Raw genomic sequence first — 115,343 nt, forward strand, 5'->3', positions numbered from 1 at the left:
TATATATTCTCCTTCGAATCATAAAAGTTTTTGTTAAGTGTTTTTCAACATGGACATACTTTATCATGTGAAAAGATTTCATAGGTAAAAGATTGATGACACTTTGTAACAGAATCAGGTTTTTTGTAACAAAAATATTATCAAAAAATGTGGGTAAAATGAAAAAAAGCACATAAAGTAATCACATCAATGATTGTTAAGGGTGAAAAATGAGAAAGTATGTTCTGTTTTTTGCGCGTAAAAGCAAAAAAAATTTCGTATTTAAAGGAATTTTTGAAGAAATAGTGCATATATTTTTGAATTTAAGTAGGTGATGATACAATAAAAGAAAAGGGAGGCGGTTTCAATGACTATCAGTTATCAAAACATCTTGGTTGCTGTTGATGGATCAAAACAATCAGAAAAAGCTTTTTCTGAAGCAATGGCAATTGCCAAACAAAATCATGCAAGTTTATATATTGTTTCGATTATTAATGAAGTTGAATTAACCCATAGTGCTTACGCATTTTCAAAAATTTATGCAGAGGAAAAAGAAGCAATTGAATTGGAAATGTTGAAAAAAATCAATGATGCAAAGGAATATGGTATTGATTCGATCCATGCCGTCGTTGAGACTGGTGATCCGCGTGAGTTGATTGGAGTCGATATTCCTAATAAGGAACAAATTGATTTGATTGTGATGGGGGCAACGGGTAAAGGAGCAATTCAGCAAGCATTAGTCGGTTCGACAACTTCATATATAGTGACACATGCCCCATGTAATGTTTTAGTAGTAAAATAAGGAAAGTTGGTGTATAAAATGGTTCAACCACAAGATGTATCGGCTCCTAAAGAAAAAATCAAAGTGTTGTCAATTATTGAGGATGGCACGAAGACCAAGAAAGGCTACTCGACAGCATTTGTAAAATGGAAAGAGAAGAAGACGATTGCTGTTCGATGGGATGGGGATAATCGGCTAGATAAAGGGTTTCCTGTGACAACAAACGGCTATCATCCATCATGGTTTATTTTGCCTGAGCGACTAGCATCGCTTTACAGTCAAGATTTCGTGCATACACAACAAGCTCTGGATGATCTAGAAGAATTTTTACAAAAAAGGGAAGATTTAAATGAGTAAATCTTTTTTCTTCTATAGTATAGAAGAAAGTTGAAAACATGGGTTGTAGGAAATAATGCAACTCATGTTTTTTGTGTACAAAAACCAGCTAAGAAGAATTAGCTGGTTGAAGAGTTTCAAACGAACGCATAATAAATGTGAGTTTTGAAAGAGATAACGTTAGTTTTGTTTATTATATAAGATGAATAACCACACAATCAGCAAAATAACTGAAATCGTAAGCCCAAAGACATACTTGGCTAGCAAAGAGGTAGTCTCCCAATGACGAATAGTAAAAATTTGATAAGTGAAATAAGCACTAGGGAGAGAAGCAATTAAAACGGAAACTTTTTTTCTCGTCCAGTGAATATAATAGAATGTAATCAAAGCCATAATAAAAAAAGGTATATAAAAGAATAATTGACCCAAGATCAGCATGGGGCGCCTCCTATATTAAAATAAGTCCATGTTACAAAATAACATGTTAAGTTGATTGGTGCAAGCACATTTGTGATAAGTACGCAATTAATCTGCTGATTGATTTTGATTGTCTCACAAATTCCTGATATAATCAGACCTGAAAGAGAGGATGAAAATTTTCATGGACCATGTGATATTAGAGATTGACTTACATTTAGTGAACAATATTCGAGTGATTTATTATGTTGTCAGCAACAGTGTAGAAAAGCGGGTGTTGACGAATAAAATCAATGGTATTTTAAGCAAAAAAGAGGTTCACCGTTTTAATAATGGCGAAGAAGAATTTTATAGTATTCCGGTTGAAAAAATCATCTACACAACAGTAAAAGTTAGAAAAGATTTGGATACGAAAAAAATCTATGAACCAGTTTTTACTACGTATTAACAATGGAGGAAGAAAAAATGAATCCATATGATGAACAAATCCAAGCATTGATTGCTGGAAAAATCGAAAAAATCGAGGTCAAGCATGATGAGGTAATGACCTTCCGGGAAGCTTGGTTAAAGTTGGAAGACCGCAAATATGTGGTTGGAAAAGCATCCTTGAACGGAAACGTTACCTATCACTATGATCCAACACGTTTATATTAGTTTTTGACAAAAAGCTAGATTAAGAGCGTTGACTAGGGGAAAATAAGCCCAATGAATCAAAAGTGATAGCAAAATAAAAATTATTTAGCCGTCTTGTTTGAAGAAATAAACCTATTGCAGGAAAATTTGAAAAAATTACCGTTTCCCAAAATAAGCATCATTAGGATAGCTAAACCAGCTAGCTTGTAGATAACTGTTTAGAAAAGCAAGATCCAGAAGAGGGTAAGAAAACCTGAGGTGGTTATTTAACTGTTATTAGTTTAACAACAAAAGAAAATTACTCAGAAAAACACTAGCATAATAAATAGACTGGGCAAAAACTAAAAACCAGTCGTTCTTAACACATTTTCAATTTAAAAAACGCCTAAAATCAACGTTTTCAAAAACGAATTTTAGGCGTTTTTCTATTTAGGCTACTTTTGTCTCAACCCATGTTTATGGATAGCTAGTTGTAGCTGAGTGTTATATGTTACAATTTTTGATAACATTATTTGTGTTATTTCCATGGTGGTTTACTCGGTAAGAAGTCTCTGTTTCATAACAATATGAGAAGTTATTTTTAGAAAGGATTCCTTATTCCTTGAAGCTTAACGCTTGGAGCCACAAGCTTTATTTAAACAGATTCTTGATTTTATCAGTGATTCCATCAACATCAATATCTTTCAAAAGGTGTTTTGCTTGCTCAACATAGCTACCAAGCTCATCTTTATGATCTTCGACAAATTGTTTTGCTTCGTCCAAGTTTCCTTCATTAATCATTTCTTTTACTTTTGCGATTAGTTCATCTTTATTCATTTTTACCCCATCCTTTATAGTTATTAAAAGTTATTAAAAAGTAACGAATAACAATATAAAATGCTATTATGCTCATGTTCAGATTACTTTTACATTCATAGTTTACCAGATAACGAGTGTTTTTTGAATAATAGTTGTTATGAAATTTGATTGCATTGCTAAAGTATGAGGGAAAACTCATTCCCTGGTCGGAGGTTTCTACCTTCTGTTTCTAGTTATAATAAGTGCAACATCATAGGAGGTAGGAAAATGAAAGTAGTTAAATTTTTTGTAGGAATTATTCTGATTGGCGGGTTAAGTTTGTTTGGATTAAAAATGTATACAGCAAATCAACACAGTGAATTTGCTGGTATAATGGACCAACTAAATCCTTTGGTAACGGAAGGAGAAGTTTATGTAAAAACGAAAAAGCCGGACGCTGTCAATAGTTACGGAACAGCAACTTATATCCAGGAAGCGGTAGATAAAAATGGAAAAAAACGGACAGTTGAGTTTAATGGGATTGGTGTATTAAAGGAAGAACGTTATTTGAAATTAACGAATAAAGGCGCACATGTCGAAACGTACGAAGAAGTCGACAAAAACGAAGTTCCTGAAAAGGCATTAGCACTTATTGGATAATCAAGATAAAAGCAGAATAAAAAAAGGAGTTGTGACGATTGTCGCAACTCCTTTTTGAAATGATAAGAAAACGTGAACCCAAATTGGGATGGTAGGGTTCGAACCTGCAATTGCTTGATTCAGAGTCAAGTGCCTTACCAGTTTGGCTACATCCCAATGACTCAATGCAAGTTTATGTTAGCACTTATTTATAAAAACGCAACTAATTTATCTTGCCTGTTAGTTGTTTTTTTTGATTCGCTCGATTCGACGTTCGATTTTTCTAACCAGACCAGAAGGTAGACCTGTAACTTCAGCAACGGAAATAGTTGACGAGAGAAGTTTTAATTCAAGTTGTAGTTCATTTTTCAAGTGATAGATATTTGCTAAACGCTCAACATATTCAAAGTGAGTATATTCGGTTTGTAAAATCAAAAACTTTAGGATATCAATCGCTTTTTCCAAATCTTGCTCGGCGTAATACGCTAAAGCTTGACGATATAATTTGATTTCTAATTGGTTTAAAGAGGAAGGACGGTGGCGGTTTGTCCATTCGTTGACGGAAACTTTTCCCTGAACATTGCCAGAATCATCACGTACAAAAATGATTGGAATTTCATTTGGATTCGGTTTTTTTTGATTGAATCTTTCCATGATGATGCCTCCTCCTTCAAATAAGAATCTTCTTGTCTAAAGTATATGTCATTCTTTGAAAGAACGCTAGTTACTTTTTTCCAAGGTTAACATTTGTCCACCCATTGCTTCAAAGATTTCAGTGAAATCATTGATTGGAACTGCTCGATTTTTTTCGCCATAAGGGTCGTTCACGTAGATCATTTCCTTGTCATAGCCAGTTACGACACAAGCGTGAACTAGGGGAGTGACAGAAACTTCACCATTTTGGGTAGTCCAAGTCATAAAGTCAGTTTCATCAGGGACCTCAAACTCAATGGTGACGATGGTCCAAACCGGTTTTTCTTCATTCAAGGCTTCTTTGATATCAGCAAGTGAGGCTTCTTTTTTTGCTTGTGCATGGTAGCTAGTGTGTACTACTTTTTGTGCGAGTGCAGCAATTGGTGCGACATAGACACCCATTGCCCAGTCTCCACCAGAAATATCACCAACAAATCCTTCATTTGGATCACCATGTGTACCATCTTCATTAAACACAGGGACATAAGTAAGTTCGTTTGCTAACAGGTTTTTGGTCGTTTCAAAACCATAGTAATTTAACAACATAGAAAGGGCAGTTACTTCACAGCCATTTTCTAGAGCTGGTTCGTCAAATTGGTTAGCAAGTGGAACATCTAAAATCATTTCATTCGCTTCATTGGATTTCTTTTTAGCTGGAGGCTTTTGGTCTTCTTGTTTTTGTTGTGCAGTTTCGTTTGAGTTGGGCGTTGTTAACCAATAGACTGAGCCAGCAGCAAGCAGACTAACGCTAACAAATCCACTTAATTTTTTTGCAACTTTCTTTTTCATAAGGACCCCCAATTATTCCGCAAGGGAACATCTTACATTCTTGCTATTATAATGCTTTTTTTGTGAATGTGAAATACTTTAACGTTAATTCCTGATGGAGAAGTTTACATAAAAAAATTAACAGCTAGTAATCATTTTTTCAACTATTTCAACTTAAAAAATGAGGGGAAGAAAAAATGAATAATTCCGTTCTTTTTTATGAATTTTATACGAAACTTTCGTGTTTAAAAGAGGTTTTATTTGTGAAAACGAAACCAGTAGGCTATAATGCCAATATGGTTTGTTCAAAAAAGTTATTAACAAGAATCAATTGGTAATGACAACGAACATTCTGCCTGAATAAATTACTTCAGGAAAGAAAATGGGGCAGCAGTGTAGGAGGATTTTGATGACGGAAGAAATGATAAATCTAGGAGAAAAGTATTCTTGTAAGCCAATTGGATTCACACAACCAGTTGTTGGAGAAGTTGTATCAAAAATGACGAATTGTGCCGTAGTCAAAGTTGCTCAATGTGCTGACGAAGACCAAGAATTATTGGAAGAGAAGTCCAGCATGGTTGTTGCAAAATATGATACATTTGAATAAAAAATAAAAAGGACAAGTAGTTCAAACATGAAAAAGTGTTGCTGCGTGTCCTTTTTGCTGTTTTTGAAAAAGTTCTATATACTTGACTTAATAAAGAGAAAAGTTTTCTTGAGATGAGAGAAGAGAGGTGATGTACGATGATAACAACCTTTACTTTGTTATTGTTTGCATTTGTTTTTGTCATGTTTTTATTTCTATGGTTCGTTCGTAGAGAAATTGTTTATAAAGCAGTACGAAATCGTTGGGTTTACTTGGTGGTTCCGTTTCTTGTGGTCTTAGTTATCTGGTTTACGATCATTAGTCAGCCAACGGTGGATGACTTGGCGAAAGCCGTTTTATCCGCAATGATATTCATCAGTTTTTTAATGGATAGTCGTGGGATAACGGAAGAAGGCTTGGTTTTAAATAGCTTTGATAAACGGGGCGTTCCTTTTTCTGAAATCAATCGAATCGTTTTATATCAACCCCAAGGTTCAAATGAAGTGAAAATGAATTTTTTCCGTAAGGGCTGGCGTGGGCCGATGTTAAAATTTTCCGCTTCTTTAGAGGAGCTGGTGCCATTTTTAGCGCAACGATTAAATGATGATGCTCAGATTGATATTATGATTGATGAAGAGTGAGGACAAGGTTGTGGCACAAAGCGGTTAGCTTCGAAAAAATAATGAGCAACTGGCGAAAATAGCTTTTTATATTTTTGACCAGGTGTGAGTTATTTCGAGAAGTTCTTTTGAAAACATCGCAGCAAAAAGAATGAATGAAACCATTTTTTATTACGAAGCAGATTTTATTTTCTATCAAAATGTTTACTTTAAACTAAAAAAGGAACACGTTTAGATTAATCCTAGACGTGTTCCTTTTTTATAATCTTGTAATTAGCTAAATACGCGGAAACGATCTTCATCGTTCATGTATTCTTTTTCGCCAGCGGGTGATTCAACAGAACCAAAAACTAATTGAGAACGTAGTTTCCAGTTTGCAGGAATATTCCATTCTTTTGCAACTGCTTCATCAATTACTGGATTGTAATGTTGTAAGTTTGCGCCAAGTCCTTGTTCGACTAATGAAACCCAAGTATTTGCTGTTGCAATACCATTTGATTGTTCTGACCAATCTGGGAAGTTGTCTGCATAAAGTTCAAATTGTTCTTGCAATCCTTTAACGATATCAGTGTCTTTGAAGAATAAAACAGTTCCGTAACCATTTTTGAAGCCAGCTAATTTTTGTTGTGTATTAGGAAAAGCTTCAGCAGGTGTTAATGGGCGAAGTGCTTCTTCTGTGATTTCCCATAATTTTTCGTGAGCGTCACCGAAAAGAATAACAGCGCGTGTTGATTGTGCGTTGAAAGCAGTTGGGCTTTCTTTGATAGCTTCTTTAATAAGTGCTTCTAATTCTGTGTTTGATAATGAAACGTTACGTCCTAAGTGATAGATCGAACGGCGATTTTTTAAAGTGTTTGTAAATGTAGTCATAGTATAGTCTCCCTTTGAATGTTGTTTTTTTACTTACTTTTTGTAATTGAATACAAAATGAAGTATATCATCTTACAAAAAGTAAGTAAATAGAAAAGCTCAAAAAAATGGAAATTTTTTTAGGAAAAAGTAAATGAGAAAGCAAAAAGAGTGATAGCGGTTACTTAACTGCTTTAACGACTTTTTTTAGTCAGTTTATCGAGAGGAACTATATAATTATTAAATGTGTGTTTTTTTATTCTTATTATTTTGTCATTGAATTTTACTTATTTTTATAGAAAAGAAGTATATATTTCTTAGATAAGTTTTTCAGTTAAATTTTTCAGGTAATATGTTTATTATTTTCTGAAAATTTAAAGAATTGAGGTATAGATTATGGAAAATCAACAAGATAAAGGCTTCTTTGGTCAGCCGAAGGGGTTATCAACATTGTTCTTCACAGAGATGTGGGAACGATTCAGTTATTATGGAATGCGTGCATTACTTCTTTATTATATGTATGACGCAGTTTCCAATGGTGGTCTTGGATTACCACGTACAACGGCCTTAGCAATCATGTCGATTTATGGTTCACTTGTATTTATGTCAAGCATTGTTGGTGGATGGATTTCCGACCGTTTACTTGGAGCAAAACGAACAGTATTTTTTGGTGGAGTATTCATCATGTTTGGTCACATTGTTTTAGCGACACCATTTGGAGTAGGTGCTTTATTTATTTCAATGGCATTGATTATTATGGGGACAGCTTTATTGAAACCAAATGTGTCCGGAATGGTGGGACATCTTTATTCAAAAACAGATTTACGTCGTGATGCAGGTTTCTCAATCTTTTATATGGGTGTCAACTTGGGGGCATTACTAGCACCACTGATTGTTGGGACTTTAGGTCAAGAATATAACTATCATTTAGGTTTCTCGTTAGCAGCATTTGGGATGTTCTTCGGTCTACTACAATACATCATCCAAGGCCGCAAAACATTAGATGGTGTTGGAACAAAAGCTCCAAACCCATTAACACCAGAAGAACGTAAAGGTTTTATTCGTAACTTTATTATTGCGATTGTTGTCATCATTGCTATTTTTGGTGGTGCACAATTAACTGGTCATCTTTCTATTGATTTCTTTGTTAATTCGATTAGCATACTTGGAATTGTTCTACCTGTGTTCTATTTTGTAAAAATGTTAACGTCAAAAGATGTTTCTGCAGAAGAAAAACCACGAGTATTAGCATATATTCCCTTGTTTTTAGCAGCAATTATTTTCTGGTCATTACAAGAGCAAGGTTCATCGATTCTTGCGTTATTTGCTAGCGAACGAACACAATCAACTTTATTTGGTGTAACGATCCAAGCAAGCTGGTTCCAATCATTAAATCCAATTTTTATTTTTGTTCTAACACCTGTCTTCGTTACTTTATGGACGAAACTTGGACAAAAACAACCATCAACTGTTGTAAAATTTGCACTTGGGTTGTTATTTGCTGGGCTTTCTTACTTGTTATTGATGTTACCAGGTTTATTATATGGAACAGCTGGAAAAGTAAGTCCAATGTGGTTGGTTGGTAGCTTCTTCATCATTGTAATTGCAGAATTATGTTTATCACCAGTTGGTCTATCTGTAACAACTAAGCTAGCACCACGCGCGTTTGAATCACAAACAATTGCGATCTGGTTCTTAGCAGATGCTTCATCACAAGCAATTAACGCGCAAATCGCTCGTTTTTATACACCGGCAACTGAATCAGCATATTTTGGGATTATCGGAGTCGTTGCAATCATCGGTGGGATTTTATTATTCACAATCAAAGAACCAATTAAGAAATTAATGGGTTCAATTCATTAAAAAAGTTAGAGCCTAGGGCAGTTGATGTCTTAGGCTTTTTTTGTGGAGAAAACGGTAAAACTTTGAGATTAAGTGTAAAGAAAGTTTATGAGAAATAGGTTTGCCAACAAAAAAATATTTTTGATTGTTTTTTTCGGAGCTGAATGTTTTATGTTGGAAGATTATTTGTGACGTTCCCAAAGCAATCCCTCGATATAATTTTCAATCACTTCAAAATAGAAAAAATTATTTTTTATGATTGCGTATTATATTGTTGAAGGGGAACGTTTTGAATCACAACCTTTATCCACCGTGCTCTCAAAGCAACTTCTCGAAATAATTCGTAACTGACTAAAAGTATGAGAGACTATTTTTGTCAGTTGCTCTTTATTTTTCCGGAGCTGATCGCTTTGTGTCACAACCTTATTCACGGTGTTCTCAAAGCAACTTCTCGAAATAATTCGTAACTGACCAAAAATATGGAAAGCTATTTTTGTCAGTTGCTCATTATTTTTGTCGGAGCTAACCGCTTTGTGTCACAACCTTTTTTAAAAAGTTATTTCTTTTTACCAAAAACCTTGATAAGTAGAACGAATGTTCAGTTTTTTTGTTATAATAGAAGAGCATCAAAAAGTAAAGGAGGAGTAAAATGTCTTTACAATTTATTCTCGGCTCAGGTAAGAAAGATCATCGAACAGCACTGATTGATGAGGCAACGACTTGGTTAGAAGCAGCTCCTCAAAATCAAGTCTTTTTCCTTGTACCTAATTACAATAAGTTTGAACAAGAACAAGAGTTATTAGCAATGTTACGTCAGCGCAAAGGAACACAAACCTTTAGTACGACAAAGGTGCAAGTCTTTAGTTTTTATCGACTAGCATGGTACATTTTGCAACAGACAACTTTGCTTTCAGGTAATAGCATCACCGAGTCTGGCTCAGCAATGATTCTACGTCAGATATTAGAAAAAAACCGCGAAAAGTTGACCATTTTTCGTGGAGAAGTCAACAAAAAAGGATTCATCAAGCAACTCCAAGAATTATATGAAGAAATGCGCACAGGAAACATTCACCCAAGTGACTTAATAGCTAGTGTAACTGGGGAAAGTCCCAAAGCAGCAGACCAACAATTGAAAATGCAAGATTTACAGTTGATTTTTTCTGCGTATGAAGAAGAACTATTTGAGCGAATGCTACAAGCAGAAGATGCTTTAGCTATTTTAAGTGAGTATCTTTATCAACAAGATTTTCGCCATGTAAAATTTTTGATGACGGGTTTTTCTCGGATCAATGCCCAGGAGTATCAGTTGTTGAGCGCAATGATGGTCAAAGGAAACCTGGTTGTCGATTTATTACTTGATCGACCTTATCCTAATGAAGTGCCTGAACCCTTAAATCTGTTTCACGAAACAGGCAAGTTATATTTTCGCTTGTTGAACGGGGCAAAAGAACATCGTGCACCGATTTTGATTGATCAATATGCACCAGCGAAGGAAGTGCCAGAAGCGTTAGCCGCATTACAAGAGATGTGGGAAGAAACAAGTAGTCAAAAACAAAATCGTTCTCGAAAAGTTGGTGCACAAAAGACGATTCATTTGTGGGAGGCGGAAACACCAACGGAAGAAGTCCAACAGTTGGCCGTGGAAATTCGCCGTTTGGTTAGCGAGGGGGAATGTCGGTATCGCGATATTCAAGTATTGACGAAAGATATGCTTCTTTATGGCAATTTATTAAAGCCGATTTTTCAAGAAATGGCGATTCCGTTTTATCTCGATGAAGAGCAGTTGATGGAGAACCATCCTTTGATCGAGTGGATCAACAGTCTGTTTGCTTTGGATCGCTACGCCTATCGTTTGAGTGACATTATGCGATTTTTCAAAACGGAGTTATTGATTGCTCCAGAAAATCAAGAATTAGAGCAGGAACAATGGCAATGGATCAGAGATGATTTCCGCAAAAAATTAGATCTCACAGAAAATGTTGCCTTAGCTTATAATTATCAAGGAAACTACTGGACTCGCGCAAAGGATTGGACGTTTGTTTCTTACAACTTTGAAACAGAGGAGCTGGAAGACGTTCAAGAACTGCAAGAGCAGTCAAATGAGATTCGTCGTTTATTCCAGAGTAATATTCCGGGTTTCTTTAAAAAAATCAAAAATTGTGAAAATGGTCAAGAAGCTGCTAGTGTTTTTTATCAGTTTTTAGTGACCAGTGGTGTCCGTCAACAACTGTTATTTTGGCGGAATCAAGAAGTTGCACGCGGAAATTTAGCACAAGCCAGAAATCATGAGCAAACGTGGGGTGCGTTGATCGACTTACTGGACGAGTTTGCATTGATTTATGGGGAAACCAGCTTTGAATGGGAAACATTCCAAGACATTATTAGCAGTGGACTAGAAAATTTAAGTTATGGGAAGATTCCTACAGCAATTGATCAAGTTCAAGTAAACCGCTTAGAATTAGTTCGTCCAAATCAAGCAAAAATTACCTTTGCTTTGGGCCTGAACGATCAAACTTTCCCAGCTCGTCAAGAAACAAAAGGTCTGCTATCTAGTGAAGAACGAGAACAATTGAATCAAGCATTGGCTGAAGATCAGTATTTGTTTGATCCTGCAACGGAAAGTATGTCTTCTGAACCTTTTCAAGCATATTTGGTCTTTCTTTCAGGAACAAAGCGACTTTATTTAAGCTATGCACAAAGTTACGATACGGATCGAAGTTTGAAAATTTCTCCTTATTTACAACGAATCAATCGTTATTTAGCAATTCCAATTGAGAAAAAGACACGATTGACGGTGACCAGTGAGCCAGCGGATTATATTGGGACGTATCGGAGTGCCGTTGATACGTTGAACCGAATGTTTCGTTTGGCAGCAGATGAGAAACAACAATTAGCGAAAGTATGGACTGAATTGAGAGAAGTCGTTCTCCATTCTCCTTGGCGGAACTTTGCTTTACGTGTATTTGAAAGTCAGTCTCATTTGAATGTTCCAGTTTCATTACCGACAGAGTTAGCAGAGCAGTTATACGGAAAAGAAATCTATACGTCTATTTCTCGTATGGAAAATTTTTACAACTGTGAATATAAATATTTTGTTCAATTTGGCTTGAAGTTGAAAGAACGGATGATTTATGGACTGACACCAGCAGCAACTGGGGACTTTTATCATGAATCACTGGATCGCTTCTTTAAATTATTATTTTCAAATGAACTTTCACTCGTTAACATGACGGAAAAAGAACGCCAAGCATTTACTGAGAAAGTTCTCCAAGAAGTTTTTGGTGAACTGCGTTTTGAAATTTTAGATAGTTCTGCACGGATGAACTACATCCGTTATCAATTGAGCCAAACAATCCAAAAAGTAGCGTGGGCGTTACAAAAACAAAGTAAAAATACCGGTCTCCATCCGTTACAAACGGAGATTTTATTCGGACAAATTGCTGGGGCAAAAGGAATCCCGGGTTTGGAATTACCTTTACAAAATGGTGGAAGACTACATGTTCGCGGAAAAATCGACCGTATCGACACGGCCACGGAACAAGACGAAACCTGGTTAAGTGTTGTGGACTATAAATCTAGTGGGCGAACGTTTGATGTTACGGAAGCTTACTATGGAATGGCCATGCAACTATTGACTTACTTAGATGTTGCCTTGATGGATGCAGTACGCTTAACCGGACAAGCCACAGTCAAGCCTGCTGGTTCCTATTATTTACATGTCCACAACCCTGTATTAACCGAAAACGAAGAAATTGAAAAGAATACGTTGAAAAAGTTTAGTTATGATGGTGTCTTTGTTGATGATCCGGGATTGTTGGAAGTTCTTGATCATTCGTTAGAAGCGAAAGAGCAATCTTTGATTTATCCAGTGAAAAAAAATGCGAAAGATGAGTATCAAAAGGGCAGTTACAGTAAAGAAAAATTCTTCACAGAAGAAGAATTACATCAGTTTATGGAACACAATCGTAAAAATATGCGTTTAGCTGGTGAAGCAATCACTTCGGGAGAAATCAAACTAAATCCAGCCTATAAAGATAAACAGCGGATTGCTTGTCAATTTTGTCCATTTCGAAGTGTCTGCACTTTCGATGTGATGTTAAAGGAAAACAATTATCATCGCTTAGAAAAACTGGATAAGGACGAAGCATTACGCAGAATTTTGAAACGAGGTGAAGAAGAGTGAGTCAGATTCCATTAAAGCCCCAAAATGAACGTTTTACAGATGAACAATGGCAAGCGATTTTTGATCGTGGGGACAATTTGCTTGTCTCCGCTTCAGCAGGATCAGGAAAAACCACAGTTCTTGTTCGTCGAGTGATTGAAAAACTTAAAATGGGTGTCAATATTGATGAACTCTTGATTGTTACGTTTACGGAAGCTGCTGCACGTGAGATGAAAGAAAGAATCCAAGAAGCTTTGCAGTCGGCAATCAACGACGAAACAGATACGCAACGTCAGCAACATTTTACGAAACAATTAATGTTGCTACCCACAGCTAATATTTCAACACTACATGCGTTTTGTTTAACTGTCATTCGTCGTTTTTATTATCTGATCGATATCGATCCAGTTTTTCGAATGCTGACAGATGAAACAGAAACCTTGTTAATGAAAGAAGACGTGTGGGACGAATTACGTGAACGTCTTTACGGAGAAAAAAATGAGCGATTTTTCCAACTAACGACAAACTTTTCAAATGATCGATCAGATGAAGGCTTGACTGACTTAATCTTGTCTCTTTATGAGTTTGCGCGTGCGAATCCAGATCCAACTAATTGGCTTAAAGGATTGAGTGAATCTTATCGTTTAGAAGGCTCGCTTGGCGAATCGGCGTTATATCAAAATCAATTACGTCCATTGATTTTGGCAGATGTTTTTCAATGTGTACAGGCATATGAAGAGATGGTCAGCTTAGCTCAGACGGAAGGTTTGGAAAAAATGTACGACCAAGTTTCCGAGGAACGTGAACGAATCAATGCCATTTATGAGGCATTTATACAAGATCAACTAGAGGTGGCTTATCAAGGATTAGAAAACTTAACCTTTTCAACATTTAAAAGCAGTCGAAAAGCCGAATTGAAAGAACGATCAGCAGAAGTAAAAGCTCTTCGTGATCGCTCGAAAAAAATGATTCAAGGAATCAGTAAAAATTATTTCGCTGTTTCGCCAGCGCAAATGGAAGCTATTATGACACAAGCACTTCCTTTAGTCGAAGAGATGTGCCAAGTAACACAAGCGTTTATGGATGGATTTAGTGAGAAAAAACGCGAAAAAGGCGTATTAGATTTTAATGACCTAGAACATTTGGCGTTGATGATTTTGACCAAGAAAACCGCTGATGGTTGGATATCAAGTGAAGCCTCGAATTATTACCGAGAGAAATTCAAAGAAGTAATGGTTGATGAGTATCAGGATGTCAATCAATTGCAAGAAGCAATTTTATACTGGTTAAGAGAACCTGATCCAACGAATGGAAATCTTTTCATGGTTGGAGATGTCAAGCAATCTATTTATTCTTTCCGATTAGCGGATCCAAGTCTATTCATCAAAAAATATCAAGAATTTTCAAAAGCAGAAGGTGGTAGAAGAATCGTTCTGGCAGAAAATTTTCGTTCGCGAGAAGAAGTCTTGCGATTTACTAACCTGATTTTTGAACAAATTATGGATGAACAAGTTGGCCAGATTACTTATGATGAAGCAGCAAAACTGGCGTTAGGATTTCCTGATTTTCCTAATAGTACGCAGTTTGATCCAGAAATTTTGATTTATGAAAAAGAACAGGAAGAAACTACGGAAGAGTTGCCTTCGGATGATTTTCTTGAAGATAAAACAGAGGGCGAATTATTGATGGCGGGGTTGAAAATCCGTGAATTAATTGATAACAAGTGGGAAATCTACGATAAAAAATTGAAAGCTAATCGACCAGTCGAATATGGGGATATTGTCCTACTGACACCAACGAAAAAAAATAATTTAACGATTTTGGATGTGTTCAAGACCTTAGATATTCCACTGGAAATGAACGATGCTCAAAATTATTTCCAAGCAACAGAGATCCGGACTGTGATTTCATTACTACAAATCATTGATAATCCTTACCAAGACATTCCTTTAGTAGCTATTTTACGTTCACCAATCGTTGGCTTGATTGAACCCGAATTAGCGCAGATTCGCTTAGCGGATCGAAATCGTACGTTCTTTGATGCCTTTTTAACTTATGAAAAAATGAATCAAGATCACTTGAGTGCTAAGCTCTCTGATTTTAAAGAATTGTTGGATAAATGGCGTGAACTTGCTCGACGTTCTTCAATTGCGGACTTACTTTGGGCTATTTACTACGAGACGGGTTACTTAGAATACGTGGTTGGGTTACCAGCTGGGGCACAAAGACAAGCAAATTTATATGCATTAGTGGATCGTGCGAAAGCTTATGAGCAAAGTTCATTTCGAGGATTGTACCAGTTTGTTCGTTTTATCGAAAAAATGCAAGAAAAGGATAAAGATTTGGCAGAACCTGTCATTGCGGTGGAAGACAATGCAGTTCGTGTGATGACGATTCACGCCAGTAAAGGACTAGAATTCCCTGTTGTCTTTTTGTTGGACATGACGAAAGAATTCAATTTACAGGATTTGCGAAAACGCTACGTATTTGAAGAAAAATTAGGTGCAGGAATCCGCTACATGGACCCGCAAACTCGCGTATTATTTGATACATTACCTTTTCAAGCCATTAAATTAGCTAAACAAAACAAATTATTATCTGAAGAAATGCGTAAATTGTATGTTGGGTTGACTCGGGCGGAACAAAAACTGTTTATTGTTGGCTCTTACAAGAGTCGTGAACAAACAATTAAAACGTGGGGCGAAGCGCTAAATGCATCGGAACTGGTTCTGGATCCAGCGTTGCGCTTGAAAGGTCGAGGGAGCTTGATGAATTGGATTGGCTACAGCTTGATTCGTCATCCTCGAATGTCTGAATACTTGGAGGATGAGTCAGTATTGACTTTAGCTGATGCGAACGGTTCCTTTACCGTTTTGTGGATGAACCAACAAGAGTTGGCGGAAAAGCGTCAACAACTTGCACAGCGGGAGCCTTCTTTAGTTACGCCGAAAGAAAACCAATTTGGTTTATCGGAGACTCTGCGTCAACGTTTAGCATATGTTTATCCTTATCAGGCTGCCACTCAAACAACGAGTTACCAATCTGTTTCAGAAATCAAACGATTATTTGAAGACCCAGATGATAGTCAGGCAACGAAGCTAACTTGGGAAGACAATCAAACAAAAGCAAAAAATCAACAATTTCGTTATACACAAGAACAGCTAGCTGAACCAAAATTTTTGCAAAAAGGTGTATCAGCAACTGCAATTGGAACAGTCACACATACGTTGTTGCAATTATTGCCATTGGAGCCACCAACAGAAGAAGCAATCCAAGCTTTACTAGCAGAGCTAGTCAAAAAGCGATTGGTGGATCAACAAGTGGCAGAAAAAGTCGACATTTCTGCAATTCTTTGGTTTTTTGAAACAGATCTTGGAAAATTATTACTGGAACACTCCACAAAAGTGAAAAGAGAGCAACCATTTGCGATGCTGATGACAGCGGAAGAAGTGTTTGAAAATTATCCGGATGAAACTGATGAATTACTGATTCACGGAATCGTTGACGGCTATATCGAATTTGCAGATGACATCTATCTTTATGATTTCAAAACGGATTTCCTTATGAATCCAGATGACCCAACTGAGATTGATAAAGTTGTTCAAAAATATTTAGGACAGCTCCGACTTTACCAACAAGCATTGGCTGATTCTTTAGGAAAACCTGTAACAAATACCTTTTTAGTTTTATTACGTGGCAAGAAAATCATAAATGTTAACAAAAGATTATGAATAAGCATAAGTTGCTTACACTTTGTAAGTATTATGCTATACTCTTCAAAAAGAGGTGAGTAAGATGGAGCTTACACAGACAGACTTTGTTCTATGTCCGAAGTTTGAGAAAACTTTCTCGATTTTGGGGAAAAAATGGAACGGGTTGATTATTGATGTACTACTAGAAAATGGTCCGCAACGCTTTGTTGATCTTGCTGCAAAGATTCCGATGGTTAGCGATCGAGTATTAGTTGAACGTCTAAAAGAGTTAGAAAAAGAAGGAATTGTTACTCGAAATATTTCCTGTAATGAATCCAATCGTTCTGAATATCTTTTGACTGAAAAAGGAGCAGACTTACAAAATTCAATCAAACAGTTACAAGTTTGGAGTGAAAAGTGGGTCACTGAGGAAGAATGCAGTTGATTTCAGGACAAAATTCTTGTAGAATTGATTTTGTAAATTGCAAATAAAAAAAGAACCATGACGAAAAAGAGTAGTTTGGCTAAACCAGATCAGGGAGATTTGTCATAGACTGAGAGCAAATTCTGTGTTTGAAAAATGAAGTTCACTTTCTGAGTTCGCCTAGTTTTTGATACTGGGCCGGCAATTGTCGTTAATCAAGTAAGTGTGTGAGTAGCTGATAGCTTTACTCACAAATTAGGATGGTATCGCGAAGACCTCGTTCCTTGATAGGAATGAGGTCTTTTTTGTATTTGAATTTGAAGGAGGAAAACAGCAATGTCTTTACAAGCACAACTCGAAAGCTTGAAAGAAGCAACGATTGTTAAAATTACTGCCGCACAGGATTTGAAAGAATTAAATCAAATCCGTGTGGAAACTTTAGGGAAAAAAGGCCCGATTACCGAAGTTCTTCGTGGAATGAAAGATCTTAGTCCAGAAGAAAGACCAAAAGTAGGTAGTTTTGCTAATGAAATTCGTGACTTATTAACGGCAGAAATTGAACGTAAAAAAGAAGTCCTTGAAGAAGAAGCGTTGAATGCTGCTTTAGCAAAAGAAACACTCGATGTGACTTTACCTGGTCGTCAAGTAAAACAAGGAACACGCCATATCTTGACGCAAATTATGGAAGAAATTGAAGATATTTTTGTGGGAATGGGTTACCAAATCGTTGAAGGTTATGAAGTGGAGTCAGACCACTATAACTTTGAACGAATGAATTTACCAAAAGATCACCCAGCACGAGATATGCAAGATACGTTTTATATTTCCGAAGATATTTTGATTCGTACACACACTTCACCTGTTCAAGCGCGAACAATGGAAAAACATGATTTTTCAAAAGGTGCATTACGGATGATCTCACCTGGGAAAGTTTTCCGTCGTGATACTGATGATGCTACTCATAGCCATCAGTTCCATCAAATTGAAGGTCTTGTGATTGATAAAAATGTAACAATGGGTGACTTGAAAGGGACACTGGAAGTTGTTATGAAGAAAATGTTTGGGGAAGATCGTAAAATTCGTTTACGTCCAAGCTATTTCCCATTCACTGAACCTTCAGTGGAAGTAGATGTTAGCTGTTTCAAATGCGGAGGCAAGGGTTGTAATGTCTGCAAATATACTGGCTGGATTGAAATCTTAGGTGCTGGAATGGTTCATCCTAATGTTTTAGAGATGTCAGGAATTGATCCAAATGAGTATTCAGGATTTGCTTTTGGACTTGGACCAGATCGCGTAGCAATGTTACGTTACGGCGTCAACGATATCCGTAATTTCTATCAAAATGACTTGCGTTTCTTAAGTCAGTTCAAGGGGGAGTAAAAAAGGATGTTAGTTTCATATAAATGGTTAAACCAATATGTTGATTTATCGGCAGTGACACCACAAGAATTAGCAGATAAGATGTCTGTTACTGGTATTGAGGTCGAAGGGATCGAAGTACCAGAAGAAGGTTTGAAAAAAATCGTCGTTGGTGAAGTAAAGGAATGTGTACCACATCCTGATTCTGATCACTTATCCATTTGCCAAGTAGATATTGGTGAAGATGAATTGTCTCAAATCGTTTGTGGTGCACCAAATGTTAAAGCGGGCATCAAAGTCATTGTGGCTTTACCAAATTCACGGATTGCTGGCAATGTGAAGATTAAAAAAGGAAAAATGCGCGGAGAAGTATCCAACGGGATGATCTGTGCATTACAAGAAATTGGTTTTTCTGATAGCGTAGTACCAAAAGAATATGCAGAAGGTATCTATTATCTTCCAGCAGAGGCTGTGAATGGTGAACCAGTATTTTCATATCTAGGTATGGACGATTCAATTATTGAATTATCCATTACACCAAACCGTGCAGATGCACTATCCATGCGTGGTGTTGCCTATGAAGTTGGCGCAATCTATCGTCAAACACCAACATTCGATGATGAAAAATTAACTGAAGTTGATCGTTTGGCAAGTGAAAAAATCACTGTGACTGTAGAGGACAAAGAGCTTGTTCCAGCATATCAAATTCGGGTAATTGAAGGAGTCAAAATTCAGCCAAGCCCACAATGGTTGCAAAACCTTTTAATGAACGAAGGAATTCGTCCAATCAACAACGTAGTTGATGTAACAAATTATATCCTGTTATTGTTCGGGCAACCATTACATGCATTTGATTACGACAAACTTGGTTCAAAGGAAATCGTTGTTCGTCATGCCAAAGAAGCAGAAGAATTAGTGACACTTGATGGTGAAACACGTAAATTGACACCAGAAAACTTAGTGATTACTAATGGCGAGGTTCCTGTTGCTTTAGCAGGTGTCATGGGTGGATTGGATTCAGAAATCACTGAAACAACAACGACAGTAGCATTAGAAGCAGCTTTATTTGATCCAGTTTCGATTCGTCGAACAGCCAAACAATTCAATTTACGTAGTGAATCTTCTGCTCGTTTTGAAAAGGGAATCAATCATGCAACGATTGCTGAAGCAAATGATGTTGCGGCAGCTATGATCGTTGCACTTGCTGGAGGCGAAGTTCTAACAGGTGCAGTAGCTGGTGCGGAAGTAACAGTTGAAGATGTAACAGTTCCAATCACATTACAACGAATCAACCAGTATTTAGGTACAAAATTGACTAGCGCAGAAGTGAACGAAATTTTTGAAGCACTTGGTTTTGATTATCAAGAAACCAATGAAACGTATTCTGTTGTTGTTCCACCAAGACGTTGGGATATTCAAATTGAAGCAGACATCATTGAAGAAGTTGCGCGTATCTATGGATATGATCGCTTGCCATCAACGTTGCCAAGTGGAGAAACAGTTGCTGGAAGCTTGACAGCAGAGCAGACAGGCACACGAACAATTCGTACATTGCTTGAAGGCAGTGGGTTGAATGAAGCGATTAGTTATGCCTTGACGACTGAAGAAAAGTCTCGTCAATTCGCAATGAAAGAAACGAATATTACTCGTTTAGACTGGCCAATGAGTGAAGAGCGTTCGGTTCTTCGGATGAACTTGATTAGTGGGTTACTGGACAATGTTAACTACAACGTTGCGCGTAAAAATACTGATGTTGGTTTCTATGAAGTAGGACGTGTATTCTATCAAGAAAATGATCCTTTGACTCATTTACCACAAGAAGTAAAACATCTTGCGCTAGCTATTTCTGGTACATGGCAAGAAAAAGATTGGCAAACAAAAGCAGAAACAGTTGATTTCTTTACAATTAAAGGATTGTTAGAAAACATTTTTGCTCAATTAGCTATCACTGAACAAATTAGCTATCAAGCAACTACAATGCCAGAAATGCATCCAGGTCGGACGGCTGCTATCTATCTTGGTGAACAATACCTTGGTTTTGTTGGTCAAGTTCATCCAACAATTGCCAAAGCGTATGACATTCCAGAAACGTATGTTGCAGAATTAGATTTAGTTTCAATGATTGAAGCAGCACAAGCGGGCATTACTTATCATGCTGTGACAAAATTCCCAGCAGTGAGTCGAGACATTGCTTTGCTAGTGAAAGAAGAAGTAACAAACCAAGAATTGGAAACAGTAATCAAAGCATCCGCTGGTAAATTCTTAACAGGAATCCAATTATTTGATGTTTATCAAGGTGAGAACATCGAAGCAGGAAACAAATCGATGGCGTATAGTTTGACATTTGTAAATCCTGAAGCAACATTGACTGATGAAGAAATCAATAAAGCTATGGATAAAGTAACCAATGCGTTAACAGAAAACTTGCACGCAAGTATTCGTTAAGTCTTTTCTTATTCAGAAAAACCCAGCCACGAATCAGACAGGAAAGTCTAACTCGTGGCTGGGTTTTATTTAGTAAAAAGTGAGAGCCAAAATAGAAAAAATTTTGGCTCTCGCTTTTTTGATTTTGAAAGTTAGTTAAAATAATTGATTCCCATCGCAGATTTTACTTCTGCTAAAGTTTCTGCCGCAACTTCTTTTGCAGCTAAACTGCCTTGACGTAACATTTCCATGACAGCTGCTGGATCTTTTTCAAACGTTTCACGGCGTGCACGAATTGGTGCAAATTCAGCTTCTAAAACGTCAATCAAGTAACGTTTAATTTTCACATCACCAAGTCCACCACGACGATAATGAGCTTTCATTTCTTCAATTGCTTCTTTATCTGTTCCAAAGACATCTAGATAAGTGAACACCATGTTTCCTTCTACTTGACCAGGATCTTCCACATGGATGTGGTTTGGATCGGTGTACATGCTCATGACTTTTTTCTGAACAACATCTGCTGGGTCAGCAATATAAATACCATTGCCCAAGGACTTACTCATTTTACCATTGCCATCAATTCCAGGTAAACGTCCCATGCCTTTTGGTGGGAAGACGCCTTTTGGTTCAACCAGAACTTGACCGTACGTATTGTTGAAACTTTGGACGATTTCTTGTGTTTGTTCCAACATTGGTTTTTGATCTTCGCCAACAGGAACTAAATTTGCTTTGAAAGCTGTGATGTCAGCAGCTTGTGAGATCGGATAAACAAAAAAACCAGTTGGGATACTTTCACCGAATTTCTTTTGTTCGATTTCTGATTTCACTGTGGGGTTTCGTTTCACGCGACCAACGCTGACTAAGTTCATGTAATACATGGCTAGCTCAGATAGCTCAGGAATTTGTGATTGGATAAATAAAGTTGTTTTGGTCGGATCAAGACCAACAGCTAAGTAATCCAATGCGACTTGTAACACATTAGATGAAACTTTTTCAGGATTTTTTGCATTATCTGTTAAAGCTTGCATGTCAGCAATCATGACAAACAATTGATTGTTTTCGTCTGCTTGCATTTCCACACGCGTTTTTAAAGAACCGACATAATGGCCAAGATGTAATCTTCCCGTTGGACGGTCTCCAGTCAATATAATATTTTTCAAAAAAGACACCTCTTTACGATTTGTAAGACTAGCACTTTATATCTTACCGTTTTTTTTTAGAAGAAACAACTATTCAAACGAAAAAACGCGGAAAGGATGCAGGGAAAAACGAAGAGCATCAAACATTCAAAAACAGAGGATATTTGTAGAAAATAACGTAGAAACTTTACATTTCCCTTTATTATCAGATATAATATGTTTCATTAGGTATCTTTAAAAGAAATCTTACTAAATAATAATGGGAGTGTAATGATATGGCAATGATTGAATTTAAGAACGTGGAAAAGTACTATGGGAAATTCCATGCTTTGAAGAATATTAACCTCGAATTTGCGAAGGGGGAAGTAGTTGTTGTCATTGGGCCTTCAGGTTCTGGGAAAAGTACAATGCTGCGTTGCATCAATGGCTTAGAAACTATTTCTTCAGGACAACTACTGATAAATAACAAAGATTTAAGAGATAAACAGACAAAATTAACAGAAGTACGTAAAAATATCGGGATGGTTTTTCAACATTTTAATTTATATCCTAATAAAACTGTACTAGAAAACATCACACTAGCACCAATTAAAGTATTGAAGCAAGATCAAGCAACGGCAATCAAAAATGCTGAAAAATTTTTAGATACGGTCAATATGTTAGACAAAAAAGATTCTTATCCATCCATGCTGTCTGGTGGGCAACAGCAACGTGTTGCTATTGCTAGAGGTTTAGCGATGAATCCAGAGATGCTATTATTTGATGAACCAACTTCAGCGCTGGATCCGGAAATGATTGGGGATGTGCTAGACGTTATGAAGAAGTTAGCGAGAGAGGGCATGTCAATGATCGTGGTTACACATGAAATGGGATTTGCAAAAGAAGTAGCAGATCGAGTAATCTTCATGGCTGAAGGTGAAGTGTTAGAAGACAGTCGTGACGTAAAAGGATTCTTTGACAATCCACAGGAAGAACGCGCACAACAATTTATTAGCAAAGTAATCAACCATTAAAATTTAGGAGGAATTGTATGAAAAAGCAAAAAAGCTTTCGCTTACTCTTTCTGTTAAGTATCGTGCTACTTGCACTGGTTGGCTGTAAAAGCACAAGCGTAGCGGACGAAAATATCGCAGAAAGAGTCAAAGAAACAAATAAGATTACCTGGGGTGTCAAATATGATACTCGTTTATTTGGCATGATGGACATCAAGTCTGGTGAAGTTCAAGGTTTTGATATCGATATTGCAAAAGCTATCACCAAGAAAATACTTGGTGAAGATGGGCAAGCTGATTTTATCGAAGTAACATCGAAAACTAGGATTCCGTTGTTGAAAAATGGAAATATTGATGCAATCATCGCAACGATGACCATCACGGATGAACGAAAAAAACAAGTTGATTTTTCAGATGTTTATTTTGATGCTGGACAATCATTGCTAGTCAAAAAAGGGAGCAGTATCCAAAGCGTGACTGATTTGGATGCTTCGACAACAGTTTTGGCTGTCAAAGGTTCGACCTCAGCAGCAAATATTCGTGAACATGCACCAGATGCAAAGATTTTAGAACTAGAAAATTATGCAGAGGCGTTTACGGCACTTCAGTCAGGTCAAGGTGATGCGATGACGACTGATAATGCGATCCTTTTAGGAATGGCGGCTGAAAACCCAGCGTATACGTTAGTTGGGGGAACCTTCACCAATGAGCCTTATGGCATTGCAATCAACAAAGGGCAAGAAGAATTTTTAGGTAAGGTCAATCAAGCATTAGCAGAAATGATTGCTGATGGTACGTATGATGAAATTTATCAACGCTGGTTTCCAAATGAAACAGATGGCAAAGTTGATTAAGGAGGAGCAATATGAGTGAATTGATACAAACTTATGGAGCGACCTTTGCAGAAGGATTCAAAATTACAATTTTTTCCAGTGTTTTGGCGCTCGTAGCTAGTTTAGTTATTGGAACATTGATGGCGATTTTTCAGTTATCAAAAAATAAATTAGTCAATGGTCTGGCAAAAGCTTACGTTGAGTTTTTCCGAAATATTCCATTACTGATTATTGTCATGTTTTTCTATGTAGTGGTACCTATGTATTGGCTACAATTGAACGGTTTTCAAGCCGGAACCATTGGTTTAACGATTTATACATCCGCGTTTATTGCGGAAACGGTTCGTTCAGGAATCCAAACGGTTCCTAGTGGACAAATGGAAGCGGGGCTTTCTTCAGGTTTTACTTATTCAGAAACGATGCGCTACATCGTATTGCCTCAAGCTTTTAAAATAGTTATTCCACCGTTAGGAAATCAGTTTATCAATTTAGTGAAAAACTCATCTATTTTAGCAATGGTTGCAGGATTAGATTTGATGTATCAAGGTGACTTGATTGCCAGCGAAACATTCAATACATTTGATACCTATATTATTGTTGGTCTATTTTATTTGATTATTACGTTGCCCCTTTCTTATTTGATGGTTCATCTTGAGAAAAAATGGGCAGTTCGTTCATAGAAGGAGGAAGTTGAATGGATTTTAGTGGTGCTTTTTCATGGATGAATATCCGTTTTTTACTAGAGGGATTGAAAGTGACCGTCGAAGTTTCATTGGTCTCAATCATTTTTAGTTTTTTGATTGGTGGCTTAACTGGCGTGATCCGTTTTGCGAATATTCCTTATTTATCCAAAATTGTTGGTTTGGTGATTGATGTCATTCGAAATCTGCCATTGTTACTAATCATTTTCTTCACGTATTTTGCTTTACCCCAAGTGGGAATCCAAATGAATATCTTTTGGTCAGCAGTTGCTGCGTTGACGATTTTTGAATCAGCAATGCTCTCAGAAATATTCCGCGCAGGTTTGAATGCCGTGCCAAAAGGACAAATGGAAGCAGGGCTATCAACTGGATTGACTTATGTTGAAACGATGCGGACGATAGTCATGCCTCAAGCATTTAAATCAATGATTCCCGCAATTGTCAGTCAATTGATTTCATTAATTAAAGATACGTCATTAGCCGTAATTATTTCTTTACCAGAGTTGACGCACCAAGCGCGAATCATTTATGGGCAAAATACGAATTATGTTTTACCGATGTTTGTAGCAATGACGTTGATGTACTTTGTCATTTGTTACGCACTCTCATTATTATCGGGCTTTTTGGAGCGACGAAAATATAGTTATTAAAAAAAACCTCAAATTCTTTGTTGAAAAATGAACAAAGGGTTGAGGTTTTTTCTTTGTAAAAGAAGAGTGATAAGCAAGCTTTGTAAGAAGTTCAAGACTTGAAAAATTGTACCAAAAAGTCCACAATAGACAGATAGAATGAAATCAAAAAAAAGGATGGGTTCCATTGTCAGATAATCGCCCAATAGGTTTTATTGATTCAGGTGTTGGCGGCCTTACAGTTGTCAAAGAAGCACTGAAGCAATTGCCAAATGAAAATATTTTATATGTAGGAGATACTGCGCGTTGTCCATATGGTCCGCGACCTGCAGAACAAGTGATTCAATTTACTTGGGAAATGACTAACTATTTGGTCGATCAAGGAATCAAAATGCTTGTGATCGCTTGTAACACTGCAACTTCAGTGGCTCTAGAAGAAATCAAAGCGACATTGCCTATTCCTGTGATTGGAGTTATCCTTCCGGGAACGCGTGCTGCTTTAAAAGCAACGAAAAATCAACAAGTAGGAGTGATTGCAACATTAGGTACGGTTAAAAGTGGTGCCTATGAATCAGCACTCAAAGAAAAAGCACCGGAATTGACCGTTAGTAGCTTACCTTGTCCAAAGTTTGTTTCAGTGGTGGAAAGTAATGAGTATCATTCCTCTGTTGCAAAGAAAATCGTAGCAGAAACTTTAGCACCACTGCTAACCAAAAAGTTAGATACACTTATTTTGGGTTGTACTCACTATCCATTGTTACGCCCAATCATTCAAAATGTAATGGGAGAAAGTGTGACTTTGATCGACTCAGGTGCAGAGACTGTTGGAGAAGTTTCTATGTTACTCGATTATTTTGAAATCAGTAACGCGCCCGTTCCAGGACGAACAATCAGCAAGTTTTACACAACAGGCTCACCTAAATTGTTTAAAGAAATTGCCCAAGACTGGTTACCGCTTGATGAGTTAGAAGTGGAACATATCGAATTAGGAGGAAAATAGCGCATGCGTCATGATGGAAGAAAAGCACAAGAATTAAGAAAAATTGATATTCGTACCAATGTATTCAAACACCCCGAAGGATCAGTGGTCATCAGTTTTGGTGACACAGAAGTGATTTGTTCTGCGACAATTGAAGCTTCTGTTCCGCCGTTTTTGCGAGGAACTGGTACAGGTTGGGTCACTGCGGAATACAGCATGCTTCCTCGAGCAACAAATACTAGAAATCGTCGTGAAAGCAGTAAAGGAAAATTAACTGGTCGAACGGTGGAAATCCAACGATTAATTGGCCGCTCTTTGCGCGCAGTCGTCGATTTGGAAAAATTAGGTGAAAGAAGCATCATCGTTGATTGTGATGTAGTTCAAGCTGACGGCGGAACACGCACAGCAAGTATTACAGGTGCTTTTGTCGCTTTAACATTAGCGGTTGAGAAACTGGTCAGAGAAAAAGAAGTGACAGAAGATCCCTTGAAAGAACACTTGGCTGCCATTAGTGTAGGAATCTTGCCTGATGGTCAATGCGTAGCAGATTTAGATTACGAAGAAGATTCTGCAGCGTTAGTTGATATGAATCTAGTAATGACTGAATCTGGCAAATTTGTGGAAATTCAAGGAACGGGTGAAGAGGCAACTTTTGATGGTGAACAATTAAATGACATGCTTTTTTATGGGAAATCAGCAATCGAACAGCTGATTGCAGAGCAAAAGCATGCGTTGTTGACTGAACTTTCAACTGAAGCAAGTCAAACGCCAGAAGTAGCAAAAACAATCGTCATTGCAACAAAAAATCCCGGAAAAGCGGAAGAATTCCGCCAAATGTTTGGCAAAGAAGGATATGCAGTCAAAACCTTGTTTGACTATCCTGAAATACCAGATGTAGAAGAAACAGGGAAAACCTTTGAAGAAAATGCTCGCTTAAAAGCTGAAACAATTGCACAGATTTTAAAGCAGCCTGTATTAGCAGATGATTCTGGTTTGAAAGTCGATGCATTAGGTGGGATGCCAGGTGTTTATTCCGCACGTTTTGCAGGAGAACCAAAAAGTGATGCAGGAAACAATGCAAAATTATTGCATGAGTTAACAGATGTCCCCAATAAACAACGAACAGCACAATTTCATTGCACATTAGTCTTTGCAGCACCTGATAAAGATAGTTTGGTGGTGGAAGCAGAGTGGCCCGGGAAAATTGCTAGAATTCCTGAGGGAGAAAATGGATTTGGCTATGATCCGTTGTTCATTCCAGACGGTTCAACGCAAACAGCTGCGGAAATGTCTAGCGAGGAAAAAAATCAAGTGAGTCATCGCGGACAAGCAATGAAAAAATTGAGCCAAAAATGGCAACAGTGGTTGGAAGGAGCAAAATAAATGCGCTATTTAGTTGTAAGTGATAATCATGGTGACCGTGATATTTTGGTGGATTTAGTCAAACGCTATCGTTCAGAAGTTGACTTTTTCTTTCATTGTGGAGATTCAGAATTACCTGCAGACGATTCATTGTGGGAAAATTTTCAGGTTGTCCAAGGAAACTGTGATTACGGTCCAGGTTTTGAAGCAAAGAAGGTCATCAATACTGGTCGTGACACCATTTATCTTACCCATGGACATCTGTCGAACGTTCGTTTTGATTTGACTCAGTTAGCTCTAGAAGCTCAATCAGTAGAAGCCAATATGGCATTTTTTGGTCACACACATCAGATTGGTTGTGAGGTGGAAAATGGCATTTTATTTTTAAATCCCGGTAGTATTTCACAACCACGCGGACCCATTCAAATTCCATCGTATGCAATCATTGAAAGTTTAGCCGATGAGATCAATGTGCACTATTATAATCGCGCACATCAACCAGTAGAAGAATTAGTTTTTCACTTTTCTCGCTGATTTTATGGATTAATTTCTAATTTTTGCTAAAAATTCATCATTTCTTTATGGATTTTGCATCCGGTTTCGGTAAAATAAAGTTGTTGAACAAATAAGAATGGAGGCCACTCGATGATTGGACCTGTAGTAAGAGAACTGCTGTTGGAAAATCAAGACACATTTTTGATTCCTGCAGAAAACGTAGCAAATGTCCTTTATCAACACCCGCTTTCTCATGGCTTACTTGTTTTGTCGAAAGTCGGATATTCAAAAATTCCTGTTTTGGACAAAAACGATCGCTTTGTCGGATTGATTAGTTTATCTGATGTAGTGAATAAAATGTTGGATTTGCAAAATATCAGCATGGAACCATTAGAGGGCTTGACGGTCGCAGATGTGATGGAAGTTGGCGTTACGACAGTTGACGAAAACTGGGAGCTAGAAGATGTGTTGCATTTGTTAGTTAATTCACCTTTTCTACCCGTTGTCACAGAAGAAAAAGTTTTTAAAGGAATCATCACTCGAAAAGAACTATTAAAAGCGGTGAATTTCATGGTCCATGAATTAGAGAGACGAAATATTTTGACTTCTAAAACTGAAGGACTAAAAGAAACAATCAATCTGTTAAATTAAAAAAACAATCATTTTATTTTATTGGTTATTTTAAATGTGAAATGGTTGATTGAAGGCAGACAGGACAAAGGTTTTTGTCACTGTCTGTTTTTTTGTTGTGCAACTTAATAACCAAACTGCCAAGCATATTTATTTCCAAAACGAAAGTAAGCGGTTACAATGTAACTATCAAATCAGAGGAGGTTCATTTATGAAAAAGCTTGGTAAAGTTTTATTGTTGGTTTTGGTCGGGATTGGATTATTTGGTTTTAGTCTTCCTGGGTTTGCACATGGCTATGTGACACAACCTGGTAGTCGTGCCTATTTTGGAACAGCAGCTGCGGGGAACTTGAATCAAAACGTTGGTCGTGCACAGTGGGAACCACAAAGTATTGAAGCATTGAAAAATACATTTATCGACGGAAAAATCGCAAGTGCTGGTGTGACAGGTTTTGAGCCTTTAGATGAACAAACAGCGACTCGTTGGCATAAGAGTCAAATCAATACAGGTTCATTAAATGTTTCTTGGACATTAACTGCACAGCATCGAACAAGTACTTGGGATTATTACATGACTAAACCAGGTTGGAATCCTAATCAGCCATTAAAATTTAGCGATTTCGAACAAATTGGTCAAGTAAATGACAATGCAACAGTACCACCAAAATTGGTTAATCATACTATCTCTGTTCCACAAAACCGCAATGGTTATCACCTTATTCTAGCCGTTTGGAATATTAGTGATACAGTAAATGCTTTCTATCAAGTCATGGACGTAAATGTTCAATAAAAAATGAATACAAAAAGAGGTTACAAATTGTGCCTGATTTCAAAGTCTAGCTTTGGAGGGATGGTACATAAGTTATAATTTCTTTTTATCATTTAAGAGTCCGAAACTTTTCTGTTTTTGACTCTTTTTTTGGTATACTTGTATTTGGTTGATATCAAAAAATATGAAGCTATTAACTATAAAAAATAATTTTAACTGTAGTAATCAATGAAGAAAAATGATTTTTACTAGTATTGTTAATCAAGAGATATTAACTATTAGCTAGAGAAGGAAAAAATAGTTGTTAGACTTTTCAGATTTACTTATAAAGCACCAAGACTCGTTTATCTATGTTGATAATCGAAAAAAAACAAGCGATATTTTGAAACAACTTGTTGATCTGGAAGAAAAACCAATTGATTTTCTTCCGCAAAAACGGAATGAATGATTAGAAAACAATCTCATTCATTCAATCCACTTTGATAAATCAAAAGGCGTTTCACTCAAACTTTTCTTTGTAATAGACAATGAAAAAAGTAGAAACTATTATCAGCACCCATACTTTATTCAAAGTGTGACAGATCCTTTCCTACAAGATAAGCGAATATATATTTTTCTTGATGAATCAGTTGGTATGGTTGAAACAAATAGTTCTCTGCTAGGATTTGATGCTAAAATTCTTTCTGGTATTTCACCGAAAAGTGTTGAAAAAAAAGACAGCTATTTTATGGATTATATTTCAGCATTTGAACTAAGAGCCGAAATAAATAAAAATGTAAACTGATTGTTGAATGAAGCTGTTACACGAAGTATGTGTCACATTCGATGTATGGAGAAATCATAGAAAAAAGGAGAAAAAGAGTAGCTACTCTTTTTCTCCTTTTTTCTATTGCTACACGGATAGTATTTACTCGTGTAGCAACAAATAGTTCTTGCATTCATTTTCTAAAAACTAAATGAAATAAAACGAGCTTTTTATTCAATACACAAATGAATTTGGCATTCTTTTATGGATGACAGGAGCCCATTTGTTAATGTTTAACCCACCGTTCCGACTGGCGTATTCGGAATCGTAAATCCAGCTGTCGTCAATGCTTGAACATATGCACTAAGGAATTCCTCTTTTAAGACATGTTGCTTGCCGTTTAGTGCGTAACAAATTGTTCGAATCGCAAAGTTACTATTACCTAAATCAACAAGTCCGAAAATCGTTGGTTCAGTTTGCAACTCATTTTGATATTTTTCTGCCAGCTGTTGATTGACTTGCTGAATCACAGCTTGAATTTTATCATAACCTTCTTCAGGGACGATTCGGATATCTAAACGAACTAACATATTTGCCCGTGATAAATTACTAATCGTGGTGATATTTCGATTGGGAATATAGTGAACAGTTCCATCTGTTGCTTTTAACTGTAACGTACGAATCCCCACGGAAACAACAGTGCCTTCAATGGACAAATTTGCTAACTGGATATAGTCACCAACATCCATTTGCTGCTCCATGATGATAAAAAAACCGGTAATCATATCATTCATGAAGCCTTGTGCACCTAAACCAATGGCAACCCCGGCGATTCCGGCACCCGCCAATAAGGAACCAATCGGCACACCGATGACGGACAACAACGCATAGATAAAGAAGAAGCCAAGTGTATAATGGAAAATTGTATGAAGTAAACTGTGGAGAGTTTTTAAACGACTCTCGTTCAAACTGGCTTTTTTGGAATATTGGCTAAATGACTTATCAAGTAAGTATTTTCCAATTTTGCTCAAAACACTAAAAAGAATTACTAGAAAAATCAGATAAAGTGTTTTTTCGATAAACGTTGCAAGGATCGCGTCCCAATCAATCTCATTCCAAAATCGTTGGAAAGCATTTACTTGCTGGACAGCTTGGTCGGTAATTGTTTCACTTGATGATGTTTTTGTTTCTGTTATTTGTGCTAAATACATAGAATCCTCTTTTCTTTCACTCGTTCTTTGTAACATTGTATCAAGAAGTAGAAAAAAAGAAAATGGAAGAGAAAAAGTGTTTTTCAAAATAAAAATGACAAACAACTAAGCGAATGGTAAAATATGGAGAAAAACATGAAGGGGACACGAATATGCAAATAGATTGGAATAATCTTGGGTTTTCATATATCAAAACACCTTGGCGCTACATTGCTAAATGGAAAGATGGAGAATGGAGCAAAGGTGAGTTAACAGAAGATAATTACTTAACGATTCACGAAGGATCACCTGCGTTACATTACGGGCAACAATGTTTTGAAGGATTAAAAGCGTATCGTCGAAAAGATGGAAAAATCAATCTATTTCGTCCTGAACAAAATAGTCGCCGAATGAACCAAAGTGCACGTCGTTTATTGATGCCAATGGTTCCGGAAGAAATGTTTGTGGATGCAGTCAAGGAAGTTGTCAAAGCGAACGAGGAATTCGTACCACCTTATGGGACAGGTGCAACGTTATACCTGCGACCTTTATTGATTGGTGTAGGAGAAAATATTGGTGTGCACCCAGCACCAGAATATTTATTTGTTGTCTTCTGTACGCCTGTTGGTGCTTATTTCAAAGGTGGATTAAAACCAACGAACTTTATCGTTTCCGATTACGATCGTGCTGCACCAAAAGGAACAGGAGCAGCTAAAGTGGGCGGGAACTATGCAGCTAGCTTATTACCTGGAACACAAGCACATGAATTAGACTATTCTGATTGTGTGTACTTAGATCCAGCGACGCATACAAAAATTGAAGAAGTTGGCGCGGCGAATTTCTTTGGAATTACAAAAGATGGAAAATTCATCACACCACAATCACCATCTATTTTACCAAGTATCACCAAATATTCGTTGCTGCAGCTTGCTGAAGAACGTTTAGGGATGGATGCCATCGAAGGAGACGTCTTCATTGACAAGCTTGATGAATTTGCAGAAGCAGGTGCGTGTGGGACTGCGGCAGTTATTTCACCAATTGGCGGAATCTATCATGATAATCAACTCCATGTTTTCTACAGTGAAACTGAAGTGGGGCCTGTAACTAAACGTTTATATGACGAATTAACTGGCATTCAATTTGGTGACGTAGCAGCACCTGAGGGTTGGATCCAAGTAGTGGACTAGCACAAAGAAAAATACAAAGAAGCTGGAGAGTTATTTTCCAGCTTCTTTTGTTGTTACTCAATCAAATAGTAGGTGAAAAAAAGCGGGTGACGCATCAGCGCCAACCGCTTTTTTATCAGTTGTTTCTAAATAATGCTAACGATTTTTATGATAAGTGAACACCTTTGTCCACATAAACGATATCACCAATCATACCGCTTGAAAGTGGACTAATCAAGAACGCGCAAGCATTGCCGACTTCTTCAATTGTGACACCTTGTTGATCTGGTGTACGTGATTCAGATAGTTGAATTAGTTTTTGGTAATCTTTGACGCCTGTCACAGCTAAAGTTTTAATTGCACCAGCAGAAATTCCGTTGACACGGATACCTTTTGGTGAAAGTTCTGCAGCCAAGTAACGAATGGCTGCTTCAAGTGATGCTTTAGCGATTCCCATCATGTTGTAGTTTGGAATTGCACGTTCAGATCCAAGATAAGACATGCTGACGATTCCGCTGTTTTGTGCCAAATATTTTTGCGCATATTTTGTGACAGCGATTAGGGAATAGCTACTGATATCTTGTGCTAATTGATAACCATCTCTAGAGATATCTGAAACATTTCCTGATAATTCTTCTTTATTTGCATAAGCGATTGCGTGAACAAGTCCGTGAATTTCACCAGCGTAAGCGCCGATAGCGTCCATTGCTTGCTCGATACTCTCGTCACTAGCGACATCACACTCGACAGTAAAAGCATCTTCACCAACTAATTTTAGTAAAGATTTTTTCATGCGTTCATTTTGATAAGTATAGATGATTTCTGCTCCTTGTTTTTGCATAGCTTCGGCACAGCCCCACGCAATACTCTTTTTGTTTGCGACGCCCATAATGACGATTTTTTTTCCTTTTAAAAATGACATATTGACTCTCCTTTGTTTCGCGAAAAATTTCGTTGTCTAGTAAAAAAATAAAATAAAAAGATAAGTGCTTAAAAGAAAATAACTTCCTTGATTTCTTATTATTAGGCAAAATGCTTTGATTGTCAAACTATTTTTTTGATATTAAAAAAAAGATTGCTAAATAATTAGGAATATGATACTTTGATAATCAAAGTAATAAATGAATTGGCATTTGCCTGAAATGAAAGAAGGAGCATATATATGTCTTATGTTTTATCTGCTACAGAAGTTATGGATTTGATTCCTAATCGCTACCCGATTTGTTATATTGATTACGTGGACACATTAGAGCCAGGAAAGAAGATCGTTGCGACGAAAAATGTCACAATCAATGAAGATTTTTTCCAAGGTCATTTTCCAGATAATCCAGTGATGCCGGGAGCCTTGATTTTAGAAACTTTGGCGCAAGCTGGTTCAATTTTAATTTTGAAATCAGAAGAATTCTTAGGGAAACGTGCCTACATTGGGGGAATCAATAAAGCAAAATTCCGTCAAAAAGTTGTACCAGGTGATGTAATGAAGTGTCACTTTGAAATCACAAAATTAAAGGGAGCTGTGGGTACTGCACTTTCAGCTGCATACGTTGATGGCAAAAAAGTTTGCGAATGTGAATTTACTTTTATCGTAAACCAAGATGCTTAATGCTTAATTTTTTAATTTAGGCAAAGCAAAAGAGGAGAAGACTTATCAGAAAAGTCTTCTCCTCTTTTTAATGATTTATTTTGTTTCAGCTTCTTGTAAAACTTTGATACTTTCGATTTTTACGTCAGTTGTTGGTTTGTCATTGCTGTCAGTTTCAACTTGCGCGATTTTATCAACGACGTCCATTCCTTCGATTACTTGTCCGAAGACGGTATATTGGCCATCTAAACTTGGATAACCACCATTTTTATACGCATCGATAATTGCGCGAGGGTAATCATCTTTTAGTAAGCCGTCGTGTACGTCATCAGAATTTTGAACGATAAAGAATTGGCTACCATTACTGTTTGGATCTTGTGAACGTGCCATTGAAAGTGCACCACGAATATTGTACAACTGATTCGAAACTTCTGTTTCAAATCCTTCTCCCCAAATACTTTCACCACCAGTGCCATCACCCTTTGGATCGCCACCTTGAATCATGAAGTCTTTGATCACTCGATGGAAAGTTAAGCCATCATAATAACCATCTTTGGCGTGCGTCATAAAATTTTCAACTGCTTTTGGTGCTAATTCAGGGAACAATTTGATTTTGATTGTTCCTTCACTAGTGGTCATTTCGACTAATGATTCATTTGCAGCAACTTCGTTCGTTAATTGGGGTAATTCCAAAGCGTTGAGGTCAACGCTACTTTCAGTCGTGCTTTCTGCAGTACTTGCTTTCGTGCTTGAAGTAGTTGTTTGATTGGTTGAACAGCCTGCAACAACGAGTAGAGCTGCAGCCAGTCCAAGAGTTAACATTAATTTTTTCTTTTTCATATCTGGATCCTTTCTTCTTTAAAAATAGTCTACATTTATGATAGCAAACTCTTGAACAAAAACCTAATGAAAATTAGCAAGCGATTTTTCTTTTTGAAAGCCTTGGTAAAAGGTGTAGACCATTTGTATCATGTTTGTTATAATGTAAGTGGATACAAAAAAGCAAACCGCTAGGAGGCAATAGGATTATGGGAAAACTTGGAGTTTCGATTTACCCAGAACGCTCAACATTTGAAAAGGATAAAGCATATTTAGATTTAGCACATAAATATGGATTTAAACGTGTGTTTACAAGCTTGCTACAAGTGAATGATAACAAAGAGCAAGTATTAGCCGAATTTACAAAAGTAGTCGACTATGCGAATAGCTTAGGAATGGAAGTAATGGTAGATATCAATCCTGCCTTATTTGAACAACTTGAGATTTCTTATGATGATTTATCATTCTTTGATGAAATGGGCGCTTATGGCGTACGTTTAGATATTGGTTTTACGGGTGCAGAAGAAGCGAAGATGACACGTAACCCATATGGAATCAAAATTGAAATCAATATGAGTTCTGGAACAAACTACGTGGATAACATCATGAGTTATTCACCAAACACAAATAATTTATTGGGATCTCATAACTTTTACCCACATCGCTATTCTGGTTTGAGTTACGATCACTTTGTTTATTGTTCAGAAAAATTCAGAAAATATAATTTGAATACGATGGCATTTGTGAATTCACAAGTTGCCACTTTTGGTCCATGGCCAACACAAGATGGGTTGTGTTCATTAGAAGACCATCGTGATTTAGAAATTTCAACGCAAGTAAAACATTTGATGTTAACTGGCTTGATTGATGATATTTCTGTTGGGAACGCTTATGCAAGTGAGGAAGAATTAAAAGCAATGGCAGAAGCTTTCAATGCAGATTATCCAACATTAAAAGTCGATGTAGAAGAAGGCATTACCGAAGACGAACGTATTTGCTTGTTTGATAACTTACACAGCTATCGAGGAGATCGTTCAGAATATATTTTACGTTCGACAATGACTCGTGTTTATTACAAAGATAAACCTTTCCCAGCTCATAATACTCGTGACATGGCTCACGGAGATGTTTTGATTGATAATGTTGGCTACGGTCAGTACAAAGGTGAAACACAAATTGCTTTGAAAGAAATGAAAAATGACGGTCGTGTAAATGTAGTCGGCCGAATTTCAGCAGATGAATTATTCTTGCTTGATTTCTTGAAACCTTGGTCAAGCTTTAAATTGATTGAAAATGTGAAGTAAGGTTGTGGCACCAAGCGATTAGCTCCGAAAAGATAGCGAGCAGACACTCAAAATAGCATTTCATATTTTGAAGTGATTGTGAGCTATGTCGAAGAGTTGATTGGGGAACACCGTGAATAAGGTTGTGGTTCCAAGCGGTCAACTTCAAGCAATAAATTAAAAGAGGCAAGTAAGCTTTCAAAAATAGCTTTTTACCATCAAGTACTTCAAAAAGGATCAGGACACGTAAATGTCTTGGTCCTTTTTATTTATCGAATCAATTTGCATCAAACAAAAACATTGATTATACTTAGGATTAAATTTATTCGTTCAGTGATTTATTTTTAATTTAAGTGATAGGAGAAAAGTGGAGAACATGAAACTTTGGGTGAAAATTAGTATTGGCGTGATCCTGGTAGTAACGATTGGGTTAGGTTTTGCAGCAAATTATTTTTATAATTATGCAATCGTTCCAGCGCCGAAAGACTTTATTGGCGAAGATACACCTGGCACTACAAAAACGGCAGAAGAAACTGCAACGCAAACGTGGTTCAAAGCAAAAGAAAATCGTACGCATTGGACGATCGAATCAGATGATCAACTAAAACTTTCTGCGATTTATCTGCCTGCAGCAAAACCAAGTAGCCAGACAGTGATTGCGGCGCACGGCTATATGGGCGATGCTGAAACGATGGCAAACTATGCTAAAATTTTCCATGATTTAGGCTACAATGTCTTACTCCCAGATGCACGAGGACATGGAAAAAGTGAAGGAAATTATATTGGATTTGGCTGGCCAGAAAGAAAGGACTATGTAAAGTGGATCAACAAAGTTCTTGAAACAAATGGAAAACAAGAAGAAATTGCTCTTTATGGAATCAGCATGGGTGGTGCAACGGTGATGATGACCAGTGGAGAGCAGCTTCCTAAAAATGTGAAAGCAATCATTGAGGATTGTGGCTATTCTTCTGTAAATGAAGAACTTTCATACCAACTAGCAGACATGTTTAATCTACCGGCATTTCCATTGATGCCTGCGACTAGTTTAATGACGAAAGTCCGAGCAGGTTATTCTTTTAATGAAGCAAGTGCAGTCAAACAATTGAAGAAAAACCAAACGCCAATGCTCTTTATTCATGGTGATGAAGATACGTTTGTTCCGTTTGAAATGTTAAATGAAGTCTATGAAGCGACCAATGTTCCAAAAGAAAAATATATCGTAAAAGGGGCGGAGCATGCTAAGGCATATGCTATTGACCCAGAAAAATATCAGCAAGTAGTAAAAGATTTCCTAGTGAAGTATTTTTAAGTATGTGATGATGAATCAAGTGGTTCAGTGTAATAACTATAAAAAGAGCCGAGACATCTGTCTCAGCTCTTTTTAGTATGGTAAGAAATTTTGATTGGAAAATTTCTTATAAGTTAGCAAATTTTTCTAATAAACGAATCATTTGGCAAGTGAAGCCATATTCGTTATCGTACCAAGCAACAGTTTTAACAAGTTGGTAATCACCAGCTGAAGTTACTTCTGTTTGTGTTGGGTCGAAGATTGAACCTTGAGTTGTTCCGATTACATCACCAGAAACGATTTCGCGGTCATCATAACCAAATGATGGGTTGTCAATTGTATGTTTTTTAATTGCTTCATTGACTTCATCAGCAGTTACTTTTGTTTTTAAGATTGATACTAATTCTGTTAATGAACCATCAACAACAGGGACACGTTGAGCATGACCTTGTAATTTGCCGTTCAATTCAGGAATAACTAAACCGATTGCTTTTGCAGCACCAGTTGAGTGAGGAATTGTGTTGTCAGCAGCAGAGCGAGCAGCACGCAAGTTTCCACCTTTTACTGGTCCATCTAATAACATTTGTGTTGAAGTATAAGCATGGACAGTTGTCATTGTACCAACTTCGATACCAAATTCGTTATTTAAGAAATAAGCCATTGGTGCCAAGCAGTTAGTTGTACATGATCCAGCAGAGATGATTTTATCACTTGCGTCTAAAGTGTCATCATTTACGTTATAAACGATTGTTTTCATTGCGCCAGCTGGGGCAGAGATCACAACGCGTTTAACGCCTGCGTTCAAGTGAGCTTGTGCTTTTTCTTCTGAAGTATAAAAACCAGTACATTCTAGTACGATGTCTACTCCGTTTTCTTTTACCCAAGGGATTTTACTTGCATCAGGTTCAGCATAAACACGAGTTGCTTCCCCATCAACCACGATTGAGTCTTCTGTAGCAGTAACTGTTCCAGGATAAGTACCATGTGTTGAATCGAATTGTAATAATTGTGCTAACATAGTTGGACTTGTTAAGTCGTTGATTGCAACTACTTCGATGTCATCAGATACTTCTTTGATACGACGATACGCTAAGCGTCCAATACGTCCGAATCCATTAATACCTACTTTTACTGTCATAATCAAAAGTTCCTCCTTTAATTTAAGGGCTGTGAAAGTGCCGCAACCTCTCTTAATACGATTTAAGTTTGCTACTAAATTTAAAATTTGTCAAAAAATTTATCTTTTCACTTGATTTTTCCGAAAATTTCAGTTGGATTTGCTAAAAATGCAAAAAATGGTAAGAGATAGCAAAGTTTTGGCTGAAAAGATAGACAAAACGTGATTTCATCGCTAAAATAAATAGGACTTTTGTTTATTGTGGAAATTCAGGTAGTCGAGAAATTTAAATAAATAAATACAAATAGGAGGACGAGAATATGTCCATGTTTTTAGATCAAGTAACAATCGATGTGAAAGCTGGTAAGGGCGGCGATGGAATGGTTGCTTTTCGTAGAGAAAAGTATGTTCCTGATGGCGGACCAGCTGGTGGTGATGGTGGTCACGGTGGCGATGTTATTTTAGTTGTCGATGAAGGCTTGCGCACATTGATGGACTTTCGTTTCAATCGTCATTTCAAAGCACAACCGGGTGAAAATGGAATGAGCAAGGGAATGCATGGTCGCGGTTCAGACGACACATACGTTAAAGTCCCTCAAGGAACAACTGTACGTGATGCAGAAACAGGTGCTTTACTAGGTGATTTGATTGAAAATGGTCAAACTTTAGTAGTTGCTAAAGGCGGTCGCGGTGGTCGCGGAAACACTCGTTTTGCTTCACCACGTAATCCTGCACCAGAAATCGCAGAAAACGGTGAACCAGGACAAGAGCGTAAAATCGAATTGGAATTAAAAGTCTTAGCAGATGTTGGTTTAGTGGGTTTCCCTTCAGTCGGAAAATCAACATTACTTTCAGTTATTTCTTCTGCACGACCAAAAATCGGTGCGTATCACTTTACTACGCTAGTTCCTAATCTTGGAATGGTCACAACGACTGATGGTCGAAGCTTTGCGGCAGCTGATTTACCAGGTTTAATTGAAGGAGCTTCACAAGGCGTTGGTCTAGGTACGCAATTCTTACGTCATATTGAACGTACTCGTGTTATTTTACATGTAATTGATATGAGCGGGATGGAAGGGCGAGATCCCTACGAAGATTATTTAGCGATCAATCATGAGTTGTCTACTTATAATTTGCGCTTATTAGAACGCCCACAGCTGATTGTTGCGAATAAAATGGATATGCCAGATGCAGAAGAAAATTTGGTGAAATTCAAAGAGCAATTGAATAAAGAAAAAGCAGATGAATTTGCAGATGACATTCCAGTATTTCCAATTTCTGGAGTGACACGTAAAGGGCTGGATGCGTTATTGAATGCAACTGCCGATTTACTAGAAGTCACACCAGAGTTTCCCCTTTACGATGAAGAAATTGAGGAAGAAACGGTTCATTACGGATTCACACCTGAAGGGCCAGACTTCAAGATTGATCGTGAGCCAGATGCTACTTGGGTATTAACTGGTGAGCGAATCGAAAAATTATTCCAAATGACGAATTTTGATCACGATGAAACAGTTATGCGTTTTGCACGTCAATTACGTGGTATGGGTGTTGATGAAGCATTGCGTGCCCGCGGTGCTAAAGACGGCGATATCGTTCGGATTGGTGAATTCGAGTTTGAATTTGTTGAATAAAGGACAGAAGTGAAAAAGGCTGTGAAAGAAGTGCTCAGCATTTTGCGGTGATTGCAAGATATAATGAGAGTTGCTTTGGAAACAACGTTCATTAGGAAAAATAAACTGGAGCAAAATACCAGTTGTTCTTAATACAAATACATTTTTTAATTTAAAAAGCGTCTAAAATCACCGTTTTCAAAAACGAATTTTAGGCGTTTTTTCTATTTAAGCTGCTTTTAACACACCGCTTTTTTGTTTTTTTAATTTTTTAAAGTAAACACTTCTGTTTTAGGGGTTATTATTTTATTTCTGGCTAAATCAAAGGTAAAATGAAATGAACGCAAAAAGTGAGGAGTGAGTCAAATGAACAAACGAGTGATTATTTTAAATTTTGATGTGGAGAGTCAAGCTTATCAAGCCTTTTCAGAAATCAAAAAGTTTCATGCTACTCGAAAAATTAAGGGCGAACAAATGGCTGTAATCAGTCACGATCCCAATGGAACACACCAATTTAAAGTCGAAGATTTTATCGACTTTACTGGAAGTAATAAGTCTTCCAAGGGTGGCATGATTGGTATGCTCGTTGGTATCTTAGGTGGACCACTTGGTATTTTACTTGGCTGGTTTGCAGGCGGAATGATTGGAGCAACTCAAGACGCGAAAGAAATTCAAAATGCACAAACTGTTTTTGACTTTGTTGGCGATAAAATTGGCGAAGGTGCTACTGGTCTGATTTTGATTGCGGAAGAAGAAGATAATCGTCCATTGAACCAATTAGTTATGATGGAACTGGGTGGAGAAATTACCCGTCTAGACTATGATGATGTCGAAAAAGATGTTGCCGATGCGAAAGAAGTTGAACGTAGCACAAAAGAAGCAGCTCAAAAAACATGGAGTGAAAAACATCCACCAGTTGAGAATCAATCAAAGGATGATGAAAACGAACAAGAATAAGTTCTGTTTTATTTTCACTTTGAATAGTTCCAACAAAAAAGTGAATTCTGGCAGAGAAAAAGTGTACTTGAGGCACTTTTCTCTGTCTTTTTCGGTTGCTTATCCGTGCATTTTCCCCTAAAATTAGAGGGAACTCATAGAAAGTCAGGTAGATTATGGAATTACAATTTTTAGGGACAGGTGCAGGGGTACCTGCGAAGCAGCGAAATGTAACAAGTATCGCATTAAAACTATTAGATGAACGTAATGAAATTTGGTTATTTGATTGTGGTGAAGGCACACAGATGCAAATTTTGCGTACAAATATTCGTCCAAGAAAAATCGAAAAGATTTTTATTACGCATTTACATGGCGACCATATTTTTGGGTTACCAGGATTAATTAGTAGTCGTTCATTTCAAGGTGGAGACACACCATTAGAAATTTATGGTCCAAAAGGGGTAGAGCAATTTGTTAAGACAGCACTATCTGTTTCACAAACTCGTTTAAGTTATCCGTTGAAATTTATTGAAGTACGTGAAGATGAACCAATCTTTAAAGATCAACAGTTTGCAGTGTATACAAAGAAATTAGATCACGGAATTGATAGTTATGGGTATCGCGTAGTCGAAAAGGATCATAAGGGCGAGTTGCAAGTAGAACGCTTAAAAGAATTAGGTGTGCCTGCCGGTCCAGTTTATGGTCAGTTGAAGCGCGGAGAAACAGTTCAGCTAGAAGATGGTACAACCATTAATGGCAAAGAATTCGTGGGTCCTGATAAAAAAGGGCGGATTGTTACGATTTTAGGCGACACAAGAAAGACGGCTAATGCCGTTGAACTTGCCCAAAATAGTGACGTATTAGTCCATGAAAGTACCTTTAACAAAAATGAAGCGAAAATGGCACATAATTATTTTCATTCAACTTCTCATCAAGCAGCAGAAGTTGCAACAAAAGCGAAGACAGCGCGTTTGTTGTTAACGCATATTAGCGCTCGTTATGTTGGTAAAGCAGCTTTTGAGCTGGAAAAAGAAGCGCAAGAAATTTTTCCAAACACAACGATTATGAAAGATTTCGATGTGATTGATATTCCATTTAGAGACGAGGAGGTACTGTCATGAAATTAGCAAATAAAGTGGTATTGGTGACTGGTGGATCTGCGGGATTAGGTGCAGAAATCTGTTATGAAGCAGCAAGACAAGGAGCTATCGTGATTACTTGTGCTCGACGGATTCAGTTGATTGGAGAAGTAAAAGCAAAGTGTCAAGAGTTGAGTGGCAAAGAAGCCTATGCTTTTCAAGTGGACGTTAGCAATCCAGAAAGCGTTGAAAGCCTGTATGAAAAAGTGATGACAGAAGTTGGTCGAGTGGACGTATTGGTTAACAATGCTGGTTTTGGCATCTTCGAAGATTTCCTACAATTTGATTTAGGAAAAGCTTATGATATGTTTGAGGTTAATGTGTTAGGTATGATGGTCTTGACACAAAAATTTGCAATCGATATGGCAGAAAGAAAGAGTGGGCACATCATTAATCTAGCCTCAATGGCAGGGAAAATGGCTACAGCTAAATCAACGATTTACTCTGCAACTAAATTTGCTGTGATTGGTTTTTCCAATGCATTGAGATTGGAATTAAAACCATTTGGGGTCGCAGTCACGACTATTAATCCAGGGCCAATTGCTACAGAATTTTTCGATAAAGCAGATCCAAGCGGAGAATACTTAGCTAACTTAGGACAAATCGTACTAGATCCAACGAAGTTAGCAAAGCAAATTGTGCGGAATATGAGTCATCCAAAACGTGAAATCAACCAACCAGTTATCATGGAAATCGCAGCCAAATTCTATACGCTTTTCCCACACATTGGGGATTATTTAGCTGGGGGAATTTTTAATAAAAAGTAGGTGAAAAAATGAAAAAACAAAGCAGTGTGATTTTAGGGTTTCTTTTAGTATTAGTGATTGTTTTATTTGCAGTATTCAACATTGAACAAGTTCCGGTGAGTCTGGGGTTTGCTTCATTTTCAGCGCCATTAATTTTAGTTATTATTGGTTCAGCACTGATTGGCGCTTTGATCGTCTTTTTAACAGCTTCAGCTAGTTTGTGGCAACAAAAAAAAGAAATCAAAAACTTAACACAGGAACTTGCTGAATATCAAAGTAGCGTACAGCAAAAAATTGAAACAGCAAAAGAAGAACAACAACGCGAATTTCGTAATGAACGGGCAGAATTAGAGGCCGCTTATCAAGCAGAACTACAAGCGAAAACGGTGAAAATCAGTCAATTAGAAGAGACTGGTGACACCAAAGAAGACGGAGCTCAATCTCCACAACAAAGCTTCAATTATTTTGATTAATCAGTTAGTCAAACTGAATTAGAAAAGGAGTGTGACGAAGTCGCGCTCCTTTTGTGCTTGTTTAGGGGAAAGTCATCTAGGTGCTAGCTAAAGCTAAAATAAGCTTTTGTTCGCATTTTAGAAAAGTTTCCTTATTACTTGAAGCTGGTCGTTTGGAACCACAACCTTATTTACGGTGTTCCCCAAGCAACTTCTCACAATAACTCTCAACTGTTTAAAAATATGAAAGTCTATTTTTAGCAGTTGCTCTTTATTTTTTCGAAGCTGACCGCTTGGAACCACAACCTTATTTACGGTGTTCCCAAAACAACTTCTCGATATAGCTTGCACTCACTACAAAATATGGAAAGCTATTTTGAGTGCTTACGCGCTATCTTGTCGGAGCCAAGCGTTTTGCGCCACAACCTTCTTTTCCACCTCTTCTTTTTGTCGGTTTCGTTTGCTATAATAACTAAGTTAGGAGTGAGACAGTGAAGCAAGCAAATTATGATTGGAAATTAAGTGCCGAAGAACCACCTGAAGCTTTTTTTCAGCTAATCAATAACCATAACTTATCTCCTTTTATTGGCAGAATGCTTTGGCAGCGCGGATATCAGGAAGAACAAGAAATCAAACAGTTTTTATATCCAAAAGAACAACAATTACATGATCCGTACTTGATGCATGATATGGATAAAGCAATCAGCAGAATCCAAGAGGCAGTTATCAGTGGCGAAAAGATTCTTGTGTATGGCGATTACGATGCCGATGGAATCACCAGTACGACAATTATGAAAGAAACACTTGAATTACTAGGGGCAGAAGTAGAGGCCTTTTTACCTAACCGTTTTGAACACGGCTATGGACCGAACCAAGCTGTCTATGAAGAAAAAATTAATCAAGGGACACAATTGATTGTTACCGTTGATAATGGGGTTGCTGGGAATGAAGCAATTGCCTATGCTCAAAGTGTCGGAGTTGACGTTATTGTAACCGATCACCATGAGATGCCGGCAGTGTTACCAGATGCTTTCGCAATCGTTCACCCACGACACCCAGATGGAAATTATCCATTTACTGATTTAGCAGGTGTAGGAGTGGCTTTCAAAGTTGCAACAGCTTTGTTGGAAGAAGCACCAGCAGAATTTTTAGATTTGGTTGCAATTGGAACAATCGCTGATTTAGTGTCGCTAACTGGGGAAAATCGCAGTTTAGTCTCACTTGGAATTGATGCTATTCGCCATTCAGAAAGAATTGGTTTACAAGCATTGTTTGCTGAAAGTGGAGCAAAAATGAAAGATGCTGATGAAACGACTATTGGTTTTTCCATCGCACCACGCTTGAATGCGATTGGTCGAATGGGTGATCCTAACCCCGCAGTGGAACTGATGGCGACCTTTGACGAAGAAGTTGCTCAAACACAAGCAAAAAAATTAAATGAAATCAATGAAGAACGTAAAAGCGTTGTTGAAGAAATTACTCAAGAAGCATTAGCGATGGTAAATCCTGCTAACAGTATCCATTTATTAGCGAATAATGGCTGGCACGAAGGCGTTTTGGGAATCGTTGCGGGTAAAATTATGAACGAAACGGGTAAACCCACGATTGTACTGACTTTAAAAGAAGATGGATCTGCCAAGGGTTCCGGGCGTAGTGTAGAGGCCTTGAATCTTTATGAAATGTTGAATCAAATGAGAGATTTATTTACTTATTTTGGTGGACATCATGCAGCTGTTGGTTTGACTATGCCCCAAGAGAACATTGAGTTGTTGCAAGAAAAAATGAATGAGTATGTGAAAGAAAATCAGATTGATCTGACGAAAGGACCAGCGATGAAAATTGATGAGGTGCTTTCGCCTAAAGATGCTTCTTTGACATTATTAGATGAGTTGAAATTGTTAGCACCTTTTGGAACCGATAATCCTGTACCACAATTTTTATTCAAACAAGTGACTGCGACACAAGTAAAAAAGATTGGTGCAAATCAACAACATTTGAAATTCGTTTTAACAGATGAGGGGGAGCAGCTAGATGCAGTTGCTTTTGGATTTGGTTCTCAAGAAAATGAACTGTTAAATGATTCACTTGATATCGTTGGTAAACTCTCAGTTAATGAATGGAATGGTCGAAAAAAAGCACAATTATTGGTTTCTGATTTCGAGGTCAAAGGACTTCAAGTGTTTGATTGGCGTGCAAAACGATTCCGTGACCACGTAGCATTACCAGAAAAAACATGTTATCTAGCATTTGACGAGACAGTTAAAAAACAGGTCTCTCCAAGTATTCGTGAACAAATAGTTACTTTTACAGAAATGGATCAAATGAAGAGTTGGCTGGAAACGAATCAACCAGAATCGCTTGTATTAGTGGATTGCCCAACAGAACTTGATGAGTTGAAAGCTGTGTTTCATGCGGGAACGTTTAGCCGAGTTTATTTATTGGGTATTTCTTCACAAGAAGCTTATCTTAATGGAGTTGGTTCGAGAGAACAATATGCTCGCTTGTTTCAGTTTATTAAAACACAAGATAAAGTTGATATTCGCTATAAAACAAAAGCAGTCGCGCAGTATTTAAAAATTCCAGAAAAATTATTAATTTTTATGATTCAGGTGTTTTTTGAATTGAAATTTGTTACAATAGACGATGGTGTTTTGCAAAAAGTCGCCCATCCAGAAAGTCACCCGTTGACTGAAAGCACTCTGTATCAACAGCGACTAAAGAAAATTAAAGTTGAGGAATTTTTACTACTAAGTGATATTCCTACCATTAAGAAATGGTTAACAACCTAGGAGGAAACAAACAGTGGATTTAAGAAATTATATTGCCAGTATTCCGGACTATCCGTCAAAAGGAATCGTTTTTCGTGATATCTCACCGCTAATGGCAGATGGAGATGCATATCGTGAAGCAACAAAACAAATCGTCGATTATGCAAAGGAAAAACGGATTGACATGGTTGTCGGACCTGAAGCGCGTGGATTCATTGTCGGCTGTCCAGTAGCGTATGAGTTGGGCGTGGGTTTTGCACCAGTTCGTAAAAAAGGAAAGTTGCCTCGTGAAACGATTGAAGTAACTTATGACCTTGAATATGGAACAGATACATTGACTTTACACAAAGATGCGATTCAACCAGGTCAACGTGTGTTGATTTGTGATGATTTGTTAGCAACTGGCGGAACAATCAAAGCAACGATCGAACTGATTGAAAAATTAGGTGGCGTAGTTGTTGGTTGTGCATTCCTGATTGAATTGATGGACTTACATGGCCGTGATAAAATTAAGGGCTATGACATCATTACGTTGATGGAATACTAATAGAAAAAAGTAGATCTTCAGAAATGACTAAGACACAATGTCTGATCTTTTCTGAAGATCTTTTTTGATGTATTAAATAATTTTATTCTGGGTTCAATGAAAAAATAAAAGAAAATGACTCGTAATTAACTTGTTCTTTCGTACATAAATAACACTTATATTATAACGATACATTTTTTGTGAGTTCACTCTATTTTCGTTCATTTCAGCAAAAAACAGTTGGCAAAAGAAAGCCTGTGTGAAATTTGATAAGAAACTTTCTTAACAAGTTCACGCTAAACTCTAAAAAAGGTTGATTGATTGCTTCTAAGAATAGTGAAAAGAGAGGTGAATGTCCATAGTTTTGTAAGGATAGAAAGAGTGTTAGCAAAAGGAAATCTTCACTTGATGACAATTTAACTAGTTTACTGAGGAGTGTTGTTAAAGAGAGCATTTACAATAATGAAAACTTTCAAATAAAGGTATTTTGAACAAAAAAAACACCCTAAATATGTCGGATTACTGACATTATTTGGGGGTTGCTTGGCATGGCAGAGTCCATTAATATTCACAACAGATATTGTTTCACTCATTTTTTTGAAACCCGGGATCAAAACATGCGTAAACATTCATCGAAAATAATTTGTAAAATAGTTTGTTGAAGGGGAATGATTTTATTGAAAAAAGAACAACTAATAAAAAAGGTAGCATCACCGCTCATTTGTGGCTTGATGTTAGGTGGGCTTGCTGTCTCAACAATCCAGCCGATTATCCAAGTTCGTGCTGAAGAAAAAACGAGTTCAAAAGCAACAACAAGTTTAACAGAAGAGGCCTGGTTGGAATGGTCAGAAGTCACAAAGTTAACAGAATTTGGAAGTTCAGACACAACAGGAAAACAAGTCAAACACAATGGTAAAATTTATGCAGCAACTTGGTGGAAAAATGGGGCTACAGATGTAGCGCCAGGATCAGGTGAAGCAACTTCAACTGGCTGGGAAGAAGTAGGAACAATTGCTTCTGATGGTTCAGTTACTCTTAACGCAGGTGTTACTGCTAATCCATTTGAACCAACGATTGATCCAAATGTTGATCCAAATACTCCGTATGCAGGTGTTGATGCAGGACAGGGTGTGAAGTGGGGCGAGAAGGTTTTTGCGCCGTACATTGATGGTGGTTTATGGTATAACGGAGAGAATGGGTATCAAGGATTGTATCCTATTGGTCAAGAAGTGAAGAAATCAAACATCAGTTATGCAAATATTGGTTTTATTGTATCGGACCCAAGTAATCCGAAGACGGCCTCTTTTGGCGGCTATTATAATGTAGATGGCACCGGAACAAATGGTTCAGTTGTCACTGCATTTGCTAATCAAATCAAAGAGTTCCGCGCACAAGGTGGAGATGTATTGGTTTCTTTTGGTGGTGAAAACGGAACGCCGCTTCAAGATGTCTATGATAACGCTGAAGAACTTGCGGATAAATACATTGAGATTGTCGAGCATTATGGATTAACAACGATTGATTTCGATATTGAAGGGGCTCACGTTCGAGACAAAGAAGCTTGGGAAAGAAATAACGATGCAATCAAGATCATGCAAGATAAGTTAGGTGACGAAGCTCCTGACGTTTGGTACACATTCCCTGTTTTACCGACTGGTTTAGTAGGCGAAGGGACAGACAATGACGCGTATAACGTACTACAAGATGCTGTTCAGAAAAAGGTTAATGTTCATGGTGTAAATATCATGACGATGTGTTTTGGCCCGTCATTTGTTACAGGACCAACAGATACATACCATACATATGTCGAACAAGCGTCAGAGAGTTTAGCTGGACAAATAAAACGAATTTATAGTGATGCTAATCAAGACCTAACGGATTCACAAATTTATCAGAAAATTGGTTTAACACCATGGGTAGGAAAATCAAGTCAAGCAAATGAAACATTTACTCAATCGGATGCTAAAGCTTTATTAGCTTATGCAAACGAAAAACAAATTGGAATGCTTTCTTTTTGGTCGTTGAATCGGGATAACGATTTGAATGAAGATTTAAAAAATACAGGACTTGAGCAAGAAACCTATGAATTTTCAAAAATTATGGGTGAATTTGATGGAGATTTAGGTGTAAGAGATCAAGCACCAGTAATTAAAGGAGCAACAAATGAAACAATTGAGTTAAATGACTCGTTTGATGTACTAGCAGGTGTGACAGCTATTGATCAGGAAGATGGCGACCTAACTGCTAAAATTACGACAACAGGAACAGTAGATTCTGCGAAAGTTGGTGAATACCAAGTAACATATTCTGTGACAGACAGTCAGAAGAATCATTCAGAAAAGGTTCGGACGATTACTGTGGTTGATCCAAATGCAAATATGAAACCAATTTTTTCTGGTCTAAAGGATCAAACAATTGAAGTTGGAACAAACTTTGATAAATTGGCGGGCGTAACGGCAAACGATCAAGAAGATGGTGACCTGACCGCGAAAATAGCTGTGACAGGAGATGTAGATACTTCAAAAGCGGGCGCGAATGTTCTCACATATACAGTTTCTGATAGTAAAGGTGAAAAAACAACGCAAACAATTACAATCACGGTTCAAGAAAAAGAAAGTATTTCAGCTTATTCAGCAACGACAGTTTACGTCAAAGGCGATAAGGTAAGCTATCAAGGAACAACTTACACTGCAAAATGGTGGACAAAAGGAGATACTCCAGGATCCGCACAAGTCTGGGAAAAAGAAATAATTAAAAACGAAGACGGAAGCGTGGATTATTACAAAGGAGGAACTTATGTCGCTGGCGATTTAGTGAACTATAATGGCAAACAATATCTTGCTAAATGGTGGACACAATCTGTACCAGGTAGTGATGCATCGTGGGAGTTAAAAAAATAGTCAACTAATTAAGAAATACAAAAAGGAACTGAAACAAAAATAGCTTAAATAGAAAAAGCCTAAAATTCGTTTTTAAAAACGTTGATTTTAGGCTTTTTTTAATTGAAAAATGTGTTAAGAACGACTGGATCTTTCGCTTTGTCCCAGTCTTTTTTCTTTTTGATAAAAGGGTAATAGATCTTATCGAATGAATACTTTGGCTAATCCAAAGTAGAAAACGAGCAATTGCCTTAAGTATGATAGCCAGTAGACAGGTGTAACGAACGATTATTTACGTTGGTCTTTCTTTCAAGATTGCCGAGAGCGTAAGTAATGTTCATGATAGAAATGTTCTTCATGAAGCCTACGCTGTTCGGCTTGACGATATTTTTTTTCGTCCCACAACATAAACCACAATGTGAATAACGGAAGAAAAATAATCAATGCCGGTTGGATCCCAAAATTGCCAATCAAAATACCTAAGAATAAAACCAGTAATACCAAGCCAATACGTCTAATTGATTTCATGAATTCTCACCTCATTTATTTGTGCGAACGTTTGTTCGTAAAATCATTATACGAATGTTTGTTCGGTTTGTAAAGAGGAAAGAACAATAAAAAAAGAATTGCAGAAATTTTTCTACAATTCTTTGAATGAATCATGTTAATAAATGTGGCTACGATAGAGACCAACTACCAATCCCAAAATGGCTACCTCATCTAAAATAATTGGATCTAATAAATCATTTTCAGGTTGTAAACGAAAATGATCTTTTTCTTTATAGAACCTTTTACAAGTTGCCTCATTTTCTGTCGTCATAGCGATGACAATATCTCCATTTTTAGCGCTCTCTTGTTTTCGGACGATAACATTATCTCCGTCTAAAATCCCTGCGTTGATCATACTTTCGCCCCGAATGGTTAGCATGAACAAACTGCCTTCTTCTGAAGTTAAATTTGGTGGTACAGGGAAAAAGTCGGAGGCGTCTTCAACAGCGAGGATCGGCTCACCAGCTGTAACAACGCCAAGCATTGGAATAGTCGATGGCTTGATTCCAATCTGATCTAAACCTAAGTCCGTTAATTCGATTGCCCGTGGCTTTGTCGGATCGCGCAAAATAAATCCTTTTTTTTCTAATCGTGCTAAATGTCCGTGGACAGTTGATGTTGAAGAAAGGTTAACAGCTTCACCAATCTCGCGAACGGTTGGTGGGTATCCTTTTCGGGTTACTTGTTCGTGGATATAACGTAAGACTTCGATTTGTCGTGTTTCAGTTTGTCGGGCCACAAAGTACACCTTCTTTCACTTAATATTTAAATAATACCACATAAAAAGCGCTGTTTCAAACAAATGTTCGTATCTAAATATAGATACCTAGTTGTTTTTTTTGTTTTTTTTATATAATATAAGAAGAGAAAAAGGAGGGCTGATAATGTTATCACCTGAAAAAATTGCACGTATTAATGAATTAGCCAAAAAGAAAAAAGCTGAGGGACTTTCAAAAGAAGAAGAAAAAGAACAAATCTTATTGAGAGAAGAATATTTAACAGCTTTTCGCTCTGGTATGAGACATCATATTGAAGGGATGAAAATTGTTGATCCTGAAGGAAACGATGTTACACCAGATAAATTAAAAGAAATTCAAAAAGAAAAAGGCTTACATGACCGTTAGTGTGCTTTTTGGTAAAAAATACCAAAAAGCATTGATTTTTTGATTTGTATCCGCTAAAATGAGTATGAAATGAATTACAGTAAAAAAAACCTAAATTGGAGGGGTTCTTTTGTTCGACAAAATTGATCAACTAGGCGTTAACACAATCCGCACATTAAGTATTGAAGCTGTACAAAAAGCAAATTCAGGTCATCCAGGTTTACCGATGGGTGCTGCACCGATGGCATATGCACTTTGGACAAAACATTTGAAAGTAAATCCTGTTACTTCAAGAAATTGGGTCGATCGTGACCGTTTTGTACTTTCTGCTGGTCATGGTTCAGCAATGTTGTACAGTTTACTTCACTTATCTGGATATCAAGTAACAATTGATGACTTGAAACAATTCCGTCAATGGGGATCAAAAACACCAGGACATCCAGAAGTACATCATACAGATGGCGTTGAAGCAACAACTGGTCCACTAGGTCAAGGAATTGGCATGGCTGTTGGTATGGCAATGGCAGAAGCACATCTTGCAGCAACTTATAATAAAGAAAACTTTAATGTTGTCGATCATTATACTTATGCTTTATGTGGTGATGGCGATTTAATGGAAGGCGTTTCTCAAGAAGCAAGTTCTATGGCTGGACATATGAAATTAGGTAAATTAATCGTTTTATATGATTCAAATGATATTTCACTTGATGGTCCAACTTCAAAAGCTTTCACAGAAAACGTCGGTGCGCGCTATGAAGCATATGGCTGGCAACATATCTTAGTAAAAGATGGCAATGATTTAGAAGCAATCTCAAATGCGATTGAAGCAGCTAAAGCTGAAACAACTAAACCAACATTAATTGAAGTTAAAACAGTTATTGGTTATGGCGCACCTAAAGAAGGTACATCTGCTGTTCATGGTGCACCTCTTGGAGCGGATGGCATTAAAATTGCTAAAGAAGTTTACGGTTGGGACTATCCAGATTTCACAGTGCCTGAAGAAGTAGCAACTCGTTTCCACGAAAAAATGGTTGAAGATGGCGAAAAAGCAGAAGCACAATGGAATGAAAAATTTGCTAACTATAAAAATGCTTATCCAGAATTAGCGCAACAATTTGAAGATGCGTTTGCTGGAAAACTACCAGAAAATTGGGATGCTGAGATGCCAAGTTATGATGAAGGTCATAGCCAAGCAAGTCGTGTGTCAAGCAAAGACATGATTCAAGCAATCTCAAATGCAGTTCCTAGCTTATGGGGAGGTTCTGCTGATTTATCTGGCTCAAATAATACAATGGTTGCAGCTGAAACTGATTTCGAACCAGGTAACTACGAAGGTCGAAACATCTGGTTTGGCGTTCGCGAATTTGCTATGGCAACAGCGATGAACGGAATCCAATTACATGGCGGTACACGTATTTATGGTGGAACATTCTTTGTATTCACGGATTACTTACGTCCAGCTATTCGTCTTGCTTCCATTCAAAAAGCACCAGTTATTTATGTACTAACACATGATTCAGTAGCAGTGGGTGAAGATGGTCCAACACATGAACCAATCGAACAACTCGCTTCTGTTCGTTGCATGCCAGGCGTTCATGTTGTACGTCCAGCTGATGGCAATGAAACACGTGCTGCTTGGAAAATCGCCATGGAGTCAACAAAAACACCAACAATTTTAGTGTTGAGTCGTCAAAACTTACCAGTTCTTCCATCAACAAAAGAAAAAGCTGATGAGATGGTGAAAAAAGGTGCTTATGTACTTTCTCCTGCACAAGGTGAAACACCAGAAGGTATCTTGATTGCAACTGGTTCAGAAGTTGATTTAGCGGTTAAAGCACAGAAAGTATTAGCTGAAAATGGCAAAGACGTTTCTGTCGTTTCAATGCCAAGTTTTGACTTGTTTGAAGCGCAATCTGCTGAATACAAAGAAAGTGTTCTTCCTAAAGCTGTAACTAAACGTGTTGCGATCGAAGCGGCTGCACCATTTGGCTGGGAACGTTACGTTGGAACAGAAGGAACAACGATTACAATTAATCACTTTGGCGCATCAGCACCAGGAAATAAAATTCTTGAAGAATTTGGTTTCACAGTTGAAAATGTTGTAAAAACCTACGAAGAACTATAAAAAACAAGTAATTTGATTATGAAAGAAGCAAGCTGGGGTAAATTCCCAGCTTGTTTTATTGAGTAAAGAAAGATTGCTGTTTGATTTCTGTAGTGTTACAATTTCGTTACATGAGTAGAAAACGTTCAGATTAAATTGAGATTTTGTCAAAATAAACGTATAATTTATTTAATTAAGTTTGTTTTAAGGAGAGAACTTTTATTTAAAGTTTTTTTATTTTGAGGAGGAATACGAATGCAAGAGCTGAAAACCCGTAGCGCCCGTCATCATAAGGCGAAGAAACCTATGGTGATTAATAAAAAAGCCATTGCTCCATTAATGGGGACAAGTCTTTTGGTTGGGCCAATGATGGTTACAGCAGCACCACAAAGTGCACATGCAGATGAACAAAGTGCGAGCCAAACAACAACTGATCCTCAGTCTTTCATTAACCAAATTGGTTGGTCTGCGTCAGAAGTTGCTGCCAACAATGATTTGTATGCTTCTGTGATGATTGCCCAAGCATTACTTGAAAGTGCTTATGGAACATCTGGATTAGCAAGTGCGCCGAATTATAACTTATTTGGTGTTAAAGGAAGTTATAATGGTGCCGTTGTTTATATGCCGACAAAAGAGTATTTAAATGGTCAATGGGTGACGATGAATGAACCATTCCGTAAATACTCTTCTTATTGGGAATCATTCCAAGACCATGCGAATGTGCTACGTTCAACTAGTTTTTCAACTGGTGATTATCACTATTCAGGTGCTTGGAAAAGCAATACGACAAGCGTTTATGATGCTACAGCTTATTTGACAGGTCGCTATGCTACTGACCCAACTTATGGTGATAAGCTAAACTCATTGATTAGTACGTACAATTTAACACGTTTTGACACACCATCAACTGGTGCTGTTTCCAGCACGACAACAACCACGACCACAACGACGACTTCATCTACGACACAATCAAGTTATGGTGAAAGCGCGCAGTCAACTGGAACAGGTCAAACTTATACGGTTGTTTCTGGTGATTCATTATGGGGAATTGCCCAAAAATTTGGGATGACCATTGATGATTTAATGGCGAAAAACGGATTAAGCGACTATTCACTAATGGTTGGACAAGAGTTAACTGTTTAATAACTTAAGTCGTTAATCGTTTTGAGATAAGATTTTTTAAAAAGTAGTTTAGATCAAATATCTAAACTACTTTTTTGTCGCTTTTTTTAAGACGAAATATTCGCCAGATAGCATGGGGTTGTATTATGATGAAGAAGTAAAGACAGGTCGAAGGGAGAGAGTTTCATGCCACAAATCTATCAAGCAATTACTGATTTGATTGGAGAAACACCAATCGTTAAATTAAACAAAATAGTTCCAGAGGATTCTGCAGAAGTTTATGTTAAATTGGAATTTTTCAATCCGGGAGGTAGCGTGAAAGATCGCATTGCCTTAAGCATGATTGAAAAAGCGGAACAAGACGGAAGTCTGAAACCTGGTGACACAATTATTGAACCTACTTCTGGTAATACAGGGATTGGCTTAGCAATGGTCGGAGCAGCCAAGGGCTACCGAGTGATTATCGTAATGCCTGAAACAATGAGTATGGAACGTCGATTGCTAATGAAGGCTTACGGCGCTGAATTAATTTTAACACCTGGAGCTGATGGCATTTCTGGTTCCATTAGAGAAGCAGAACGTTTAGCAAAAGAACATGATTATTTCTTACCGCTTCAGTTTGAAAATCCAGCAAATCCTGAAATCCACGAAAAGACAACTGGTCCTGAAATTCAAGCTGCTTTTGGAGTAGCTGGGTTAGACGCTTTTGTTTCTGGAATTGGAACAGGAGGAACAATTACTGGTGCCGGACATGAATTGAAACGTGTTTATCCTGAAATTAAAGTGATCGGTGTTGAGCCTGCTGAATCAGCAGTTTTAGAAGGAAAACCAGCTGGTCCACACAAAATTCAAGGAATCGGAACAGGATTTATACCAGATACACTTGATACGAAAGTTTACGATGAAATTTTACCAATCACTGGTGAAGAAGCAATGGAAACTTCAAGAAAAGTCGGTCGCCAAGAAGGCTTTTTAGTGGGGATTTCTTCTGGTGCTGCAATTGCAGCCGGTTTAAAAATTGCGAAAGAATTAGGTAAAGGAAAAAAAGTTTTAGTTATTGTGCCAGACAATGGCGAACGTTACCTATCAACTGCATTGTATCAAGAGGACTAAAATCAATGCTACCAAAAAGGTCAAGACGAAAATTTGTCTTGGCCTTTTTTATATACCTTATTAATCTTTAGGTTCACTTTAACATTTTTAATAGAAAAGCATGAATTTTAATTTTATCTGTATGAAATGTAGATTTTAAAAAATAAAAATAGTATGATAATATGTGAATGACTACGTAGGAGGTGTCAATGTGGGCAACAAATTGGTAGACGAGGCAATCGAAAAACTGAAGCATGAAAATATTCGTATCACACCTCAAAGATATGCAATTTTAGAGTATTTAATCGAACATCATTCTCATCCAACAGCTGATGAAATCTATAAAGCGTTAGAACATCGTTTTCCAAATATGAGTGTCGCAACTGTTTATAATAATCTTCGGTTATTTACATCTATTGGTTTTGTACAGGAAATGAGTTACGGTGACGCGTCAAGTCGTTTTGACTTTACTTCGACACGCCATTACCATGTGATTTGTCAAAACTGTGGGAAAATCGTGGACTTTCATTATCCTGGTCTTGAAGATGTTGAGATGGCTGCAAGTCGTTTGACTGATTTTGAGATTAACGAACATCGTCTTGAACTGTATGGCTTGTGTCCAGAATGTCAGCAAGCACGTGCAAGTGAGTCTGTTTAATTAAAAAATGTATCACAAAAGAAAAAACGTAATTAATCTATTTTGGCGATACTTGGTGAAAAAGAAAGCAATAAAAAACTATTTTATCTGAATTTTGGATAAAATAGTTTTTTATTTTTTTGCGCTTTCACAATCCTTTTTTTTGTGAAGTCTCAAACACTACGGCGCGAGGCTTTTTTTAACAGGTTTTCTTCCTGTTTCCTTTTAAAAAGTAAGCGAATTTTACCTTGTGAATTCACAAGCATAAAATTTCTGAATACGTTTTATTTTTGCTATAGTTAGCATTGTCAAAAGACAAAAAGTTTAGCAGGAAGAGGGATTACCATGAAAGTAGTTGTAATTGGCTGCACCCACGCTGGAACAGCAGCTGTAAAAAGTATTTTAAATAATCATCCAGAAGCAGAAGTAACAATTTATGAACGTAATGACAATATCTCATTCTTATCATGTGGGATTGCTTTGTATGTTGGAGGCGTAGTTAAAGATCCTGCTGGGTTGTTTTACTCAAATCCAGACGAACTTTCTGGGCTAGGTGCGACAGTCAAAATGGAACACAATGTTACAGATGTTGATACAGAAAATAAAACTGTAACTGCAGAAAATTTAAAGACTGGTGAAGTTGAAACAGTTTCTTATGACAAATTAGTTATGACAACAGGTTCATGGCCAATTATTCCGCCAATCAAAGGAATCGAATCAGAAAATATTTTACTATGTAAAAACTATAACCAAGCAAATGAAATTATTGCACAAGCTAAAGATGCAAAACGCGTCGTAATCGTTGGTGGAGGCTATATTGGAATCGAATTGGTTGAAGCTTTTGTTGAATCTGGAAAACAAGTAACTTTAATTGACGGGCTAGACCGTATTTTAAATAAATATTTGGATAAACCATTCACAGATGTTCTGGAAAAAGAATTGGTTGATCGTGGAGTAACTTTGGCTTTGGGTGAAAATGTATCAGAGTTTATCTCAGATGAAGAAGGCAAAGTAAAACAAGTCAAAACACCTAGTGAAACATTTGATGCTGATATGGTTATTTTATGTGTTGGTTTTAAACCAAATACAGAGTTGGTTGCTGGAAAAGTTGATACATTGCCAAACGGCGCAATCAAGGTCAATGAATATATGCAAACAAGTAACCCAGACATTTTTGCAGCCGGTGATTCAGCTGTTGTTCACTATAACCCTTCAAATACACAAAATTATATTCCATTGGCAACAAATGCCGTTCGCCAAGGTTTGTTGATTGGATATAACTTAACTGAAAATAAAATGCATTATCGTGGTACACAAGGAACATCAGGTTTATATCTATTTGGTTGGACAATTGGCTCAACTGGTGTAACACTTGAAAGTGCGCCATTAAATAATTTGGATGTTCATGCCACTTTATTTGAAGATAATTATCGTCCAGAGTTTATGCCAACAACTGAAAAAGTGTTGATGGAATTAGTTTATGAAAATGGGACAAATCGTATTGTTGGTGCACAATTTATGTCGAAATATGACATTACACAATCTGCTAATACATTGTCACTTGCTGTACAAAACAAAATGACAGTTGAAGATCTAGCATTATCTGATTTCTTCTTCCAACCACACTTTGATCGTCCTTGGAACTACTTGAACTTACTTGCACAAGCAGCTTTAGCTGAAATTGCAGAAAATAAATAAACAACGAACACGCCGACAAACAGTTGAAGAATTGTCGGCGTGTTTCTTTGTTCTGGGAGTGTTTGAAGGCTTCAAAAGTATAATTAGTTGTAATCTAGCGGATTTTTTGTGAAAATAAAGAAGGAGTTTAAATTGGAGGAATGTCAAATGGAAAAAGAATACTTTAACCAACAAGCAGCATTTTTAAAAGATTATCAAAAATTTGCAAAACAAAATAATGAAACAATTGATCAGTTAGCGGATCAAGTGATTGAAGAATTAAATAAGACACAAGCAGATCACTTCACCTTGGCCAAAGAAAATGCAGTGGATGGAAAGAGCCATTGTTTCCCATTTAGCCGTCGTGTGTATGCAGATGAAAATGATGGCACATTAAATACAAGTTATACGTATGAAGGTGAGCCTTACGTTTTAGAAACAGATGAATAATTAGAGCAAGGAAATAGTACGAAAGACCACATAGAACGATTCTATGTGGTCTTTTTACTTTACTAGCAAGAACTGTTCTATTTGCTAGTCGTAGACTGAAAGCTGTTAAGCATACTAACTATTTTTTTAGGACAAAACGAACTTAAATCAAATCCTTTGAATAAAAAAATTGGAACGTTTATCCTAATTATAGGGGGAGGAAACGAAACTGTTTCGTTTGAAAGAAAGACTGAAATAAATCACAAGGGAGGAAAAAAGAATGCCAAAGTATTACTTTATTGATAAACAGCACAAGGTAACGGAGGTGGATAAAGCCAAGAGCAATTGGCTAATCATTAATCATAGCGATGTAGTAACGATTGAAAACATCACACAAAAATATCAGTTACCTAAAGAAATCTTTATTGGCATTTCTTACCCTGAAGCGATTTCGAGAGTCGAGTATCTCCCTGGAACGAAGCTAGCTAATGCATTCTCACTGGTATTGCTTAACCTTTCCAGCAATAGTCAAAAAATCGAAGAGCGATTAACGCCAATTTCGTTTGTCGTTTCGGATGATTTACTGATTACTTGTGTCGAAAACGAAACGATGTTTATTGAAAGTTTAGTTGAAAAATATCAGACTGAACTGATTTCGTTTGAAAAAGTTATTGCATATACGATTTTGAATAGTTATATGCACTTTGTCAAAGAATTGAAAAAAATGAAGCAAGAAATTGATTCGCTAGATGAAGGCGCACGCAGGACCACTGAGAATGAGGAACTCTATAAACAAGCTGATTTAGAGCGTGCCATTGTTTATATCGACCATACATTACGAGATCAAAAAGAAACGCTGGATGAACTGTGGGAAGTGAATCATTTTGCGGAGAAGCTAGCTGACGATCAATTGCTTTATGATGTGAAACTAAGACAAAGACAGACGGAAAAAATGATTTCGATTTATCGCGATTTACTCGAAAGTATTGGGAATCTTTTCAGTGGGATGATGGATAATCACTTAAACCATTTGATGAAGTATCTTGATTCAGCAACCTTGGTCATCTCTGTTCCAGCAATGATTGCGGGAATCTGGGGGATGAATACAGGTGGACTACCGGGACGAAGTTCTGAATTAGGCTTTTTGCTGGTTTTAATTGGTTCTGCCGTAGCAACAGCTGCGGTCGCACTTCATTTACTGACGAAAGATTACACAAAGTAGTTAGGTATGAGTTGCTTTTTTTGAAGAAAAATTTATTTTAAATAGGAGGAATAGTATGACTGAACCAAAGTTAATAGATCCGCGAAAATTATACCATACGGAAAAATTTCCAAAGCAAGACCAAGATACACCAGCTCTCCAACAAAATATGAAACCTGTACCAGATTGCGGTGAAAAAACTTACAAAGGGGCCAATCAATTAGAAAATCGCCGTGTGCTGATTACTGGTGGGGATTCTGGTATTGGACGTGCTGTTGCTATTGCCTTTGCACGAGAAGGTGCAGATATCGCATTACAATTTTTTCCTGGAGAAGAAGATGATGCGAAGGAAGTTGCAATGCTAATTGAGAAAGCGGGTCGCAAAGTAGTACTGTTGCCTTTTGATTTGCGTGATGAGCAAGCACCTAAGGAAATCATTCGCCAAACAGTAGCTGAATTAGGTGGCATTGATACATTAATTCTAAACGCTGGGCAACAAATTTCTTGTTCATCCATTGAAGAATTGCCGATGCAACAAGTAAAAGATACCTTTATGGTAAATATCATTGCCATGTTTTCTTTGGTTAAAGAAGCAGTTCCTCATCTTCCAGCTGGAGGAGCTATTGTTAATACAACTTCTGTCCAGGCGACAAATCCAAGCGAACATCTACTTGATTACGCAGCTACTAAAGCTGCTATTGCGAATTTTACGATTGGCTTAGCGAAGCAGTTAGCGCCGAAAGGTATTCGGGTGAATGCTGTCGCTCCGGGACCAATTTGGACACCATTACAGCTTGATGAGGGGCAACCGAGCGAAGCTATCCCAGAATTTGGACAAGATAGCCTTTTAAAACGTGCAGGTCAGCCAGCCGAATTAGCACCAGTATATGTGTTTTTAGCCTCAAATAAAGCAAGTTATGTTACGGCACAAATTTATGGTGTAACTGGTGGCGAGGCAATCAACCTGTAAAAAACATGAATCATACTCTTTGTTCAGTGGGGATAAATGAGTGGGAGAGGGAGGCACCAAGAATCGTAAGGTAAAGATTCTTGGTGCCTTCCTTAGTCAGTTTATAACGAAGTCAAATCAAGAATCAATCAGGCAAACTTGCTTCACTTGCTCTTTTTCCGTATACTGATTTTGAAGCGGAGGAAAAGAACATGCTAAGTTTAACCAAATATCTACAATCAGGACAGACCACTATTTCTAATTTATTATTCGTAAATTACCGGAAAATGGGGTTAGAATCAGAAGAGTTTCTGTTTGTTTTGCAGTTGCACATGAAGCAACAAGAAGGAGACTCTTTTCCTGACTTACAGTTGATAGCAATCAACATGGGCTTGAAATCAGATCAGGTTTATCAAATTTTAAATCGATTGGTTAGTGGTGGCTTTATCGCAATTGAGACGATTACTGTTGATGGTAAAAAAGCGGATCAATACAATTTACTTCCGTTATATGAACGACTTGAAAAGTATTTAGATAGTCAAGCATCAAAAGCCAAAGAAAATCAACAAGAGCAAGAAATTCAATCGGTTTACCGTTCGTTTGAACAAGAATTTGGTCGGCCGTTGTCTGCAATCGAGTTCCAACGAATTGGTCAATGGTTAGAAGAAGATCACTATCAACCAGAAGTACTAAAGCTTGCTTTGCGTGAGGCAGTGTTGAACCAAGCGTATAGCTTTAACTATGTTGACCGAATTTTGTTATCTTGGGAACGAAAAAATTTGCGGACAAAGCAACAAGTTGAGGAAGAACAAAAACGACGTAAACAGCAATTATTACAAAAAGAAGTAGAACAATCTTCACAATCAGAGGATTTGCCTAAAGTTTCTTTGACAAATTGGTTGGAAGAAGAACTGAGAAACGAAACGAAGTAGAAAATGATGAGGAAGACAAGATGCTAAGTAAAGAAAATACAATGTTAGCGATTGAAGAAATGTACAAGATGTTTCCCGATGCACACGGGGAACTCGTTCATAAAAATCCTTTTGAATTATTGATTGCTGTGATTTTGAGTGCGCAAGCAACGGACGTTTCAGTAAATAAAGCAACACCGGGATTATTTCAAGCATTTCCTGATCCCGAAACACTGGCGCAGGCTTCTGTCGAAGAAATTATTCCAAAAATCAAAACGATTGGGCTGTATCGAAACAAAGCAAAGAATATAAAAGCTTGTGCGGAACAACTATTGGAGCGTTTCAATGGAAAAGTTCCTAGCACTCGAGAAGAACTGATGTCATTGCCTGGAGTGGGGCGTAAGACAGCTGACGTTGTGTTAGGTGATGCTTTTGGAATTCCAGCTATTGCGGTTGATACACATGTCGAGCGAGTTTCTAAACGATTGCGAATTTGTAAATTAAATGCAAGTGTACTTGAAGTGGAAGAAACTTTGATGCGAAAAGTGCCAGAAAATCTTTGGGTGAAAACACATCATACCATGATCTTTTTTGGTCGTTATCATTGCACAGCGAGAAATCCAAAGTGTGAAGTTTGTCCTTTGTTACCGATGTGCCAAGACGGAAAAATGCGGATGAAAGAAAAAGAAAAGGCCAGGACGAAATGACGTCCTGACCTTTTTTGTGTATTATGCTGCTCAATTAGTTATCAGTAAAAACTTATGAACTCGAACTAGCTTTTTCAGAGCGAGCGGCGTTTTCAGTATCACTTGTTGGTGGCTCAGTTGAAGGTGTTTCTGGTGATGTTTCTGATTCAACTGTCGATGAGCTGCTCGAACTTGAAGGCGCTGGTTCTACTGAAGAGCTAGAAGAGGAGCTGCTTTCAACCGTTGTTGAAGATTCTGTGCTTGACTCAACAGTGGTTGACGAAGTAGTGCTTGTTTCTGGTTCAACCGTTGAACTAGGTACTGGAACATTGGAAATTTTTGGTGCGCTGTAACTTGGTACAGTATACTGGTCTTTATAATAAAGTTCATTGTTTACACGAATCAAATCATTTGGCATGACCCAATCTTCGTTTGAAACATTGGCAGAAACATATTGCATCAATTCACGATAGACATCAGAAGCAACGTGTGATGAAGCATCAGTAACTGGTGTCATCTTCTCATTGTAGCCTGTCCAAACCGAAATCGCATAGTTTGGTGTATATCCAGCAAATAAAATATCAGGATAGACACCAGAAGAAAGACCAATTTTTGCGTATTCATCGTCTGTATAGTTAGATGTGCCAGTCTTACCAGCTTGGTATAAGCCGGGAATCTGAGCGTTAGTCCCAGTTCCTTTTGTCAAAGTGTCTTTCAAGATATCAGTTACCATGTAGGCAGTTTCTTCTGACATCGCTCTGGTTCCTTCAGGATCAAATGTTTCCTCTGTTCCGTCCTGATAGATTACTTTGTTGACGTATTGTGGTTTGTAGTAGGTACCACCGTTGGCTAAAGCTGCGTAAGCCGCCGCCATTTTTAAGGAAGAAGCACCATATTTTGTTCCGTCCTGCTCTTCTGTATTACTTGAAATGGCGTTTGATTGATGAATCGTACGGTAATCAATGCCAATACCGCTTAAGAAAGAAGCGACCTTGTCCGCACCAACTTCGTTAAAGAGTTTAACTGCCGGAACATTTCGTGAGTCGTATAGTGCTTGTCGTAAAGTGATTGTCCCCATGTAGCGGTTATCCCAGTTCATGACAGGCGTAGTTGTTCCTTCGTAGTTATAAGGAGCATCGGAAATCGTTTTGCCAGTAGAATATTTTAAATACTCAAAGGCAGGTGCATAATCCGTAATTGGCTTCATCGTTGAACCAAAATCACGTGATGTATTGACAGCCAGGTTGTTTCCAAGAGTAACGTCTTCAGCGACTTTTCGAGCACCGATTTGTGCTTTGACTTGTCCTGTTTTTGTGTCAATCAAAGTGGAAGCAACTTGCATTTGATCATCAGGATAAGTGACGTATTGATCGGTATTTACAATATTATATAGTTGTTTCTGAGCATCTAAATCAAGATTTGTGTAAATATCAAGACCATCGGTGTAAACATTCTTGTCTGTTTTTTCTTCGATCTCGTTGATTACTTCTTTTACATAGTTATCTACGATTTTTGTATTGTCATCGCCTGAAGATAATTCTTGCAGGCCATCTGTTACGGGCACATTTACTGCTTGATCGTACTCTGCTTGAGTGATTTTTTCGTTTTGCAGCATTGTGTAAAGGACAATATCACGGCGTTTTTTTGCTTGTTCAGGATAAGTATATGGATCATAAGCGGAAGGTGCTTGAGGCATCCCAGCTAGAAGCGCCGTTTGTGCTAACGATAACTCGGGTAATCTTTTTCCAAAGTACATTTCTGCGGCTGTTTCCATGCCATAAAAACCATTTGCCATATAGACTTTATTTACGTAGTAAGTCAGAATTTCTTCTTTTGATTTTTCTTGCTCTAGCTTGACAGCCATCCAAGCTTCTTGTGCTTTTCTCTTTAGCGTTTGATCTTCTGCTTTGGTTGAGAAGAAGGAAAGTTTGATCAATTGCTGAGTCAAAGTACTTCCGCCTTGTAGTCCGCCAGACGTAAAGTTTGATAACGCCGAACCCAGAATGCGGACAGGATCGACACCAATATGTTTGTAGAAACGACGATCCTCGACAGAAACGATGGCGTCTTGTAATTGCTGTGGCAATTCATTGGCGGTGATTTTTTCGCGTTTTTCTGCACCGAGATCCTCAAATAGTTCGCCGGTGGAAGTATAAAGCTTTGACGAAACAGTAGTGTCTAATTCTTTGTCAGTGAGGGCAGGGGCGTCTTTTGCATAAAACCAAAACAGACCAACACCAGATAAGAATAAGATACAACCAATAAAAACAAGACCAAGTAAGATTTTGACAATCAAATTTTTTCCGTTTTTTTGTTTACCAGAGCCATTTCCAGAACTTGATTTCGTTCCTTTTTTCTGGGGAGGACTTGCTTTTCTTCGCGAAGTTCTCGTTTGTTCATTTGCCATTAGTGCTTTTCTCCTTTTGATAATGATAGATAGCGATCGACGGCATCAAGATAAGGGACGCGTGGTAGGAAACCAGGGGTGATTTCAATGCCAAGTTCTTCAATCAATGCGAGTGGCAAAGACTTTCTACCACCATCTTTTTGTTGATACCAATAGTCAATCAGATGTGTACTATTTAAATAGAAGCAACGTTTTAGACTAGAAAACCATAGTAAAACAAAACAGATACCATCTTGTTTTAAACAAGACTCCATGTGTTTGATTTGATGTTCGTGAAAGTTGTTGAATGGAAAAGAGGTTTTATTTTTTGTCTCTTTCGCTTCAAAATCCAAATAGAAACCTCGATAGACACCGTTGTAATCTGTTGTCGAAGCTTGGGTAAAGTAAGCTTCCTTAATCACTGCGGCACTTCTTCGAGGGTAATCGACTTTAACGATTTGAATAGGTGTTGGTTTCTTGTGAACGACTGCCAAATTTTTTGACAGATAAAAGTTGTTGCTTTCATTGATAGCTTCTTCAAATGACATACCTCGGTTACCAAAAATAGTAGAAGAAGTTTTTTTTCCTTGAATTTTTGGTTTTGAAGAGGCATCCTTAGAATAAGGTTGGCCATTAGGGTAGCGTAAGACCATATTTAATCACACTCCTGCGCACATTATAGCAAAAAAAAGCAGAGAAAGAAAAGAAATCAGGCGGTGAATCAATTGAAAGTAATCTATGTTTCAGGCTATCGAAGCTTTGAACTGGGTGTTTTTCAGGAAAAGGATCCAAAAATCAAAGTTATTAAAAATGTTTTAAAAAAAGAAATTCGCCAATTAACGGAAGAAGGATTAGAGTGGGTGATTAGCAGTGGTAACCTTGGTGTTGAGTTATGGGTTACTGAAGTTGTAGCCGAATTGAAGCAAGAGTATCCTGAATTACATCTAGGAATTATTTATCCGTTTGCTGAATTTGGTAGTAATTGGAACGAAACAAATCAAGAAAAGAAAATGTTAGCGGAACAAGTGGCAGACTACGTTGAGTCGGTCAGTCATCTACCTTATAAAAATCCTAATCAATTAAAAAATCATACACAATTTCTACTTACACATACAGATGGTACTTTGTTGATCTATGACCCAGAATACATTGGAAAAACAGATTATTTTTTGCGTGATGCAAAAAAAATGCAAGAAGTTAAACCTTACGAGATTCATTTGATTAGCATGGATGATTTACAAAATTCTGTGGAATAAAAGAAGATAGTGTTTGATTTATAGTTATTTTTCCGATACAATGGGAAAAGTAGAAAAGTTATAATGTAAACGAGAATTAAATAGAGGTGTAAATATGGCGAATTTGATTTATAGTCCAAAAGACATTTTACAACAAGAATTCAAAACCAAAATGCGTGGATACGATCCGATTGAAGTCGACGAATTTTTGGACAATATTATTAAAGATTATGAAGCATACAGCAAAGAACTCCTTGCTTTACAAGAAGAAAATGATCGTTTGAGTGCTAAAGTTGCTCAACTATCAAAAACACAAGGAACACAAACTCGCGTGCAACCAACAGAAGCACCTAAGAGTACAGCAGTAACAAACTTTGATATTTTGAAACGTTTATCAAATCTTGAACGTGAAGTTTTTGGAAAAAAACTTGACCAAGCAACACCAGCTGCTTCTGCACAACCAAATGCAGGCAACTATACAAATGCAGATGCAAGTGATGACAACGAAAAAACACGTCAATTTTAATTAGTGAATTTTTGCGGTTTTCGGGTAATCGCGGTCTGACTTGATCAGGCTGAGGAAAGTCCATGCTCGCACAGACTGTGATGTCTGTAGTGTTCGTGCTTAGCGAAAAGATAAGCTAAGGTACTCTAAGGAGTAACGGCAGGAAAACGAGCTAAGGTTTCGACTATGCTTTAGTATCCTTGAAAGTGCCACAGTGACGAAGCGAATCGGGAAACTTATTCGGTGGAACGCGGTAAACCCCTCGAGCGAGCAACCCAAACAATGGTAGGGGCGCTTTTTGCTAGGAATCAGAACAAGGCAAAAGGGCAGGTAAACTGCAGATAGATGGTTACCCCTTTATTTCTTCTCCCTGGAGGAATAAAGGACAAAACATGGCTTACAGAAAATCGCAATAATCAGGGAATACCTTCCAACGATGTTGTGAAGGTTTTTTTTATAAATAAGGAGACTAGTATGGATAAAAATAGAAAATTTAACCTTGTAGCAACTGCCGCAAGCGGTTTAGAAGCTCTTGTTGGGAAAGAACTACGTGATTTAGGAATTGATTGTCAAGTGGAAAACGGTCGTGCGCGTTTTGAGGGCACGATGGAAACAATCGCAACAGCGAACTTATGGTTGCGTACAGCAGACCGTGTCAAAATCGTTGTAGGTGAGTTTGATGCATTTACGTTTGATGAATTATTTGAAAATGTGAAAGCTTTACCATGGGAAGATTTTTTACCTTTAGATGCAGAATTTCCAGTTGCTGGAAAATCGATTAAATCAAAACTATATAGTACACCAGATTGTCAAGCAATCACTAAGAAAGCAATTGTTGATCGTTTGCGTACGTATTATCACCGGCCAGCTTCTGTACCGTTGACAGAAACCGGTGCTCATTTTCAATTAGAAGTTGCTTTGCTGAAAGACCATGTGATGGTCACGTTAGATACGACAGGACCAAGTTTATTTAAACGTGGCTATCGTTTGGAAAAAGGTGGCGCACCATTAAAAGAAAATATGGCAGCTGCGCTAATCGCACTAACAACATGGCGTAAAGATCGTCCTTTTTATGATCCTGTTTGTGGTTCTGGAACTATTTGTATTGAGGCAGCCTTAATTGGACACAATATTGCACCAGGATTTAACCGTGAGTTTGTTTGTGAATCATGGGAATGGTTTGACAATAACATCATGGAAGAAGTACGTGCTGCAGCAGAAGAACAAGCTGATTACGATGTAGAACTAGATATTACTGGTTCAGATATCAATGGACGAATGATTGAAATCGCAAAAGCGAATGCGGAAGAAATTGGATTGGGTGAGTCAATTACCTTTAAGCAACAAGCGTTGAAAGATTTCAAGACGGATAAAGAATATGGCGTAATCGTTGCTAACCCACCGTATGGAGAACGCTTGGGTGAGGAAGAAACAGTTCGTAAGCTGTATCGAGAAATGGGTGACGTATTTAGACCATTGAAAACATGGAGTAAATACATCTTGACCAGTGATTTAGCATTTGAAGAATATTACGGACAAAAAGCAACAAAGAAACGTAAATTATATAACGGTGCTTTAAGAACTGATTTATTCCAGTACTGGGGAACACGTCCACCTCGTGCGAAAAAAGAAGATTAGAATTTGTTTTTAAATTTGGATTTTTGGAGGAATGACAGATGAAAGAAACAGAATTTTTACAAGAATTAAAAGAAATTAACCTTTTGCAACAAGCATTAGGTATTTTGGACTGGGATACACAGACAGGGATGCCTGAAAAAGCCAGTGAATACCGTAGTGCTGTTGACAGTTACTTGTACAGCCTTTACTTTGCGAAAAAAGTAGGACCTAAAATCGAGGAAGCACTTGCTTATTTTGGCGAGCATCCAGAAGAATTGTCTGAAGTAGGTCAAGCCGCATATCGAAAAGTGAAAGAAGACTTTGAACTAGAACATAATGTGCCTCAAGAATTGATGACAAAATATAGCGCAGCAATTTCTTCTGCGCATGGTCAATGGCAAAAATCACGAGAAACAAAACAGTTTGCTGATTTTGAATCAGCGTTGACACAAAATATTGAATTGACCAAAGAGCTGATTCCTTATTGGCAAAAAGATGAAAAGACGCCTTATGACGTGCTGTTGAATCAGTATGAACCAGGCATGACTGTTGAAATTCTAGACAAAGTATTTGCACAATTAAAAGATGGAATCATGTCTATTCGTGAAGAAATTAGTGAAAAAGGAACAGAACCTGAAACCAGTTTTCTTTCACGTAAAATGACGAAAGAACAACAAAAACGATTCGTTGTGTGCGTTATCGAACAATTAGGGTATGATTTCAGCCGAGGGCGTTTAGATGATACAATCCATCCATTTATGACCGGTATCAATCCCAATGATGCACGAATCACAACTCGTTGGAATGAACATGATTTTCAAATGGCTGTTTTTGGTGTTATCCATGAAGCAGGTCACGGAATGTATGAACAAGATATTGACGATAAATATGCGTATACACCCGTTTATCAAGGCGCTTCAATGGGCATTCATGAATCGCAATCTTTATTTAACGAAATTATTGTTGGAAGCAATCGAAGCTTCTGGGAAAAACAATATCCTTTCTTCCAAGAATGTGCAGAAGGGGCATTTGCTGATATTGCGTTTGCTGATTTCTACCGCTCATTGAAACGTACACGAGCAAGTTTGATTCGCATTGAGGCAGATAGTTTAACTTATCCTTTGCATATTATTATTCGTTACGAAATCGAAAAAATGATTTTCAATGAAAATTTAGCAATTGCTGAACTCCCAGAAGTCTGGAATCAAAAATACGAAGAATATTTAGGTGTTCGGCCAACCAATGATCTGGAAGGAATCCTTCAAGATGTCCACTGGTCAGGTGCAAGTTTTGGCTATTTCCCTTCATATGCTCTTGGGTACATGTATGCAGCGCAACTATTACATGCATTAGAAAAAGAATTGTCAATTGATGAGGTTTTAGCTTCAGATGACTATTCACCAATCAAGAAGTGGATGGAAAAACATATTCACCAATATGGGGCTTCAAGAAAACCAAACCAATTGATTCAGGATGCTACAAATGAACCACTAAATCCTAATTATTTGATTGAATATATGCGAAACCTATACTTCGACGTGTACCAAGTAAACTAAAACTGGAAGTCTGGAACATTGCTTCATTTGTTCCAGACTTTTTCTGTTCGATGAATTTGTTAAAAATGAGGAGAAATTTAATGTGGGGGTAGAAAAATGAGCGAAAAACTAAAAAAGATAGCTGCGTATAGTTTCAATCAATTGAAAAATGATCAAACAGGTCATGGAGAAGACCATACGAAGCGAGTTGTTCAGTTAGCAACAGATATCTTAGCAACAGAACCAACTGCTAATCGAGAAATTACCTTAGCGGCGGCTTATCTTCACGATACGATTGATGATAAAGTCGTTTCTGATGAAGCACAGGCGAAAAAAGAATTAGTTACTTTTTTAAAAGAGATTGATTTAACCGAGCATCAAATCACCGCAATTTTTTCTATTATTGAAAATATGTCCTTTTCTAAAAGTCTTGGAGAAAATGCTGAAGAATTAACGATTGAAGGAGAAATTGTTCAAGATGCAGATCGGCTGGATGCATTAGGTGCAATTGGGATTTTGAGAACAGCTTATTTTGGTGGTGGACATGGTCATCCCATTTATGATCCTGAGATGCTGCCACAAAAGTATGCGAACAAAGCCGATTATCGTAAAGGTTCCACCGTTATCAATCATTTTTATGAAAAGTTATTTTTATTGCCTGCACAAATGAATACCGTTTATGGGAAAACAGAAGCGCAACGTCGTGAACGATTTATGCGTGATTTTTTAAAAGAATTTTATCAAGAGTGGGAGAATACAAGTGATTAGCGGAGTAAATGAAGTTTGTTAACTAATTATTTATTATGTAAACTTAGATAAAAACAAAATACCACGACAATTATCGTAGTATTTATGTTAGTAAAAAGCTAAGAGTTCTTTTTCTTAAAACTTGTTAAGCGACGATAGCCACGAATCAGATTTAAGAAGAATAAACAACCAGCTACAATGATTGGTAACCAGATCAGATAAACTGGATAACCGATTTGAGCGGAAAGTGTTTGTGACGAAATGTTCTGCAGTTCAGTGGCGGCTTGTTGCCATGTTTGAAGGTTGAAAACCATCATGAAGCCGGAAATAATCAACAAAATAAAACCTAGATAATGGATTTTGGTTTTTTTGCGTAGATACGCAAATCCTAAATACAGCACGAATAAAAAAACTGGAACTCCAAAGACAAAATAGAAATTCAGCACTTTGACACCTCCTCGTATACCATTTATGATACTTCAAATTGGCTGAATTGAGAAATAATAGCGCCGTTGCTTGATTAAGCATTGAAATGCTTGATAAAATGTATGTTGATACTCAAGAAAATTTATAAAAAGTGTGGTGGGCTGTTATGGCAAGTTATATTGAACCAATTCGGTTTGCATTATTTGTATTTCCATTTTTAGCACTAGCAATTTCGTCGGTCTTCTTTATTTATGAATACCGTAAATATGGAACATTTCTCTTATATCGAGGTGTTATTCTTTATTCTTTTGTATTTTACCTATTATGTGCATATTTTCTAGTTATTCTACCATTACCAGCAAGGGAAACGGTGGCTCAGATGACAGGACCTAAAATGGAGCTAGAGTTGTTTGCTTCATGGCACCATTTTTGGAATCAAACAGTATTAAACATTCATGATCCGAGTACTTATTTAGCTGCGATGAAACAAAGCGTCTTTTTAGAACCAGTGTTTAATATCTTATTGCTGGTACCTTTTGGGATTTATTTAAGATATTATTTTAGATTATCTTTTGCAAAAACAATCATTGCAAGCTTTTGCTTATCGTTGTTTTTTGAGCTTACACAATTAAGTGGTCTGTACTTTATTTATCCTAGACCGTATCGCTTGTTTGATGTGAATGATTTGCTTCACAACACGCTGGGGGGCACACTAGGTTATCTTATAGCACCAATTTTCACTTTCATGTTGCCGACGAGAGCGAGAATGGATGAGATATCTTATGAGAAAGGTCAAAAAGTTTCCTTAACAAGAAGATTGGTTGCATATTTGATTGACTGGGTATTTTTGGGAATACTAGATAGTGTCATCTCCATTTTGCTACAATTAATGTTCAAAAAAGATGTCGTTACGACGAACAGTGAGTGGATTTTCCTAGAAGTTTTCTTGTATTTTATCGTTTTGACTTATCTAACAAATGGTAAGACACTTGGAAAAAAAGTTGTACGCATTCAAGTTGTGGAAGAAAAGAAAGAACGGATTTCTTTTAAGGCATTGTTGATTCGTTATAGCTATCTCTATTTCTTGTTTTATGGTTTGAGTTGGGCAATTCAATTTTCACAACAAATCATGGACCAATCAACTGGTGTACTGCAAATGACGGCGATTTTTGTTTTTATGGGCTTGATGTTTGCTCAAGGAATTTTTGTCTTGAATCTCGTACTTTCGTTTGTGAGGAAAAAAAGTGTCTTGTTTTATGAAAAAGCAAGTCACACCTACACCATCAGCACGATCAAAAATAAATAAATTGAAAATTGCTGATGAAATCTGATGAGATATTGTAAAGAAGGCACGAATCACTGTTTGAGAATAAGAGAGCAAAAATCATGCGGCTGTGTTATAATGCCAAAGTCGTGAAAAATTAAAGAGAAGAGGTGCATAGATGAATAATTTTGATAAATTCAACTTTCAACCATTTATTAACGAAGCATTGACAGCAAAGGGCTTCGTGCAACCAACGGAAGTACAAGAAAAATTGATTCCATTGATTGCCAAAGGAAAAAATATTGTTGGTCAATCACAAACAGGTTCTGGAAAAACACATACATTTTTATTGCCACTATTTAATAAAATTGATGCTACAAAGGAAGAAGTCCAAGTAGTCATTACTGCTCCAAGTCGCGAATTAGCTGCACAAATTTATAAGGCCGCTAATCAGCTTGCACAATTTTCATCACCAGAAATTCGTGTCAGCAATTTTGTTGGTGGAACGGATAAGCAACGCCAATTGGATCGTTTACGTCACCAACAACCACATGTCGTAGTTGGAACACCAGGTCGTATTTTAGATATGATGAATGAACAAGCGTTAAAAATCCATACAGCATTTGCGTTTGTTGTCGATGAAGCAGATATGACATTGGATATGGGATTCTTAAATGAAGTCGATCAAATCGCAGGTCGTTTACCTGAAAAAGTTCAATTTTTAGTATTCTCAGCAACAATCCCAGAAAAATTGCGTCCATTTTTGCGTAAATATATGCAAAACCCTATTATCGAAGAAATCAAACCAAAAGCAATTATCTCTGAAGATATTGAAAACTGGTTGATGTCGACGAAAGGCAAAGATAAAAATAAAATGATCTATCAATTATTGACAATTGGTCATCCGTATTTAGCAATTGTATTTGCAAATACGAAACAACATGTTGATGAAATCGCAGATTATTTGAAGAAAAAAGGTTTGAAAGTTGCGAAAATTCATGGAGGCATCACTCCTCGCGAACGTAAACGCGTGATGCGCCAAGTACAAGATTTAGAATTTCAATATGTAGTAGCAACCGACCTTGCTGCACGAGGAATCGATATTGAAGGGGTCTCACATGTGATCAACGCAGAGATTCCTGAAGATACAGATTTCTTCATTCACCGTGTCGGTCGAACGGGGAGAAATGGTCTCAAAGGAACGGCAATCACGCTTTATTCGCCAAGTGATGAACAATCAATTGACATGTTGGAAACGTTAGGTGTCAAATTTGAACCGAAAGAAATCAAAGACGGCGAAATTGTGAAAACTTATGACCGAAATCGTCGAACAAAACGCGAAAAATCAAAAGACACATTGGATCCAACATTGATTGGGTTAGTGAAAAAGAAAAAGAAAAAAATCAAACCGGGCTACAAGAAGAAGATTGATTGGGCGATTGCTGAAAAGAACAAACAAGAACGTAAAATCGAACGTCGCCAACAGTCACGAACAGCTCGTAAAAATAAAAAAAGTTCACATAAATAAAAAGGTTGTGGCTCCAAGCGCTCAGCTTCGAAAAAATAATGAAGAACTGACAAAAATAGCTGCTTATGTTTTTGGACAGTTATGAATTATTTCGAGAAGTTGCTTGAGAAACACCGTGAAAGAGGATGTGGCGCAAAACGATTTGCTCCGACAAGATAGCGTGCAAGCACACAAAATAGCAGTCCACATTTTGAAGTGAATGCAAACTTTCTTGAGGAGTTGTTTTGAGAACACCGTGAGTAAGGTTGTGGAGAAAGTGTTCAACTCCAATAAATAAGAATAAATTTTCAGAAATTGTTTCTCAAATTTTTGTGAAATTTAGGCTTATTTGGAAGGAGTTACTTCTTGAACACCGTTTATTCGTAAAAAAGAGTCTGAGACAAAAATATTCAAGAAAAAAACCGCCTAAAATTCGTTTTTTGAAAACGTTGATTTTAGGCGGTTTTAATATTGAAATCAGAGTTAAGGACAAACAGATTTTTTAGATTTGTCTAAGTTTTTTTATACTGTTATTGAGTTAGCTAATCATAAAATTTTTTCCATGCCTACACAAAGAATGCCATCTTCTTCAAAAGGTGGCGTACAGGAAACATACCCACAGCGTTCATAAAATGACTGCGCTGTTAACTCAGCGACTAAATAGCTTAACCGACAGCCATTATTTTTGGCAACTTGTTCTGCCTTGAATAACAGTGAACGTCCAATGCCTTTTTTACGGTAGGGTTTTGCCACACAAAAACGGTCAGGCTGAAAACATGTTTCGCTTTTCAGTTGATAACGTAAAGTCGCAACAGGAATTAGATCATCAAGGAGTAAAAAATAATTTCTTTGACTGGTATCGAGTGCATCAAACTCCCATTCTGGTGGAATATGTTGTTCTAAAACAAAGACTTCATAGCGAAGTGCGAAGCTTGCTGCTTGAATCCAAGTTTCATTACCAAAAAAGTCGTTCATGAATCTTTTCCTCCAATCAACTCTTTTTAGTTATCGTAACACAGACGGAGAGCAGCAAAAAGAGCCAAAATAGAAAAGCTTTATTGACAGATATCCGGGAAGTGCGTATACTTAACGAGTACAAAAAAGGACATGATTTGTTTTTAGTGGCTCACAGAAAATTCTTTCTAGGCTGAAAAAAGAATAGTTACCAATCAAATTGCTCCCTTTTTTCTTTTGATAGAAATATCAACGCAACTCAGCGTTATCGAGTTTAAGAGGTAATGATCAAACATCATTGCAACCAAGGTGGTACCGCGAGTTTTCGTCCTTGGCTGTAATGGTGTTTTTTGTATTGAAAAACAACGAGAGAAGGTAATGGAATGAAACAATTAAGTAGTGCACAAGTTCGTCAAATGTTTTTAGATTTTTTCCAATCAAAAGGACACACAATCGAGCCAAGCGCCTCATTAGTGCCAGTTAACGATCCAACTTTGTTATGGATCAACTCAGGAGTAGCAACCTTAAAAAAATATTTTGATGGTTCAGTTGTTCCAGAAAATCCAAGAATCACTAATGCACAAAAATCAATTCGAACAAATGATATTGAAAATGTCGGAAAAACTGCTCGCCATCACACAATGTTTGAAATGCTAGGAAACTTTTCTATCGGAGATTATTTCAAAGAAGAAGCAATCCACTGGGCATGGGAATTTTTGACAAGCCCTGAATGGATGGCCTTTGACCCTGAAAAGTTATATGTTACTGTCTATCCAAAAGATACGGAAGCAAAACGCATCTGGCACGAAGAAGTGGGCTTACCTATGGATCATATCATCGATGTAGAAGATAATTTCTGGGATATTGGTGCCGGTCCTTGTGGTCCCGATACGGAAATCTTCTATGATCGTGGAGAATCTTATAATGATTTAGCAGAAGATGATCCTGAAAACTATCCTGGTGGCGAAAATGAGCGTTATTTAGAAATCTGGAACTTGGTATTTTCTGAGTTTAACCACAAACCAGACAACACATTTGAACCACTACCACATAAAAACATTGATACGGGCATGGGATTAGAACGCATGGTTTCTATCGTTCAAGATGCACCAACGAATTTTGAAACAGATTTGTTTATGCCAATCATTCATGCGGTTGAAAAATTAAGCAACCAAGTGAAGTACGGTGAAAGCCCAGCAACGGATATTTCTTATAAAGTAATTGCTGACCACATTCGTGCATTATCTTTTGCAATTGGAGATGGCGCACTACCTTCAAATGAAGGACGCGGTTATGTATTACGCCGTTTATTACGTCGTGCAGTTATGCATGGTAAAAAATTGGGAATCAATCAAGCTTTCTTGTATAAATTAGTTCCAGTTGTTGGAGAAATCATGGTTAGCTACTATCCAGAAGTGTTACAACAAAAAGAATTTATTGAAAAAGTCATTCGGACAGAAGAAGAACGCTTTAACGAAACAATTAATGAAGGTCTAGATATCTTGAACCAAGTGATTGAAGAGGTAAAAGCAGCAAACGGAACGACTTTAGCTGGTAAAGATATCTTTAAGCTTTATGATACTTATGGTTTCCCAGTAGAATTAACTGAAGAAGTAGCGGAAGACGAAGGTTTGAAAGTCGATCATGCTGGCTTTGAAAAAGAAATGGAAGCACAAAGAGAACGTGCCCGCTCTGCAAGAAGCACGGAAAAATCAATGGGCGTTCAATCAGCATTATTAACGGATATCAAAGTGGATAGCAAATTTATTGGTTACACAGAAGTTGAGGCAGACAGCAAATTATTAGTAATCGTTCAAGACGAAGAATTACTAAGTGAAGTAACAGAAGGCGTTGCTCAAATGATTTTTGCTGAAACACCTTTCTATGCAGAAATGGGTGGACAAGTTGCTGATCAAGGTTGGATTTTAAATGATGCACAAGAAGTGGTTGCAACAGTTACAGATGTTCAAAAAGCACCAAACGGTCAATTTATGCACACAGTAACAGTCAAATCACCAATGCAAGAAGGTACAATCTATCATTTAGCAATCAACGAACCAATGCGTAATCGAATCATTAAAAACCATACAGCGACTCACTTATTGCATAAAGCGTTAAAAGAAACATTAGGTGAACATGCAAACCAAGCAGGTTCATTAGTTGCACCTGGACACTTACGTTTTGACTTCACTCACTTTGGCCAAATCACAGCAGATGAACTAGTTCAAATGGAACGAATCGTCAATGAAAAAATTTGGGAAGCTATTCCAGTTCAAACAATCGAAACAGACATTGACACAGCAAAAAATATGGGGGCAATGGCCTTGTTTGGTGAAAAATATGGTCGTGAAGTCCGCGTCGTCAACATTGGCGAATGGTCAATCGAACTTTGTGGTGGGACACACGTATCAAACACAGAAGACATCGGTATTTTCAAAATCGTTTCTGAATCAGGAATCGGTGCTGGCGTTCGTCGTATCGAAGCTGTTACAAGTAAAGAAGCTTACGAACTACTAGAAGGTGAGGAGCAACAATTAAAAGAAGTTGCAGCAATCGTCAAATCACCTCAATTAAAAGAAGTAGTTGCAAAAACAGAACAATTACAACAACAATTACGTGAATTACAAAAAGAAAATGAAAAATTAGCAAGTAAATTAGCTAATCAACAAGCCGGAGACATTTTCAAAGAGTCAGAAACGGTTGCTGGAAAAACATTGATTGCTTCACAAGTGAAAGTGAAAGACATGAATCAATTACGTCAATTAGCAGACCAATGGAAACAAAAAGCAATTTCTGACATTCTTGTTCTGGCAAATGAGCAAGACGGAAAAGTTAGTTTGTTAGTGGCTATGTCGAAGGAAGCAAATGAAGCCGGATTAAAAGCTGGGGACTTAATCAAAGCAATCGCACCGAAAGTTGGCGGTGGCGGCGGCGGACGTCCAGACATGGCACAAGCAGGCGGTAAAAATCCAGCAGGTATTCCAGATGCATTAGCCGAAGCAAAAAATTGGTTGCTTAACCAATAATCGTTTGTTAAAATTTAACGTTCAAAGATAAGCAAGACTTGGAGTGCTATTGAAAAATAGCCATTCCAAGTCCGCTTGTTTTTTTGTGTCTATTTTAGGATAAAGGTAAATAGTTGACGAATGAGCAAGAACTTTTTACGATGAAAAGAAAAAGGTGGGGTTTAAGATGAATAGTAGAAATAAAACATTTCGTTTAGTATTACGCGCAGTCTTGTTAGCAATCATTCTTGTTCAAGCAATGGTTCCTTGGCTGGGCTTTATTCCGTTAGGGTTTATTAGCTTAACAATCATCCATATTACAGTTATTGTAGCAGCCGTTGTATTAGGACCTAAAGATGGCATGCTGATTGGCTTGTTCTGGGGAATTGCGACTATTGTTCGCGCGTTTGCCATGCCGACGACTCCCTTTGATACGTTAGTCTTTACGAATCCAATCATTTCAGTGGTCCCACGGGTACTTGTTGGTTTGGTTGCTGGTGTTATCTTTCATTGGATTTATCGTAAAAATCAATCTGTGGTGATGGGGGCTGCTGTTGCAGGAGTACTGGGTTCCCTAACGAATACTTTACTTGTTTTAGGTTTTATGGGAATGTTTTATACAAGTGCGACTGCCAATGCTTATGGCGTGGACACATCACTTTTATTTAAAACTTTGATCGGAGTTGCGGGAATCAATGGTGTTCCAGAAGCAATTGGGGCAGGAATTATTACGCCGCTTCTTGCTAAAGCACTCTTTGCGGCGACTCCTTTGAAACCAGAATAAAAAATTTAATTGAGAGCAGATCTTTTCAGATAAGGGAGTAAGAGTGTGACAAGAAAACAAACGACAGAAAAAACAACGAGTAGAGAACGAACGAAACAAGGAATCTTGGCAGGTGTCTTAGGCTTGATTTCCAATTTGATTTTATTTGTTTCCAAATTTATGATTGGAATCTTATCAGGTAGTGTGTCAATCATGGCAGATGCAATCAACAGTTTGTCGGATACTGCTTCCTCTGTGTTGACCTTGATTGGGTTTAAGATTGCAGCTAAACCAGCAGATAAAGAGCACCCATATGGACATGAACGGTTTGAATATATCAGTGGATTATTTGTGTCAATCATTATTTCTTATGTGGGATTTACATTTTTAGAATCTTCTTTTCAAAAAATTATCCATCCAGAAAATGTTATTTTGACACCAGTTGTCTTTTTAGTCTTGGTTTTTTCAATTGGTTTGAAGTTTATTCAAGGGAAAATGTATAGTCGAATCGCAACAAAAATTGATTCGAATGCTTTGCGAGCTACTTCAACTGATAGTTACAATGATGTATTTACAACGTTAGCAGTTTTGATTTCAGCGGGTATTGAATGGTTGACTGGATGGAGAATCGATGGCTATATTGGATTTGCATTAGCATTATATATTTTGTATAGCGGTGGAATGATGGTTCGTGACTTTGTCTATGAGTTAATGGGTAGCCGACCTACAACAGAAGAAATCGAAGAAATGGAAGATTCGCTGAATAATTACGATCAAATTTTAGGTTATCATGATTTGTTAGTACACAATTATGGACCAAGTAAACGATTTGCATCTGTTCATATCGAAGTGGATGATAGTTTAGATTTGAATCAGGCGCATCGTATTGTTGACCGAATCGAAAAAGATTTCAAAGAACGTTTAGCAGTTGATTTGGTTTGTCATTTAGATCCTGTTCCAGTGAGTAATGAACGTTATTTAGCGGTATTACAGACATTACGTGAAATTGTTGCAACTACAGCAGAAGGACTTAAAATTCATGATTTTCGTGTGATAAAAGAAGGAGAAATTTTGCAATTTGATGTGGTTGTTCCACAGAAATGTCATTTCTCTGATGAGAAACTGGAAGAAATTATTCGGGAGCAAGTCAAGCAGAAGATTGGGAAGTATCAGGTGGAGATTACTTTCGATCATAATTATTTGTTGTGAAAGGTTGTGACTCCAAGCGCTTAGCTTCAAGCAATAAGAAAACTTTTCTAAAAATAGTTCCTCATATTTTTATGAAAAGAGGGCTTATTGCCGAAGAAGCTGATTGGGGAACACCGTGAATAAGGTTGTGACTCCAAGCGTCCAGCTTTGAAAAAATAAAGAGCGACTGACAAAAATAATCTTTCATATTTTGAACAGTTGAGAGTTATTGCGAGGAGTTGTTTTGGGGACACCGTAAATAAGGTTGTGGCGCAAAACGCTTAGCTTTGAGCAATAAGGAAACTTTTCTACCAGTTAAATCCGTAATCTAAGGAGGTATCTTAATAACCTTGAAAAGCTTATTAAAAGACCGAAAACGATGAAGCTTACTAAACTCCCTCGTTTTCGGTCTATTTTTTTGTTTGTTGGAGTTGTTTTTTTAATGCTTGTCGAGCTAGATTATCGGCACCTTTATTTTTACTTTCAGGAATCCATTGTAAAAGAAACAAAGAGAACGTTGGAAGAAGTGATTGGATTGCTGACAAGTAGGGCTGGAATAATTCGTTAGTTGTAAAATTTTTATCAATGGTGGAAACTAACGTTTTACTATCTGAATAACAAAAAATCGTTTCAGCGTTTAATTCCTTTTCCTTTAAAATTTCTAAAGTTTTTAAAAAGACTTCGAATTCTGCTTCGTGATTTGACCCATCAGAAAGAGGAACAGCTAGCTGTTCATAACGATTTTCTCCAAGAATCACGATGCCACCACCACTTGGACCGGGGTTGCCTTTTGTCGAGGCATCAATGTATACTCGTAACATGAATATCTCCTTTTTAAAATAAAGTAATGTTATGATATGATTATAGCATTATTACTTATCATGCGAGGTTAGACAATGAAAAAAATTATTCGCTGGCAGCCAGAATTGGCACAGTCGATCATTTATTGGTCATTGACGTTGATTATTTTCTTTTTCAGTTTGATTTTGTCACTTGAAAATACAGGACCTTATTGGAAAAGTAATGTAGTTATGGGCATTTTTGCTGTGTTTTTATTGCTAGGGTTACGTCGATCGTTTGTACTAGAAAAAAATTCAATCAAAATTCGCTATGCTGCTTTTTGGAAAGATAAAAAATTAACGTTACAGCAAGTCGAAAAGGTAGCTCCACATGATCATGGCTTGGAGTTAAAATTAACAGATGAGTTAGAGCCGACAATCTATTTATTACGTGCAAAAGATCGGGTACCCGTTCGTAATTATTTTGCGGGAACTTCACAAGAAGTATTTGTTGATCAGTCACGAAAAGATAAATCAAAGGATCAATCAAATAGTTCTCATAAACAATGAGAAAAAGGAGTTGAGGGCTTTTGTCCGCGACTCCTTTTTGGGTTACTAAAAGTATAAAAAAAGTTGAGACAAGTTTTCCTTGTCTCAACTACAATTTCCTTGTTCATTTATCATTGAATGTGATTTTAATTGAATCAATTAACTTAATTTCTTAACATGAGCTGCTTGTGTTCCGCGATTGCCTTCAATAATCTTAAACTCAACGGCTTGGTTTTCTTCCAGACTCTTAAAGCCATCTTCTTCGATTGCGGTAAAATGGACAAAAATCTCTTCCGTCTCATCATAACTGATAAATCCGTATCCTTTTTTATTGTCAAACCACTTCACGATTCCCTGGGTCAAAGCACTCACGACCTTTCTTAAAATCTACCATAGCCACATTATAAAGAGTATTTATAAGTACGTCAAATAAATAAAAGAGATGGCTTTTCTATCTATTTATTTCAATTAAAAACGTGTATAATAAAAATAACTTAACAAAAATAAAATAAATTGAATTAAAGTTCGTGTAAAGGGGTAGTTTGATGAAGAGTGATTTACAAATTTCACAAGAAACTGACTTAAAACCGATTGTTGAGATAGCTGATAAAGTAAATCTTGGCTATGAGGACCTGGAATTATATGGAAATTACAAAGCAAAAATAAATTTTTCGGCAATTGAGGAGCTAAAAGCAAAGCCGGATGGCAAACTGATTTTGGTCACGTCAATTAACCCAACACCTGCGGGGGAAGGAAAGTCAACTGTTACTGTTGGCTTGGGAGATGCACTAAATCAAATTAACAAACAGGCAGCAATCGCTTTAAGAGAACCTTCATTAGGACCTGTCATGGGGATTAAAGGTGGTGCAGCTGGCGGTGGGTATGCCCAAGTTTTACCAATGGAAGACATCAATCTGCATTTTACTGGCGACATGCATGCTATTACAAGTGCGAATAATGCGCTATCTGCCTTTTTAGATAACCATATCCATCAAGGAAATGAATTGAAAATTGATGCCAGACGTGTTATTTGGAAGCGTGTGGTTGACTTGAATGACCGTGAATTGCGTCAGGTGATTGTTGGCTTAGGTGGACCAATCCAGGGAGTACCAAGAGAGGATGGCTTTGACATCACCGTTGCTAGTGAAATCATGGCGATTTTATGTTTGGCAACTGATTTAGATGACTTAAAGGCGCGGCTAGCACGAATCGTCATTGGGTATACTTTTGACAGAGAACCTGTAACTGCAGGTGACTTAAAAGTAGAAGGCGCTCTTGCTTTACTTCTAAAAGATGCGTTGAAACCAAATTTAGTTCAAACAATTTATGGCACACCTGCGTTTATTCATGGTGGACCATTTGCAAATATTGCTCACGGATGTAATAGTATTTTAGCGACTAAAACAGCTTTAAAATTAGCTGATTACGTGGTTACGGAAGCTGGCTTTGGTGCAGATTTGGGCGCGGAGAAGTTTCTTGATATCAAAGTCCCTAACTTGAAAAAAGCGCCAGATGCAATTGTAATTGTTGCAACGATTCGCGCATTAAAAATGCACGGGGGGAGACAAAAGTCAGAACTACTTGAAGAAGATTTACCTGCTTTGAAAGCCGGTTTTGTTAATTTGAAACGCCACATTGAAAATATGCGTTCGTACAATATCCCTGTAATCGTGGCAATCAACGAGTTTGTTACGGATACGAAAGCAGAATTTGCATTGTTAGAAGAGTTATGTGAAAACCAAGGTGTCTTAGCTAAACGTGTCAGTGTATGGGAACAAGGCGCGCTTGGTGGTGTGGATTTAGCAAAAGCTGTAGTGGAACTAATTGCTGAACAAGCAGCTGATTATCAACCGTTATATCAATCAACTGCGACGATTTCGGAAAAAGCAGAGACAATCGTCAAAAAGATTTATGGTGGACAAGGCGTTCAATTTAGTAAAAAAGCGCAGAAACAAATCGAGGAGTTTGAGAAAAATGGTTGGAGTGGCTTGCCAATCTGCATGGCAAAAACCCAGTATTCATTTTCAGATGATCCAACGTTGCTTGGCGCACCAACTGATTTTACGATTACGATTCGAGAATTTGTTCCCAAATTAGGTGCTGGCTTTTTAGTAGCACTCACAGGTGACGTGATGACGATGCCAGGATTGCCAAAAAAACCTGCAGCGTTAAACATGGATGTAACGAATCAAGGAGAAGTGATCGGTTTGTTTTAATGATAAACGGATGATTCAAAAGAAGTGGGAGGTATGGCAAAACTTTTGTCATACCTCCTTTTTCTGAAGTTACGGTGTTCCCCGAGCAACTTCTCTAAATAACTCTCAACTGTTCAAAAATATGAAAAGCTATTTTTTTCAGTTGCTCTTTATTTTTTCGAAGCTGACCGCTTGGAGTCACAACCTTATCTAAGGTATTTTCTTTTTCATTGTTGTGTTTTAAGTTATACTAAAGCATAATAGGAGGGGCATTATGAAAATAAAATTCACCAGAAAAACTGGTTTTTATGGAATGGGCAGTTCTATTCGACTACAAATTAATGGAAAGTCTGTTTACTTAAATCAGCAAGACAGCGTGGAAGTAGAAGCAACCGTTCCACTAACGATGCAAGTCACGTTTTTTTGGTTAAAAAGTCCAGTTTATCAAATTGCATTGCCAAAAGATGCGTACGTTATTACGATGAACTTACTCCTGCTGCAATTGTATCCGGTACTCTTTTTTTTCACGAGTTTAAGTGCCATTTATTTTAATAATTTATTCTATAGCTTGGTAGCTGTGATTGGAATGATTGGTTTCTTTTTCTTCATTAAGAACCAAGCTTATGTCATCAAGGAGGACCCTAGCAAATATGAGTAACTCTGATGTGTTTTTAAGTAGCTTCAATCGTATTGAAAAATGGATGCGTGAGGAAATGGGAAATACCCGTAATATGGGCTTTACCGAATTAGTGCGCCGATTGGCTCGCAAAAAAGGGTCAATGGTCCGTAAATATGAAGAAGATTTATTTCAGATGGCGCAATTAAGGAACGCAATTGTTCATGAAAGAATTGCTGAAGACTTTGTCATTGCAGAGCCAAATGAGTGGGCAGTTGACAAGATCCAAGTCATTGAAGAGGCATTGATTCGTCCAGCCACGGTGTTGCCGAAGTTTGCAAAGAAAGTGACTGGTTTTGATAAAAATATTCCTTTACTAGATTTGCTAGAGACGATTGCTCAAAAGCGTTACTCTCAATTTCCACTGTATAATAAAGGGAAATTTGAAGCATTGATTACTTTACGAGCAATCGGATTTTGGTTGGCTAAAGAAAGTCAACAAGGAGTGATTGACTTAACACGGAAGCAAGCGAAAGATTTGATTATTGGTGATGGAAAATATACAAATTATCAATTTGTTTCTGCGAACACGAAAATATACGAAGTTGAGTTGATGTTTCGTGAGCAAGGGACGCTAGAGGCAGTGTTGATTACAAAAGATGGAAACCCTGATGGCAATTTATTAGGGATTATTCGACCAAGAGATATTTTTAAACAAGTAGAAAAGGATTGATCGTGTGTTAGTTATATATTGGATAATGAGTGGCGCTTTGATTGCAATAGATCAATGGGTCAAATGGTGGATTACAAGCAACTTAGCATTAGGAGAAACCCAACCAATCATTCCTGGTGTCTTATCGCTAAACCATATTCGGAATACGGGAGCAGCTTGGAGCATGCTAGAGGGAAAAATGTGGTTCTTTACTGTGGTAACAATTGTTGCTGTGGTAGCAATCGTTTATTTAATGATTAAAAACAGGCAGACAGCAAGTCGTTGGTTTATGACTGGTTTGGCATTGATTTTAGCAGGCGCGATTGGAAACTTTATTGATCGTGTGCGTTTAGGTTATGTAGTGGACATGTTCCAAACAGATTTTATGAACTTTCCGATTTTTAATGTCGCTGATATTTCATTAGTTTGTGGCGTGATTTGTATATTGATATATATTATTTTAGATGAAAAGGATCAAGTGAAAAAATGACAGAACTAAGAGCAACAATCGAACAAGAAACAGGACGAATTGATAAAGTCCTAACAGGCTTATTTCCAGATTATAGTCGTTCTCAAATCCAACTTTGGTTAAAAGAAGGCGTGGTTGCTGTAAATGGTCAACCCGTTAAAGCAAATTATAAAGTGAAAGCAAAGGATGAACTATTTGTAGAAATTCCCAAGCCAGAAACATTAGATGTCATCGCTGAAGATATTCCGTTAACAATTGTTTACGAGGACGAAGATGTCGCAGTTATCAATAAGCCACAAGGCATGGTTGTCCACCCTTCAGCTGGGCACAGCCATGGAACTTTGGTAAATGCGTTGATGTATCATGTCAAAGATTTATCTTCCATCAACGGTGTGATTCGCCCTGGAATCGTGCATCGGATTGATAAAGATACCTCTGGTTTGTTAATGGTTGCCAAGAATGACCAAGCACATGAATCATTGGCAAAACAATTAAAAGATAAAACTTCTTTACGAAAATACGTTGCGTTAGTTCATGGTGAGATTTCGCACGATAAGGGAACGATCAATGCGCCGATTGGCCGTTCAAAAGTCAATCGCAAGATGCAATCCGTTCGTGAAGATGGAAAATCTGCTGTTACTCATTTTACTGTGCTAGAACGTTTTGAAGGATTTACTTTGGTTGAATTAAAATTAGAAACAGGTCGTACGCACCAAATTCGTGTCCATATGCAATATATTGGTTTTCCTTTGGCAGGCGATCCTGTATACGGGCCAAAGAAAACTTTACCAGGAAATGGTCAATTCTTACATGCCCAGATGTTAGGCTTCACACATCCTGTTACCGGACAAGAAATGGTCTTTGAAGCACCACTTCCTGAAGTGTTTGAAAAAACTTTAGAAAAATTAAGAAAAAGCCATTGATTTTTTATGCTGGCAACGGTATAGTATTAACAACGAAAAGCTTAAACGAAAATTAAATAGTAGTCCTTTAAGTTTAGTCCCGTGAGGCTAAGAAGGGTGTGAGTAATCAACCATATGGTGCGCTATATGTGTGATGCTCAATGACGAAGTATAGCTAACAGTGCAACTGTATTAGCTATCTATGAACGTACCAAATTGTACAATCAGTCTAAACATACCTCCTGTCCTCTTAGGGCAGGAGTTTTTTTATGCAAAAAAATGGAGGGAAACAGTATGCAAACCAAAGAAGTAGTCGATCAAGTAACAATGAAACGAGCATTGACACGAATTACTTATGAAATCATCGAAAGAAATCACAGCATTGAAGACATCGTCTTAGTGGGAATCAAAACACGAGGAATTTATATTGCTGCTCGAATTGCCGAACGATTAAAACAGTTGGAAGACATCGAAGTTCCAGTTGGTGAGTTAGACATCACATTGTATCGTGATGATAAAAAAGAGCTTGCAGAAGGACCTGAGCTACATTCATCAGATGTGCCAGTTTCTTTAGAAGGAAAAGAAGTTATCTTGATTGATGACGTGCTTTACACAGGGCGTACGATTCGAGCGGCAATGGATGCCATCATGGATTTAGGGCGTCCAAGAAAAATTTCATTAGCTGTACTAGTTGATCGCGGTCATCGCGAACTACCAATTCGTGCCGATTATGTCGGGAAAAATATTCCAACATCAAAAGCAGAAGAAATTTTAGTAGAGATGCAAGAGCTTGACGGACAAGATCGTATCATGATTTTAAAAGAGGAAGAATAGGGGAAAAGATATGTCAGAGAAAAAAGAATTTCATAATGATAGTGTCGTATTAGACATTCATGACCGTCCAAAATTAGGTCATTGGGTTGGTTTAAGTTTACAGCATTTATTCACGATGTTTGGAGCAACAGTTTTAGTACCGATTTTAGTTGGAATCGATCCGGGGATTGCGTTAGTCAGTTCAGGATTGGGCACACTGGTTTACTTGTTTACAACAAAAGGAAAAATTCCAGCTTACTTAGGAAGTAGCTTTGCCTTTATTGCAGCGATGCAAATGTTGATGAAAACAGATGGTTATCCAGCAATTGCGCAAGGAGCAATCACAACTGGGTTGGTTTACCTGATTGTCGCTTTGATTATCAAAAAAATCGGTGCAGCATGGCTTGACCGAATCTTACCACCAATCGTTGTTGGACCAGTAATTATGGTTATCGGGTTGGGGCTAGCAGCAAATGCTGCAAACAATGCAATGTACAACAATGGTAACTACGATTTTAAATACATTGCCGTAGCGTTAATCACGTTAGGTTTGACGATTTTCTTCAATATGTTCTTACGCGGATTTCTTGGGTTGATTCCAATCTTATTAGGAATCGTGAGTGGCTACATCGTCGCCTTACTCTTTGGAATTGTTGATACACAACCGATTGCAGACGCAGCGTGGTTTGCTTTACCAAACTTTGAAATTCCATTTGTTCAATATGAACCAAAATTATATCTAGGTGCGATTACAACAATGGCACCAATCGCATTTGTAACAATGACAGAACATATTGGTCATTTGATGGTGCTGAACAAATTAACTCGCAGAAACTTCTTTGAAGAGCCTGGATTGCACAAAACATTAATGGGTGACGGATTAGCACAGATCGTTGCAGCGTTTGTCGGTGGCCCTCCAGTTACAAGTTATGGAGAAAACATTGGCGTACTAGCAATCACACGAGTGCATAGCGTCTTCGTGATTGGCGGAGCAGCATTCTTCGCGGTTATCTTGGGATTTGTTGGAAAACTAAGTGCCTTAATCTTAAGTATCCCTGGACCAGTTATTTCAGGAATCAGTTTTATCTTGTTCGGTGTTATCGCAGCTAGCGGGATGAAAATCTTGATTGAGAACAAAGTAGATTTCGATAAAAAGAAAAACTTGTTGATTGCAGCAGTCATCTTGGTTGTCGGTATCGGAGGCTTAGTCTTCCAAGTAGGAACATTCACGTTATCAGCAATGGCATTAGCAACTGTCCTTGGTATCATTTTAAATCTTATCTTACCAGAAACTTCACGTAGCGAAGAAAACTAGGAGGAAAATTCATGATCATCCAATCAGAACGTATCAGTTTAAAACATTTATTAACCGTTGAAGCACTAACAGACCAAGAAGTTATGGGCTTGATTCGCCGCGGGCAAGAGTTCAAACAAGGTGCAAAATGGACACCACAAAAGAGCCAATATTTTGCAACTAACTTATTTTTCGAAAATAGTACAAGAACACATAAAAGTTTTGATGTAGCTGAGAAAAAGCTTGGTTTAGAAGTAATCGAGTTTGAAGCAAGCACTAGCTCAGTTTCAAAAGGGGAAACACTTTACGATACCGTTTTGACAATGTCCGCATTAGGAGTGGATGTAGCAGTCATTCGTCATGGAGATGAAAACTATTATGAGGATTTGATTCAAAGCAAAACAATCCAATGCTCGATTATCAACGGTGGGGATGGCAGTGGTCAGCATCCAACACAATGTTTACTAGATTTGATGACGATTTATGAAGAATTTGGCCATTTTGACGGACTGAAAGTAGCCATCGTTGGTGACATTACACATTCACGTGTCGCTAAATCAAACATGCAAATGTTGAAACGCCTAGGCGCACAAGTTTTCTTCTCTGGACCAGAAGAATGGTATGACAATGAATTTGAAGTTTACGGACACTACTTGCCACTGGATGAACTACTCGACCAAGTAGATGTAATGATGATGCTACGAGTACAACATGAACGTCATGATGGAAAAGAAAGTTTCTCAAAAGAAAGTTATCATCAAGAACATGGCTTAACTGTTGAACGTGCAAAGAAGATGCAAAAACATGCAATCATCATGCACCCAGCACCTGTCAATCGTGACGTTGAACTAGCCGACTCATTAGTGGAAGGATTACAGTCACGAATCGTTCAACAAATGAGCAATGGCGTATTTGTCAGAATGGCAATTTTAGAGGCAGTACTAAACGGGAAAGCGTAAAAGTAGGAGGACGAAGACATGAAAACACTCATTAAAAACGGTCAAATCATTACACGAAAAAATGAAACAACACCTGCAGAAATTTGGATTGAAGAAGGGAAAATCAAAGCAATCGGTACTGGATTTTCTGAGACTGAATTTGATGAAGTGTTTGATGCAAAAGGACAACTCATCACACCGGGGCTAGTGGACGTACATGTTCATTTAAGAGAACCTGGTTTTACGTATAAAGAAACGATTGAAGCAGGAACGAAAGCAGCAGCACATGGCGGATTTACTACAGTGTGCGCAATGCCTAATCTAGATCCTGTGCCTGATACAGCTGAAAAACTAAGTCAAGTTTATGAAATCATCAAGCGAGATGCAGTTGTGAAAGTCTTACAGTACGCACCAATCACTGAAAAGTTGCGAAGTGAGGTTTTAGTTGATCAAGAGGCGTTGATTGACGCAGGTGCCTTTGCATTCACCAATGATGGTGTTGGTGTACAAACAGCAGGTACGATGTATCTAGCAATGAAGGAAGCTGCTAAAAATAATAAAGCATTGGTTGCCCATACCGAAGATGAATCCTTACTGTTCGGTGGCGTTATGCACGCAGGCGAAAAAGCCAAAGAATTGGATTTGCCGGGAATTTTAAGTGCAACCGAATCTTCGCAAATTGCGAGAGATTTAATTTTAGCGGAAGAAACAGGTGTCCATTACCACGTCTGTCACGTATCAACGAAAGAAAGTGTTCGTATTATCCGCGATGCGAAAAAAGCTGGTGTTCATGTAACAGCAGAAGTTTCGCCGCACCATTTGCTCTTGATTGATGAAGATATTCCAGAAGATTTTGGTTTTTGGAAAATGAATCCACCCCTACGTGGACGTGAAGATCGCGAAGCGCTGATTGAAGGATTACTTGATGGAACAATTGATTGCATCGCCACAGACCATGCACCTCATGGTCTAGAAGAAAAGAGTCAAAGCTTTTTAAATGCACCATTCGGAATCGTTGGAAGCGAAACAGCTTTTCAGTTGATTTATACTCATTTTGTTAAAACCGGCATTTTCACGCTGGAACAAGTGATTGAATGGCTAGCTGTTAAACCAGCAGAAATTTTTGACTTGAATGTTGGGACACTAACGATTGGCGCTCCAGCAGATATTGCAGTGTTTGATATCGAACACGAGTATAAAATTGCGAAAGAAGACTTCTTGTCAAAAGGTGAGAATACACCATTCGTTGATTGGACGGTCAAAGGGGAAACATTGTTGACATTCGTTGACGGAAAAATTGCTTGGCAAAAGGAGGTCTAGGAGCAGGATGGATCGATTACTGATTTTAGAAGATGGGACTGTATTTGAAGGGCAAGCCTTTGGAGCAGATGCAAATGTTTTTGGTGAAATTGTTTTTACAACAAGTATGACTGGTTACCAAGAAACGATTACAGATCAAAGCTTTAATGGTCAAATCATTACTTTTACGTATCCAATGGTTGGAAATTATGGCGTGAACCGAGATGATTACGAGTCGATTTCGCCGACTTGTAAGGGTGTTGTAGTGAAGGAACATGCGCGAGTGGCTTCAAACTGGCGCAATCAGATGACGTTAGATGCTTTTTTGAAACAAAAAGGGATCCCAGGGATTTCGGGAATTGATACAAGAGCTTTAACCCGTAAAATTCGCGAAGTTGGGACGATGAAAGCAAGTATTGTTGATGCAGGTGATAGTTTTGAACATGCATTTGATCAATTAAAAGCGACTGTTTTAGCAACGAATCAAGTCCAACAAGTGTCGACCAACAAACCTTATCCAAGTCCTGGCACAGGGCGAAATGTAGTTGTAATTGATTTTGGCTTGAAACATAGCATCTTACGTGAATTAAGCAAACGAAATTGTAACTTAACAGTCATGCCTTATAACACAGAAGCAAAAACGATTCTCGAACTTGCACCCGATGGCGTGATGCTGACAAATGGACCGGGAGATCCCAAAGATGTGCCTGAAGCAATCAAGATGATTCAAGAAATTCAAGGAAAAGTGCCGATTTTTGGTATTTGTTTAGGTCACCAATTGTTTGCACTAGCTAATGGTGCAGACACGTATAAGATGAAATTTGGTCATCGAGGATTAAATCATCCCGTACGAGAAATTGCGACGGGGAGAATTGACTTTACTTCACAAAACCACGGATACGCAGTTGATGAAAACACAATTGATCCGAATAAACTAATGGTCACTCATATTGAAGTGAACGATGGAACAGTGGAAGGGATTCGCCATCGCGATTACCCTGCTTTTAGTGTGCAATTTCACCCTGATGCAGCACCAGGACCACACGATGCACTACACTTATTTGATGAATTTATGGAAATGATGGATGCAGGAAGGGAGCAATAAGAATGCCAAAACGGACAGATATCAAAAAAATCATGGTGATTGGCTCAGGACCAATCATTATCGGTCAAGCGGCCGAATTTGATTATGCTGGAACGCAAGCTTGTCTTGCACTTAAAGAAGAAGGCTATGAAGTTGTTTTAGTCAACTCAAATCCTGCAACGATTATGACAGATCAAGAAATTGCGGATCAAGTCTACATCGAGCCAATAACATTAGAGTTTGTTTCACGCATTTTAAGAAAAGAACGTCCAGATGCACTGCTTCCAACTTTAGGTGGCCAAACGGGTTTAAACATGGCGATGGAACTAGCTGAGTCAGGAATTTTGGATGAACTTCAGATTGAACTTCTGGGTACGAAGCTTTCTGCAATCGACCAAGCAGAAGATCGAGATTTGTTCAAAAAATTGATGGAAGACTTAAATCAGCCAATTCCCGAATCAGAAATCGTGACTACGGTCGAAGATGCCGTCGCTTTTGCGAATCAAATTGGTTATCCGATTATTGTTCGACCTGCATTCACCCTTGGAGGTACAGGTGGTGGAATGTGTGAAAATGAAGAAGAATTGCGAATCACTGCAGAAAATGGGCTGAGTTTATCACCTGTTACGCAATGCTTGATTGAGCGCAGTATTGCTGGATATAAAGAAATCGAGTACGAAGTGATGCGTGACTCAGCTGATAATGCGATTGTTGTTTGTAATATGGAGAACTTTGATCCAGTAGGTATCCACACAGGAGATTCCATTGTTTTTGCACCAAGTCAAACGCTATCTGATCACGAATATCAAACATTGCGTGATGCGTCACTTTCAATTATTCGTGCGTTGAAAATCGAAGGTGGTTGTAACGTTCAGCTTGCCCTTGACCCTCATAGCTTTAATTATTATGTGATTGAAGTAAATCCACGTGTTTCACGATCTTCGGCACTAGCAAGTAAAGCAACCGGCTATCCAATTGCAAAATTAGCGGCTAAAATCGCGTTGGGCTTGACTTTAGATGAAATGAAAAATCCAGTAACTGGAACAACTTATGCAGAATTCGAACCAGCGTTAGACTATGTCGTTGCAAAAATCCCACGTTGGCCATTTGATAAATTTGAAAATGGGGAACGTATACTGGGAACACAAATGAAAGCAACGGGTGAAGTCATGGCAATTGGACGAAATATCGAAGAGTCGTTACTAAAAGCCGTTCGCTCTCTTGAAATCGGCACACATCATCTTGAGCTTCCTGAATTGGCAAATGTGAATGAAGACCAGCTAACTGAAAAAATGGTTCGAGCACAAGACGATCGTCTGTTTTATGTTGCGGAGGCTTTACGCCGAGGCTATCCAATTGAGGAAATAGCTGAGTTAACAAAGATTGACTTATTCTTCTTAGATAAATTACTCCATATTATTGAAATCGAAACCCAATTACAAGCAGAGCCTTCCAATTTAAGGCTGTTGAAATTAGCAAAGAAAAACGGATTTACAGACAAAAAGATTGCACAATTATGGCAAACAACGCCAGAAAAAATTCGTGAACTTCGAAAAGAAAATCAGTTATTGCCAGTCTACAAAATGGTAGATACTTGTGCAGCTGAATTTGAATCAAATACGCCTTATTTTTATAGCTCGTATGAATTTGAAAATGAAAGTAGTCGCTCAGAAAAACCATCTGTGTTGGTACTTGGCTCTGGACCAATTCGAATTGGTCAAGGAGTGGAGTTCGACTATGCGACGGTTCATTCAGTAAAAGCAATCCAACAAGCAGGTTATGAAGCAATCATTATGAATAGTAATCCAGAAACAGTTTCCACAGATTTCTCAGTTTCAGATAAGTTGTACTTTGAACCACTGACTTTTGAAGATGTGATAAATGTGATTGAGCTAGAACAACCAATTGGCGTTATCGTTCAGTTTGGCGGACAAACGGCAATCAATTTAGGTGAGCCGTTAGCAAAAGCTGGTGTGAAAATTTTAGGAACTACGATTGAGGATTTGGATCGAGCAGAAAACCGTGATTTATTTGAACAAGCGTTGCAAGAACTAAAGATTCCACAGCCACTAGGAGATACAGCAACAAGTAAAGAAGAAGCTGTAAAAATTGCAACGATGATTGGTTATCCTGTCTTAGTTCGTCCAAGTTATGTGCTTGGCGGACGGGCAATGGAAATCGTAGAAAATCAGCGTGACCTAGAGGATTATATGGAGCATGCCGTGAAAGCCTCGCCTGAACATCCTGTTTTGATTGACCGCTACTTAGTGGGCGGTGAATGCGAAGTTGATGCGATCTGTGATGGAGAAACTGTCTTGATTCCTGGAATCATGGAACATATTGAGCGTGCGGGGGTCCATTCAGGTGACTCAATGGCGGTATACCCACCACAAACATTATCAGAAGAGATTAAATCGACAATTGAAGATTACACGAAACGATTAGCTTTAGGACTAAACTGTATTGGAATGATGAATATCCAATTTGTGATCCATGAAGAAAAAGTCTATGTGATCGAAGTCAATCCCCGTGCGAGCCGTACTGTACCATTTTTAAGTAAAGTAACTGGGATCCCAATGGCACAAGTAGCAACCAAAGCCATTTTGGGCCAAAGTTTGCGGGAATTAGGTTATGAAACAGGTCTTTATCCTGAAACCGAAGATGTCCATGTAAAAGCACCTGTCTTTTCATTCACGAAGCTACAAAAGGTTGACACGTACTTAGGACCTGAAATGAAATCAACTGGTGAAGTCATGGGCTCCGATCGAAACTTAGACAAAGCTTTGTATAAAGCCTTTCGAGCTGCTGGGTTAAATCTACCAGATTATGGTGCAGTCCTCTTTACGATTGCAGACGAAACAAAAGAAGAAGCATTGGGCTTAGCTAGACGCTTTGCAGAGATTGGTTACAGTTTGCTAGGTACGAAACATACAGCCGAATTTTTCCGTAACAACGGGTTAATTGTTACGACAGTAGCGAAAATTTCAGAAACAACAACAGAGGAAAACGTTGTCGATATCATTCGAACAGGAAAAGCACAAGTAGTTGTGAATACGATTGATAAAGACCGTGGGAATGCGTCAAAAGATGGCTTTATTATCCGACGTGAATCAGTTGAACATGGTGTACCACTCTTTACTTCACTTGATACAGCAGATGCAATCGTTCGAGTGATGGAATCACGTGCGTTTTCAACAAAAGCAATTTAAAAAGGTTCGCATCATTCACTTAGCTCCGCTGAAGTAACTGACAAGTAACAGAATCCTTTTAGCTGGTTCTGACTAGTTGTGAGTTGCTCTGAGGAGCTGTTTTATGGAAAAATAGGTTGAGTATAAAAACGGCTTCATCAATGAGTTTTAACAAAGTCGATAAGTATAGGAGTGTGGATATGAAACAAGAAGTTATGGAAATCATTCAACAAAATCAGTTAGCACCACGAATTTTCGAACTGACACTAAAGGGTGAATTAGTTCAAGAGATGAAGCGTCCGGGTCAATTTATTCATATCCGTGTTCCTAGAGAAGACTTGTTATTACGTAGACCAATTAGTTTAAATAAAATCGATCCAAGTACGAATACTTGTCGAATCATTTATCGTGTAGAAGGTGACGGAACTAAATCATTTTCAACGTTGACTACAGGTGATACGCTGGATGTGATGGGACCACTAGGAAATGGGTTTGATTTAACGGGATTACAAGCTGGAGATTGTGCATTCATCGTTGGCGGTGGTATCGGGATTCCACCATTATGTGAATTATCTCATCAACTAAAAGCAAAAGGTGTCAAAGTCAAGCACTTTTTAGGTTTTGCATCAGCAGATGTTATGTACTATGAAGAAAAGTTCCAACAACTTGGAGAAACAAAAATTGCTACAGATGATGGCTCGGCAGGCGTCCAAGGAAATGTTGGTAATCTTTTGTTAGCAGAAGAAAATAAAAAACCAGACGCAGTGTTTGCTTGTGGTGCGAATGGAATGCTTAAGGCGGTCGAGCACTTTTTCCACGATCATCCTAATGTCCAGCTTTCTTTAGAATCACGCATGGCATGTGGAATCGGTGCTTGCTATGCTTGTGTATGCCACAAGGCAGAAGATGAAACGAAAAGTGTGAAAGTCTGTGATGAAGGTCCGATTTTCAAAGCAGGAGAGGTGATTCTATGACACAACCATCATTAGCAGTAAAAATACCAGGACTTGATTTAAAAAATCCAATCATGCCTGCTAGCGGCTGTTTTGGTTTTGGAAAAGAATATGGACAGTACTATGATTTGAATCAATTAGGTTCAATCATGGTTAAAGCAACGACACCACAAGCCAGATTTGGTAACCCGACACCTCGTGTTGCTGAAACCCCTTCAGGTATGCTAAATGCAATCGGCTTACAAAATCCCGGACTAGAAACCGTGATGAATGAGTTATTACCTGAATTAGAAAAATATCCTGATTTGCCAATCATTGCCAATGTAGCAGGCGCATGCGAAGAAGACTATGTGGAAGTCTGCGGTAAAATTGGTGATGCGCCTAATGTGAAGGCAATCGAATTAAACATCTCTTGCCCCAACGTGAAGCACGGAGGTATTGCGTTTGGAACAGATCCTGATGTCGCTTTTCAACTAACACAGGCGGTAAAGAAAGTTGCTAAGGTTCCAATCTATGTCAAATTATCGCCCAACGTTACTGATATCGTCCCTATTGCTTTAGCAATTGAAGCAGGTGGAGCAGACGGGTTTACTATGATTAACACACTCTTAGGAATGCGCATTGATTTAAAGACAAGAAAACCGATTTTAGCGAATCAAACAGGTGGTCTATCAGGTCCCGCAATCAAACCAGTTGCGATTCGCTTAATCCATCAAGTCGCAGGCGTCTCTAAATTACCAATTATTGGTATGGGTGGTGTTCAGACGGTTGATGATGTATTAGAAATGATTATGGCGGGTGCAAGTGCAGTCGCAGTTGGAACCGCCAATTTTACAGATCCCTACGTTTGCCCAAAATTGATTGATGCTTTACCTCAGCGAATGGCTGAGTTAGGTATCGCATCATTGGAACAACTTATTCAAGAAGTTAGAGAGGAGCGTCAACAATGAATCAGCGACCGATTATTGCCTTAGATTTTTCAAACCGAAACGAAGTAGAACAATTTTTACAATTATTTCCTGAGGAGGAAAAGTTGTTTGTTAAAATTGGGATGGAACTCTTTTATCAAGAAGGGCCAGCGATTGTCCGTTGGCTGAAAGAATCAGGACATGATGTATTTTTAGATTTGAAATTACATGATATTCCCAATACAGTTGAAAAAGCAATGCGTGGCTTAGCAAAGTTAGGCGTTGATATCACTTGTGTACATGCCGCCGGAGGAATCCGAATGATGGAGGCTGCGATGCGTGGTTTAGCATCAGGAACACCGGAAGGAAAACAACGACCCTTATTATTAGCAATTACTCAGTTGACTTCGACAAGTGAAGAAGAGATGCATAATGATCAGCTGATTGAAGTTCCTTTAGAAGAAAGTGTGATCCATTACGCTACTTGTGCACAAGTAGCAGGATTAGATGGCGTAGTTTCTTCAGCACTGGAAGTAACTAAAATCAAAGATGCTACAAATTCTGAATTTGTCTGCTTAACACCAGGCATCCGACCACAAGGAGCAGACATCGGTGATCAAACGCGAGTGGTAACTCCCGGACGAGCAAGAGAAATTGGAGCAACTTTCATTGTAGTTGGGCGCCCAATTACACAAGCAGAAAATCCTTACGAAGCTTACCAAACAATAAAAAACGAATGGAGCTAACACGAATGACTGTCGAAAAATTAATTGCAAAAGACTTATTAGAAATTGAAGCAGTATTTTTGAACCCAACACAACCATTTACTTGGGCAAGTGGATTGAAAAGCCCAATTTATTGTGATAATCGTATCACGATGAGTTATCCTAAGGTTCGTCGGGAAATAGCAAATGGTTTAGCCAAAAAGATTAAAGAAGAGTTTCCAGAAGTCGAAGTAATTGCTGGAACAGCCACAGCAGGTATCCCTCATGCTGCTTGGGTTGCAGATATCCTTGATTTACCAATGGTTTATATTCGCAGCAAAGCGAAAGATCATGGAAAAGGAAATCAAATTGAAGGTCGGATTTTTGAAGGTCAAAAAATGGTTGTCATTGAAGATTTGATCTCAACTGGTGGCAGTGTGTTAGAAGCTTGTGAAGCAGCAACACGTGAAGGTGCTGATGTGCAAGGTGTAGCAGCAATCTTTACTTATGAGCTACCCAAAGGATTAACTAATTTTGCTCAGGCGAAAATGCCTTTGGTCACGTTGACTAACTATTCAACATTAATTGAAACAGCACGTGAAGCAAACTACATCAATGAAGAAGAATTAAATTTACTGAAAAGTTGGAAAAAAGATCCAGAAAACTGGAATGCATAACAAAAAGACGATAACAACTATTTTCATAGTGTTGTCGTCTTTTATAGTATCATTAGTATTTTGCTAAGTTTGACGGTAACTGAAATCGTTCAATAATGGGCTTGATTTCATACAACGATTCAATTGAAGCTTCACGAGAAGACAAATAATGATTCAAGACACCCACGATTCCATTTGCAATAAAAATCGCTTCCGTTGTTTGTGCTTGATCGTTTGTTGCTGTAAAAGTCAAGATATGTTGTTTTAGGTAATCTGTAAATAGACCATGCTTATCAGAAGCAATCAACATTCGATACGTTTCCTGGTTCTCTACGATGAATTGAAAAGTTTTTATTAGTAGATTGTCTGTTTCCGCTGTTTCTGTTTGACAATAAGTAACTAGTTCTTGAATTGATTGTTGGATCATTTTTTCTAAAAGATCATATTTATCTAAGTAATTTAAGTAAAATGTCCCGCGATTGATATCTGCTAGTTCACAAATCTCGCTGACTTTTACTCGTTCGATGTCTTGCTTTTTTAGCAATTGGAAAAAAGCTGTTTGAATAGCTGTTTGTGTTTTACGCACTCGTCGATCCATGTGATTCTCCTGTCATGTTAAGTGATTTGTTCGTTAATCAACAGATTGTCATTTTTGATGATTGATTGCTGACTTTGGTCTGTTTATTATACTGGATGTTCGTTGAATTATAAACAGGTGTTCATAAAAGGAGAAAAAATGAAACTATTAATTTATGATGCAGGTATTCAAGGAAGCTATCTTGCACATATTCTTGCGAAAAATAAAGAGAATGAAGTAACGATACTTGCCAGAGGAAAGACGAAGGAGCATTTAGAAACAAATGGGCTTGAATTAAAACATGTTATTCAGAAGAAAAGAACAGTGGATATAATCAAAATAATTTCAAAGCTAGAACCAACAGATAAGTATGATTTGATTTTTGTCACAATGAAATACAATGATTTTGATTCTGTGATTGAACCGATTGCTAGGAATCACAGTCAGCGAGTGATTTTTGTTGGCAATCAAATGAATCCAGAATTATTAAAAGAAAAAATCGTTCAAAAAAATCCAGCTAAGCAAGTCTTTTTTGGTTTTCAAAATACTGGTGGAACAAGGGAAGGTAACTTAATTACAATTTTACGTTTCAATGGAGGCAAAATGAAAATCTATCTTGATTCCAATGAGTTCGAAATGACTCAGCTTTTGAATCAAGTCTTTGCTCGAACAAATTATCAATGGCAATCAGATCCAACTTTACCTGACTGGCTGAAAAGCCATGCCGCATTGATTATGGTACTGAATAGCTTAGATCTTATTTATCGAAAAAAAATGAAAAATAAACAAGAATTAACTCGCTTATTTTCCATAACGGCTTCAGCATTTAAAGAAGCGTTTACTGTCTTAGAAGAAAACGGATATCCGATTGTGCCGAAGATTCAGAAAAATTTATTGCAAAATGAATTTTTGACGAAAATTGGTTTGAGACTAATGTATGCTACACCATTGATGGCATCAGCTCAGGGAAGTTATACAGAAATCGAGTTGATTATTTGTTCCTTTGAACGGCTTAAAAAAGAAACGGGAACAAAAACACCGAATCTTGATCAATTAATTAAAATCACTGCTCAAGTGAACGAGCGAAAGAGTGTTATCAAAAAGTTTTGATATATTTATTCCGAAAAGTGGAAACGACTCAATAAAAAAGAAAAAAATTAATAAAAAATTGCAACTAATTCTTTAACTCGGCTAACTCATTGAAAAATTATTCGTGCAAGTATTTTTTGTGGAATTTGTGCTAAATAAAAATTAAAAAGCAGCAAATCTAGTTCTTTGTAATTGCATGATGCGAAGAGTAAATGCTATGATTGTTGGAAAAGTATGGAGGAGAGATGGCAATATGGGCTTAAATGAATACCTTTTAGGATTAAATAATTTAGAAAAAATTATTCGTGCGCCTGGCTTCTTCAAGCACACAGAACACACGGTGGCGGCACATTCGTTTCGAGTAGCATCAATTGCACAAGTTTTAGGCGATATTGAAGAAGCTAATGGACAGACGATTGATTGGAAACTGTTATATGAAAAATCTTTGAATCATGATTATACAGAACGCTTTATTGGTGACATCAAAACACCTGTGAAATATGCAAATAAAGAACTACGAGGGATGTTACAAACAGTTGAAGAAAAAATGACTGATGAATTTATTAATCAAGAAATCCCAGAAGAATTTCAAGAAATTTATCGTCGTCGCCTATTTGAAGGAAAAGATGACACGATTGAAGGAGAATTGCTAGCAATCGCGGATAAAGTAGATTTGCTGTATGAATCATTTGATGAAATCAGCAAAAATAATCCTGAAAAAGTTTACCGAGAAATGTTTATTGAATCGATTTTAACAATTAAAGAATTCGATCATCGAGCAAGTGTAAATTATTTCTTTGATTTTATTTTTCCAGAACTATTGAACCAAGAATTTTTCGGAAAAGAAGAGTTTCTAGCAGATATTTCTGCCGCTTTACAAAGAAAGAAACGAACGAACTAACTTTTATGGAAAGACTCAGGAGGACGTAAGCGTTGAAAAAAAATATGGATGTTGAATGGGGCTACTCGGGAGAGCGAGGGCCAGAGCACTGGGCAAGTTTATGTGATTGGTTTGCAAAAGGAGCAGAATTTTCTTTGCAATCACCTATTCCACTTGTTACTTGCCAAGAAGTAAGTGATGTGAAAGAAACGATTTCTTTCCATTATCAATGTCAAAAATTCACAGATAAAGAATTTAAAAACACGATCCACTTAGTACCATTTGACCAAATCAGTTATGTCAAATATCAAGGTGAAGAATTTTATTTGACAGATATCCACTTCCATCTGCCTTCTGAGCATATTATCAATGGAAAACACGAAGACATTGAATTTCATTTTGTCCATACGAATCAGCGTCAAGAAAACTTGGTTGTTGGAGTTATGTATGAGTTGCGACATGAGGATGGCTGGTTTTATGATCGGAATCACGAAGAACGCTGGGACTTAGCAGCGCATGAACATTGGATGAATCCAATCGTATTTTTCCCTGAAAAGAAGAGCCACTATCATTATGTTGGCTCATTAACGACACCCCCAACTGCAGGCCCTATTCAGTGGTTTGTTATGGATCAAGTTGGGCAGTTAAATCAAGACTTCCTGACTCCATTTAAAGGACAGTATGCGCAGCCTAATAATCGTCCGCTACAAGCACTTAATGATCGGAAAATCGACTATTTTGAGGAGTCAAATACATGAATATCCAACAAATGAAGTATGTGATTGCTGTTGCGAATAATGGTAGCTTTCGAGAGGCTGCTAAGAAGTTATTCGTTTCGCAACCTAGCTTGTCTACCGGAATCAAAGAATTAGAAACTGAATTAGGAATCAGTTTATTTACTCGTACAAATCGAGGCGCGTATTTAACAGAAGCAGGACAAGATTTCTTGCAACGTGCAGAAAAAATTTTGGTTCAATTAGAATCACTTGAAAGTTATTATCAAACAAGTGAAACACGCGAAATGTTTTCTGTGGCTTCTCAACACTATGATTTTTTAGGGCCACTGATTGCCAAAATGATGGCAGAATTCAATCAAGAAATCAAACAATTCAGAATCATGGAAACGACTACTGCAAAAGTGATTGAAGAAGTGAGAGAACAGCATAGTGAAGTAGGCGTGCTATACATGAACGAAAAAAACCAAGCTGGAATCATGCGCTATTTACAGCAAGGTGAGCTAGTTGCCAGAACGATTCATACGTTCTCTACACATATTTTTTTGAGACAAGGACATCCACTAGCAAAACAGACGAAAATCCATAGAAAAGAATTGTTAGCTTACCCTCAAGTACGCTTTACTCAAGATGGCAATAATTTTCCTTATTTTTACGAAGATCTGATTGAGATACCTGCACAAGAATCAGTTGTTTATACCAGTGATCGTGGGACACTGATGAACTTAGTACTAGAAACAGATGCTTATGCTTCTGGATCTGGAATTGTTATTGGTGGTATCAAAGATCAAATCAAACTTATTCCATTAGCAGATAGTCAACCAAATCAACTCTGCGTCATTCATTCTGGTAAACGTACGTTGAGTGTAGAAGCACAGCGATTTATTCAAGGTTTAACGGATATACTAACAAGTGAATTAGTAAATAAAAAATAAGTTAGTTATCATTATGAAAAAAGCAACTTCAATTTCCGAAAGCGAGCGTCCAAAGTTAGATTGCTAGTCTAACCTTGGACGCTCGCTACATTTGAAGTTGCTTTTTTATTATGTCTTTAGCCCCAGTTACATTCTTAGATCGTGTGAATGTAACGGGTAGGTGGGTTGATAGTAAAAAGTTCTATTAAAAATCTCTTTAGTCTCGTTAAAAGTCAGTTGTTTAGAGTATATAACAATGAAAGAGGTTGAACAGCTTTGTCCATACAAGGTGATGATGATTGAATCATGTTAAGTGTTAACAGATAGAAACATAATTCTCCTGTTAGATTCCTATTTTTTACAAATCATATAGCTTATGGAAATGGCTACTGTTTCTTTCTATCATCAATTTTTTCTATAAATTTTTGTTGGATGAGCGAAATAAGATCTATCCACCTATTCGAGTTGTTGATGGAATCCAGGTAGAAAAGTATTTGGTCAGTTGATTTTTTTTCAAAACTATCTGTGATTACGATATCAGCTTCGGAAAAATTATTTGTAAAGACAATATTGTTGGTGTTGAAAATTGTTTGGATACGTTTCTCAATAACGTATACGGCTGTAAAGACTTTGGACATTTGAATATATAATTTTAGGGTGGTACTTTTTTTAAAAGAAGAAACAGTGTAAAGCAATGCGGCGATATAATTTTCTAGTGCTTTATCTTCAAAAAGTTCCGCGATTTCTTTTTTGATGCGATTCATATAATCATCATTTTTATTAATATTTAAGTGTGGAACAGGAATCATCAATTCTAAGAAAAGAACGTACTTATCACCAATCAGAGAATAGAGAATATTGAAAATCGTTAAATAATACAAATAGATACCGTTTTCGTTAGCACTGATAGGTTCCAAGAAAACATTTGAAAATTTTGAATATATTTCATTTGCTAGTCGACAAGCAGGGTGATCAAATTCTTGGAATTTTCTTCCTAAATTAATTTTTGTTTCAGAGGAGATCAAATCGGACAGAAAAATTCTTGCGAAAAAGTTGAGATATAGCTTCTCTGAATCTGCTACATTTTCTGAAAGATTTTCAAACGGACTTTTATTAAATAGTTTGGTTACATCGTAGCTCTCTTGAAAAAGTTTCAGTAGGTCATAGAGCGAATCATCAGGGTCAATAACTAGAAAGTTATCATTTAAAAAGCGTTGTTGCACTATTTCACTAAATAAATACAATGCATGATTTTTGGTTAAAGAAATTGCAGAATTACTATTATCAAAATTTACGATTGGCGTTGTGGAATCAAATGGCCACTCCATTCCTTGAAAATTATCTTGCAAGATTGTATATGAAAACATGCGAAGACAAATTTCGTTTCCTTTAAGAGAGTAGATTTGATTTGTACTGTTGACAGATAAATCAAATTGAGAAAGATAACCATTCAATTGTGAACAGAGTTTCAGTAAATATGCTTCCGAGATAAATAAATGATCGAGAATTTGTTGCTTTGAAATACTGTAATTTGTAAGCAATAAGACACAGAGCCTAAAAAGAGTAGAGTTATTGGAGAGCGCAAGTTTTAGCTGATAAAAATAAGTGATGATATTATCTGAAAACATTGGGTTTATCGAGATGATGCCTTGATTATTTGAAATAATAAGATCATTTTCATTTTTAGTATGCTCAACGAAGTAGTTGTTCAATTTAATGATATCACCTTTGATCGTTAATTTTGGAATAGCTATTTCTTCTGATAGAAGCGTCAAGGTAGTACTTTTATTAGTAAGTATTATGTGTAAAATAATGAGTTCGCGCTCAAAATGATTTGAAATAATCATAGTATGCCTCGTTTCTATTTTGATATTTCTATTTGATAAGAGAAGAACGATGTCTAAAGATATCTATCGTTTTTACGGTGAGATAGAAACCTATAAATAATGCTCTTTTATTGAATATTGAACTGTGAAAAATGGTTGTTACAGGTCAATTGATTTTTTGTATCATTATCGTTATTAATTTAGCTTATTTATCAGACTGATTATACCGTGTATATTTTATAGAAAAACATTTCTTTAAGAACATCTTCAAAGTAAAAAGATGGATTAACTCATATACTTGTTTTATTTAATGTTATCTCATAATACAATAGTACTTCTTTTCTTTAGGAATCGTCTAGTCAAAAAAGCATACTTTTTGATTGATTCAGCTTGTTTTCCAAGTATCATTTTTCCATAAAATGAGAAAAATATTTATTTGTAGTAGTTGCATATACAATTTTAGTCTACCGCTCTACCTGATTTGTATTGTCTCAATTGTCAGATAAGATGATAGAATTTTTATTGAACCTACTTGTTATTTGTTATGTGACATTTTTAAAATAGGAGGCTTAATTCTATTTACGCGTTTCTTTTATTTATAGACAAAGATCGATGAAAGAACGACTACTTAACCAAGCTAACTGTTATGTAACTGAAATAGTAAAGAAGGTTCTAAAGAAAAGAGGAAAGAGGCGATTTAGAATGATTAAAAAGTTGTTAGTAAGTACTTTGATTCTTGGAGGAGTAGTTGCTTTTGCACCAACAAATGTAAGTGCATGGACTAGTGGAGATATTGATCCTAGTGATACACCACAAGTTGTCGACGGTGTCGAAACTGGAGATGTAGCTGTAAATGGTTGGATTGGTGAGTGGGATGAAACAGATCCAGGGTCACCAACTGATCCTGAAGATCCATCAACTATTAATGTTACGATTCCTACAAAAGTTTTATACGCTAATAGCGTAGATGGCCAGGGTGCACCGACGGCTAGTATTATTTCACCAATCTATAAAATTGAAAATAATTCGACTACAACTAAGTTGAGTATTGCGGTGGCTAATTTTGCTTCAAAAAATGCAGTGGATGTTAAGCAAGATTTGTCAATAAAAGCTTCCAATGGTGCTGAAGTTGCATTACACAAAAAGACAGGTCAAATGTTGTCTAAGAAAACCTATTTAACTTCACTTGGAACAGATGCAGTTGATACATTTACATTCGTAGGTTCTGTTGATCCAAGTTATTTTCCAGCAAGTGGTGATGCTGCATTACGTCCCGAATATCAAATGGGTCTACATTTTACTGCTATCAAGTAAGCATACTGTTGTAAGAGTCCTTTATGAGGAAACGTAATTAAAGAGGTGAAAGATTTTTTTCTCTCTTTTATTCACGAGTAAGGAGCGTTACATATGGATAATATCAATAATCAAGAAGAACAAAAAAGGAAAAGAAAATTAATTGTCTTACTATTTTTAGTAATCCTCCTTTTAGCATCAGGTATGACAGCATACTTTCTGAAGAATCGTTTTTTTACGGAGCCCAGAGTAATTAGTGGGTTGCCTGAGTTAGAAACAGGTCTTGAAGTGATGAGCGATGAACAGATGTTGAAATTCATGCAGTCAGAAGTAGATAAAGACAAGATCAATATTAACTTGAAGCATGAGATTTCAGTCTCTAAAGAAACGAATGTTGCCCAACTTGCAGTGAAAAATAAGCCAACAAATGCGTACAGTATTCAAGTGGAGTACTTATTGAAAGAGGGGAATGAACAACTATATAAATCTGGTTTGATTCCCACAAATCGCCAACTATCTGAAGTAAAGCTGAAAAAAAGTTTGTCGGAAGGTAGTCATGAAGTAATGATTATCTATACGATTTTTGATGAGGAAAAACAGATTAATCAATCGACTATTGATGGCGTTCTGTATGTCAGCTAACGGAAGAGATTTCATAGTTAGGAATGGTGGTGAAGAACTGGGGAGATAGAAGATGAAAAATAAATCTAAAATAATTATTTGTTTCATGCTAGGCTCGGTTCTGTTCGGAAATTTTTCTCAAATCATCAATGCCGGCAGTTCAGCAGTATGGGCACAAGAAAAAAATAAAAGTCTAGAACCAATTCAAACTGAAGAAGAACCTGTACCAGTTAAATCAGGTGAGGACCAAATAGAGTCTGAAGAAACAACAGAGGCAATCCAAAGTCAAGAAAAAGTCAGCTTGAACGAAGAAAGTAATCAAGTAGAAAACGAAGATACTTCACACTCTGCTACATCTTCTGAAGGACAGTCAACTGAAAATGAAAATAATATGGAAGTTGACTCTACCAATGACTCTGCCAATAAGTATGCTGAATCAAAAGATGATAGGACAATTATTGCAGAAGCTATCGAACAAGAGATTATTTTGGTGACACAGCAAGCAGAGCTTGATATCACCAAAATGTACAAAAATGTAACATTGGATGATGGATCAGCTATTGATGCTTCTGACGTAGAGGCATATATTGTCGCAGCTCCCAAGTTTGATTCAATGGAGGCATCAGAAAGCCATATTCAACTTTCACTGACACGAAAATCCAATAACCAATCAACTACATTATGGGTGCCAATCAAGATGAAATGGGCGAGTACCATCCAGCTTCGAGGGTTAAGTGATTATACCGCAGGTGCATATACCTTGCGTCAGAAAGATGGCTCTTACTATATCCGTTCGAATTATGGGGAAACCGATTTCTATCGTGGTACAGGCGTGGACAATAGTTATCTTAGTACACCTTATCACTCAATTACTTTGTTAAGAGGATTGGGCAACATCGATCAGTTGAGTAACATCTACTACAAAGAAACAAAAGGTACTAATACTGCCAGAGATGTGGTAGAAGATTTTGGAACAGATGGGCAACAATCTGTTCAACTAGGTGATGTCGTCAAAATCTGGCATAGAGAACAAAAACGAAATTTCTATACGAAAGATGAGAAAAAAATTGCGTACTCAACTAAGGACGAAGACAGCACGTATTTCGCAATCACTGCTGATGGTTTTGTTCCTTATCGCTTAAATCAATTAGAAGTCAAAGAGTCAACGATTTTAATGAGCACAACGAATGAAGAGCTGGATCAGAAAAAAGACGATTTGCTTGATTTTCTTGGAATGAATGGAAATGGACTGAAAGTTTCTAAGATTACGCAATACCCAGACAGATCGAAGCCAGGAAAATCGACAGGTAAAGTTTTAGTCGAGGAAACCATTGGCGGAGTCAAGCTAAACTACGAATATGAAGTGACCTTTAATGTAACAGATGATCGACAAATCTGGGCAGATGTGGTTGAACAAACGATCGAGCTTGGAACATGGTCAGGAGAGATACCTGACGTCTCAAAGATGTTTACCAATGTACGTCTCGAAGATGGATCGGCAATCAATGCTTCTGAGTACACGGCGGAGATTACCTCAGTTCCTAGTTTCGATAATATGACGGTTACGGACAAAATTAGTGTGAAAATCACCCGTAAGTCAAATGGTACGGTGACTTATTTACAAGTGCCAATCAAAATGTCGTGGGGAAATACCATTCGACTTCGAGGCTATGATAATGGAACAAGTGGTGCGTATACCCTTCACAGAGTAGGCAACTCTTATTATATTCGCTCCAGCTATGGAGAAAACAAAAATTATAGAAGTAACGGTATCCATGAGTATCGTAAAGGAGCAACATATCAGTCAATCGCGTTACTAAGAGGAACCGGAAGAATTGACCAATTAAGTAGCACGTATTATATGGGCTTCAACGGTGAGGTTACTACTGATAAGGTAGTCAGTAGCTTTGGAACGAACGCACAGCAGTATGTTCAACTGGGAGATGTCGTCCAAATATGGCATAAGGAACAATGGCGAAATTCTTACATTAAGAATGGTAGCAATACTCAATATTCAGACATGGATGAAGGAAGCGTTTATTTTGCAGTAACGGCTGATGGTTTTATCCCGTATCGTTTGAATCGGTTGGAAGCAAAAGAAACAACAATCACGACCAAAACCACCAATGCGGAGTTAGATAAACAAGCAGGTGATTTGATTGATTTTCTTGGAATGAACGGGAATGGCTTGAAAGTGACCCAAATCACGCAATATCCAGATCGTTCACAAGCAGGAAAAACCACAGGGAAAGTCTTAGTGGAAGAAACAATCGCTGATGTAAAATTAAATTATGAGTATGAAGTGACTTTCAATGTGTTGGTTAATTTGTCGGCAGTTGGAAAAACGATTGCTGACATTCCTTTAGGGACAACGTTATCTGGCGCAGCTAAAGATTATGTTGATGTGACTGCCAGTCCTGAATCAGCAAATCAATTAACATTTGAATGGGTTGGTGAACCAATTAGCGGGACAACTGTTGGCCAGCATCAAGCAACTGTTCGTGTCACAAGCCCAACTTATCAAGTTTCTGTAGATGTCAAAGTTGACTACACTGTACTCTATGAGAATAGCATTGTCATAGGAAGCGACCCGAATATTGGTCTTAGTTTGCTGGATGAGGGTGGTATGCCCAAATTGAGCGCAACACCAGGAACACCAAAAACCAAATTAACACTACGCCCATTAGTCAATATTTATCGTGGTTCAATGACGGAACTAGTTTGTTCCTTACAAACAAATACTGTGTACCAAACGCCTGAAAATTTGTCAGATAACTGGAACCAGCAATTACAAGCAAGCGGTGCCCAATACGGTGACGTGCTATCAGCCTCAGCTGCACATAGAGATAAACCAACTTTACAACTTAATGGGGCAGAAACATATACGAGTCGAAATGAAGTGTTAGTGAAAGAAGCTGAAGGACAGACGGAGGCTTTCTATGAATTGACACCAAATGGTTATTCTTTATTACACGTTAATTGGTTGAAACCACAAGTGCAAGAAATTGAACAAGGGACGACAGAAGCAGAACTGGATCAACGAATCAATGAATTTCTTTCGACAGAAAACTATAATGAACTGTCAGTGAAAGAATTCGAAATGTATCCAGATACATCTAAACTTGGTGGAAGTATGGCTGTAATCAGTGTTGTCGAAACGTTGAAGAGCGGAAAAACATTTGCATATAGCCACACGGTACCATTTATCGTCAAAGCACCGAAGTTAACGCTGGCTGCAGATCTAACTGTTGAAAACCTGTCAAGAAGTGAGGAAGAAACCAATGTTGGTGATGAATTACTTTATGTTTACACGCTAACGAATAATAGCTCCGTTGCGTCACTTAAGTCGGGAAATCTTTCAATTGAGTTACCAGAGGGATTGGAAGTCGTGACACGAAGTGAACAAAATGTGAGTATTGATGAGCTAGCACCTGGTAAAACTTTTACTTATCAAGTAAAAGTAAAAGTGACAGATGCTGCGTTGAATCAAAATCCAGTAGTTAAAGTAACAGGAAAAGCAACAAATGAAAGTTCAGTCGAGCAAGATATTCCAGAAGCTTCAATCGAGGTTCCTGGGGGAATTGTTAACGAAATTGATACTTCGGAAATCAACCTAACAATACCAACAAAAATGAATTTTGGTTCAGACGAAGAAAAAATCATCTCACCTGTTTACAAAATGGAAAACAATTCAACTGTATCTGTCGAAGTCAAGGTTGAACAGTTTGCTGCCGACGAGAATTTAAAAGGAAAAGAGTTAGCCCTGAATCTCATTTCGAATAATAAAAAAATTGTCCTTTATGAAAATGAGAAAGGATTACAAAAATCAGAATCGTTAGGAGTTCTAGGCTTTAACGAAATAAAGACAATAGACTTTGAGGGATCCGTTAAAGAGCAAACTGAACTATCAAAATCTTCATCCACTATGAATTTGAGATTTAAACCGATTTTATAAAACATGTATAAGATGTTTAAAAAGTAAAGATATTGCAATGAAAATAGGTCTTAAAGGGAATAAGTAGATAGTCAGCTTCTTTTGTCTATTTTTATAAAAAACAAGCGAGAACATCTGCTACTAACATATAGCTATTTTTTAGGTTCATTGTGACGAAAACAAGCATCGTATGCATCTGTTTCTTCAAGATGCGATACTTGGTGTAGCAAGTTGTGCTTACAGACCATATGAACCTAGCACATAAGTAAAAAGGTGCCATCAATTTCCCAAATAGGAAATTTGAAGGCACCTTTTTTGTTTTGAAAAAGTTGTTCTTTTCGCAATTATCATGAATCGGTTAAAGACATGACAATGATTGATTAACTCTTATTGTTTTTTCATTTGTAAAATTATTTCTTCAACAGGGGTCACGATAATCGTTTTCTGATTTTCATAAATAACGAATCCAGGTTTGGAGCCATTGGGTTTACGAATATGTTTTACTTGAACCAAATCTACAGGAACTTGCGCTGAATGACGATATTTTGAGAAGTAAGCAGCTAATTCTGCTGCTTGAGTAATCGTCTCATCAGATGGCTCGTTACTTTTGATAATCACGTGTGAACCTGGGATGTTTTTTGCATGGAGCCAGTAATCTGATTTTTTCGCAGTTTTCATTGTTAGTAAATCATTTTGTAAATTATTTTTTCCTACCAGAATTTGAGTACCGTCTTCAGCAAAGTAAACATCTGGTTGAGAAGGTTTCTTTTTCTTTTGTTTTTTAGCAGATTTCTTTTTAAAGTACCCTTGATCAGTTAATTCTTCTTTGATTGCTTCAATATCCATTGGACCTGCAATTTCAAGTTGAGCTAAGACAGAATCGAGATACTGAATTTCGTCTTTGGCTTCTTGGATTTGTTGGCCAATTAGTTTAACGGCATTCTTTAGCTTTTGATAACGGTGGAAATACTTCTGTGCGTTTTGGTTAGGTGTTAATGCAGGATCAAGCTTAATGGTCAGAGGTTGATCTGCTTCGTAGTAATTCGGTAAAGTGACTTCTGTTGCACCACGTGGGACTTGAGTCATAAAAGTGGTCAACAGTTCGCCATTGCGACGAAAATCTTCAGCATTTTCAGAATCTTTTAGTGTTTGTTTTCGTTTTTTTAATTTATTTTGATTTCGTTTACGCTCGTTTTCCATTTTTCGAATCAATTCGCTACCTTGCTGTTTGGCACGGTCTTTCTCTGCTTTGTCATGATAAAAACCGTCAAGCAATGTGCTCAAGGTTGAGTAGTTTGTTATTTGATCAGCAGTTTTCGCAATTGATTGATAGGAAATGGGGGTAAAGAAGTCTTTATTTTTTGCTTCATAAAGCGTAGGGGAAAGTTTATCATTCAACTCATGGAAAAAGTTTTCCCAAACAGCCATTTTTTCATTAGGTTGTTCTGTCAAGCGACTTGTTAATTCTTGTGCTGTATCAAAACCAAGACCTTGGAAATTTTGCTGTAAAATTTTTGGTGTCAGTTCTAATTGGGAAAGACGTTGAAAGATTTTTTCTTTTTCTGCTGAAAATGGATTTAATTGTTCTTGTTTTGGTGGAGCAACATACGTAACACCAGGAATCAGCGACCGATAAGTATTTTGAGAGCTTCCGATGTGTTTGATTGCATCTAAGATTTTTCCGCTTTCCCGATTGACCAGTACAATTGTGCTATGACGACCCATCAGTTCAACAATCAAAACAATATTTTGTAAGTCGCCCAGCTCATCTCGTTTTGTAAAATGAAAATGAATGACACGGTCATTTTCAACTTGTTCGATTTTTTCTAACAAAGCACCATCCAGATGTTTTCTTAGCATCATTACAAAGTTAGGGGGGGTGTCAGGATTCTGATAATCAATTTGCGTAATCTGAATTCGCGCATAGCTAGGATGAGCGGATAATAACAAACGATGATTGGCTCCGCGCGAGCGAATAACTAAAATAATTTCATTTTCATAAGGTTGGTGAATTTTGGAAATTCGACCAGATAATAAGGTATCACGCAACTCACTAACCATTGCGTGGGTAAAAACACCGTCAAAGGACATAATGCTTCCTCTTTTCTTTTCGTAATTAGTTTCATTATAACGAAAAACAAGTATAAAAACCAATAGTGGCGTAATGCCAGTAAAGCGCTAGTCTATTTACGTACAAGTTTCTAGTGATTCATCAGTGAAAAGAATCTATATTTTGCATAAATAGTAAAAATTTCTGAGGGAGACGCAATTTTTTTCGTCAAAGTGCTAATTTATAGGTATAATAAAGAAAATGAACAAACAACATCGGAGGAAAAAGCGAGGTGTTTATTATTTGGGGAGAAATAAAAGAAAAAATCCAAGAAAGCTGGACGCAATTTGGTGACGCGTTTGCTGAAAATCCAATCAAATATTTTTGGCGTGCAGGTGGCTTACTTTTTTTATCACTGTTGTTAGCAGGCTCAATGATTTTTTTACCTGAAAAAATCAAAGCAGATCAAGTAGATAGTTTGGTGTATTCAACGATCACCTCTGATAAAGTCAAAGGGTTTGATTACAGTAATGCCAAGCAAACAATTGCTGATAGCAAAGCGATATCAGTCATGTTTTGCGTGCCAAAAGGTGAAACCTATGAACAAGTCTTGTCTATTTTTAATGATTCAAAGAAAATGGAAGAGTTGAATCGTCAAATTTATTTTTATCCTCTCATTTATGACGTTGCTGAGGAAGAAAAAGAGTACGGGATCAACAGGGAACAAATCACATTTATTTTTTTTGATGGCGGTAAGGAGACGAACCGAGTCGTTATCGGTAAGGAAGGAATCACGGATGTTTCAAAAGAATTAGTACCGGAGTTGAATCGCCTTCCATTAGCAAATATTAAAAAACTTGAACTTGAAATGACAACAGACTCAACACAATAATTTGCACAATGCAAATATTTCTATTGACGAATAAAAAAAATTCGATTAGACTTAAATCAATTATTTGACGAAAGGGTGAACCACAATGAACTTATCAAACCAAACTTTACTAGGAAACAATAAAGCATGGCATAACTGGCGTAGATGAGTTGTATTGATGGCGAACTTTCCCATAGATACGACTTTTTAGAGAACAATCTAAAGTTTGTATCTATGCTAGACAAGAAATTTGACTACCGCATAGAGACTTCTATGCGGTTTTTTGTGCACTAAGGACAATACCGTAAAAGGAATTGTCCTTTTTTGTTGGGTTTGCTTAATATAAAACAATTTATTAAAACATTGTTATCGTTCATAGCAAAAATAACTAGTTATTAACAGGAGGAAAAAATGAAAAATAAACGATTGATAGCGGTCGTAGCGCTACTGGGAATCTACTTGATTGGTAGTTTCGTTTACGAAAAAATGGCTGAGACGAAAAGTGCAGCTCCAGCAACAACGGAAGTAAAAGAAATCGGTGTTTTACAATATGTCAGTCATCCAGCATTAGATGAAATTTATCGCGGAATCAAGGATGGGTTGAAAGAAGAAGGATTGGTTGAAGGAAAAAATCTTAAAATAAACTTTCAAAATGGTCAAGCCGATCAAAGCAAATTAGCGACGATGAGCCAACAACTTGTTCAATCAAACTCAGCGGCGCTGATTGGAATCGCAACACCTGCAGCACAAGCATTAGCAAATACTACAAGTGAGATTCCAGTGGTGCTAGGCGCTGTAACAGATCCAGTTGGGGCAGGATTAGTTGAGTCCTTAGATAAGCCGGGAAAAAATGTGACCGGTGTTTCTGATCAGCCGCCTGTCAGTGCTCAAATCCAATTAGCTACAACCTTACTACCACAAGCCAAAAGAATCGGAATTCTTTATGCGTCATCGGAAGATAATTCTAAATATCAAGTTGCGCAAGCGGAAGCTGCTGCAAAAGAAGCTGGTTTGACAGTGACAAAATATGCAGTACCTTCAACAAATGAAATTGCACAAACAGTTCAAGTCATGAGTCAATCTGTTGATGTGATCTATATTCCTTTGGACAACACGATTGCCAATGCGATGCAAACAGTTATCAAGGAAGCAAACAAAGAACAAATTCCTGTTATTCCATCAGTTGATACAATGGTTGAACAAGGTGGTCTGGCAACAATTGGGATCAATCAATACCAATTAGGTGTTCAAAGTGGCAAAATGGCTGCAAAACTTGCACTAGGAAAAAATGAAGCAGCTACGACACCTGTTTATACCTTTGATAAAGGTGATATTATCATCAATCAAGAGCAAGCAGCTCGCTTAGGTGTCACGATTCCTGAAGAGGTAAAAGAAAAGGCTAAAAGTGTGACACAGGAGTCAACAAAATCAACTGAAAGTTCAAAGGAGGAAGACAAATGATCGTCTCATCTATTTCACAAGGAATGCTTTGGGCCATTTTGGGTTTGGGCATTTTTATGACTTATCGAATTCTTGATTTTCCTGATATGACAACAGAAGGGTCATTTCCGTTGGGTGCAGCCGTTTGTGTGACTGCGATTACGAATGGGGTAGCACCGATTTTTGCTACACTTTTAGGAGTAGGAGCAGGAATGGTAGCCGGCTTGGTAACTGGTTTGCTTTATACAAAAGGAAAGATTCCCGTTATCCTTGCTGGAATTCTAGTAATGTCTGGTTTGAATTCAGTGATTCTATATGTGATGAAAACACCTAACCTTTCTTTATTGAATCGTCCCATTTTACAAGATAGTTTTCAAAGACTTCAACTACCAAATTATTTTGATACAGTTTTGTTAGGTTTAATTGCGTTAGGTGTGATTATTTCTATTCTGTTGTTTTTCTTCAATACAGATTTAGGTCAAGGATACATTGCAACAGGGGATAATGAAACGATGGCACGTTCTTTGGGAATTAAAACAGATCGAATGAAAATTTTGGGGTTAACGTTATCAAATGGGGTGATAGCTCTTTCTGGTGCATTAATTGCTCAAAATGATGGTTATGCAGATGTAAATAAGGGAATTGGTGTAATCGTTATAGGTCTTGCTTCGATCATTATTGGCGAAGTGATTTTTCAAGAGTTAACATTGGCGGAACGGTTGATTGCTATTGTTGTTGGTAGTATTATTTATCAATTATTGATTTTGATCGTTATTAAATTAGGTTTTGATACAACTTACTTGAAACTATTCTCAGCAATCATTCTTGCGTTTTGTTTGATGATTCCGCAAGTGAAAAAAGCGCTGAATCTAAAAACGGGCTTTGAGAAGGAGGCAAAATAAATGACAGCAATCTTAACCATCCAAAATGGAAAAAAAGTTGTGAATAATGGACTGAATGAAAATAAAGTTTTACTTGAAGATATCAACCTCTCAATCAATGAAGGAGATTTTATTACTGTCTTAGGCGGAAATGGGGCAGGTAAAAGCACGCTATTCAATACAATTGCGGGGACACTGCAACTTTCTCAAGGCAGTATTTTGTTTAAAGATCGAGTGATTACGAAAGATTCCGAAGAAAAACGTGCAGCGTTTCTGGCACGTGTGTTTCAAGATCCTAAAATGGGAACAGCGCCGCGAATGACTGTTGCTGAAAATTTATTGTTAGCACAAAAACGTGGACAAAAGCGTCCTTTACACCTGAGAAATTTAAAAAAACAAAAAGAATTTTTCTACCAATTATGTCAAGAAGTCGGAAATGGATTGGAAACACATTTAGATACGCCAGCAGGTGAACTTTCTGGCGGACAGCGCCAAGCATTAAGTTTATTGATGGCAACGATTCGAGTACCAGAACTATTGCTGTTAGACGAACACACAGCGGCTTTAGATCCTAAAACAGCGAAATCATTAATGGAACTAACCAACCGCCGAATCACGGAACAAAAATTAACTTGTTTGATGATTACTCATCGAATGGAAGATGCATTAAATTATGGAAACCGATTGATTGTTTTACAAAAGGGACGAATTGTTCAAGATTTGAATGCACAAGAAAAACAAAACTTATCAATGAGTGATTTGTTACAATTTTTTGAGGAAGTTCTTGATTAAAAAAGGTAAAAAAATGAGTAGTATTGAG

Annotated in this window: 104 protein-coding genes, 1 tRNA gene and 1 other RNA gene; 84 read left to right on the forward strand and 22 right to left on the reverse strand. The window is 37.5% G+C overall.

The window, feature by feature from the left end:
* The first annotated feature begins 346 nt into the window (after positions 1–346).
* Together AB3I20_RS00005 and AB3I20_RS00010 are read left to right on the forward strand one after the other, a co-directional pair.
* Positions 347–781 carry a universal stress protein gene (locus AB3I20_RS00005; RefSeq protein ID WP_067482415.1) on the forward strand — a complete coding sequence of 145 codons (435 nt, stop codon included), beginning with the start codon at positions 347–349 and terminating at the stop codon, positions 779–781.
* A gap of 18 nt (positions 782–799) precedes the next feature.
* Positions 800–1,117 (forward strand): hypothetical protein, encoded by a 318-nt coding sequence (locus AB3I20_RS00010; RefSeq protein ID WP_067482413.1) that lies wholly within the window; start codon positions 800–802, stop codon positions 1,115–1,117.
* Positions 1,118–1,276: 159 nt separating this feature from the next.
* Here AB3I20_RS00010 and AB3I20_RS00015 read toward each other — a convergent pair whose 3' ends face one another.
* The gene (locus AB3I20_RS00015) at positions 1,277–1,534 is read right to left on the reverse strand and encodes a glucose uptake protein (protein ID WP_071869000.1); all 258 of its coding nucleotides are present in this window, start codon (positions 1,532–1,534) and stop codon (positions 1,277–1,279) included.
* A 163-nt stretch (positions 1,535–1,697) separates the two neighbouring features.
* On the opposite strand from AB3I20_RS00015, the gene AB3I20_RS00020 reads away from it, so the two are divergent.
* Together AB3I20_RS00020 and AB3I20_RS00025 are read left to right on the forward strand one after the other, a co-directional pair.
* Positions 1,698–1,961: a hypothetical protein gene (locus AB3I20_RS00020; protein WP_067482409.1), complete on the forward strand. Its 264-nt coding sequence runs from the start codon at positions 1,698–1,700 to the stop codon at positions 1,959–1,961.
* Positions 1,962–1,978: 17 nt separating this feature from the next.
* Positions 1,979–2,167 carry a hypothetical protein gene (locus tag AB3I20_RS00025; RefSeq protein WP_067482407.1) on the forward strand — a complete coding sequence of 63 codons (189 nt, stop codon included), beginning with the start codon at positions 1,979–1,981 and terminating at the stop codon, positions 2,165–2,167.
* 609 nt (positions 2,168–2,776) lie between these two features.
* Here the strand turns inward: AB3I20_RS00025 and AB3I20_RS00030 are convergent.
* Entirely contained in the window at positions 2,777–2,962 is a 186-nt protein-coding gene (locus AB3I20_RS00030) for a hypothetical protein (RefSeq protein ID WP_067482405.1), read from the reverse strand.
* Positions 2,963–3,211: 249 nt separating this feature from the next.
* Here AB3I20_RS00030 and AB3I20_RS00035 point away from each other — a divergent pair, with 249 nt between their 5' ends.
* Positions 3,212–3,583 (forward strand): YxeA family protein, encoded by a 372-nt coding sequence (locus AB3I20_RS00035; protein ID WP_067482404.1) that lies wholly within the window; start codon positions 3,212–3,214, stop codon positions 3,581–3,583.
* Positions 3,584–3,666: 83 nt separating this feature from the next.
* Here the strand turns inward: AB3I20_RS00035 and AB3I20_RS00040 are convergent.
* From AB3I20_RS00040 to AB3I20_RS00050, 3 genes are all read right to left on the reverse strand, one after another.
* Positions 3,667–3,739 (reverse strand) — tRNA-Gln (locus AB3I20_RS00040).
* A gap of 63 nt (positions 3,740–3,802) precedes the next feature.
* Complete coding sequence (locus tag AB3I20_RS00045; RefSeq protein WP_086270885.1) at positions 3,803–4,216, reverse strand: hypothetical protein; 414 nt, start codon at positions 4,214–4,216, stop codon at positions 3,803–3,805.
* A gap of 66 nt (positions 4,217–4,282) precedes the next feature.
* On the reverse strand, positions 4,283–5,044 hold the full coding sequence (locus tag AB3I20_RS00050; protein WP_368026783.1) for a C39 family peptidase: 762 nt from the start codon (positions 5,042–5,044) through the stop codon (positions 4,283–4,285).
* A gap of 388 nt (positions 5,045–5,432) precedes the next feature.
* Between AB3I20_RS00050 and AB3I20_RS00055 the strand changes: the two genes are divergently transcribed.
* The gene (locus tag AB3I20_RS00055) at positions 5,433–5,630 is read left to right on the forward strand and encodes a hypothetical protein (protein ID WP_067482398.1); all 198 of its coding nucleotides are present in this window, start codon (positions 5,433–5,435) and stop codon (positions 5,628–5,630) included.
* A gap of 137 nt (positions 5,631–5,767) precedes the next feature.
* Positions 5,768–6,250 carry a hypothetical protein gene (locus tag AB3I20_RS00060; RefSeq protein WP_067482396.1) on the forward strand — a complete coding sequence of 161 codons (483 nt, stop codon included), beginning with the start codon at positions 5,768–5,770 and terminating at the stop codon, positions 6,248–6,250.
* A gap of 252 nt (positions 6,251–6,502) precedes the next feature.
* Here AB3I20_RS00060 and AB3I20_RS00065 read toward each other — a convergent pair whose 3' ends face one another.
* On the reverse strand, positions 6,503–7,099 hold the full coding sequence (locus AB3I20_RS00065; protein WP_067482395.1) for a nitroreductase family protein: 597 nt from the start codon (positions 7,097–7,099) through the stop codon (positions 6,503–6,505).
* Between the two features lie 375 nt (positions 7,100–7,474).
* Here AB3I20_RS00065 and AB3I20_RS00070 point away from each other — a divergent pair, with 375 nt between their 5' ends.
* From AB3I20_RS00070 to pheT, 6 genes are all read left to right on the forward strand, one after another.
* Positions 7,475–8,941, forward strand: coding sequence for a peptide MFS transporter (locus AB3I20_RS00070; RefSeq protein ID WP_067482393.1), 1,467 nt, complete (start codon positions 7,475–7,477; stop codon positions 8,939–8,941).
* A gap of 628 nt (positions 8,942–9,569) precedes the next feature.
* Complete coding sequence (locus AB3I20_RS00075) at positions 9,570–13,103, forward strand: PD-(D/E)XK nuclease family protein (protein WP_368026784.1); 3,534 nt, start codon at positions 9,570–9,572, stop codon at positions 13,101–13,103.
* Positions 13,100–16,813 (forward strand): helicase-exonuclease AddAB subunit AddA, encoded by a 3,714-nt coding sequence (gene addA / locus AB3I20_RS00080; protein ID WP_095803690.1) that lies wholly within the window; start codon positions 13,100–13,102, stop codon positions 16,811–16,813. The genes AB3I20_RS00075 and addA overlap by 4 nt, the downstream gene beginning before the upstream one ends.
* 64 nt (positions 16,814–16,877) lie before the next feature.
* Entirely contained in the window at positions 16,878–17,219 is a 342-nt protein-coding gene (locus tag AB3I20_RS00085; RefSeq protein WP_067482388.1) for a helix-turn-helix domain-containing protein, read from the forward strand.
* 315 nt (positions 17,220–17,534) lie between these two features.
* Entirely contained in the window at positions 17,535–18,578 is a 1,044-nt protein-coding gene (pheS, locus tag AB3I20_RS00090) for a phenylalanine--tRNA ligase subunit alpha (protein WP_067482386.1), read from the forward strand.
* A 6-nt stretch (positions 18,579–18,584) separates the two neighbouring features.
* On the forward strand, positions 18,585–21,002 hold the full coding sequence (gene pheT / locus AB3I20_RS00095; RefSeq protein WP_271027250.1) for a phenylalanine--tRNA ligase subunit beta: 2,418 nt from the start codon (positions 18,585–18,587) through the stop codon (positions 21,000–21,002).
* 131 nt (positions 21,003–21,133) lie between these two features.
* Here pheT and trpS read toward each other — a convergent pair whose 3' ends face one another.
* Complete coding sequence (gene trpS, locus AB3I20_RS00100) at positions 21,134–22,144, reverse strand: tryptophan--tRNA ligase (protein ID WP_075491717.1); 1,011 nt, start codon at positions 22,142–22,144, stop codon at positions 21,134–21,136.
* Positions 22,145–22,398: 254 nt separating this feature from the next.
* Here trpS and AB3I20_RS00105 point away from each other — a divergent pair, with 254 nt between their 5' ends.
* The 10 genes from AB3I20_RS00105 to AB3I20_RS00150 all read left to right on the forward strand — a co-directional run bounded on the left by AB3I20_RS00105 (position 22,399) and on the right by AB3I20_RS00150 (position 30,297).
* Positions 22,399–23,136 carry an amino acid ABC transporter ATP-binding protein gene (locus tag AB3I20_RS00105; RefSeq protein WP_067482379.1) on the forward strand — a complete coding sequence of 246 codons (738 nt, stop codon included), beginning with the start codon at positions 22,399–22,401 and terminating at the stop codon, positions 23,134–23,136.
* 17 nt (positions 23,137–23,153) lie between these two features.
* Positions 23,154–23,969 carry a transporter substrate-binding domain-containing protein gene (locus tag AB3I20_RS00110; RefSeq protein ID WP_071868993.1) on the forward strand — a complete coding sequence of 272 codons (816 nt, stop codon included), beginning with the start codon at positions 23,154–23,156 and terminating at the stop codon, positions 23,967–23,969.
* Between the two features lie 11 nt (positions 23,970–23,980).
* Positions 23,981–24,628, forward strand: coding sequence for an amino acid ABC transporter permease (locus tag AB3I20_RS00115; protein ID WP_067482375.1), 648 nt, complete (start codon positions 23,981–23,983; stop codon positions 24,626–24,628).
* A 14-nt stretch (positions 24,629–24,642) separates the two neighbouring features.
* Positions 24,643–25,299, forward strand: a complete 657-nt coding sequence (locus AB3I20_RS00120; protein WP_067482374.1) for an amino acid ABC transporter permease — start codon at positions 24,643–24,645, stop codon at positions 25,297–25,299.
* A gap of 166 nt (positions 25,300–25,465) precedes the next feature.
* Positions 25,466–26,278 (forward strand): glutamate racemase, encoded by an 813-nt coding sequence (racE, locus tag AB3I20_RS00125; RefSeq protein ID WP_067482372.1) that lies wholly within the window; start codon positions 25,466–25,468, stop codon positions 26,276–26,278.
* Between the two features lie 3 nt (positions 26,279–26,281).
* Positions 26,282–27,640 carry a ribonuclease PH gene (rph, locus tag AB3I20_RS00130; RefSeq protein ID WP_368026785.1) on the forward strand — a complete coding sequence of 453 codons (1,359 nt, stop codon included), beginning with the start codon at positions 26,282–26,284 and terminating at the stop codon, positions 27,638–27,640.
* Positions 27,641–28,153: a metallophosphoesterase gene (locus AB3I20_RS00135; RefSeq protein WP_075491713.1), complete on the forward strand. Its 513-nt coding sequence runs from the start codon at positions 27,641–27,643 to the stop codon at positions 28,151–28,153.
* A 111-nt stretch (positions 28,154–28,264) separates the two neighbouring features.
* A complete protein-coding gene (gene cbpB / locus AB3I20_RS00140) occupies positions 28,265–28,765 on the forward strand; it encodes a cyclic-di-AMP-binding protein CbpB (RefSeq protein ID WP_067482366.1) in 501 nt (166 codons plus the stop codon).
* 190 nt (positions 28,766–28,955) lie between these two features.
* The gene (locus AB3I20_RS00145; RefSeq protein ID WP_067482364.1) at positions 28,956–29,534 is read left to right on the forward strand and encodes a lytic polysaccharide monooxygenase; all 579 of its coding nucleotides are present in this window, start codon (positions 28,956–28,958) and stop codon (positions 29,532–29,534) included.
* A 613-nt stretch (positions 29,535–30,147) separates the two neighbouring features.
* Positions 30,148–30,297, forward strand: a complete 150-nt coding sequence (locus tag AB3I20_RS00150; RefSeq protein ID WP_249024359.1) for a hypothetical protein — start codon at positions 30,148–30,150, stop codon at positions 30,295–30,297.
* A 254-nt stretch (positions 30,298–30,551) separates the two neighbouring features.
* Here AB3I20_RS00150 and AB3I20_RS00155 read toward each other — a convergent pair whose 3' ends face one another.
* On the reverse strand, positions 30,552–31,469 hold the full coding sequence (locus AB3I20_RS00155; protein WP_067482362.1) for a mechanosensitive ion channel family protein: 918 nt from the start codon (positions 31,467–31,469) through the stop codon (positions 30,552–30,554).
* Positions 31,470–31,582: 113 nt separating this feature from the next.
* Between AB3I20_RS00155 and AB3I20_RS00160 the strand changes: the two genes are divergently transcribed.
* A complete protein-coding gene (locus tag AB3I20_RS00160) occupies positions 31,583–32,635 on the forward strand; it encodes a branched-chain amino acid aminotransferase (protein ID WP_086270888.1) in 1,053 nt (350 codons plus the stop codon).
* Positions 32,636–32,780: 145 nt separating this feature from the next.
* On the opposite strand, the gene fabI is transcribed toward AB3I20_RS00160, so the two are convergent.
* A complete protein-coding gene (fabI, locus tag AB3I20_RS00165) occupies positions 32,781–33,536 on the reverse strand; it encodes an enoyl-ACP reductase FabI (RefSeq protein ID WP_067482358.1) in 756 nt (251 codons plus the stop codon).
* Between the two features lie 240 nt (positions 33,537–33,776).
* On the opposite strand from fabI, the gene fabZ reads away from it, so the two are divergent.
* Positions 33,777–34,217 (forward strand): 3-hydroxyacyl-ACP dehydratase FabZ, encoded by a 441-nt coding sequence (gene fabZ, locus AB3I20_RS00170; protein WP_095803684.1) that lies wholly within the window; start codon positions 33,777–33,779, stop codon positions 34,215–34,217.
* A gap of 75 nt (positions 34,218–34,292) precedes the next feature.
* Here fabZ and AB3I20_RS00175 read toward each other — a convergent pair whose 3' ends face one another.
* The gene (locus tag AB3I20_RS00175; protein WP_067482354.1) at positions 34,293–35,036 is read right to left on the reverse strand and encodes a peptidylprolyl isomerase; all 744 of its coding nucleotides are present in this window, start codon (positions 35,034–35,036) and stop codon (positions 34,293–34,295) included.
* A 188-nt stretch (positions 35,037–35,224) separates the two neighbouring features.
* Between AB3I20_RS00175 and AB3I20_RS00180 the strand changes: the two genes are divergently transcribed.
* Both AB3I20_RS00180 and AB3I20_RS00185 read left to right on the forward strand, forming a co-directional pair.
* Complete coding sequence (locus AB3I20_RS00180; protein WP_067482352.1) at positions 35,225–36,319, forward strand: DUF871 domain-containing protein; 1,095 nt, start codon at positions 35,225–35,227, stop codon at positions 36,317–36,319.
* 355 nt (positions 36,320–36,674) lie between these two features.
* Positions 36,675–37,607, forward strand: a complete 933-nt coding sequence (locus tag AB3I20_RS00185; RefSeq protein WP_067482350.1) for an alpha/beta hydrolase — start codon at positions 36,675–36,677, stop codon at positions 37,605–37,607.
* A 106-nt stretch (positions 37,608–37,713) separates the two neighbouring features.
* Here the strand turns inward: AB3I20_RS00185 and gap are convergent, their stop codons facing one another.
* A complete protein-coding gene (gap, locus tag AB3I20_RS00190; protein WP_067482348.1) occupies positions 37,714–38,724 on the reverse strand; it encodes a type I glyceraldehyde-3-phosphate dehydrogenase in 1,011 nt (336 codons plus the stop codon).
* 299 nt (positions 38,725–39,023) lie between these two features.
* Here gap and obgE point away from each other — a divergent pair, with 299 nt between their 5' ends.
* The 8 genes from obgE to AB3I20_RS00230 all read left to right on the forward strand — a co-directional run bounded on the left by obgE (position 39,024) and on the right by AB3I20_RS00230 (position 49,783).
* Positions 39,024–40,337, forward strand: coding sequence for a GTPase ObgE (gene obgE / locus AB3I20_RS00195; RefSeq protein ID WP_067482346.1), 1,314 nt, complete (start codon positions 39,024–39,026; stop codon positions 40,335–40,337).
* 345 nt (positions 40,338–40,682) lie between these two features.
* Complete coding sequence (locus AB3I20_RS00200; protein WP_067482344.1) at positions 40,683–41,273, forward strand: DUF1269 domain-containing protein; 591 nt, start codon at positions 40,683–40,685, stop codon at positions 41,271–41,273.
* 155 nt (positions 41,274–41,428) lie between these two features.
* Positions 41,429–42,373 carry a ribonuclease Z gene (gene rnz / locus AB3I20_RS00205; protein ID WP_067482342.1) on the forward strand — a complete coding sequence of 315 codons (945 nt, stop codon included), beginning with the start codon at positions 41,429–41,431 and terminating at the stop codon, positions 42,371–42,373.
* Positions 42,370–43,158, forward strand: coding sequence for an SDR family NAD(P)-dependent oxidoreductase (locus AB3I20_RS00210; RefSeq protein WP_368026786.1), 789 nt, complete (start codon positions 42,370–42,372; stop codon positions 43,156–43,158). Before rnz ends, AB3I20_RS00210 begins: the two co-directional genes overlap by 4 nt.
* 8 nt (positions 43,159–43,166) lie before the next feature.
* Positions 43,167–43,610 carry a lipopolysaccharide assembly LapA domain-containing protein gene (locus tag AB3I20_RS00215; RefSeq protein ID WP_067482338.1) on the forward strand — a complete coding sequence of 148 codons (444 nt, stop codon included), beginning with the start codon at positions 43,167–43,169 and terminating at the stop codon, positions 43,608–43,610.
* Between the two features lie 470 nt (positions 43,611–44,080).
* Positions 44,081–46,378 (forward strand): single-stranded-DNA-specific exonuclease RecJ, encoded by a 2,298-nt coding sequence (gene recJ / locus AB3I20_RS00220; protein WP_218657839.1) that lies wholly within the window; start codon positions 44,081–44,083, stop codon positions 46,376–46,378.
* A 13-nt stretch (positions 46,379–46,391) separates the two neighbouring features.
* Positions 46,392–46,904, forward strand: a complete 513-nt coding sequence (locus AB3I20_RS00225) for an adenine phosphoribosyltransferase (RefSeq protein ID WP_067482334.1) — start codon at positions 46,392–46,394, stop codon at positions 46,902–46,904.
* Positions 46,905–47,560: 656 nt separating this feature from the next.
* Positions 47,561–49,783: an immunoglobulin-like domain-containing protein gene (locus AB3I20_RS00230; RefSeq protein ID WP_368026787.1), complete on the forward strand. Its 2,223-nt coding sequence runs from the start codon at positions 47,561–47,563 to the stop codon at positions 49,781–49,783.
* A 288-nt stretch (positions 49,784–50,071) separates the two neighbouring features.
* Here the strand turns inward: AB3I20_RS00230 and AB3I20_RS00235 are convergent, their stop codons facing one another.
* Both AB3I20_RS00235 and lexA read right to left on the reverse strand, forming a co-directional pair.
* Positions 50,072–50,290 (reverse strand): hypothetical protein, encoded by a 219-nt coding sequence (locus AB3I20_RS00235; RefSeq protein WP_067482330.1) that lies wholly within the window; start codon positions 50,288–50,290, stop codon positions 50,072–50,074.
* Between the two features lie 136 nt (positions 50,291–50,426).
* Positions 50,427–51,050 carry a transcriptional repressor LexA gene (lexA, locus tag AB3I20_RS00240; protein ID WP_067482328.1) on the reverse strand — a complete coding sequence of 208 codons (624 nt, stop codon included), beginning with the start codon at positions 51,048–51,050 and terminating at the stop codon, positions 50,427–50,429.
* A 145-nt stretch (positions 51,051–51,195) separates the two neighbouring features.
* On the opposite strand from lexA, the gene AB3I20_RS00245 reads away from it, so the two are divergent.
* From AB3I20_RS00245 to nth, 11 genes are all read left to right on the forward strand, one after another.
* On the forward strand, positions 51,196–51,435 hold the full coding sequence (locus AB3I20_RS00245; protein ID WP_067482326.1) for a DUF896 family protein: 240 nt from the start codon (positions 51,196–51,198) through the stop codon (positions 51,433–51,435).
* Between the two features lie 109 nt (positions 51,436–51,544).
* On the forward strand, positions 51,545–53,539 hold the full coding sequence (gene tkt / locus AB3I20_RS00250; protein WP_368026788.1) for a transketolase: 1,995 nt from the start codon (positions 51,545–51,547) through the stop codon (positions 53,537–53,539).
* A 234-nt stretch (positions 53,540–53,773) separates the two neighbouring features.
* On the forward strand, positions 53,774–54,661 hold the full coding sequence (locus tag AB3I20_RS00255) for a glucosaminidase domain-containing protein (protein WP_067482322.1): 888 nt from the start codon (positions 53,774–53,776) through the stop codon (positions 54,659–54,661).
* 165 nt (positions 54,662–54,826) lie between these two features.
* Positions 54,827–55,753, forward strand: coding sequence for a cysteine synthase A (gene cysK, locus AB3I20_RS00260; RefSeq protein ID WP_067482320.1), 927 nt, complete (start codon positions 54,827–54,829; stop codon positions 55,751–55,753).
* Between the two features lie 190 nt (positions 55,754–55,943).
* Positions 55,944–56,390 (forward strand): peroxide-responsive transcriptional repressor PerR, encoded by a 447-nt coding sequence (perR, locus tag AB3I20_RS00265; protein ID WP_067482318.1) that lies wholly within the window; start codon positions 55,944–55,946, stop codon positions 56,388–56,390.
* Positions 56,391–56,714: 324 nt separating this feature from the next.
* The gene (locus tag AB3I20_RS00270) at positions 56,715–58,067 is read left to right on the forward strand and encodes an NADH oxidase (protein ID WP_067482316.1); all 1,353 of its coding nucleotides are present in this window, start codon (positions 56,715–56,717) and stop codon (positions 58,065–58,067) included.
* Between the two features lie 147 nt (positions 58,068–58,214).
* Complete coding sequence (locus tag AB3I20_RS00275) at positions 58,215–58,496, forward strand: DUF5960 family protein (RefSeq protein ID WP_095803679.1); 282 nt, start codon at positions 58,215–58,217, stop codon at positions 58,494–58,496.
* A gap of 259 nt (positions 58,497–58,755) precedes the next feature.
* Positions 58,756–59,697 carry a magnesium transporter CorA family protein gene (locus tag AB3I20_RS00280; RefSeq protein WP_067482312.1) on the forward strand — a complete coding sequence of 314 codons (942 nt, stop codon included), beginning with the start codon at positions 58,756–58,758 and terminating at the stop codon, positions 59,695–59,697.
* A gap of 55 nt (positions 59,698–59,752) precedes the next feature.
* A complete protein-coding gene (locus tag AB3I20_RS00285; RefSeq protein WP_067482310.1) occupies positions 59,753–60,646 on the forward strand; it encodes an SDR family oxidoreductase in 894 nt (297 codons plus the stop codon).
* Positions 60,647–60,837: 191 nt separating this feature from the next.
* Positions 60,838–61,557, forward strand: a complete 720-nt coding sequence (locus AB3I20_RS00290; RefSeq protein WP_071868979.1) for a DnaD domain protein — start codon at positions 60,838–60,840, stop codon at positions 61,555–61,557.
* A gap of 20 nt (positions 61,558–61,577) precedes the next feature.
* The gene (gene nth, locus AB3I20_RS00295; protein WP_067482306.1) at positions 61,578–62,243 is read left to right on the forward strand and encodes an endonuclease III; all 666 of its coding nucleotides are present in this window, start codon (positions 61,578–61,580) and stop codon (positions 62,241–62,243) included.
* A gap of 52 nt (positions 62,244–62,295) precedes the next feature.
* Here the strand turns inward: nth and AB3I20_RS00300 are convergent, their stop codons facing one another.
* Positions 62,296–64,629, reverse strand: coding sequence for a PBP1A family penicillin-binding protein (locus AB3I20_RS00300; protein WP_368026789.1), 2,334 nt, complete (start codon positions 64,627–64,629; stop codon positions 62,296–62,298).
* The gene (recU, locus tag AB3I20_RS00305; RefSeq protein WP_095803677.1) at positions 64,629–65,261 is read right to left on the reverse strand and encodes a Holliday junction resolvase RecU; all 633 of its coding nucleotides are present in this window, start codon (positions 65,259–65,261) and stop codon (positions 64,629–64,631) included. Before recU ends, AB3I20_RS00300 begins: the two co-directional genes overlap by 1 nt.
* A 63-nt stretch (positions 65,262–65,324) precedes the next feature.
* Between recU and AB3I20_RS00310 the strand changes: the two genes are divergently transcribed.
* The 6 genes from AB3I20_RS00310 to AB3I20_RS00335 all read left to right on the forward strand — a co-directional run bounded on the left by AB3I20_RS00310 (position 65,325) and on the right by AB3I20_RS00335 (position 70,268).
* Positions 65,325–65,864, forward strand: a complete 540-nt coding sequence (locus AB3I20_RS00310; protein WP_075491697.1) for a DUF1273 domain-containing protein — start codon at positions 65,325–65,327, stop codon at positions 65,862–65,864.
* A 94-nt stretch (positions 65,865–65,958) separates the two neighbouring features.
* Positions 65,959–66,369, forward strand: a complete 411-nt coding sequence (gpsB, locus tag AB3I20_RS00315; RefSeq protein ID WP_067482295.1) for a cell division regulator GpsB — start codon at positions 65,959–65,961, stop codon at positions 66,367–66,369.
* 16 nt (positions 66,370–66,385) lie between these two features.
* Positions 66,386–66,753: RNase P RNA component class B (gene rnpB / locus AB3I20_RS00320), an RNA gene on the forward strand.
* A 69-nt stretch (positions 66,754–66,822) separates the two neighbouring features.
* On the forward strand, positions 66,823–67,986 hold the full coding sequence (locus AB3I20_RS00325; protein WP_095803676.1) for a class I SAM-dependent RNA methyltransferase: 1,164 nt from the start codon (positions 66,823–66,825) through the stop codon (positions 67,984–67,986).
* 38 nt (positions 67,987–68,024) lie between these two features.
* Positions 68,025–69,521, forward strand: coding sequence for a carboxypeptidase M32 (locus AB3I20_RS00330; protein ID WP_270346693.1), 1,497 nt, complete (start codon positions 68,025–68,027; stop codon positions 69,519–69,521).
* 96 nt (positions 69,522–69,617) lie between these two features.
* Positions 69,618–70,268: an HD domain-containing protein gene (locus AB3I20_RS00335; RefSeq protein ID WP_368026790.1), complete on the forward strand. Its 651-nt coding sequence runs from the start codon at positions 69,618–69,620 to the stop codon at positions 70,266–70,268.
* Between the two features lie 98 nt (positions 70,269–70,366).
* Here AB3I20_RS00335 and AB3I20_RS00340 read toward each other — a convergent pair whose 3' ends face one another.
* Positions 70,367–70,693, reverse strand: coding sequence for a hypothetical protein (locus tag AB3I20_RS00340; RefSeq protein WP_071868972.1), 327 nt, complete (start codon positions 70,691–70,693; stop codon positions 70,367–70,369).
* A gap of 146 nt (positions 70,694–70,839) precedes the next feature.
* Between AB3I20_RS00340 and AB3I20_RS00345 the strand changes: the two genes are divergently transcribed.
* Together AB3I20_RS00345 and AB3I20_RS00350 are read left to right on the forward strand one after the other, a co-directional pair.
* Entirely contained in the window at positions 70,840–71,979 is a 1,140-nt protein-coding gene (locus AB3I20_RS00345; RefSeq protein WP_067482284.1) for a VanZ family protein, read from the forward strand.
* Positions 71,980–72,115: 136 nt separating this feature from the next.
* Entirely contained in the window at positions 72,116–73,465 is a 1,350-nt protein-coding gene (locus AB3I20_RS00350) for a DEAD/DEAH box helicase (RefSeq protein WP_067482282.1), read from the forward strand.
* A gap of 525 nt (positions 73,466–73,990) precedes the next feature.
* On the opposite strand, the gene AB3I20_RS00355 is transcribed toward AB3I20_RS00350, so the two are convergent.
* Positions 73,991–74,419 (reverse strand): GNAT family N-acetyltransferase, encoded by a 429-nt coding sequence (locus AB3I20_RS00355; RefSeq protein ID WP_067482280.1) that lies wholly within the window; start codon positions 74,417–74,419, stop codon positions 73,991–73,993.
* 362 nt (positions 74,420–74,781) lie between these two features.
* On the opposite strand from AB3I20_RS00355, the gene alaS reads away from it, so the two are divergent.
* The 3 genes from alaS to AB3I20_RS00370 all read left to right on the forward strand — a co-directional run bounded on the left by alaS (position 74,782) and on the right by AB3I20_RS00370 (position 79,375).
* On the forward strand, positions 74,782–77,424 hold the full coding sequence (alaS, locus tag AB3I20_RS00360) for an alanine--tRNA ligase (protein WP_218657832.1): 2,643 nt from the start codon (positions 74,782–74,784) through the stop codon (positions 77,422–77,424).
* A 166-nt stretch (positions 77,425–77,590) separates the two neighbouring features.
* Complete coding sequence (locus AB3I20_RS00365; protein WP_067482276.1) at positions 77,591–78,187, forward strand: ECF transporter S component; 597 nt, start codon at positions 77,591–77,593, stop codon at positions 78,185–78,187.
* A gap of 45 nt (positions 78,188–78,232) precedes the next feature.
* Positions 78,233–79,375, forward strand: coding sequence for a cation diffusion facilitator family transporter (locus tag AB3I20_RS00370; protein WP_270492645.1), 1,143 nt, complete (start codon positions 78,233–78,235; stop codon positions 79,373–79,375).
* Positions 79,376–79,764: 389 nt separating this feature from the next.
* Here AB3I20_RS00370 and AB3I20_RS00375 read toward each other — a convergent pair whose 3' ends face one another.
* Complete coding sequence (locus AB3I20_RS00375) at positions 79,765–80,175, reverse strand: ribonuclease HI family protein (RefSeq protein WP_071868967.1); 411 nt, start codon at positions 80,173–80,175, stop codon at positions 79,765–79,767.
* 75 nt (positions 80,176–80,250) lie between these two features.
* On the opposite strand from AB3I20_RS00375, the gene AB3I20_RS00380 reads away from it, so the two are divergent.
* Positions 80,251–80,703, forward strand: coding sequence for an EbsA family protein (locus AB3I20_RS00380; protein WP_071868966.1), 453 nt, complete (start codon positions 80,251–80,253; stop codon positions 80,701–80,703).
* Between the two features lie 138 nt (positions 80,704–80,841).
* Here the strand turns inward: AB3I20_RS00380 and AB3I20_RS00385 are convergent, their stop codons facing one another.
* Positions 80,842–81,045, reverse strand: coding sequence for a cold-shock protein (locus tag AB3I20_RS00385; protein WP_067482445.1), 204 nt, complete (start codon positions 81,043–81,045; stop codon positions 80,842–80,844).
* A gap of 182 nt (positions 81,046–81,227) precedes the next feature.
* On the opposite strand from AB3I20_RS00385, the gene AB3I20_RS00390 reads away from it, so the two are divergent.
* The 15 genes from AB3I20_RS00390 (at position 81,228) to pyrE (ending at position 97,434) form a co-directional block, all read left to right on the forward strand.
* Entirely contained in the window at positions 81,228–82,898 is a 1,671-nt protein-coding gene (locus AB3I20_RS00390) for a formate--tetrahydrofolate ligase (protein WP_075491690.1), read from the forward strand.
* Between the two features lie 253 nt (positions 82,899–83,151).
* The gene (locus AB3I20_RS00395; protein WP_067482267.1) at positions 83,152–83,535 is read left to right on the forward strand and encodes a hypothetical protein; all 384 of its coding nucleotides are present in this window, start codon (positions 83,152–83,154) and stop codon (positions 83,533–83,535) included.
* Positions 83,528–84,226 (forward strand): CBS domain-containing protein, encoded by a 699-nt coding sequence (locus AB3I20_RS00400; RefSeq protein ID WP_067482265.1) that lies wholly within the window; start codon positions 83,528–83,530, stop codon positions 84,224–84,226. The genes AB3I20_RS00395 and AB3I20_RS00400 overlap by 8 nt, the downstream gene beginning before the upstream one ends.
* A gap of 4 nt (positions 84,227–84,230) precedes the next feature.
* Positions 84,231–84,695, forward strand: coding sequence for a signal peptidase II (gene lspA / locus AB3I20_RS00405; RefSeq protein ID WP_067482263.1), 465 nt, complete (start codon positions 84,231–84,233; stop codon positions 84,693–84,695).
* Entirely contained in the window at positions 84,692–85,597 is a 906-nt protein-coding gene (locus AB3I20_RS00410) for an RluA family pseudouridine synthase (RefSeq protein ID WP_368026791.1), read from the forward strand. Before lspA ends, AB3I20_RS00410 begins: the two co-directional genes overlap by 4 nt.
* Before the next feature lie 273 nt (positions 85,598–85,870).
* The gene (pyrR, locus tag AB3I20_RS00415; protein WP_067482259.1) at positions 85,871–86,410 is read left to right on the forward strand and encodes a bifunctional pyr operon transcriptional regulator/uracil phosphoribosyltransferase PyrR; all 540 of its coding nucleotides are present in this window, start codon (positions 85,871–85,873) and stop codon (positions 86,408–86,410) included.
* Positions 86,411–86,420: 10 nt separating this feature from the next.
* Positions 86,421–87,704: a solute carrier family 23 protein gene (locus tag AB3I20_RS00420; protein ID WP_067482257.1), complete on the forward strand. Its 1,284-nt coding sequence runs from the start codon at positions 86,421–86,423 to the stop codon at positions 87,702–87,704.
* Positions 87,705–87,715: 11 nt separating this feature from the next.
* Positions 87,716–88,642 carry an aspartate carbamoyltransferase catalytic subunit gene (locus tag AB3I20_RS00425; RefSeq protein ID WP_067482255.1) on the forward strand — a complete coding sequence of 309 codons (927 nt, stop codon included), beginning with the start codon at positions 87,716–87,718 and terminating at the stop codon, positions 88,640–88,642.
* An 18-nt stretch (positions 88,643–88,660) separates the two neighbouring features.
* Entirely contained in the window at positions 88,661–89,941 is a 1,281-nt protein-coding gene (locus AB3I20_RS00430) for a dihydroorotase (protein ID WP_071868960.1), read from the forward strand.
* A gap of 7 nt (positions 89,942–89,948) precedes the next feature.
* Positions 89,949–91,025: a carbamoyl phosphate synthase small subunit gene (locus AB3I20_RS00435; protein WP_067482251.1), complete on the forward strand. Its 1,077-nt coding sequence runs from the start codon at positions 89,949–89,951 to the stop codon at positions 91,023–91,025.
* A gap of 2 nt (positions 91,026–91,027) precedes the next feature.
* On the forward strand, positions 91,028–94,213 hold the full coding sequence (gene carB / locus AB3I20_RS00440; protein ID WP_368026792.1) for a carbamoyl-phosphate synthase large subunit: 3,186 nt from the start codon (positions 91,028–91,030) through the stop codon (positions 94,211–94,213).
* A 179-nt stretch (positions 94,214–94,392) separates the two neighbouring features.
* On the forward strand, positions 94,393–95,166 hold the full coding sequence (locus AB3I20_RS00445) for a dihydroorotate dehydrogenase electron transfer subunit (protein ID WP_368026793.1): 774 nt from the start codon (positions 94,393–94,395) through the stop codon (positions 95,164–95,166).
* Entirely contained in the window at positions 95,163–96,095 is a 933-nt protein-coding gene (locus tag AB3I20_RS00450) for a dihydroorotate dehydrogenase (protein WP_067482246.1), read from the forward strand. The genes AB3I20_RS00445 and AB3I20_RS00450 overlap by 4 nt, the downstream gene beginning before the upstream one ends.
* Positions 96,092–96,799, forward strand: a complete 708-nt coding sequence (pyrF, locus tag AB3I20_RS00455; RefSeq protein ID WP_284590464.1) for an orotidine-5'-phosphate decarboxylase — start codon at positions 96,092–96,094, stop codon at positions 96,797–96,799. Before AB3I20_RS00450 ends, pyrF begins: the two co-directional genes overlap by 4 nt.
* A gap of 5 nt (positions 96,800–96,804) precedes the next feature.
* Positions 96,805–97,434: an orotate phosphoribosyltransferase gene (gene pyrE, locus AB3I20_RS00460; RefSeq protein ID WP_067482242.1), complete on the forward strand. Its 630-nt coding sequence runs from the start codon at positions 96,805–96,807 to the stop codon at positions 97,432–97,434.
* A 52-nt stretch (positions 97,435–97,486) separates the two neighbouring features.
* On the opposite strand, the gene AB3I20_RS00465 is transcribed toward pyrE, so the two are convergent.
* Positions 97,487–98,011 (reverse strand): TetR family transcriptional regulator, encoded by a 525-nt coding sequence (locus tag AB3I20_RS00465; protein ID WP_086270901.1) that lies wholly within the window; start codon positions 98,009–98,011, stop codon positions 97,487–97,489.
* 138 nt (positions 98,012–98,149) lie between these two features.
* On the opposite strand from AB3I20_RS00465, the gene AB3I20_RS00470 reads away from it, so the two are divergent.
* From AB3I20_RS00470 to AB3I20_RS00485, 4 genes are all read left to right on the forward strand, one after another.
* Positions 98,150–99,100, forward strand: coding sequence for a ketopantoate reductase family protein (locus tag AB3I20_RS00470; RefSeq protein ID WP_368026794.1), 951 nt, complete (start codon positions 98,150–98,152; stop codon positions 99,098–99,100).
* 232 nt (positions 99,101–99,332) lie between these two features.
* Positions 99,333–99,980: a YfbR-like 5'-deoxynucleotidase gene (locus tag AB3I20_RS00475; RefSeq protein WP_067482237.1), complete on the forward strand. Its 648-nt coding sequence runs from the start codon at positions 99,333–99,335 to the stop codon at positions 99,978–99,980.
* Between the two features lie 32 nt (positions 99,981–100,012).
* Positions 100,013–100,717, forward strand: a complete 705-nt coding sequence (locus tag AB3I20_RS00480; protein WP_067482235.1) for a carbonic anhydrase family protein — start codon at positions 100,013–100,015, stop codon at positions 100,715–100,717.
* Positions 100,714–101,628 (forward strand): LysR family transcriptional regulator, encoded by a 915-nt coding sequence (locus AB3I20_RS00485; protein ID WP_075492101.1) that lies wholly within the window; start codon positions 100,714–100,716, stop codon positions 101,626–101,628. Before AB3I20_RS00480 ends, AB3I20_RS00485 begins: the two co-directional genes overlap by 4 nt.
* A 365-nt stretch (positions 101,629–101,993) precedes the next feature.
* Here the strand turns inward: AB3I20_RS00485 and AB3I20_RS00490 are convergent, their stop codons facing one another.
* Positions 101,994–103,454 (reverse strand): helix-turn-helix domain-containing protein, encoded by a 1,461-nt coding sequence (locus AB3I20_RS00490; RefSeq protein ID WP_368026795.1) that lies wholly within the window; start codon positions 103,452–103,454, stop codon positions 101,994–101,996.
* Positions 103,455–104,135: 681 nt separating this feature from the next.
* Between AB3I20_RS00490 and AB3I20_RS00495 the strand changes: the two genes are divergently transcribed.
* The 3 genes from AB3I20_RS00495 (at position 104,136) to AB3I20_RS00505 (ending at position 109,302) form a co-directional block, all read left to right on the forward strand.
* Positions 104,136–104,747, forward strand: a complete 612-nt coding sequence (locus AB3I20_RS00495) for a hypothetical protein (protein WP_067482229.1) — start codon at positions 104,136–104,138, stop codon at positions 104,745–104,747.
* A gap of 93 nt (positions 104,748–104,840) precedes the next feature.
* Complete coding sequence (locus AB3I20_RS00500) at positions 104,841–105,368, forward strand: hypothetical protein (protein WP_368026796.1); 528 nt, start codon at positions 104,841–104,843, stop codon at positions 105,366–105,368.
* 52 nt (positions 105,369–105,420) lie between these two features.
* Positions 105,421–109,302, forward strand: coding sequence for a hypothetical protein (locus AB3I20_RS00505; protein ID WP_368026797.1), 3,882 nt, complete (start codon positions 105,421–105,423; stop codon positions 109,300–109,302).
* Positions 109,303–109,668: 366 nt separating this feature from the next.
* Here the strand turns inward: AB3I20_RS00505 and efbA are convergent, their stop codons facing one another.
* A complete protein-coding gene (efbA, locus tag AB3I20_RS00510; RefSeq protein WP_368026798.1) occupies positions 109,669–111,372 on the reverse strand; it encodes a fibronectin-binding protein EfbA in 1,704 nt (567 codons plus the stop codon).
* Positions 111,373–111,623: 251 nt separating this feature from the next.
* On the opposite strand from efbA, the gene AB3I20_RS00515 reads away from it, so the two are divergent.
* The 4 genes from AB3I20_RS00515 (at position 111,624) to AB3I20_RS00530 (ending at position 115,315) form a co-directional block, all read left to right on the forward strand.
* Complete coding sequence (locus AB3I20_RS00515) at positions 111,624–112,223, forward strand: hypothetical protein (protein WP_075491476.1); 600 nt, start codon at positions 111,624–111,626, stop codon at positions 112,221–112,223.
* 390 nt (positions 112,224–112,613) lie between these two features.
* A complete protein-coding gene (gene trpX, locus AB3I20_RS00520; RefSeq protein ID WP_368026799.1) occupies positions 112,614–113,663 on the forward strand; it encodes a tryptophan ABC transporter substrate-binding protein in 1,050 nt (349 codons plus the stop codon).
* A complete protein-coding gene (locus AB3I20_RS00525) occupies positions 113,660–114,544 on the forward strand; it encodes an ABC transporter permease (protein WP_067482217.1) in 885 nt (294 codons plus the stop codon). Before trpX ends, AB3I20_RS00525 begins: the two co-directional genes overlap by 4 nt.
* Complete coding sequence (locus tag AB3I20_RS00530; RefSeq protein ID WP_067482215.1) at positions 114,545–115,315, forward strand: ABC transporter ATP-binding protein; 771 nt, start codon at positions 114,545–114,547, stop codon at positions 115,313–115,315. It begins immediately after the preceding gene.
* Positions 115,316–115,343 lie beyond the last annotated feature (28 nt).

The sequence above is a fragment of the Enterococcus sp. C50 genome (assembly GCF_040887505.1).
GTDB lineage: Bacteria > Bacillota > Bacilli > Lactobacillales > Enterococcaceae > Enterococcus_B > Enterococcus_B thailandicus.

Excerpts from the sequence above, each read along its gene's own strand:
- AB3I20_RS00005 (WP_067482415.1), top strand. The coding sequence starts at position 347 with ATGACTATCAGTTATCAAAACATCTTGGTTGCTGTTGATGGATCAAAA.
- AB3I20_RS00010 (WP_067482413.1), top strand. The coding sequence starts at position 800 with ATGGTTCAACCACAAGATGTATCGGCTCCTAAAGAAAAAATCAAAGTG.
- AB3I20_RS00015 (WP_071869000.1), bottom strand. The coding sequence starts at position 1,534 with ATGCTGATCTTGGGTCAATTATTCTTTTATATACCTTTTTTTATTATG.
- AB3I20_RS00020 (WP_067482409.1), top strand. The coding sequence starts at position 1,698 with ATGGACCATGTGATATTAGAGATTGACTTACATTTAGTGAACAATATT.
- AB3I20_RS00025 (WP_067482407.1), top strand. The coding sequence starts at position 1,979 with ATGAATCCATATGATGAACAAATCCAAGCATTGATTGCTGGAAAAATC.
- AB3I20_RS00030 (WP_067482405.1), bottom strand. The coding sequence starts at position 2,962 with ATGAATAAAGATGAACTAATCGCAAAAGTAAAAGAAATGATTAATGAA.
- AB3I20_RS00035 (WP_067482404.1), top strand. The coding sequence starts at position 3,212 with ATGAAAGTAGTTAAATTTTTTGTAGGAATTATTCTGATTGGCGGGTTA.
- AB3I20_RS00045 (WP_086270885.1), bottom strand. The coding sequence starts at position 4,216 with ATGGAAAGATTCAATCAAAAAAAACCGAATCCAAATGAAATTCCAATC.
- AB3I20_RS00050 (WP_368026783.1), bottom strand. The coding sequence starts at position 5,044 with ATGAAAAAGAAAGTTGCAAAAAAATTAAGTGGATTTGTTAGCGTTAGT.
- AB3I20_RS00055 (WP_067482398.1), top strand. The coding sequence starts at position 5,433 with ATGACGGAAGAAATGATAAATCTAGGAGAAAAGTATTCTTGTAAGCCA.
- AB3I20_RS00060 (WP_067482396.1), top strand. The coding sequence starts at position 5,768 with ATGATAACAACCTTTACTTTGTTATTGTTTGCATTTGTTTTTGTCATG.
- AB3I20_RS00065 (WP_067482395.1), bottom strand. The coding sequence starts at position 7,099 with ATGACTACATTTACAAACACTTTAAAAAATCGCCGTTCGATCTATCAC.
- AB3I20_RS00070 (WP_067482393.1), top strand. The coding sequence starts at position 7,475 with ATGGAAAATCAACAAGATAAAGGCTTCTTTGGTCAGCCGAAGGGGTTA.
- AB3I20_RS00075 (WP_368026784.1), top strand. The coding sequence starts at position 9,570 with ATGTCTTTACAATTTATTCTCGGCTCAGGTAAGAAAGATCATCGAACA.
- AB3I20_RS00085 (WP_067482388.1), top strand. The coding sequence starts at position 16,878 with ATGGAGCTTACACAGACAGACTTTGTTCTATGTCCGAAGTTTGAGAAA.
- pheS (WP_067482386.1), top strand. The coding sequence starts at position 17,535 with ATGTCTTTACAAGCACAACTCGAAAGCTTGAAAGAAGCAACGATTGTT.
- pheT (WP_271027250.1), top strand. The coding sequence starts at position 18,585 with ATGTTAGTTTCATATAAATGGTTAAACCAATATGTTGATTTATCGGCA.
- AB3I20_RS00105 (WP_067482379.1), top strand. The coding sequence starts at position 22,399 with ATGGCAATGATTGAATTTAAGAACGTGGAAAAGTACTATGGGAAATTC.
- AB3I20_RS00110 (WP_071868993.1), top strand. The coding sequence starts at position 23,154 with ATGAAAAAGCAAAAAAGCTTTCGCTTACTCTTTCTGTTAAGTATCGTG.
- AB3I20_RS00115 (WP_067482375.1), top strand. The coding sequence starts at position 23,981 with ATGAGTGAATTGATACAAACTTATGGAGCGACCTTTGCAGAAGGATTC.
- AB3I20_RS00120 (WP_067482374.1), top strand. The coding sequence starts at position 24,643 with ATGGATTTTAGTGGTGCTTTTTCATGGATGAATATCCGTTTTTTACTA.
- rph (WP_368026785.1), top strand. The coding sequence starts at position 26,282 with ATGCGTCATGATGGAAGAAAAGCACAAGAATTAAGAAAAATTGATATT.
- AB3I20_RS00135 (WP_075491713.1), top strand. The coding sequence starts at position 27,641 with ATGCGCTATTTAGTTGTAAGTGATAATCATGGTGACCGTGATATTTTG.
- cbpB (WP_067482366.1), top strand. The coding sequence starts at position 28,265 with ATGATTGGACCTGTAGTAAGAGAACTGCTGTTGGAAAATCAAGACACA.
- AB3I20_RS00145 (WP_067482364.1), top strand. The coding sequence starts at position 28,956 with ATGAAAAAGCTTGGTAAAGTTTTATTGTTGGTTTTGGTCGGGATTGGA.
- AB3I20_RS00150 (WP_249024359.1), top strand. The coding sequence starts at position 30,148 with ATGGTTGAAACAAATAGTTCTCTGCTAGGATTTGATGCTAAAATTCTT.
- AB3I20_RS00155 (WP_067482362.1), bottom strand. The coding sequence starts at position 31,469 with ATGTATTTAGCACAAATAACAGAAACAAAAACATCATCAAGTGAAACA.
- AB3I20_RS00160 (WP_086270888.1), top strand. The coding sequence starts at position 31,583 with ATGGTAAAATATGGAGAAAAACATGAAGGGGACACGAATATGCAAATA.
- fabI (WP_067482358.1), bottom strand. The coding sequence starts at position 33,536 with ATGTCATTTTTAAAAGGAAAAAAAATCGTCATTATGGGCGTCGCAAAC.
- fabZ (WP_095803684.1), top strand. The coding sequence starts at position 33,777 with ATGTCTTATGTTTTATCTGCTACAGAAGTTATGGATTTGATTCCTAAT.
- AB3I20_RS00175 (WP_067482354.1), bottom strand. The coding sequence starts at position 35,036 with ATGAAAAAGAAAAAATTAATGTTAACTCTTGGACTGGCTGCAGCTCTA.
- AB3I20_RS00180 (WP_067482352.1), top strand. The coding sequence starts at position 35,225 with ATGGGAAAACTTGGAGTTTCGATTTACCCAGAACGCTCAACATTTGAA.
- AB3I20_RS00185 (WP_067482350.1), top strand. The coding sequence starts at position 36,675 with ATGAAACTTTGGGTGAAAATTAGTATTGGCGTGATCCTGGTAGTAACG.
- gap (WP_067482348.1), bottom strand. The coding sequence starts at position 38,724 with ATGACAGTAAAAGTAGGTATTAATGGATTCGGACGTATTGGACGCTTA.
- obgE (WP_067482346.1), top strand. The coding sequence starts at position 39,024 with ATGTCCATGTTTTTAGATCAAGTAACAATCGATGTGAAAGCTGGTAAG.
- AB3I20_RS00200 (WP_067482344.1), top strand. The coding sequence starts at position 40,683 with ATGAACAAACGAGTGATTATTTTAAATTTTGATGTGGAGAGTCAAGCT.
- rnz (WP_067482342.1), top strand. The coding sequence starts at position 41,429 with ATGGAATTACAATTTTTAGGGACAGGTGCAGGGGTACCTGCGAAGCAG.
- AB3I20_RS00210 (WP_368026786.1), top strand. The coding sequence starts at position 42,370 with ATGAAATTAGCAAATAAAGTGGTATTGGTGACTGGTGGATCTGCGGGA.
- AB3I20_RS00215 (WP_067482338.1), top strand. The coding sequence starts at position 43,167 with ATGAAAAAACAAAGCAGTGTGATTTTAGGGTTTCTTTTAGTATTAGTG.
- AB3I20_RS00235 (WP_067482330.1), bottom strand. The coding sequence starts at position 50,290 with ATGAAATCAATTAGACGTATTGGCTTGGTATTACTGGTTTTATTCTTA.
- AB3I20_RS00245 (WP_067482326.1), top strand. The coding sequence starts at position 51,196 with ATGTTATCACCTGAAAAAATTGCACGTATTAATGAATTAGCCAAAAAG.
- AB3I20_RS00255 (WP_067482322.1), top strand. The coding sequence starts at position 53,774 with ATGCAAGAGCTGAAAACCCGTAGCGCCCGTCATCATAAGGCGAAGAAA.
- cysK (WP_067482320.1), top strand. The coding sequence starts at position 54,827 with ATGCCACAAATCTATCAAGCAATTACTGATTTGATTGGAGAAACACCA.
- AB3I20_RS00270 (WP_067482316.1), top strand. The coding sequence starts at position 56,715 with ATGAAAGTAGTTGTAATTGGCTGCACCCACGCTGGAACAGCAGCTGTA.
- AB3I20_RS00275 (WP_095803679.1), top strand. The coding sequence starts at position 58,215 with ATGGAAAAAGAATACTTTAACCAACAAGCAGCATTTTTAAAAGATTAT.
- AB3I20_RS00280 (WP_067482312.1), top strand. The coding sequence starts at position 58,756 with ATGCCAAAGTATTACTTTATTGATAAACAGCACAAGGTAACGGAGGTG.
- AB3I20_RS00285 (WP_067482310.1), top strand. The coding sequence starts at position 59,753 with ATGACTGAACCAAAGTTAATAGATCCGCGAAAATTATACCATACGGAA.
- AB3I20_RS00290 (WP_071868979.1), top strand. The coding sequence starts at position 60,838 with ATGCTAAGTTTAACCAAATATCTACAATCAGGACAGACCACTATTTCT.
- nth (WP_067482306.1), top strand. The coding sequence starts at position 61,578 with ATGCTAAGTAAAGAAAATACAATGTTAGCGATTGAAGAAATGTACAAG.
- AB3I20_RS00300 (WP_368026789.1), bottom strand. The coding sequence starts at position 64,629 with ATGGCAAATGAACAAACGAGAACTTCGCGAAGAAAAGCAAGTCCTCCC.
- recU (WP_095803677.1), bottom strand. The coding sequence starts at position 65,261 with ATGGTCTTACGCTACCCTAATGGCCAACCTTATTCTAAGGATGCCTCT.
- gpsB (WP_067482295.1), top strand. The coding sequence starts at position 65,959 with ATGGCGAATTTGATTTATAGTCCAAAAGACATTTTACAACAAGAATTC.
- AB3I20_RS00325 (WP_095803676.1), top strand. The coding sequence starts at position 66,823 with ATGGATAAAAATAGAAAATTTAACCTTGTAGCAACTGCCGCAAGCGGT.
- AB3I20_RS00330 (WP_270346693.1), top strand. The coding sequence starts at position 68,025 with ATGAAAGAAACAGAATTTTTACAAGAATTAAAAGAAATTAACCTTTTG.
- AB3I20_RS00335 (WP_368026790.1), top strand. The coding sequence starts at position 69,618 with ATGAGCGAAAAACTAAAAAAGATAGCTGCGTATAGTTTCAATCAATTG.
- AB3I20_RS00345 (WP_067482284.1), top strand. The coding sequence starts at position 70,840 with ATGGCAAGTTATATTGAACCAATTCGGTTTGCATTATTTGTATTTCCA.
- AB3I20_RS00350 (WP_067482282.1), top strand. The coding sequence starts at position 72,116 with ATGAATAATTTTGATAAATTCAACTTTCAACCATTTATTAACGAAGCA.
- AB3I20_RS00355 (WP_067482280.1), bottom strand. The coding sequence starts at position 74,419 with ATGAACGACTTTTTTGGTAATGAAACTTGGATTCAAGCAGCAAGCTTC.
- alaS (WP_218657832.1), top strand. The coding sequence starts at position 74,782 with ATGAAACAATTAAGTAGTGCACAAGTTCGTCAAATGTTTTTAGATTTT.
- AB3I20_RS00365 (WP_067482276.1), top strand. The coding sequence starts at position 77,591 with ATGAATAGTAGAAATAAAACATTTCGTTTAGTATTACGCGCAGTCTTG.
- AB3I20_RS00375 (WP_071868967.1), bottom strand. The coding sequence starts at position 80,175 with ATGTTACGAGTATACATTGATGCCTCGACAAAAGGCAACCCCGGTCCA.
- AB3I20_RS00380 (WP_071868966.1), top strand. The coding sequence starts at position 80,251 with ATGAAAAAAATTATTCGCTGGCAGCCAGAATTGGCACAGTCGATCATT.
- AB3I20_RS00390 (WP_075491690.1), top strand. The coding sequence starts at position 81,228 with ATGAAGAGTGATTTACAAATTTCACAAGAAACTGACTTAAAACCGATT.
- AB3I20_RS00395 (WP_067482267.1), top strand. The coding sequence starts at position 83,152 with ATGAAAATAAAATTCACCAGAAAAACTGGTTTTTATGGAATGGGCAGT.
- AB3I20_RS00400 (WP_067482265.1), top strand. The coding sequence starts at position 83,528 with ATGAGTAACTCTGATGTGTTTTTAAGTAGCTTCAATCGTATTGAAAAA.
- AB3I20_RS00410 (WP_368026791.1), top strand. The coding sequence starts at position 84,692 with ATGACAGAACTAAGAGCAACAATCGAACAAGAAACAGGACGAATTGAT.
- pyrR (WP_067482259.1), top strand. The coding sequence starts at position 85,871 with ATGCAAACCAAAGAAGTAGTCGATCAAGTAACAATGAAACGAGCATTG.
- AB3I20_RS00420 (WP_067482257.1), top strand. The coding sequence starts at position 86,421 with ATGTCAGAGAAAAAAGAATTTCATAATGATAGTGTCGTATTAGACATT.
- AB3I20_RS00425 (WP_067482255.1), top strand. The coding sequence starts at position 87,716 with ATGATCATCCAATCAGAACGTATCAGTTTAAAACATTTATTAACCGTT.
- AB3I20_RS00430 (WP_071868960.1), top strand. The coding sequence starts at position 88,661 with ATGAAAACACTCATTAAAAACGGTCAAATCATTACACGAAAAAATGAA.
- AB3I20_RS00435 (WP_067482251.1), top strand. The coding sequence starts at position 89,949 with ATGGATCGATTACTGATTTTAGAAGATGGGACTGTATTTGAAGGGCAA.
- carB (WP_368026792.1), top strand. The coding sequence starts at position 91,028 with ATGCCAAAACGGACAGATATCAAAAAAATCATGGTGATTGGCTCAGGA.
- AB3I20_RS00445 (WP_368026793.1), top strand. The coding sequence starts at position 94,393 with ATGAAACAAGAAGTTATGGAAATCATTCAACAAAATCAGTTAGCACCA.
- AB3I20_RS00450 (WP_067482246.1), top strand. The coding sequence starts at position 95,163 with ATGACACAACCATCATTAGCAGTAAAAATACCAGGACTTGATTTAAAA.
- pyrF (WP_284590464.1), top strand. The coding sequence starts at position 96,092 with ATGAATCAGCGACCGATTATTGCCTTAGATTTTTCAAACCGAAACGAA.
- pyrE (WP_067482242.1), top strand. The coding sequence starts at position 96,805 with ATGACTGTCGAAAAATTAATTGCAAAAGACTTATTAGAAATTGAAGCA.
- AB3I20_RS00465 (WP_086270901.1), bottom strand. The coding sequence starts at position 98,011 with ATGGATCGACGAGTGCGTAAAACACAAACAGCTATTCAAACAGCTTTT.
- AB3I20_RS00470 (WP_368026794.1), top strand. The coding sequence starts at position 98,150 with ATGAAACTATTAATTTATGATGCAGGTATTCAAGGAAGCTATCTTGCA.
- AB3I20_RS00475 (WP_067482237.1), top strand. The coding sequence starts at position 99,333 with ATGGGCTTAAATGAATACCTTTTAGGATTAAATAATTTAGAAAAAATT.
- AB3I20_RS00485 (WP_075492101.1), top strand. The coding sequence starts at position 100,714 with ATGAATATCCAACAAATGAAGTATGTGATTGCTGTTGCGAATAATGGT.
- AB3I20_RS00490 (WP_368026795.1), bottom strand. The coding sequence starts at position 103,454 with ATGATTATTTCAAATCATTTTGAGCGCGAACTCATTATTTTACACATA.
- AB3I20_RS00495 (WP_067482229.1), top strand. The coding sequence starts at position 104,136 with ATGATTAAAAAGTTGTTAGTAAGTACTTTGATTCTTGGAGGAGTAGTT.
- AB3I20_RS00500 (WP_368026796.1), top strand. The coding sequence starts at position 104,841 with ATGGATAATATCAATAATCAAGAAGAACAAAAAAGGAAAAGAAAATTA.
- AB3I20_RS00505 (WP_368026797.1), top strand. The coding sequence starts at position 105,421 with ATGAAAAATAAATCTAAAATAATTATTTGTTTCATGCTAGGCTCGGTT.
- efbA (WP_368026798.1), bottom strand. The coding sequence starts at position 111,372 with ATGTCCTTTGACGGTGTTTTTACCCACGCAATGGTTAGTGAGTTGCGT.
- trpX (WP_368026799.1), top strand. The coding sequence starts at position 112,614 with ATGAAAAATAAACGATTGATAGCGGTCGTAGCGCTACTGGGAATCTAC.
- AB3I20_RS00525 (WP_067482217.1), top strand. The coding sequence starts at position 113,660 with ATGATCGTCTCATCTATTTCACAAGGAATGCTTTGGGCCATTTTGGGT.
- AB3I20_RS00530 (WP_067482215.1), top strand. The coding sequence starts at position 114,545 with ATGACAGCAATCTTAACCATCCAAAATGGAAAAAAAGTTGTGAATAAT.